General features: G+C 55.0%; 106 protein-coding genes and 1 riboswitch (2 of these 107 cut by a window edge). Of the genes, 78 read left to right on the top strand and 28 right to left on the bottom strand.

The features are described from left to right. A protein-coding gene (locus ABWV47_RS06855; protein WP_353312042.1) for an alpha/beta fold hydrolase crosses the window boundary here: on the bottom strand, positions 1 to 635 show its 5' portion. It extends 163 nt beyond the left edge of the window; the window shows 635 of its 798 coding nt (coding positions 1-635); its start codon is at positions 633 to 635; its stop codon lies off the left edge, out of view. Between the two features lie 225 nt (positions 636 to 860). Then, a riboswitch (SAM riboswitch) is annotated at positions 861 to 938 on the top strand. Positions 939 to 1,006: 68 nt separating this feature from the next. On the opposite strand from ABWV47_RS06855, the gene metZ reads away from it, so the two are divergent. The 4 genes from metZ to ABWV47_RS06835 all read left to right on the top strand — a co-directional run bounded on the left by metZ (position 1,007) and on the right by ABWV47_RS06835 (position 6,627). Continuing rightward, positions 1,007 to 2,194 (top strand): O-succinylhomoserine sulfhydrylase, encoded by a 1,188-nt coding sequence (metZ, locus tag ABWV47_RS06850; protein ID WP_353309998.1) that lies wholly within the window; start codon positions 1,007 to 1,009, stop codon positions 2,192 to 2,194. Between the two features lie 176 nt (positions 2,195 to 2,370). Continuing rightward, the gene (gene folE2, locus ABWV47_RS06845; RefSeq protein ID WP_353309995.1) at positions 2,371 to 3,471 is read left to right on the top strand and encodes a GTP cyclohydrolase FolE2; all 1,101 of its coding nucleotides are present in this window, start codon (positions 2,371 to 2,373) and stop codon (positions 3,469 to 3,471) included. A 127-nt stretch (positions 3,472 to 3,598) separates the two neighbouring features. Next, positions 3,599 to 5,047 carry a TrkH family potassium uptake protein gene (locus ABWV47_RS06840; protein WP_353309993.1) on the top strand — a complete coding sequence of 483 codons (1,449 nt, stop codon included), beginning with the start codon at positions 3,599 to 3,601 and terminating at the stop codon, positions 5,045 to 5,047. Positions 5,048 to 5,055: 8 nt separating this feature from the next. Next, positions 5,056 to 6,627 (top strand): thiamine pyrophosphate-binding protein, encoded by a 1,572-nt coding sequence (locus tag ABWV47_RS06835; protein ID WP_353309990.1) that lies wholly within the window; start codon positions 5,056 to 5,058, stop codon positions 6,625 to 6,627. A 127-nt stretch (positions 6,628 to 6,754) separates the two neighbouring features. On the opposite strand, the gene ABWV47_RS06830 is transcribed toward ABWV47_RS06835, so the two are convergent. After that, on the bottom strand, positions 6,755 to 8,530 hold the full coding sequence (locus ABWV47_RS06830) for a trypsin-like peptidase domain-containing protein (protein ID WP_353309987.1): 1,776 nt from the start codon (positions 8,528 to 8,530) through the stop codon (positions 6,755 to 6,757). Positions 8,531 to 8,684: 154 nt separating this feature from the next. On the opposite strand from ABWV47_RS06830, the gene ABWV47_RS06825 reads away from it, so the two are divergent. Next, positions 8,685 to 9,614, top strand: a complete 930-nt coding sequence (locus ABWV47_RS06825) for a glycine--tRNA ligase subunit alpha (protein ID WP_353309985.1) — start codon at positions 8,685 to 8,687, stop codon at positions 9,612 to 9,614. Positions 9,615 to 9,622: 8 nt separating this feature from the next. Here ABWV47_RS06825 and ABWV47_RS06820 read toward each other — a convergent pair whose 3' ends face one another. After that, complete coding sequence (locus ABWV47_RS06820) at positions 9,623 to 10,339, bottom strand: MarC family protein (RefSeq protein ID WP_353309983.1); 717 nt, start codon at positions 10,337 to 10,339, stop codon at positions 9,623 to 9,625. A 20-nt stretch (positions 10,340 to 10,359) separates the two neighbouring features. Between ABWV47_RS06820 and ABWV47_RS06815 the strand changes: the two genes are divergently transcribed. The 8 genes from ABWV47_RS06815 (at position 10,360) to glmM (ending at position 21,260) form a co-directional block, all read left to right on the top strand. Next, positions 10,360 to 10,887, top strand: coding sequence for a DUF6446 family protein (locus tag ABWV47_RS06815; protein ID WP_353309980.1), 528 nt, complete (start codon positions 10,360 to 10,362; stop codon positions 10,885 to 10,887). Positions 10,888 to 10,893: 6 nt separating this feature from the next. Then, complete coding sequence (gene gltS / locus ABWV47_RS06810; RefSeq protein ID WP_353309978.1) at positions 10,894 to 12,105, top strand: sodium/glutamate symporter; 1,212 nt, start codon at positions 10,894 to 10,896, stop codon at positions 12,103 to 12,105. A gap of 9 nt (positions 12,106 to 12,114) precedes the next feature. Then, positions 12,115 to 14,376: a glycine--tRNA ligase subunit beta gene (gene glyS, locus ABWV47_RS06805; RefSeq protein WP_353309975.1), complete on the top strand. Its 2,262-nt coding sequence runs from the start codon at positions 12,115 to 12,117 to the stop codon at positions 14,374 to 14,376. A 61-nt stretch (positions 14,377 to 14,437) separates the two neighbouring features. Further along, positions 14,438 to 17,002 (top strand): putative PEP-binding protein, encoded by a 2,565-nt coding sequence (locus tag ABWV47_RS06800; protein WP_353309973.1) that lies wholly within the window; start codon positions 14,438 to 14,440, stop codon positions 17,000 to 17,002. Positions 17,003 to 17,201: 199 nt separating this feature from the next. After that, complete coding sequence (locus ABWV47_RS06795; RefSeq protein WP_353309971.1) at positions 17,202 to 17,789, top strand: cell wall hydrolase; 588 nt, start codon at positions 17,202 to 17,204, stop codon at positions 17,787 to 17,789. 128 nt (positions 17,790 to 17,917) lie between these two features. Beyond that, a complete protein-coding gene (locus ABWV47_RS06790; protein WP_353309968.1) occupies positions 17,918 to 18,865 on the top strand; it encodes a dihydroneopterin aldolase in 948 nt (315 codons plus the stop codon). 39 nt (positions 18,866 to 18,904) lie between these two features. Then, positions 18,905 to 19,924 (top strand): dihydropteroate synthase, encoded by a 1,020-nt coding sequence (gene folP / locus ABWV47_RS06785; protein ID WP_353309966.1) that lies wholly within the window; start codon positions 18,905 to 18,907, stop codon positions 19,922 to 19,924. Further along, a complete protein-coding gene (gene glmM / locus ABWV47_RS06780) occupies positions 19,914 to 21,260 on the top strand; it encodes a phosphoglucosamine mutase (protein ID WP_353309963.1) in 1,347 nt (448 codons plus the stop codon). Before folP ends, glmM begins: the two co-directional genes overlap by 11 nt. Before the next feature lie 12 nt (positions 21,261 to 21,272). Here glmM and ABWV47_RS06775 read toward each other — a convergent pair whose 3' ends face one another. Continuing rightward, positions 21,273 to 22,148 (bottom strand): DMT family transporter, encoded by an 876-nt coding sequence (locus tag ABWV47_RS06775; RefSeq protein ID WP_353312040.1) that lies wholly within the window; start codon positions 22,146 to 22,148, stop codon positions 21,273 to 21,275. 958 nt (positions 22,149 to 23,106) lie between these two features. After that, positions 23,107 to 24,129 (bottom strand): ketol-acid reductoisomerase, encoded by a 1,023-nt coding sequence (gene ilvC, locus ABWV47_RS06770; protein WP_353309961.1) that lies wholly within the window; start codon positions 24,127 to 24,129, stop codon positions 23,107 to 23,109. 132 nt (positions 24,130 to 24,261) lie between these two features. On the opposite strand from ilvC, the gene ABWV47_RS06765 reads away from it, so the two are divergent. Both ABWV47_RS06765 and ABWV47_RS06760 read left to right on the top strand, forming a co-directional pair. Beyond that, the gene (locus ABWV47_RS06765; RefSeq protein WP_353312038.1) at positions 24,262 to 24,717 is read left to right on the top strand and encodes an Lrp/AsnC family transcriptional regulator; all 456 of its coding nucleotides are present in this window, start codon (positions 24,262 to 24,264) and stop codon (positions 24,715 to 24,717) included. After that, on the top strand, positions 24,714 to 25,169 hold the full coding sequence (locus ABWV47_RS06760; protein ID WP_353309958.1) for an Lrp/AsnC family transcriptional regulator: 456 nt from the start codon (positions 24,714 to 24,716) through the stop codon (positions 25,167 to 25,169). Before ABWV47_RS06765 ends, ABWV47_RS06760 begins: the two co-directional genes overlap by 4 nt. Before the next feature lie 15 nt (positions 25,170 to 25,184). On the opposite strand, the gene ABWV47_RS06755 is transcribed toward ABWV47_RS06760, so the two are convergent. Beyond that, complete coding sequence (locus ABWV47_RS06755) at positions 25,185 to 26,312, bottom strand: Hint domain-containing protein (protein WP_353309955.1); 1,128 nt, start codon at positions 26,310 to 26,312, stop codon at positions 25,185 to 25,187. 204 nt (positions 26,313 to 26,516) lie between these two features. On the opposite strand from ABWV47_RS06755, the gene ABWV47_RS06750 reads away from it, so the two are divergent. Continuing rightward, positions 26,517 to 27,644, top strand: coding sequence for an aminotransferase class V-fold PLP-dependent enzyme (locus tag ABWV47_RS06750; RefSeq protein ID WP_353309953.1), 1,128 nt, complete (start codon positions 26,517 to 26,519; stop codon positions 27,642 to 27,644). Positions 27,645 to 27,782: 138 nt separating this feature from the next. On the opposite strand, the gene ABWV47_RS06745 is transcribed toward ABWV47_RS06750, so the two are convergent. The 3 genes from ABWV47_RS06745 to ABWV47_RS06735 form a co-directional block, all read right to left on the bottom strand. Beyond that, a complete protein-coding gene (locus tag ABWV47_RS06745; protein ID WP_353309950.1) occupies positions 27,783 to 28,985 on the bottom strand; it encodes a UbiH/UbiF family hydroxylase in 1,203 nt (400 codons plus the stop codon). A 74-nt stretch (positions 28,986 to 29,059) separates the two neighbouring features. Next, positions 29,060 to 29,284 (bottom strand): hypothetical protein, encoded by a 225-nt coding sequence (locus tag ABWV47_RS06740; protein WP_502959687.1) that lies wholly within the window; start codon positions 29,282 to 29,284, stop codon positions 29,060 to 29,062. Between the two features lie 199 nt (positions 29,285 to 29,483). Beyond that, positions 29,484 to 30,128: a pyrimidine 5'-nucleotidase gene (locus ABWV47_RS06735; RefSeq protein WP_353309947.1), complete on the bottom strand. Its 645-nt coding sequence runs from the start codon at positions 30,126 to 30,128 to the stop codon at positions 29,484 to 29,486. 117 nt (positions 30,129 to 30,245) lie between these two features. Here ABWV47_RS06735 and ABWV47_RS06730 point away from each other — a divergent pair, with 117 nt between their 5' ends. Continuing rightward, a complete protein-coding gene (locus tag ABWV47_RS06730; RefSeq protein WP_353309944.1) occupies positions 30,246 to 30,884 on the top strand; it encodes a GntR family transcriptional regulator in 639 nt (212 codons plus the stop codon). On the opposite strand, the gene ABWV47_RS06725 is transcribed toward ABWV47_RS06730, so the two are convergent. Both ABWV47_RS06725 and carA read right to left on the bottom strand, forming a co-directional pair. Next, positions 30,885 to 32,867: a glycosyltransferase family 2 protein gene (locus ABWV47_RS06725; protein WP_353309942.1), complete on the bottom strand. Its 1,983-nt coding sequence runs from the start codon at positions 32,865 to 32,867 to the stop codon at positions 30,885 to 30,887. Between the two features lie 144 nt (positions 32,868 to 33,011). Next, positions 33,012 to 34,166: a glutamine-hydrolyzing carbamoyl-phosphate synthase small subunit gene (gene carA, locus ABWV47_RS06720; RefSeq protein ID WP_353309939.1), complete on the bottom strand. Its 1,155-nt coding sequence runs from the start codon at positions 34,164 to 34,166 to the stop codon at positions 33,012 to 33,014. 184 nt (positions 34,167 to 34,350) lie between these two features. Between carA and ABWV47_RS06715 the strand changes: the two genes are divergently transcribed. Beyond that, positions 34,351 to 34,818: a GatB/YqeY domain-containing protein gene (locus ABWV47_RS06715; RefSeq protein ID WP_353309937.1), complete on the top strand. Its 468-nt coding sequence runs from the start codon at positions 34,351 to 34,353 to the stop codon at positions 34,816 to 34,818. 72 nt (positions 34,819 to 34,890) lie between these two features. Here ABWV47_RS06715 and ABWV47_RS06710 read toward each other — a convergent pair whose 3' ends face one another. The 4 genes from ABWV47_RS06710 to ABWV47_RS06695 all read right to left on the bottom strand — a co-directional run bounded on the left by ABWV47_RS06710 (position 34,891) and on the right by ABWV47_RS06695 (position 38,892). Continuing rightward, entirely contained in the window at positions 34,891 to 35,427 is a 537-nt protein-coding gene (locus tag ABWV47_RS06710) for a hypothetical protein (protein ID WP_353309935.1), read from the bottom strand. Positions 35,428 to 35,509: 82 nt separating this feature from the next. Beyond that, entirely contained in the window at positions 35,510 to 36,310 is an 801-nt protein-coding gene (locus ABWV47_RS06705; RefSeq protein ID WP_353309933.1) for a phytanoyl-CoA dioxygenase family protein, read from the bottom strand. 64 nt (positions 36,311 to 36,374) lie between these two features. Then, the gene (locus ABWV47_RS06700; protein WP_353309931.1) at positions 36,375 to 37,199 is read right to left on the bottom strand and encodes an IclR family transcriptional regulator; all 825 of its coding nucleotides are present in this window, start codon (positions 37,197 to 37,199) and stop codon (positions 36,375 to 36,377) included. Between the two features lie 40 nt (positions 37,200 to 37,239). Then, positions 37,240 to 38,892 carry a long-chain-fatty-acid--CoA ligase gene (locus ABWV47_RS06695; protein ID WP_353309929.1) on the bottom strand — a complete coding sequence of 551 codons (1,653 nt, stop codon included), beginning with the start codon at positions 38,890 to 38,892 and terminating at the stop codon, positions 37,240 to 37,242. A 189-nt stretch (positions 38,893 to 39,081) separates the two neighbouring features. Between ABWV47_RS06695 and ABWV47_RS06690 the strand changes: the two genes are divergently transcribed. The 4 genes from ABWV47_RS06690 to ABWV47_RS06675 all read left to right on the top strand — a co-directional run bounded on the left by ABWV47_RS06690 (position 39,082) and on the right by ABWV47_RS06675 (position 44,015). Continuing rightward, entirely contained in the window at positions 39,082 to 41,166 is a 2,085-nt protein-coding gene (locus tag ABWV47_RS06690; protein WP_353309927.1) for a 3-hydroxyacyl-CoA dehydrogenase NAD-binding domain-containing protein, read from the top strand. Positions 41,167 to 41,170: 4 nt separating this feature from the next. Further along, the gene (locus ABWV47_RS06685) at positions 41,171 to 42,358 is read left to right on the top strand and encodes an acyl-CoA dehydrogenase family protein (protein ID WP_353309925.1); all 1,188 of its coding nucleotides are present in this window, start codon (positions 41,171 to 41,173) and stop codon (positions 42,356 to 42,358) included. A gap of 3 nt (positions 42,359 to 42,361) precedes the next feature. Beyond that, a complete protein-coding gene (locus ABWV47_RS06680) occupies positions 42,362 to 43,432 on the top strand; it encodes an acyl-CoA dehydrogenase family protein (RefSeq protein ID WP_353309923.1) in 1,071 nt (356 codons plus the stop codon). Between the two features lie 97 nt (positions 43,433 to 43,529). Continuing rightward, positions 43,530 to 44,015 (top strand): P-loop nucleotide/nucleoside kinase family protein, encoded by a 486-nt coding sequence (locus tag ABWV47_RS06675; protein ID WP_353309920.1) that lies wholly within the window; start codon positions 43,530 to 43,532, stop codon positions 44,013 to 44,015. Between the two features lie 130 nt (positions 44,016 to 44,145). On the opposite strand, the gene ABWV47_RS06670 is transcribed toward ABWV47_RS06675, so the two are convergent. Beyond that, positions 44,146 to 44,382 (bottom strand): hypothetical protein, encoded by a 237-nt coding sequence (locus ABWV47_RS06670; RefSeq protein ID WP_353309917.1) that lies wholly within the window; start codon positions 44,380 to 44,382, stop codon positions 44,146 to 44,148. Between the two features lie 142 nt (positions 44,383 to 44,524). Here ABWV47_RS06670 and ABWV47_RS06665 point away from each other — a divergent pair, with 142 nt between their 5' ends. Beyond that, entirely contained in the window at positions 44,525 to 45,289 is a 765-nt protein-coding gene (locus ABWV47_RS06665) for a substrate-binding periplasmic protein (RefSeq protein WP_353309915.1), read from the top strand. A gap of 62 nt (positions 45,290 to 45,351) precedes the next feature. Here the strand turns inward: ABWV47_RS06665 and ABWV47_RS06660 are convergent, their stop codons facing one another. The 3 genes from ABWV47_RS06660 to ABWV47_RS06650 form a co-directional block, all read right to left on the bottom strand. Further along, positions 45,352 to 46,554 carry an acetyl-CoA C-acyltransferase gene (locus tag ABWV47_RS06660; RefSeq protein WP_353309913.1) on the bottom strand — a complete coding sequence of 401 codons (1,203 nt, stop codon included), beginning with the start codon at positions 46,552 to 46,554 and terminating at the stop codon, positions 45,352 to 45,354. Between the two features lie 74 nt (positions 46,555 to 46,628). Continuing rightward, positions 46,629 to 47,111, bottom strand: coding sequence for a MaoC/PaaZ C-terminal domain-containing protein (locus tag ABWV47_RS06655; RefSeq protein ID WP_353309910.1), 483 nt, complete (start codon positions 47,109 to 47,111; stop codon positions 46,629 to 46,631). A 196-nt stretch (positions 47,112 to 47,307) separates the two neighbouring features. Continuing rightward, a complete protein-coding gene (locus ABWV47_RS06650) occupies positions 47,308 to 48,339 on the bottom strand; it encodes an adenylate/guanylate cyclase domain-containing protein (RefSeq protein ID WP_353309907.1) in 1,032 nt (343 codons plus the stop codon). Positions 48,340 to 48,538: 199 nt separating this feature from the next. On the opposite strand from ABWV47_RS06650, the gene ABWV47_RS06645 reads away from it, so the two are divergent. The 10 genes from ABWV47_RS06645 to ABWV47_RS06600 all read left to right on the top strand — a co-directional run bounded on the left by ABWV47_RS06645 (position 48,539) and on the right by ABWV47_RS06600 (position 57,431). Further along, positions 48,539 to 49,063 (top strand): SRPBCC family protein, encoded by a 525-nt coding sequence (locus ABWV47_RS06645; protein WP_353309904.1) that lies wholly within the window; start codon positions 48,539 to 48,541, stop codon positions 49,061 to 49,063. Between the two features lie 99 nt (positions 49,064 to 49,162). Further along, entirely contained in the window at positions 49,163 to 50,134 is a 972-nt protein-coding gene (locus tag ABWV47_RS06640) for an ABC transporter ATP-binding protein (RefSeq protein ID WP_502959686.1), read from the top strand. Beyond that, complete coding sequence (locus ABWV47_RS06635; protein WP_353309899.1) at positions 50,131 to 50,892, top strand: ABC transporter permease; 762 nt, start codon at positions 50,131 to 50,133, stop codon at positions 50,890 to 50,892. The genes ABWV47_RS06640 and ABWV47_RS06635 overlap by 4 nt, the downstream gene beginning before the upstream one ends. A 118-nt stretch (positions 50,893 to 51,010) precedes the next feature. Beyond that, complete coding sequence (locus tag ABWV47_RS06630; protein ID WP_353309896.1) at positions 51,011 to 51,808, top strand: S49 family peptidase; 798 nt, start codon at positions 51,011 to 51,013, stop codon at positions 51,806 to 51,808. A gap of 172 nt (positions 51,809 to 51,980) precedes the next feature. Beyond that, a complete protein-coding gene (locus tag ABWV47_RS06625; RefSeq protein ID WP_353309894.1) occupies positions 51,981 to 52,940 on the top strand; it encodes a calcium/sodium antiporter in 960 nt (319 codons plus the stop codon). A 17-nt stretch (positions 52,941 to 52,957) separates the two neighbouring features. Then, positions 52,958 to 53,737: an SDR family oxidoreductase gene (locus tag ABWV47_RS06620; protein ID WP_353309892.1), complete on the top strand. Its 780-nt coding sequence runs from the start codon at positions 52,958 to 52,960 to the stop codon at positions 53,735 to 53,737. A gap of 357 nt (positions 53,738 to 54,094) precedes the next feature. Next, complete coding sequence (gene uvrC, locus ABWV47_RS06615; protein ID WP_353309890.1) at positions 54,095 to 55,969, top strand: excinuclease ABC subunit UvrC; 1,875 nt, start codon at positions 54,095 to 54,097, stop codon at positions 55,967 to 55,969. 96 nt (positions 55,970 to 56,065) lie between these two features. After that, positions 56,066 to 56,725 (top strand): CDP-diacylglycerol--glycerol-3-phosphate 3-phosphatidyltransferase, encoded by a 660-nt coding sequence (gene pgsA, locus ABWV47_RS06610; RefSeq protein WP_353309887.1) that lies wholly within the window; start codon positions 56,066 to 56,068, stop codon positions 56,723 to 56,725. A 5-nt stretch (positions 56,726 to 56,730) separates the two neighbouring features. Continuing rightward, positions 56,731 to 56,976: a molybdopterin converting factor subunit 1 gene (gene moaD / locus ABWV47_RS06605; protein WP_353309884.1), complete on the top strand. Its 246-nt coding sequence runs from the start codon at positions 56,731 to 56,733 to the stop codon at positions 56,974 to 56,976. An 11-nt stretch (positions 56,977 to 56,987) separates the two neighbouring features. Continuing rightward, complete coding sequence (locus ABWV47_RS06600; protein WP_353309882.1) at positions 56,988 to 57,431, top strand: molybdenum cofactor biosynthesis protein MoaE; 444 nt, start codon at positions 56,988 to 56,990, stop codon at positions 57,429 to 57,431. A gap of 140 nt (positions 57,432 to 57,571) precedes the next feature. On the opposite strand, the gene ABWV47_RS06595 is transcribed toward ABWV47_RS06600, so the two are convergent. Beyond that, a complete protein-coding gene (locus ABWV47_RS06595) occupies positions 57,572 to 58,954 on the bottom strand; it encodes a pyridoxal phosphate-dependent decarboxylase family protein (RefSeq protein ID WP_353309880.1) in 1,383 nt (460 codons plus the stop codon). A gap of 33 nt (positions 58,955 to 58,987) precedes the next feature. Here ABWV47_RS06595 and ABWV47_RS06590 point away from each other — a divergent pair, with 33 nt between their 5' ends. Continuing rightward, positions 58,988 to 59,341 (top strand): ArsR/SmtB family transcription factor, encoded by a 354-nt coding sequence (locus ABWV47_RS06590; RefSeq protein ID WP_353309878.1) that lies wholly within the window; start codon positions 58,988 to 58,990, stop codon positions 59,339 to 59,341. Positions 59,342 to 59,483: 142 nt separating this feature from the next. On the opposite strand, the gene ABWV47_RS06585 is transcribed toward ABWV47_RS06590, so the two are convergent. From ABWV47_RS06585 to ubiA, 3 genes are all read right to left on the bottom strand, one after another. Continuing rightward, on the bottom strand, positions 59,484 to 59,810 hold the full coding sequence (locus ABWV47_RS06585; protein ID WP_353309875.1) for a hypothetical protein: 327 nt from the start codon (positions 59,808 to 59,810) through the stop codon (positions 59,484 to 59,486). Further along, complete coding sequence (locus tag ABWV47_RS06580) at positions 59,797 to 61,845, bottom strand: OmpA family protein (protein ID WP_353309872.1); 2,049 nt, start codon at positions 61,843 to 61,845, stop codon at positions 59,797 to 59,799. Before ABWV47_RS06580 ends, ABWV47_RS06585 begins: the two co-directional genes overlap by 14 nt. 61 nt (positions 61,846 to 61,906) lie before the next feature. Further along, positions 61,907 to 62,884, bottom strand: a complete 978-nt coding sequence (gene ubiA / locus ABWV47_RS06575; RefSeq protein ID WP_353309869.1) for a 4-hydroxybenzoate octaprenyltransferase — start codon at positions 62,882 to 62,884, stop codon at positions 61,907 to 61,909. Positions 62,885 to 62,896: 12 nt separating this feature from the next. Between ubiA and ABWV47_RS06570 the strand changes: the two genes are divergently transcribed. From ABWV47_RS06570 to ABWV47_RS06550, 5 genes are all read left to right on the top strand, one after another. Next, positions 62,897 to 63,622: a 16S rRNA (uracil(1498)-N(3))-methyltransferase gene (locus tag ABWV47_RS06570; protein WP_353309867.1), complete on the top strand. Its 726-nt coding sequence runs from the start codon at positions 62,897 to 62,899 to the stop codon at positions 63,620 to 63,622. After that, entirely contained in the window at positions 63,619 to 64,473 is an 855-nt protein-coding gene (locus tag ABWV47_RS06565) for a GNAT family N-acetyltransferase (RefSeq protein WP_353309864.1), read from the top strand. Before ABWV47_RS06570 ends, ABWV47_RS06565 begins: the two co-directional genes overlap by 4 nt. 44 nt (positions 64,474 to 64,517) lie before the next feature. Then, entirely contained in the window at positions 64,518 to 65,462 is a 945-nt protein-coding gene (locus ABWV47_RS06560) for a hypothetical protein (RefSeq protein ID WP_353309862.1), read from the top strand. Then, positions 65,459 to 65,983: a hypothetical protein gene (locus ABWV47_RS06555; RefSeq protein WP_353309859.1), complete on the top strand. Its 525-nt coding sequence runs from the start codon at positions 65,459 to 65,461 to the stop codon at positions 65,981 to 65,983. Before ABWV47_RS06560 ends, ABWV47_RS06555 begins: the two co-directional genes overlap by 4 nt. Before the next feature lie 62 nt (positions 65,984 to 66,045). Then, positions 66,046 to 67,416, top strand: a complete 1,371-nt coding sequence (locus ABWV47_RS06550) for a glutamate--cysteine ligase (protein WP_353309856.1) — start codon at positions 66,046 to 66,048, stop codon at positions 67,414 to 67,416. Between the two features lie 80 nt (positions 67,417 to 67,496). Here ABWV47_RS06550 and ABWV47_RS06545 read toward each other — a convergent pair whose 3' ends face one another. Then, positions 67,497 to 67,937: a hypothetical protein gene (locus tag ABWV47_RS06545; RefSeq protein ID WP_353309853.1), complete on the bottom strand. Its 441-nt coding sequence runs from the start codon at positions 67,935 to 67,937 to the stop codon at positions 67,497 to 67,499. A gap of 591 nt (positions 67,938 to 68,528) precedes the next feature. Here ABWV47_RS06545 and uxaC point away from each other — a divergent pair. The 13 genes from uxaC to ABWV47_RS06480 all read left to right on the top strand — a co-directional run bounded on the left by uxaC (position 68,529) and on the right by ABWV47_RS06480 (position 82,439). Continuing rightward, positions 68,529 to 69,944 (top strand): glucuronate isomerase, encoded by a 1,416-nt coding sequence (gene uxaC / locus ABWV47_RS06540; RefSeq protein WP_353309850.1) that lies wholly within the window; start codon positions 68,529 to 68,531, stop codon positions 69,942 to 69,944. Between the two features lie 820 nt (positions 69,945 to 70,764). Further along, positions 70,765 to 71,850 carry a polysaccharide biosynthesis/export family protein gene (locus ABWV47_RS06535; protein ID WP_353309847.1) on the top strand — a complete coding sequence of 362 codons (1,086 nt, stop codon included), beginning with the start codon at positions 70,765 to 70,767 and terminating at the stop codon, positions 71,848 to 71,850. A gap of 5 nt (positions 71,851 to 71,855) precedes the next feature. Further along, a complete protein-coding gene (locus ABWV47_RS06530; RefSeq protein ID WP_353309844.1) occupies positions 71,856 to 72,599 on the top strand; it encodes an IspD/TarI family cytidylyltransferase in 744 nt (247 codons plus the stop codon). Next, the gene (locus tag ABWV47_RS06525; RefSeq protein ID WP_353309842.1) at positions 72,592 to 73,296 is read left to right on the top strand and encodes an SDR family NAD(P)-dependent oxidoreductase; all 705 of its coding nucleotides are present in this window, start codon (positions 72,592 to 72,594) and stop codon (positions 73,294 to 73,296) included. The genes ABWV47_RS06530 and ABWV47_RS06525 overlap by 8 nt, the downstream gene beginning before the upstream one ends. 4 nt (positions 73,297 to 73,300) lie before the next feature. Next, positions 73,301 to 74,578, top strand: a complete 1,278-nt coding sequence (locus ABWV47_RS06520; RefSeq protein ID WP_353309839.1) for a CDP-glycerol glycerophosphotransferase family protein — start codon at positions 73,301 to 73,303, stop codon at positions 74,576 to 74,578. 191 nt (positions 74,579 to 74,769) lie between these two features. Next, positions 74,770 to 75,957, top strand: coding sequence for a KpsE/RkpR family capsule polysaccharide export protein (locus ABWV47_RS06515; protein ID WP_353309837.1), 1,188 nt, complete (start codon positions 74,770 to 74,772; stop codon positions 75,955 to 75,957). A gap of 10 nt (positions 75,958 to 75,967) precedes the next feature. Beyond that, positions 75,968 to 76,735 carry an ABC transporter permease gene (locus tag ABWV47_RS06510; RefSeq protein WP_353309835.1) on the top strand — a complete coding sequence of 256 codons (768 nt, stop codon included), beginning with the start codon at positions 75,968 to 75,970 and terminating at the stop codon, positions 76,733 to 76,735. Positions 76,736 to 76,737: 2 nt separating this feature from the next. Beyond that, positions 76,738 to 77,388, top strand: coding sequence for an ABC transporter ATP-binding protein (locus ABWV47_RS06505; protein ID WP_353309833.1), 651 nt, complete (start codon positions 76,738 to 76,740; stop codon positions 77,386 to 77,388). Next, the gene (locus ABWV47_RS06500; protein ID WP_353309831.1) at positions 77,385 to 78,233 is read left to right on the top strand and encodes an endonuclease/exonuclease/phosphatase family protein; all 849 of its coding nucleotides are present in this window, start codon (positions 77,385 to 77,387) and stop codon (positions 78,231 to 78,233) included. The genes ABWV47_RS06505 and ABWV47_RS06500 overlap by 4 nt, the downstream gene beginning before the upstream one ends. Positions 78,234 to 78,377: 144 nt before the next feature. After that, a complete protein-coding gene (locus tag ABWV47_RS06495) occupies positions 78,378 to 79,151 on the top strand; it encodes a DeoR/GlpR family DNA-binding transcription regulator (protein WP_353309828.1) in 774 nt (257 codons plus the stop codon). Positions 79,152 to 79,261: 110 nt separating this feature from the next. Beyond that, a complete protein-coding gene (locus ABWV47_RS06490) occupies positions 79,262 to 79,849 on the top strand; it encodes a TRAP transporter small permease (protein WP_353309826.1) in 588 nt (195 codons plus the stop codon). Beyond that, positions 79,849 to 81,345 (top strand): TRAP transporter large permease, encoded by a 1,497-nt coding sequence (locus ABWV47_RS06485; RefSeq protein WP_353309824.1) that lies wholly within the window; start codon positions 79,849 to 79,851, stop codon positions 81,343 to 81,345. Before ABWV47_RS06490 ends, ABWV47_RS06485 begins: the two co-directional genes overlap by 1 nt. A 35-nt stretch (positions 81,346 to 81,380) precedes the next feature. Beyond that, a complete protein-coding gene (locus ABWV47_RS06480; protein ID WP_353309821.1) occupies positions 81,381 to 82,439 on the top strand; it encodes a TRAP transporter substrate-binding protein in 1,059 nt (352 codons plus the stop codon). A 70-nt stretch (positions 82,440 to 82,509) separates the two neighbouring features. Here ABWV47_RS06480 and ABWV47_RS06475 read toward each other — a convergent pair whose 3' ends face one another. Further along, entirely contained in the window at positions 82,510 to 82,983 is a 474-nt protein-coding gene (locus ABWV47_RS06475) for a tetratricopeptide repeat protein (protein ID WP_353309818.1), read from the bottom strand. Positions 82,984 to 83,055: 72 nt separating this feature from the next. Here ABWV47_RS06475 and ABWV47_RS06470 point away from each other — a divergent pair, with 72 nt between their 5' ends. The 16 genes from ABWV47_RS06470 to ABWV47_RS06395 all read left to right on the top strand — a co-directional run bounded on the left by ABWV47_RS06470 (position 83,056) and on the right by ABWV47_RS06395 (position 98,236). Beyond that, positions 83,056 to 84,303 (top strand): cytochrome-c peroxidase, encoded by a 1,248-nt coding sequence (locus ABWV47_RS06470; protein ID WP_353309816.1) that lies wholly within the window; start codon positions 83,056 to 83,058, stop codon positions 84,301 to 84,303. Beyond that, the gene (locus ABWV47_RS06465; protein ID WP_353309813.1) at positions 84,300 to 85,187 is read left to right on the top strand and encodes a PfkB family carbohydrate kinase; all 888 of its coding nucleotides are present in this window, start codon (positions 84,300 to 84,302) and stop codon (positions 85,185 to 85,187) included. The genes ABWV47_RS06470 and ABWV47_RS06465 overlap by 4 nt, the downstream gene beginning before the upstream one ends. Then, complete coding sequence (locus tag ABWV47_RS06460) at positions 85,184 to 86,212, top strand: tagatose 1,6-diphosphate aldolase (protein WP_353309811.1); 1,029 nt, start codon at positions 85,184 to 85,186, stop codon at positions 86,210 to 86,212. The genes ABWV47_RS06465 and ABWV47_RS06460 overlap by 4 nt, the downstream gene beginning before the upstream one ends. A 12-nt stretch (positions 86,213 to 86,224) precedes the next feature. After that, positions 86,225 to 87,607, top strand: a complete 1,383-nt coding sequence (locus ABWV47_RS06455; RefSeq protein WP_353309808.1) for a hypothetical protein — start codon at positions 86,225 to 86,227, stop codon at positions 87,605 to 87,607. A 1-nt stretch (position 87,608) separates the two neighbouring features. Beyond that, positions 87,609 to 88,694: a Gfo/Idh/MocA family protein gene (locus ABWV47_RS06450; protein ID WP_353309806.1), complete on the top strand. Its 1,086-nt coding sequence runs from the start codon at positions 87,609 to 87,611 to the stop codon at positions 88,692 to 88,694. Further along, positions 88,691 to 89,689: an aldose epimerase family protein gene (locus tag ABWV47_RS06445; RefSeq protein WP_353309804.1), complete on the top strand. Its 999-nt coding sequence runs from the start codon at positions 88,691 to 88,693 to the stop codon at positions 89,687 to 89,689. Before ABWV47_RS06450 ends, ABWV47_RS06445 begins: the two co-directional genes overlap by 4 nt. Continuing rightward, positions 89,686 to 91,134, top strand: a complete 1,449-nt coding sequence (locus tag ABWV47_RS06440) for an NAD-dependent succinate-semialdehyde dehydrogenase (RefSeq protein WP_353309802.1) — start codon at positions 89,686 to 89,688, stop codon at positions 91,132 to 91,134. Before ABWV47_RS06445 ends, ABWV47_RS06440 begins: the two co-directional genes overlap by 4 nt. A gap of 24 nt (positions 91,135 to 91,158) precedes the next feature. Further along, complete coding sequence (locus ABWV47_RS06435; RefSeq protein ID WP_353309799.1) at positions 91,159 to 92,076, top strand: hydroxyacid dehydrogenase; 918 nt, start codon at positions 91,159 to 91,161, stop codon at positions 92,074 to 92,076. Between the two features lie 21 nt (positions 92,077 to 92,097). Next, positions 92,098 to 92,604: a sulfopyruvate decarboxylase subunit alpha gene (gene comD, locus ABWV47_RS06430; RefSeq protein ID WP_353309796.1), complete on the top strand. Its 507-nt coding sequence runs from the start codon at positions 92,098 to 92,100 to the stop codon at positions 92,602 to 92,604. Then, positions 92,601 to 93,155 (top strand): sulfopyruvate decarboxylase subunit beta, encoded by a 555-nt coding sequence (gene comE, locus ABWV47_RS06425; protein WP_353309794.1) that lies wholly within the window; start codon positions 92,601 to 92,603, stop codon positions 93,153 to 93,155. Before comD ends, comE begins: the two co-directional genes overlap by 4 nt. A gap of 167 nt (positions 93,156 to 93,322) precedes the next feature. Beyond that, on the top strand, positions 93,323 to 94,903 hold the full coding sequence (locus ABWV47_RS06420) for an ABC transporter substrate-binding protein (RefSeq protein ID WP_353309791.1): 1,581 nt from the start codon (positions 93,323 to 93,325) through the stop codon (positions 94,901 to 94,903). A gap of 269 nt (positions 94,904 to 95,172) precedes the next feature. Next, positions 95,173 to 95,682: a hypothetical protein gene (locus ABWV47_RS06415; protein ID WP_353309788.1), complete on the top strand. Its 510-nt coding sequence runs from the start codon at positions 95,173 to 95,175 to the stop codon at positions 95,680 to 95,682. A 136-nt stretch (positions 95,683 to 95,818) separates the two neighbouring features. Next, positions 95,819 to 96,514: a hypothetical protein gene (locus ABWV47_RS06410; protein WP_353309786.1), complete on the top strand. Its 696-nt coding sequence runs from the start codon at positions 95,819 to 95,821 to the stop codon at positions 96,512 to 96,514. 98 nt (positions 96,515 to 96,612) lie between these two features. Further along, entirely contained in the window at positions 96,613 to 96,810 is a 198-nt protein-coding gene (gene secE, locus ABWV47_RS06405) for a preprotein translocase subunit SecE (protein WP_353309784.1), read from the top strand. 183 nt (positions 96,811 to 96,993) lie between these two features. Beyond that, positions 96,994 to 97,527, top strand: coding sequence for a transcription termination/antitermination protein NusG (nusG, locus tag ABWV47_RS06400; protein ID WP_353309781.1), 534 nt, complete (start codon positions 96,994 to 96,996; stop codon positions 97,525 to 97,527). 121 nt (positions 97,528 to 97,648) lie between these two features. Next, the gene (locus ABWV47_RS06395) at positions 97,649 to 98,236 is read left to right on the top strand and encodes a LysE family translocator (protein ID WP_353309778.1); all 588 of its coding nucleotides are present in this window, start codon (positions 97,649 to 97,651) and stop codon (positions 98,234 to 98,236) included. A gap of 24 nt (positions 98,237 to 98,260) precedes the next feature. Here the strand turns inward: ABWV47_RS06395 and ABWV47_RS06390 are convergent, their stop codons facing one another. Continuing rightward, on the bottom strand, positions 98,261 to 98,848 hold the full coding sequence (locus ABWV47_RS06390) for a TetR/AcrR family transcriptional regulator (RefSeq protein WP_353309775.1): 588 nt from the start codon (positions 98,846 to 98,848) through the stop codon (positions 98,261 to 98,263). 134 nt (positions 98,849 to 98,982) lie between these two features. Between ABWV47_RS06390 and ABWV47_RS06385 the strand changes: the two genes are divergently transcribed. Then, on the top strand, positions 98,983 to 99,546 hold the full coding sequence (locus ABWV47_RS06385) for a carboxymuconolactone decarboxylase family protein (RefSeq protein WP_353309772.1): 564 nt from the start codon (positions 98,983 to 98,985) through the stop codon (positions 99,544 to 99,546). A 93-nt stretch (positions 99,547 to 99,639) separates the two neighbouring features. Here the strand turns inward: ABWV47_RS06385 and ABWV47_RS06380 are convergent, their stop codons facing one another. Beyond that, positions 99,640 to 100,893, bottom strand: a complete 1,254-nt coding sequence (locus ABWV47_RS06380; RefSeq protein ID WP_353309770.1) for a hypothetical protein — start codon at positions 100,891 to 100,893, stop codon at positions 99,640 to 99,642. A gap of 359 nt (positions 100,894 to 101,252) precedes the next feature. Here ABWV47_RS06380 and rplK point away from each other — a divergent pair, with 359 nt between their 5' ends. Beyond that, complete coding sequence (rplK, locus tag ABWV47_RS06375) at positions 101,253 to 101,678, top strand: 50S ribosomal protein L11 (RefSeq protein WP_353309768.1); 426 nt, start codon at positions 101,253 to 101,255, stop codon at positions 101,676 to 101,678. Continuing rightward, positions 101,678 to 102,373, top strand: coding sequence for a 50S ribosomal protein L1 (gene rplA / locus ABWV47_RS06370; protein ID WP_353309765.1), 696 nt, complete (start codon positions 101,678 to 101,680; stop codon positions 102,371 to 102,373). The genes rplK and rplA overlap by 1 nt, the downstream gene beginning before the upstream one ends. Before the next feature lie 47 nt (positions 102,374 to 102,420). Here the strand turns inward: rplA and ABWV47_RS06365 are convergent, their stop codons facing one another. Then, positions 102,421 to 103,602 (bottom strand): MFS transporter, encoded by a 1,182-nt coding sequence (locus ABWV47_RS06365; RefSeq protein ID WP_353309762.1) that lies wholly within the window; start codon positions 103,600 to 103,602, stop codon positions 102,421 to 102,423. A gap of 70 nt (positions 103,603 to 103,672) precedes the next feature. On the opposite strand from ABWV47_RS06365, the gene ABWV47_RS06360 reads away from it, so the two are divergent. From ABWV47_RS06360 to rpoC, 7 genes are all read left to right on the top strand, one after another. Beyond that, entirely contained in the window at positions 103,673 to 104,080 is a 408-nt protein-coding gene (locus ABWV47_RS06360; RefSeq protein WP_353309760.1) for a helix-turn-helix domain-containing protein, read from the top strand. A 323-nt stretch (positions 104,081 to 104,403) separates the two neighbouring features. Then, a complete protein-coding gene (rplJ, locus tag ABWV47_RS06355; protein ID WP_353309757.1) occupies positions 104,404 to 104,922 on the top strand; it encodes a 50S ribosomal protein L10 in 519 nt (172 codons plus the stop codon). Positions 104,923 to 104,996: 74 nt separating this feature from the next. Continuing rightward, positions 104,997 to 105,371 (top strand): 50S ribosomal protein L7/L12, encoded by a 375-nt coding sequence (rplL, locus tag ABWV47_RS06350; protein WP_353309755.1) that lies wholly within the window; start codon positions 104,997 to 104,999, stop codon positions 105,369 to 105,371. A gap of 580 nt (positions 105,372 to 105,951) precedes the next feature. Continuing rightward, the gene (locus ABWV47_RS06345; RefSeq protein WP_353309753.1) at positions 105,952 to 107,958 is read left to right on the top strand and encodes a hypothetical protein; all 2,007 of its coding nucleotides are present in this window, start codon (positions 105,952 to 105,954) and stop codon (positions 107,956 to 107,958) included. A gap of 3 nt (positions 107,959 to 107,961) precedes the next feature. Continuing rightward, a complete protein-coding gene (locus ABWV47_RS06340; protein WP_353309750.1) occupies positions 107,962 to 109,029 on the top strand; it encodes a substrate-binding periplasmic protein in 1,068 nt (355 codons plus the stop codon). Positions 109,030 to 109,598: 569 nt separating this feature from the next. Next, complete coding sequence (gene rpoB / locus ABWV47_RS06335) at positions 109,599 to 113,735, top strand: DNA-directed RNA polymerase subunit beta (protein WP_353309747.1); 4,137 nt, start codon at positions 109,599 to 109,601, stop codon at positions 113,733 to 113,735. Between the two features lie 52 nt (positions 113,736 to 113,787). Beyond that, positions 113,788 to 114,644, top strand: partial view of a DNA-directed RNA polymerase subunit beta' gene (rpoC, locus tag ABWV47_RS06330; RefSeq protein ID WP_353309745.1) — the start only. The gene runs 3,391 nt beyond the window's last position; 857 of the gene's 4,248 nt are visible here — the first part of the coding sequence; the start codon lies at positions 113,788 to 113,790; its stop codon lies off the right edge, out of view.

Raw genomic sequence — 114,644 nt, 5'->3', positions numbered from 1 at the left:
TGACAGAACCAATGCCGTGGTGGGCCGATGTTGAAGCCCATTGCCGCAAGCTGTGCCAAACTTGCGCGGTCGTGTAGCAACAAGGTGACCGCATTTGAGGCAGAGAAACCGCGGCCCAGAGTGCGATCGTGGGCTGCGGAATGGCCTAACAACCATTCAAAGCCGAGGTCAAAAACTGCGTTTTCTGTGCTGGTAATGTTGTACAGTTCTGCCGCACGACCGGCGTCGGTCCGCAGCGCAGCCGCAGCACTGGGGCGAAAGACTGTTCCGTTCAAGAGCAATATGCGGCCAACATCGCCGGCCTTCAGATGGCGCAACGCTTTGAGAGCCACATAGCCACCCATCGAATGGGCAATCAAATGAACAGGTCGGTCTGGTGCCAATTCGCGCAAAATGCGGATCAGTCGCGCGAGGGCGTGGGCCGCTCGGACTGCAGAACGTAGCGCTTGTTTCAATGTGCCGCGCGCATTCCAACCAAAAGCGACCCCCAAACCACCGTCAGTGCGACCCGACAGAAAACCCATCCTTTGCGGCCAGCTGACGCCTTTGGGGCACGCAACGTCATGCGGAGCGAAGATGTGTCTGTGGGGGCAATGTGCTGGGTCGCGAGGGGTGAACTTGTAGCCATGTAACATCACTGTGATCGGACCGTCACATTGAAGTGCGTTTTGAAGAGATGCAGTAAGTCCCTTCTCGGTCCTGTGGAGAACCGGTTGACGATTGACTGCGTTGATCCGTATGAGCGCCATCTCTGCTCTCCAGTTCACCTTGAAAACCACACTAAAGGTAAAGTGTGCAGATTGCGTAAAACGAGCGTTACAGCTTGGTAACGGACTTGACCTTTTAGGCCGCCGGGCGTACCTCGCTGGCGTGGCGATTTGTTACCGGATTGCGGGCCACGTTAAACATGCCGCTAAAGAGGTCAGGACGAAGGAGCCCCTTCCGCTTGGCCGGAACGGGGCTTTTTATTTGGGCCGTTGAAGGTAGGCCTGGGAGAGATGACGAGATGAGTGATTGGAACAAACGCACTAAATTGGTGCACGGCGGTACTCGACGCAGCCAGTACAACGAGGTGAGTGAAGCGATCTTCCTCACACAGGGGTTTGTCTACGATAGTGCTGAACAAGCTGAAGCGCGATTTCTTGAGACCGGTCCAGACGAGTTTATCTATGCACGCTACGGCAATCCGACCGTGGCAATGTTTGAAGAGCGCATTGCCGCACTCGAAGGCGCGGAAGATGCTTTTGCCACAGCCAGTGGTATGGCCGCCGTCAGCGGCGCTTTGACCTCCATGCTTAAATCAGGCGATCACGTTGTGTCGGCCAAGGCGTTGTTTGGCTCATGCCTATACATTCTTGAAGACGTTCTGGGGCGATTTGGTGTCGAAGTCACCTTTGTGGACGGCACCGACCTGGCGGCCTGGAAGGCGGCAATGCGACCCGACACGAAGGCAGTTTTCTTTGAAAGCATGTCCAATCCAACGCTTGAAGTGATCAATGTCGCCGCTGTGGCGAAGATCGCGCACGAAGTTGGTGCAACGGTTGTGGTCGACAATGTGTTCTCAACGCCTGTCTTCAGTGAAGCCATCACTCAGGGTGCAGATGTTGTGATCTACTCCGCGACCAAGCACATTGACGGGCAAGGGCGTGCGCTGGGTGGCGTGATCCTCGGCACCAAAGAGTTCATTCGTAAAACGGTCGAACCGTACATGAAACACACTGGCGGCAGTATGAGCCCTTTTAATGCTTGGGTGATGTTAAAGGGTTTGGAAACCATTGATTTGCGTGTGCATGCTCAGGCCGAGAGTGCCTTGGCGATCGCTGAAGTTCTTGAGGGACATGATGCTTTGGCGCGCACAATTTACCCTGGATTGAGTTCTCATGCGCAGGCACCATTGGTGCGCAAGCAACTTGGTGGCAAGGGGGGGACCGTTTTATCGTTGGATATCAAGGGCGGACAAGACGCTGCATTCAAATTTTTGAACGCGCTTCAGATTGCGGTGATTTCTAACAACTTGGGAGATGCAAAGTCCATCGCAACACATCCGGCAACCACCACACATCAACGTTTGCCCGACGCTCAAAAGCAAGAATTGGGTATCACTCCAGGGCTTGTGCGTTTCTCGGTCGGGTTGGAAGATACCGATGATCTCATTGCGGATATATCAGCAGCTCTGGTTGTCGCGCAGAGTTAAACCGAACCCGATGAAATGACCAAAGCGGCGCGGGGGAAACTTTGCGCCGCTTTTCGATGTTCACCGGGAATTGTGAACCAGAACGTCGCTTTAAGCGTATAGTTGATCGATAATTAGCAATTATTCGCCCGAACAACTAAGTTAAAACGGCGACAGGACTCAAAGGCGCTTGGCTTATGAATATTCAAACTTCTGGCACCGACGGAACTGTGACCCGGCAGGACGCGGAGGACGCACTGGCGCAGCTGCGCGTTTGGGCTAGTACGGCTTCGGTAACAGAGGTTGCAGAGCTCGATCCTGCGATATCACGTTTGCTTCCAGATCAACCACTTGGCAACTATCCATCGCTGTCTAGAGAGTATCCAGACGGATTTGAAGCATCCGCAGACTATCGCGCCACCTTGCCTGATCTCCAAAATGGTCCTTCCAGCCTGATCAAAGGTGAAAAACAACAAATCCAACATGTTGGTATCTCCAACTTTAGATTGCCGATTCGTTTTCATACGAGAGAAAATGGCGACATAAGCTTGGAAACCAGTGTCACGGGTACTGTCAGTCTCGAAGCTGACAAAAAAGGCATCAACATGTCCCGGATCATGCGGTCTTTTTACAAGCACGCTGAGAAAACATTCAGCTTCAGCGTGATGGAAGCCGCGCTCGCTGATTACATCACCGATCTTGAGACCTTTGATGCTCGATTGCAGATGCGCTTTTCCTACCCGATGAAGATTCAATCTCTCCGCTCGGGTCTTGAAGGATTTCAATACTATGACATCGCATTGGAGAAGGTACTGCAAGGTGACGTGATGCAGAAAATCATGCACTTAGATTATGTATACTCTTCTACCTGCCCATGCTCACTTGAATTGAGCGAGCACGCGCGTATGTCACGCGGTCAGTTGGCAACGCCGCATTCTCAGCGCTCAGTAGCGCGCATTTCGGTGCAGGTCGTAGACCAACCAAAGCTTTGGTTCGAAGACTTGATAGATTTGGCACGTTCAGCGGTGGCTACGGAAACACAAGTGATGGTTAAGCGCGAAGACGAGCAAGCCTTTGCCGAGTTAAATGCCGCCAATCCAATTTTCGTAGAAGATGCGGCGCGCTTGTTCTGCGAAAAACTGAAAGCTGATCCACGCATTGGCGATTTTCGAGTGATCGCCAGTCATCAGGAAAGTTTGCACAGCCACGACGCTGTGTCAGTTTTGACAGATGGTCCTTTGTTTGCTTCCGAAAGTCTTGATCCGAAACTGTTTACGACGTTGTTCCACGTGGGATGAAACGGTGGGTCCCGAAGTGGATACCGACGCGAAGTTCACTCAAGCGTCTATCCGGGTTCGGAAAAGCGGTTTCCATTGGTCGCCAATCTGCTTGACACTGGCTTAGGCAAACGCCAACGCTTCGGCCATGTTTGACCTGAGACCAGTTGGATATGTCATTGGCCTACTAGTGGCGATGTTGGGCGCGACGATGTTTGTGCCCATGGCGCTGGATTTGGTTGATGGCAATTCTCATTGGGAGGCTTTCTTCGTCAGCGGACTCGTCACGTGCGTAGCTGGAGGGCTTGTGTCCTTGTCATGCCACAACCGGCGCGGTGAAGGGCTGTCATTGCAGCAGACGTTCTTGTTGACCACTGGTGTGTGGTTGGCGCTGCCGATGTTTGGCGCTCTCCCGTTTCTTTTGGGGGCAACAGAGGCTCGTCTGGTCGATGCTTTCTTTGAAGCCATGAGCGGACTGACAACAACTGGCTCTACAGTTTTCTCCGACCTGGAGTCGTTGCCACGCGGTATGTTGTTGTGGCGCGGTTTGCTTCAGTGGTTGGGCGGTATTGGTATCATTGTCGTTGCAATGGTTTTTTTGCCTGAACTGCGCGTTGGTGGGATGCAGATTTTTCGATCCGAAGGGTTTGATACGTTTGGTAAAATTTTGCCTCGGGCGACCGAAATCAGTAGCCGAATTTCTGTGATTTACGTGTCGCTTACCGCGATGTGCGCGCTGGCCTATGTGATCACAGGGATGGGCGCGTTTGATGCAACGGTACATGCGATGACAACAATCGCAACCGGAGGCTTTGCGAACTACGATGTCTCCTTCGGTGCATTTACAGCTGGTACGGAATATGTAGCTGTCATGTTCATGATCCTGGCAGCTCTGCCATTTGTTCGATTTGTACAGCTGACGGCAGGCACGGCACGCCCTTTATTGCAGGATACACAAATTCGTGCGTTTCTTTTGACTGTTCTGGTGATTGTTATCATGGTGACCAGTTGGCAGGTGTTGACCAATGGATTGGGCAGCGAAGCTGGTTTCCGCAAAGTTTTGTTCAACGCCACCTCTATTGTAACTGGCACTGGCTACGCGAGCGCCGACTACATGCAATGGGGTGGTTTTCCAGTTTCGGTTTTGTTTTTTGCCGGACTTATAGGCGGTTGTGCGGGATCCACAGCGTGTTCGATCAAGATTTTCCGCTATCAACTGTTGTTTGCTACGATCAGATCGCAGATCCGTAAAATCCAACACCCAAGCGGCGTTTTCACACCAACATATCAGGGCCGCACAATCGATGACGATGTGTTGAGCTCGGTGATGAGCTTTTTTGTGTTCTTCACGGTGTCTTTGGGCGGGCTTGCAGTTCTGCTGGGTATGACGGGCTTGGATTTCACAACAGCCCTGTCCGGCGCGGCCGCGGCATTGGCCAATATCGGACCGGGACTTGGCGAGACGATCGGCCCAGCAGGAAATTTTTCTACACTGAACGACACGGCCAAATGGCTCTTGGCGGTAGGTATGCTGATTGGCCGATTGGAGCTTTTGGCGGTCTACGTACTCTTTACAGTTCAATTCTGGAGGGCCTAGCGGTGGCTATGGAACAGGAAATGCGTCCTCTTGGGGCGCAGATTTTGCACATGCTGAAAGCACGCGGCGTCGATGTTATTTTTGGTATTCCTGGTGTTCACAATGTGGAAATGTATCGTGGGATTGAAGAGGCAGGTATCACGCATGTTCTAGCGCGTCATGAGCAAGGAGCCGGGTTTATGGCGGACGGCTATGCACGTGCCACGGGGAGGCCTGGCGTGGCTTATGTGATTACCGGACCCGGACTTTGCAACATCATGACACCGCTAGGGCAGGCCTATTCAGACAGCGTTTCCGTTTTGACATTGTCGAGTTGCCTAGATGAAACGGTGGGGCATCGTGGGCAGTTACACCAAATGCGAGATCAACGCGCGGCCGCAGCGGCGGTGTGCGACTGGTCCGAGGAAGCGCGTGACGCACAAACGGCATATGGTCTGATTGACCGGGCATTCACAGAGTTTAAGTGCAAACGAGCGCGCCCAAAACATATTCAGGTACCCATTGGCGTTTTGGGGGGCATGGCATCGGCGGCACCGAAACGCAAAGACGTTTCGGAGAGTTCCTATGGATGTTCAGGTGCAGATCACATCGCGCGCGAAGTTGCTTATCAGTTAGAGAATTCCCAAAAACCGGTGTTCATTTTTGGTGGCGGTCTGGTCACACTCAAAGATGACGGCAGTGTGCCGCCAAACGAAGTATATGTGCGCGATATCGTGCGTAGAACTGGGGCGGCGGCATTCATGACCTATGCAGGGCGTGGTCTTCTGGCGGCAGATGATCCTCTCAGTTTTGGGACATACCTAGGCCGCCCGGAGAGCAAGCGCATTTTGCAGGAAAGTGACCTTGTGATTGCGATTGGTACAGAGCTGAGCGAGTGTGATTTGTGGCGGGACGAGCTGGGCAATGGTGGCCGATTGGTGCGCGTGGACATTGATCCGGAAGTGCTTGTTGACCGGCATCGCGCAGACATCGCGGTGCAAGCGGATGGTTTGGAGTTTCTGTTGGCTATGTTGCAAGACATTCCCGGGGTAACAGCTGTAGCAAAGTGGGATGAGGACGAAATTGCGGCGACCAAAAACCGTTTCCGAGCTGAAACGGACGCAGAAAGACCGGGGATCATTGAAGTTTGTGATGCGTTGGCCGAAGTTATGCCGGAGGAGGCCATGATTTTCTCCGACATGACCCAGTTTGCGTATGTGGCCAATGAGGTTTGGCAGATGCCGTGGTCTGGCTATTGGCATCACCCAAGTGGATTCGGAACGCTTGGCTATGCTTTGCCGGCGTCAATTGGTGGGGCGATGGGACGAAGGGGCAAGCCGACGGTTTGTATCGCCGGAGACTATGGTTTTCAGTACACGGTGCAGGAACTGGGTACAGCAGTTGAGATGAAACTGCCCATCCCGATCTTGCTTTGGGACAACCATAAACTTAAGGAGATCGAGGATTGTATGGTCGAGAGCCAGATTGCCCCAAATGCAGTGACCGCTCTGAATCCTGATTTCTGTAAGCTCGCGCAGAGCTATGGATGTTTGGCGGTAAAGCCTAACAGCTTTTCTGAACTACAATCCGCACTAACATAGGCATTTTCCAATGATAAACCGACCCTTATCCACATGACCGCCTCCATGTTTAAAGACTAAATAGTTATGCAAAAAAAACGGGCGGCACCATTCGGGCCGCCCTCTCTTTTCGTTCATGCGAGGCCCACTACCAACAGCTTACAAGGACTGTGATTTCAGAGGCGTGTTTCGCGAGATCTTCAGGCGCTACTGTAGGTTCGTCGTTGGAGAGGTTTGCACGAATCCCTTCTTGCTCCAGCAGTGTCCGCAGCGCGTCGGCATTGACGGCAAAGTTGACGTCAGCTGGCAGCTGTTGAGCGGCTTGCGTGTTGCGTGGAAGCAGCATGCCAAATACCGCGCCACCGGCGTCAAACACCGGCCCGCCCCAGTCTCCTGACTCAACCTGAAGTGCTAAGCGTGCCAATTCGCGCTCGCCACGCAATCCCTTGACATCTGCAAGCGTCCCAAAGGTGACTGTGGGAGCGCCGAGCGCACCCTGAAAAGAGTAACCTGCCACAGCGATGTCCGATTGAATACGAGGTGCTCCACTACGCAATGTTGCCACATCGACGGGCGCGAGTGGCGTGGTTGGTGTTAGGATTGCGACGCCAAGTGTGTCATCCACAACTGCGACATTGACGTCATAGTCTTCTTCAATGGTGACTTTCTCACAGCTTCGAACAGCTTTGGCTGAGGTGAGAACATTGCCTTTTCGGTCGATGAAGAACCCAGAACGTGAGTGTTTCGGTTGGCGAATCTGCAAGCCTGCGATCAGGTCAATTTGCTGTGCGACGTCGCTGCCAGCTGTCGGGTCTAGAATGCCGTCGATACGGGTGAAGCTGGATTGCATTTCTCCCAATATTCTGGTGCGGCGTTCTTCGTCACGTGCGGGCCACACCAGTGTAAAGCCCTTAATTTGGCCGTCTTTTAGGGACACTTCGGTATGGCTCACAATTTTCCCATCATCGCCAGTCAGCATGAAGCTTGAGCTCTTGCGTTCACGAGCACCGTTCAGAGGTACGATCTCTAAGGTTTGCATTATATCGTAAAGGCCAAAAAGTGTGTTTTGGTCGCCTGTTTGACTGATCATAAGCACCTGTGCGGCGGTGGAGCCCGTGGCCTCATAGCGAACAAAAGGGTATTCGGTGGAGGATTTGGCGACGACGCCAAGTGGAACCTGCATCTCAATGCCTGCATCCAGATCAGTCACCAACTTTAGGTCCATGCCTTCGAGTACCGCAAAATACTGTTGTCGAAGTGTTTCGCGTTGAAGCGTGGTCAGAACACCAGTGACATCAAAACCGTTGTCTGACTGCCATGTCGACATGGAGCCGCGGGTGCCGCGGCCAAATGAGCCGTCGATCGCGGCGTCATAATAACCTGCCCATTTCAGCCACTCTTGCAGTTTCATTTTTTCAGCGCGCGTGAGGCGCCCTTCACTGGCGCGCGCTTCGCGAACGGTTTCGTCCGGCGCCTGTGGCACAGGTGCGGGCACTGCGTTCTCTGTTTCCGTCTCAACAATTACCACATTGGTTTGATCCTCTGGTGTTGTGCCGGGCAAGACACCTTCGGGATTGGTCAGTAAGTTTGCACCTACCGGCCAGAATTGGCTGCGGTATTCTCTCGCGCTTGCCAGATAGCTGTCGATCGGGATCAGACCTTCGGAGCGATACACACGCAGAACATTTTCTGCGTCTTCGCGTCTGTAAGGGCCAAGTGCAATCGCATACCAGCCACCACCCAGAGCGAAGCCGTTTACATCGGCCATGCGTTGGGCGTAGCCACGCAAATTGTCGCTTGCGTCTTGTAGGCTGGGTTGAGCTTCGAGTTGCACCCAAACGATCTCATCTTGAGAGTTTTGTGCAAGAGCAGATGTGACGCTGAAAATACAGGCGGCAATCAACGACAAAATAGTGCGCAACATGTTGGTAGTGGTCCCTGAAACTCGTGACGTTGTTAATTGTTTGCCCTATTTAGCAGGTTGGCGATATGTTGCACCCTAATTTTGCGTACACGTGCAATTGACCCCGTGACGGGTTGCGCATAAGCAATACCCGCGTTTCCAAAGGGTATTTACCATGGCATATAGCGACCGCAAACCGCGCAGCTTCCAAGAGATCATTCTTCGCCTTCAAAATTATTGGGCCGAAAAAGGCTGTGCGATCATGCAACCTTATGACATGGAGGTGGGCGCGGGGACTTTCCATCCGGCCACCACTTTGCGCTCGTTGGGGTCCAAATCTTGGGCTGCAGCCTATGTGCAGCCGTCGCGTCGTCCAACCGACGGGCGCTATGGCGAGAATCCGAATAGGTTACAGCACTACTATCAGTACCAAGTTGTGATCAAACCCAGCCCTCCCAACCTGCAAGACCTCTATCTTGGCTCACTGCAGGCCATAGGCATCGATATGGAGATGCATGACATCCGCTTTGTTGAGGATGATTGGGAAAGCCCAACTCTGGGTGCATGGGGTCTTGGTTGGGAAGTTTGGTGTGATGGCATGGAGGTTAGCCAGTTTACATATTTCCAGCAGGTCGGTGGACATGATTGTCACCCGGTGTCTGGTGAACTGACATATGGTCTGGAGCGGTTGGCTATGTATGTGCTTGGTGTCGATCACGTGATGGATATGCCATTCAATGATCCACAGACCGAAATCTCTCTGACTTACGGCGACGTGTTCAAGCAGACCGAGCAGGAATACAGTCGCTGGAATTTTGACGTCGCCAATACAGATGTGTTGCTAAAACAATTCGAAGAGGCTGAGGCTGAATGTGCGGGTATTCTCGCTCAAGAGCATGTTGACCCGAAAACAGGTAAGCGAATCATTATGGTGCACCCAGCTTACGATCAGTGCATCAAAGCCTCACATCTGTTCAACTTACTTGATGCACGTGGTGTGATTTCTGTGACGGAGCGTCAGGCTTATATTGGTCGCGTTAGGGCGCTTGCCAAGCAATGTGCGGATGCTTTTGTCCAAACGGATGCCGGGGGCTTTGCCGCTTGAACACATCGCTAGGCGAGGCCGGGCAACAGGGCTTTTGCGCCTTCCGAGATCATGCCGATAGAAATGGCAATCAGGATCATGCCCATCAAACGAGACATTATGGTGCGTGCGGTTGCGGACAGGTAACGTCCAATATCACCAGCGAAAAAGAAAGTTACGGCGAGCGACATGATCACCGCAGCCACACAGGCGGAATAAGTAAGTCGAGTTGTGACATCGGTTGCCTGATGGGCGTAGAGGATGAGAGTGGTCATGGTTCCTGGCCCCACCAGCATCGGGAAAGTCATAGGGTAAAACGATATGCTTTCGGCGCTGGAAAGGTGATCTTGTTCCGATTCAGTGCCGTGATGCGAGCTGCTGGTCTTGCCATTGAGCATGTGAAAGCCGATTTGCGCCAGCACCAGGCCGCCTGCCACACGAAAAGCATCCACGGTAATGCCAAAAAAGTTCAGGATTGCGCTACCGGCCACGGCCACAATGGCACAGGTTACCATGGTGTAGATCGTTATCTGCAAGGCTGTTTTGCGTTGCTGAGCACGACTAAGATCTTCGGTCAGGCCAAGAAAAATCGGAAGGTTCACGAAGGGATTCATCACGGCAAAAAGCGCGCCAAACATGGTGATCGCAAAATTGTCTGTCATGGTGTGTCCATTTTGAAATTCAGAAAAAAAGTTCGTAAATCCATTTTTTGGATGTTGTTTAGCCATCACATCAGTGGTGCGCAAGAATATGATAGGGCGTTCGTATGACGGGAAAACTACTAGGAGGCGCGATCATGCTAACAGCATTGGTAGGCGGTGTCGCGATGTATTGGTTGCAGGTTTACGGGTACTACGACGCAGTGCCGGCGTCCGGCAAAAACGACGATGTGCAGCTAACTCTATTGGTAAGTGAAACACCGGAGCCGATTTTGTATGAGAACTTTGAGGCGATCGATAGCGAAAGCTCACCCATTCGATATCGCGCCTGTTTCACCACCTCGATGAGTACGGCATTGCTGACCGAAACCTACTTGTTATTGGAGACGGCGGAACCGCGCAACGCACCAGACTGGTTTGACTGTTTCGATGCAAAAGAGATTGGTGCGGCGCTGCAAACACAGCAGGCGCTGGCGTTTCTTGGGCAGAAAGATGTGCTCTACGGCATCGATCGCATCGTGGTCATTCTACCGGACGGGCGTGGTTTTGCGTGGAACGAAATCAATGACTGTGGCGAGATCGCCTTTGATGGCAAGCCTTTGCCCGCTGAATGTCCATCGCGACCCACGGAGTAATCTGAGATGTCCGAGGTTTTTGTTGTTCCAAATATGTTGACGGCAACACTAGGATTTGCGGTCTTTTTGTTGGGCGCAAAGATGACCCGCAAAGTTCGGTTCTTGAGGGAATTCAACATTCCGGAACCTGTCACCGGCGGGCTGATTGCTGCTGCGCTGTTTGCACTCTACACATTTGTTTCGGGTACGAGCCTGAGTTTTGAAACAGCGGTACGGGACTACTTTCTTGTGCTATTCTTTGCTGGCATCGGTCTCAATGCACGTCTTGCTGACCTTTTTTCAGGTGGGCGCATTCTTGCTCTTCTGCTTGTTCTGACGCTTGCGACAATCATCGTACAAAATATCGTTGGTATGGCGGGAGCAGTGGTTTTTGGGTTCCCGACCAAGACAGGGGTTTTGCTCGGCTCAGCTTCGCTGATTGGTGGCCATGGAACGGCAATTGCATGGGCACCAAACGTGGCTGCGATGACTGGGCTAGCAGGAGCGCCGGAGCTTGGCGTAGCCATGGCCACGCTGGGGTTGATCGCTGCGTCGCTAGTTGGAGGGCCAATTGCCAAATACTTGATCGCAAAGAATGACCTGAAAGCTACGTCGACGGAGGAGGGTGATGTTGTCGGTGTGCCCTTTGAAGAAGAACATGAGGTCACGGAGATCAGTCACGTCACACTTATGAGGGTGATGTTGTCGTTGCACATCGCGATCATTGGCGGTTACATCCTGCACGGGATTTTAGAAGAGCTAGGACTAATGCTGCCGCTTTTTGTGCCGTGCCTGATCGTTGCAATCGTATCCAGCAATTTGCGCCCGGTTTTCCTGCCTAAGGCGCCTCCTGTGGCGCGGACCCCCACACTGGCGGTGATCTCTGAATTTGCGTTGGGGATATTTCTGGCGATTTCTCTTATGACACTCGACATCTCAACGCTCAGCAGCGCAGGTCCCGCAATTTTGGTCACCGTTGGTGTGCAAACTGTGACCGCCGTAGCTTTGGTCGTTTGGGTTCTATTTTACATGCTGGGCAGGAACTACAACGCGGCTGTGCTGGCATCAGGGTTTGCCGGGTTTTCGCTGGGGGCAACCCCTACGGCTATTGCCAACATGACCGCTGTGACCAAACGATATGGCCCAGCCCCCATCGCTTTTGTCGTTTTACCCTTGGTTTCGGCGTTTTTTGTCGATATCGCCAACGCGATTGTTATCCAAACCATCGTGAACTTCTAAGGATCTGTCATGCCTGATCTGTTGATCGAACTTTTTTCTGAAGAAATTCCCGCCCGGATGCAGGCGCGGGCTGCCGAAGACCTGAAGAAAAAGGTTACGGATGGTTTGGTTGACGCTGGGTTGACCTATGCCCACGCACGTTCATTTTCCACGCCCCGCCGCTTAACTTTGGCTCTGGAAGGTCTGTTGTCCGAAAGCCCAACCGTTCAAGAAGAACGCAAAGGGCCGAAAGTCGGTGCGCCTGAGAAGGCGATCGAAGGTTTTTTGCGTGGCGCAGGGGTGAAACGCGAAGATTTGGAAGAGCGCGAGACACCTAAAGGCGCGATCTATTTTGCATTGATCACCAAGCCTGGTCGTCCGGCAACGGAAATTGTAGGGCAGGTTTTGGAAGACACCATTCGTAATTTTCCTTGGCCTAAGTCCATGCGATGGGGCGCGGGGTCGTTGCGCTGGGTGCGTCCGTTGCATTCTATCTTGTGCATCCTGACCGCTGAGGATGGCCACAGTGTGGTCGAACTGGACGTCGATGGCATTAAATCTGGCGACGTCACGGAAGGTCACCGATTTATGGGCTCTGGCCGTTTCAGTGTGAATGGGTTTGAAGACTATGAAATCAATCTGAAGCGGAACCATGTGATCCTGAACGCGGAAGATCGGGCGGAAGCGATCTGGAATGATGCTACAAATATGACTTTTGCCCAAGGTCTTGAGATTGTCGAAGACAAAGGACTGTTGTCCGAAGTGGCGGGTTTGGTTGAGTGGCCTGTTGTTTTGATGGGTAACATTGCTGAGGATTTTCTGGGGCTTCCACCTGAGGTGCTGCAGACCTCGATGAAAGAGCACCAGAAGTTTTTCTCGGTACGGAACCCAAAGACGGGTCGGATCGAGAAATTTGTTACAGTGGCCAATCGCGAGACCAAGGACAATGGCGCGACAATTCTTGCGGGGAACCAAAAAGTGCTGTTTGCGCGTTTGAGTGACGCGAAGTTCTTCTGGGAGAAAGATACACGTGTGGCCAAAGGCGGCGCCGACGCCTGGCTTGAGAGCCTCAACAATGTGACGTTCCACAACAAACTGGGTAGCCAAGGGGATCGGATTGGCCGTGTCGCGGCGCTTGCGCGCGAGTTGGCACCGGTGACGGGAGCCGATGCTGAGGCGGCAGAGACTGCAGCACGTTGGGCGAAGGCAGATTTAAGCTCCGAAATGGTCTATGAGTTCCCTGAACTACAGGGTCTGATGGGGCGCTACTATGGTGAAATTGCTGGGCATGGCGCGGAAGTGGCTGCAGCGGCTGAAGAACACTATTCGCCGTTGGGGCCGTCAGATGATGTGCCAACAGCAGCCGTGTCCGTCGCGGTGGCATTGGCCGACAAACTAGATACGCTAACCGGTTTTTGGGCGATAGATGAGAAGCCAACCGGGTCAAAGGACCCGTTTGCGCTCCGCAGGGCTGCGTTGGGTGTGATCCGGCTGGTGCTGGAGAATGGTATACGGATTCGCTTGCAGGTATTTTTCGATCACCAGCTGCTCCGTTTCAAACTTGATCAAATGCGCGAAACAGCTGGTGAACAAGACTTGTTTACGCTCGAAGAGACACTCTCGGAGATTGCTGCGTATGGCGTGTTTGGTGCCGCATTTAAGACGGCAATTGAAAGAGTATCCGCAAGTAACACAAATCCTTTTACGCCCGATACTTCGCAAGGCTCTGTCCTTTCAGAAGTTGAAGTGTTTATGGATGAGACATCTGCAAATCTCTTGTTGTTTTTCCATGATCGTTTGAAGGTATATCTGCGCGATCAGGGCATTCGTCACGATGTGATCGACGCCTGTATCGCGATGGGCAGCAATGACGATCTTGCGCTTTTGGCAGCGCGTGCACGTGCGTTGCAGGATTTTATGGCCACAGAAGATGGGGAAAACCTGCTGCAGGGTTATAAACGTGCCAACAATATTCTGAGCCAAGCTGAAGAAAAAGACGGTGTGGAGTACTCCTATGGTGCGGATTTGAAATTTGCCGAGCATGATAGCGAAAAAGCGCTGTTTGCTGCTCTGGATCAGGCGGAGGGAGTGATCTCTTCGACTATCGAGGCTGAGGATTTCGCGTCGGCTATGGCGACCATGGCTTCGCTGCGTGCGCCTATCGATGCTTTTTTTGAAGCGGTACAGGTGAACAGCGACAACGATGTGGTCCGTCGTAATCGCTTAAATCTTCTGTCGCGCATTCGCGTTATTTGCGCACAAGTTGCAGATTTGACCCGCGTCGAAGGGTAAGGCGCAAAACGCCGCGGCGGGCAGCAAAGACTTGCTTCACCGCGCTTGGGGTCTATGCTGCATGGCGCAACTAATAGGTGCCGCAGTGCAGCAAAATGCCGCTCATATCACTCTGATCACACCCGATGCGCCGGTGAGCGCATCAAGTCATGGTGGTCGAGCCAAATGCCTACAGAGGCTGGTGCGCTTAGGATTGCCTGTGCCGACGACAGTTGCGTTGTCGTTTGAGGCAGTGCACGGCCTCGCGGCAGGAGAGTGGCTCGGGATGGATCAAGTTCTTGCGGCTTTTGATTCTGATCAGATTTTGTGTGTGCGGCCAAGCTCGGAAGATCCTGATTGGGGCGGGCCGGGTGCTATTTTGAACATCGGTATGAACGATGCGCAATTTACACGTTTGAGCGACAGTGTTGGTGGTGAGGCAGCGCGCAAACTGTATTTGAAGTTTATTCAATCATACTCCACGCATGTCGCGCGTCTGGACCCAGATATTTTTGATGACCTTGACAGCGCTGACGTCAACGCAGTTTCGTGCTTTCTTGAAGCATACGAAAGTGAGGCAGAAGAGCCATTTCCGCAATCGCGCAGCGAACAGTTGATCGGTGTTTTGCGCTCGATGGCGCGCGCGTGGGAAGGCACTACGGCCCGTTTGTTGCGGCAAGCGAAAGGCGCGCCGGCGGATGCGGGATTGGGGCTGGTCATTCAAGCCATGGCCCTCGGCGTCGGGCGCGGTGAAAGCGGAAGTGGCGTATTACAACTTGTCAACAGTGTGACCGGTGTGGCGCAGATTACTGGACGCTACATGAGTCAAAGCCAGGGGCGTGACGCGCTGAAATCTGAAGGAAGCGCACTCTTTCTGCAGAAAGATGTGCGCGGGCCCTCGTTGGAAGAGAAAGCGCCCCAGGCCTTTCTACAGTTGACCAAGTATGCTGCGTTGATGCGAGAGCGTTTGCGCGAAGAGATGCAGTGCGAGTTCACGCTGGAAAATGGTGAAATTCGTATTCTTGATGGAGTGCGCGTGCAGCGTAGCGCGCGTGCGGCGGTGCGCATTGCGGTGTCTTTGGCAGAGAGCAAAATCATCTCTCGCGAAGAGGCGGTGATGCGCGTAGAGCCACGTGCGCTAAATGAACTTCTGCACCGACAAGTGGATAGAACAGCGAAACGGGATGTCATTGGCAGTGGTATCGGGGCCAGCCCAGGTGCGGCCACTGGTAAGATCGTTTTTACAGCCGCTGAAGCACAAGCGAGTGCGGCACGCGGTGAGGCGTGTGTTCTTGTGAGGCGTGAAACCAACCCAGAAGACATTCGTGGGATGCACGCTGCCAGCGCGGCCTTGACTGAACGGGGCGGGATGACCAGCCATGCGGCGGTCATTGGTCGGGGTTTAGGTCTGCCCTGTGTGGTTGGCGCGACCTCGATGCGGTTTCAAACCAGCACACGCCGTATCACTTCGCCTGATGGGCGCGTGTTTCGCGAGGGTGACGTGATCACGGTCGATGGCACCAACGGGCAGATTCTGGCTGGTGAGCCAAAAATGATGGAAGCCGCGCTTGATGATTCCTTTCAAACCCTGATGACCTGGGCTGATATGAGCCGAGATATTGGTGTGCGTGCCAATGCAGATACATCCGCAGACGCCAGGACTGCATTGGTTTTTCAAGCGGAAGGTATCGGGCTGTGCCGCACCGAGCACATGTTTTTTGAGGCCGATCAGTTGATCGCGATGCGCGAGGTCATTTTTGCAAATGCATCCGACGATCGCAGCATGGCACTGCAAGCTCTTTTGCCGATGCAGCGGGAAATGTTTGTCGAGTTGTTCGAGATCATGCAGGGAAGGCCCGTGTGTATTCGGCTCTTTGACCCTCCGCTACATGAATTCTTACCCACGGATCGGGCTGGATTGCGCGATTTGGCGGAAGCTTTGAATCTGCCCCTGTCCGACGTCACACGCCGTGTGGAGGCATTGGGTGAATACAATCCAATGTTAGGGATGCGGGGCGTTCGACTGCAGATTACAGTTCCTGAAATTCTCGACATGCAGGCGCGGGCAATTTTTGAGGCGATGTTGGATGCGAGTGCTGGCGGTGATCCAGTGGTGCCTGAAATTATGATTCCTTTGGTATCGGCAAAACGAGAAGTTGAACTCGTCAAAACCCGAATTGATGCGGTCGCTGCTGCAGTGCGCACTGAACGGGGGCGGGACTTTGACTATCGCCTTGGTGTGATGGTCGAAACGCCAAGGGCCGCCTTACGCGCCGAAGACATAGCGCCTCATTGTGAGTTCTTTAGTTTTGGAACCAACGACCTCACGCAGATGACTTATGGCTTGTCGCGCGACGACGCAGGCCGGTTTATGAGCGCTTACGTGCAACAAGGTGTGTTTCCGGAAGATCCGTTTCACACATTGGATCAGGAAGGGGTTGGTGAATTGTTGCGTCTTGGGGCGGAACGCGGTCGGCGTGCGCAACCGAATTTGACCCTTTCAGTGTGTGGAGAACATGGGGGTAGTCCCGAATCAATCGCCTTCTGCCGGGAGATTGGTATGGACTACGTCTCCTGTTCACCCTTCCGAGTCCCGGTGGCCCGCTTGGCAGCAGCACAGTTGGCGATCCAGGATAAAACATCGTAAATTAACGGTTTTTTAACAATTTTGACTTTCGTTTCTGTGCCACGGTGACATGCGGCAAGTCGTTGAGTGGACGAATTCAAGAAATTTCTTTATGAAAGCCCCCGTTTAATAGCTGCTTGGGATTTGTTCCCCTATCGAGGTCATAATGCGTAATCTGATTGGATCTGTTTTGGTTGCCGCGATTTTTGCGGGAGCAGGAATGGCAGAGACCACCCCAGCGACATCGACAGACAAGTCCAAGCCGCGACAGTTGGTTTTGTTTGACGGTAAGACGCTGCGCGATATTTTCACATCTAAAAAGAACAAACCCACAGAGATTTCGTTTAGCCGTGCTTTTATCGATGAATTGCCCAAAGTAGAGGAAGCTCACCGGACCGCTGAATGGCAGTGTTTGTCTCAGGCTCTCTATTTTGAAGCGCGGGGTGAAAGTGTAAAAGGGCAGTTCGCGGTCGCAGAAGTGATAATGAACCGCGCTGATCACGCATCTTTCCCGCAAAGCGTTTGCGGAGTGATTAACCAGGGTACGTCGAGCGGCCGTAAATACCAGTGCCAATTTACCTATAACTGCGATGGTGTAAGCGACAAAATTCACGAACGTGATGCGTACGAGCGCGTCGGCAAAGTTGCACATTTGCTTCTGGATGGAGCGCCAAAAACGCTGACAAATGGTGCTACGCACTATCATACAAAAGCGGTCAACCCGCGCTGGTCGCGCACGTTTGAGAGAACAACGACAATTGGCGTACATCACTTCTACCGGATGCCGACGCGCCTTTCGCAGAACTGACTTCGGCCACACTTCGCAAAATATGGTTCGTCTGCCGTCTTTGAGCTATGGCGAGATTCTGTTTCGCCTGATAATGGCAGGGAATTACGAAACCGGCTCTGACCCCTAGTGCGTATGGATGACTCAAAATGAGCAACGAAATTCGATTGGCTTTTGCCCATCCTTCTGAACGTGCGGAAGCCACAGCCTCAAGCGATACAGCTCGTAAGCCGCTTGATCGAATTTCGTTGCGTGATCATGTAGTGGATGTGGAAATTGGTGCATTTCAGACGGAGCGTGGCACAACCCAACGGATTTGCTTTAACGTTGTTGTCGAAGTGCTACCAGTCAGCGCTGCTGTAGAAGATGATGTCGACCGGATTTTGTCCTACGACAAGGTAACAGATGCCATTGCGCATGAGTTGGCGGCGGAACGCCTCAATCTTTTGGAAACATTGGCTGCGCGTGTGGCGGATCGGGTGCTCTTGGAGCCGCAAGCCCAGCGTGTGTTTGTCCGTATCGAGAAGCTGGATCGCGGACCAGGCGCTTTGGGCGTTGAGATTGTACGCAGTCGCACGACACATTTGGTGCCTGTGGAAGAGGTTCAGGAAGAGGAAGTATTGCAGCCGCGTGTGGTTTTCTTGTCCAACGCGGCAAGGGCTTCGCAGAATCTGAACGGATGGATCGACCAGTTGCTGGCTTCCGAGATACCTTTGATTTTTTGCGTTGACGCCCCGGACATGGATGTCGTTCAGACAGGCCAAACCATGACACAACGCCGGGTAGATCTGCTGGCGCTTGAGCAAAATGCCTGGATGTTGGCTGCGCAGGACAACCGCTGTGTGGTTGTGGACACGCGGACCGAACTTGATTGGGCCATGAAGAATGGTCAGACCTGTGTGTGGGCGCCATCAAAAATTGTACTGGACGCAGTTGAAGGACCTATGGGGCCGCCGAGTGATACGCTGGCGCTTGCCCTCTGGTTCGCGCAGGAAATGCAGGCCTCTGAGTTCTTGGCGATCGGTGCGGATACGGCGCAGGTTTCGCAACCCGATTTTGCAGTGAAAGGCATAGAGATCACACAGAAAATGCTGTGAACTCTTGCCTTTTGATCCGGCTTTGCCCATTCAACAGCAATGACTGTTTACTATCGTGCAATCCCACAAACGGACGCGTCCCGCCCTTCTGATGCGCAAGTCTTGGCAGGGGGATGGTGCTGGTTTCAGCAAGTAGAGAAACTTGAGCGTGGTTGTGCCCCAATATTGCAGGACGCCAAGAGCATTCCTGCAAACATTTTGGAGCGTATCACAGTGCAGCGTGATGCTGTTGGCACGTTGTCTATGTTGCGTCCAAACATAATGGGCATCTTGAATGTCACGCCGGATAGCTTTTCTGACGGGGGCGACTTTGAGGGCGCCGATCAAGCTCTCGGACGCGCACAGCAGATGAAAAACGACGGCGCAGATATCATTGATGTTGGCGGGGAATCTACACGCCCCGGGGCAGCTTATGTCCCGGAAAGCGAGGAAGTCGCCCGAACAGCTCCTGCAATCTCGGCGATCTCTACCGCCATTGATCTCCCGGTTAGTATTGATACCCGCAAGTCCCAAGTTGCTCGTGCAGCTTTGAAAGCAGGCGCAGGTCTGGTCAACGATGTTTCGGGATTTACATTTGATCCGGCTTTAGTGTCAGTTGCGCAGCAACGCAACGTGCCGGTTTGTGTAATGCATGCCCAAGGTGACCCGGCCACCATGCAGACCAGTCCGCAGTATGATGATGTTCTATTGGATGTTTATGACTTCCTTGAAACACAAGTTGAGCACTTGATCAGCAGCGGTATCTCGCGTTCCAAGATCATCGTTGATCCGGGTATTGGTTTTGGAAAAACACTTGCTCATAACCTTGCTTTGTTGGCTCGACTGAGCCTTTTTCACAGCCTGGGATGTCCAATACTTTTGGGCGCGTCGCGCAAAAAATTCATCGGCACCATCGGCAGGGCTCCGCTTGCGACGGAGCGGGCGCCGGGCTCCATTGCAGTCGCGCTTGCAGCGGTCGCGCAAGGCGCGCAAATTGTGCGCGTACATGATGTGGGGCAAACCCATCAAGCCTTGAAACTGTGGCAAGCAGTGACGACAGGAGAAGCCAATGGCGCGTAAATTTTTTGGAACTGACGGCGTGCGAGGCACCGCCAACACGCACCCGATGACCGCAGAAATGGCTCTGAGAATCGGCGCGGCTGTCGGGCGGTTTTTCCGCAACGATGGGACCAATCAGCACCGCGTGGTGATTGGGAAAGACACGCGACTTTCAGGTTATATGTTTGAGAGTGCATTGACGGCTGGGTTAACTTCGACGGGCATGAACGTGTTTCTCTTAGGACCGGTTCCAACCCCTGCGGTGGGGTTGCTGACAACGTCTATGCGCGCAGACCTCGGTGTGATGATTTCCGCCAGCCACAACCCTGCCGAGGACAACGGTATCAAGTTCTTTGGCCCCGATGGATTTAAGCTTTCAGATGAAGCTGAGTTGCAAATAGAAAAACTGATCGAAAGCGGCGTGGAGCCCGCGCAGGCGCAGAACATTGGTCGTGCGCGGCGCATTGACGACGGGCGCTTTCGCTACATTGAGCGCGTCAAGAGTTCCTTGCCGCGTGATTTGCCTCTCAATGGTGTAAAAGTGGTGGTCGATTGTGCCAATGGTGCGGCTTACCGTGCTGCGCCAGAAGCCCTTTGGGAGCTCGGCGCTGAAGTGATTACAGTAGGTGTGGTGCCCAATGGGTACAACATCAACCAAAATTGTGGCTCCACCAGCCCTAAGACCGCACAAGAAGCTGTTGTGGCTCATGGTGCTGACGTTGGCATCTGTTTGGATGGCGATGCCGACCGCGTGATGATCATCGACGAAACAGGCCAAGTTGCGGATGGTGATCAAATCATGGGTCTTTTTGCCTCCCGATGGGCGAAATCAGGCCAGCTGAAGGGCGGAGCTTTGGTCGCCACAGTGATGTCGAACCTTGGATTGGAGCGCTTCTTGGAGTCACAAGGAGTGGGGTTAGAGCGAACCGCCGTTGGCGACCGGTACGTGGTCGAAGCGATGAGACGTTGTGGCTACAATCTAGGTGGTGAGCAATCCGGTCACATCGTTATGACCGACTATGCCACGACCGGTGATGGATTGATGGCTGGGCTACAATTTTTGGCCGCAATGGTTGAGACTGGCAAGCCGGCGAGTGCATTGGCTCGGGTTTTTGAAACCGTCCCACAGTTACTAAAAAATGTGCGCTACAAAGCAGGTCAGACGCCGTTGGAGGAGGCTGCTGTCAAAATGGCAATTGCCGAAGCTGAGCGAGCGTTGACGGGCAAGGGGCGCTTACTCATCCGCAAATCGGGTACGGAACCTTTAGTGCGCGTGATGGCGGAATGCGAGGACGAGGCTCTCTTAGGAGTCGCAGTCGATAGCGTTGTTGATGCCGTTCGCATCGCTGTCGCTTGAGAGCTGGCTTGGCTAGCCGCCTCCAAAAAGCTTTCTCATCGATCCAAACTGGCTGAGCGCGACACCGGATAAGATTAACAGCGTGGCCCAGATGAGCGATCCTGGAAGGGGTTCGCCCATTACGGTGACGCCAAATATCACAGACCAAAGCGGTACTTGGTAGTTGGTCAGGCTCATGAACACTGGTCCAGCCGTGCGAATGACCAAAATGCGCAACAAGCCAGCAGCCGCCGTTGGCACTAGGCCAAGGATCGCAACAATAACCAAGCCTTCAGTAGACGGAATTGGTGGCGGGCCTGACTGGATGAGTGCCAAAGGAATGACCAAAGCGGCACCAAAAATCAATGTTGTGGCAGAGAGTCCAAACGGGTCGAGAGGCGGTAGGCGGCGCATCAAGATTGACGATACGGCATAGCAAGTGGCCGCGGCAAAGCACGCCATGCGCCCCCAACCTTCCAGCAGGCTGCCGTTTGAAGCCAAGGCTGCCGGCCCGATCAGTACCACAACGCCTGAAAAGCCGATGACGAAGCCGAGGCAGCGCCGCAGCGTCATGCGCTCGCCCGGGACAAAGAAATGCGCCAAAGGAAGTACAATCAGTGCCACGGCAGCCATTGATACTCCCGTAAATGCTGAGCTTACATACTGTTGCGCCCACGCCAGGAGCATAAAAGGCACTGCTGCACTCAGCAGAGAGACCCAAAGCAGGCGTGGCCAGTCGGTTTCTTTCGTGGTGAACATGTGTCCGCTGCGCAGGCGCCAGATTGCCAGAGTGATAAGTGCAGCAAAGCCAAGACGCGCCGCCGCGACCCAAATCGGTGGCAGATAATTGAGCGCGAGTTTTTGTACCATAAAAGTACCGCCCCAGACAAAACCGAGAGTTGCGACCATTATCCAGCTCATCGGCGTGATTTGAGGTGTGTTTGTAGGGGGCATCATGTGCTTTCGTTTTGCGCTACAAAGCGGCGAATTAACAAGCAGGTCAAGCAGGCATTGGCATCACTTGGATTTTTGCTTGCCGTCAGCAATGGTTTACATAATTGGGCTCTTAGTTTTGCCGACCCAATCAGGCGCCAAGTGGTTGAAACGGTTGCGCGAAAGCCTGCAGCAGTAGATCAAATGGCACAAAGTTTGCCGGTGTTTCTCCCGGCGGTTTCACAACATTTGTAGGTCCTTTCGAATACTGGACTTGTGGCCCTAACCGCAAGAGGAAAACGACGTAAGTACGTGGTCCGAAAAGAGAGACGCTCTGAATTGCGAGATTGAGGGGACGGTTCTTAAGGCGCTGTCCTGTGAGATTTTTTAGCTGAAGTTGATGTCGTGAATGAAGTGGCAAATAACTGAAAACATTTCGAAATCCGTTGCGGTAAACTTTGGTGTTCCCGTGGCTTTCGATGTTTTTGTGCGACGCATTGGACGCGGGTGGCCCTTGGCAGAGGGGCTGATTCTGCCGGTATCAGTGCGATGCATCTAAGGACCCTCCTATCGAGCCGAGTATTGGCTGTTCCGTGTATGAGATCGTGCTTTATGACGGACACAGCACGTTGAGCACAGCGTTTGAGTTCGAAGAGGGGAAGAGCTTTGCAAGGAGGTGGCACCCCGGCAGAAACGCCCATTTTGAAGCAAAGGTCAGGGTCGCCTTTGTCCTCGCGTCGGAGGGACAATCTCGGGGCAACTTGCCCCACACTAGTTGGGAAGTTTGGGCCGAAAAGGCTAATGAGAAGCGTCAACACTACTATGACGGTTCGGCGAGCCCTTTGGAAAGAGCTTACATCAGTGCTTGTGGTGCTTAAGGTGGCTAACACAAAAAAAGGGGCCTATTGGCCCCTTTTCCGAAGTCTGAATGTGCTTAGTTCTTTTCTTTGTCGACCATTTTGCCGGCAGAGATCCAAGGCATCATGCCGCGCAGTTTCGCGCCTGTTTCTTCAATGATGTGCTCGTCGTTTGCACGGCGAGACGCTTTGATGGTCGGCTGACCAACTGCATTTTCCAACATGAAGTCACGTACGAATTTACCTTGCTGAATGTCGTTCAGCACTTCTTTCATACGGGCTTTGGTTTCGTCATATTTCAGAATACGTGGACCGGTGACGTACTGGCCATATTCTGCGGTGTTGGAAATCGAGTAGTCCATGTTGGCGATCCCGCCTTCATAGATCAGGTCAACGATCAGTTTCACTTCGTGCAGGCACTCAAAGTACGCCATTTCAGGAGCATAGCCTGCTTCGACTAGTGTCTCAAAGCCACAACGGATCAACTCAACCAGGCCGCCGCAAAGCACAGCCTGCTCACCAAACAAGTCCGTTTCGCACTCTTCACGGAAGTTGGTTTCGATGATGCCAGAACGGCCGCCACCGATTGCTGAACAGTAAGACAGGCCGATTTCTAGCGCGCGACCGGTGGAGTTGGTGTCCACAGCCACGAGGCAAGGCACGCCGCCGCCTTTGGTGTATTCTCCACGCACAGTGTGGCCCGGGCCCTTAGGTGCCATCATGATCACATCGATGCCTTCTTTGGGCTCAATCAGACCAAAGTGCACGTTAAGGCCGTGTGCAAATGCAATGGCCGCACCTGGCTTAATGTTATCGTGTACATACTTCTTGTAGGTTTCTGCCTGAAGCTCATCGGGCATGGTGAACATGATCACGTCACACCATGCGGCGGCTTCCGCAATACCCATTACCTTCAAGCCTTCGCCTTCGGCTTTTTTGGCAGAAGGGGAGCCTTCGCGCAGTGCCACAACAACATTCTTGGCGCCGGAATCGCGCAGGTTCAGCGCATGGGCGTGGCCCTGAGAGCCATAGCCCAGGATGGCCACTTTCATGTCTTTGATCAGATTGATGTCGCAATCGCGGTCGTAATAAACGCGCATAGTGAACGCTCCTTTTTTGATATCTGGCCGTACAATACGGTGTGTTTTTCCAAAAAATGACGGTGTAATTTGATGTATATGGAGAAATTTTAGGTGTTCTTATTCTCCTATGTATCTGATATCGACTTTTTCATGCTTGATGATGTGGATAGACGTATTTTGCGCCATTTGCAGGGTGACCCGACTCAGTCCTGGCCTGAGATTGCGGATCGTCTAGGTTTGACTACGTCCCGGGTGACCCGTCGCGTTGAGCGCTTGAAGGAAGATGGCGTGCTCCGCGGCCAACGCGCGATAATCGACTGGCAGGCGCTCGGGTATGAAGTTGAGGTCAGTCTTCGGATCACTTTGGATAAAACCCAACCCCGGTCTTTTGATGATTTCATCGAGGCCGCTCGGGAAATCCCTGAGGTGATCGAAATCCAAACCTTCTTAGGCCAGGTCGATGTGCGCTTGTCCATCATTGCGAAAGACATGCGCCACTATCAGGACATTTATCGCAGCCGCGTGCTGATCTTGCCTCATATCGCAGATATCGAGGCGCTGATGCATGTCGCGCGGATCAAGTCTGATGAAAGCCTGCCACTGTGATTGACCTTGACCAGATCGATCGTGCGGTTCTCAAGGCACTGGCGGAGGACGCCACGCAAAACGCTGGGGCTTTGGGCCGGCGCTTTGGATTGTCGCAACCTGCGACCTGGCGTCGGATCAAACGCTTACAAGCCAGTGGCGTGATTTCCGGCCGCAAATTGGATCTGGACCGTGAAAAACTTGGGTTTGGCGTAACCGTCTTTCTCGGGGTGAAACTGGCCACCAAGGGGCGGGTTAGTCTCGAAGATTTTGAGCGCGCTGTAACGGCCATTCCAGAGGTACAGACGGTGGAGCATGTGTTGGGCATGTATGACTATCGTTTGCGCGTGACTGCACGGGACATCTCTGATTTCGAACGAGTATTGCGTCGTCGTATCATGACGCTCCCAGGCGTCGGCAATGTAGATGCGAATGTTTTGCTTAGCGAAGAACGTCGCCCGGGCCCACTTTAGCGAGTTGGACTAAATCTAGACTGTCGAGCCAGAGGGTATGAGTGAGGCCTCAGACTTCTTAAGGCAACGTCGCGCTGCGAACTCAGGTGTCACCGTTTCGCCTTCAAAAAGCTCTCCGAAAATACTTTGCAGTTCTTTCATAGCTGCCGCCTGAGACGGATCGGCAAGAGCAAAGCTATCCACGGAGGGGTACAAGCTTTCGCTTAAAAGACCGTTGGCCCAAACGATTTGGTGTTGGTCAAACAATATATGCACGTATTCCACCCACCCTCCGGTACGCAAAGTAACATTGCGTTTGTCGATAAGGTGTTTTGCAGCCACGAGAACTTCTGGTTCTGCGAAGAGGAGTGAAATCTCCGGACCTTTGCGAAGAATTCGGTGATTTTGAGAGACTTCCAAGGCTCTGTGTTTGCCATAAGTATTGGCTGCGATGTGGACAGGTGCCATATGGCCGCGGGCTTGCACTCTACGTCGTCCGATCCAGCGTACTGTTTGCGCCCCATTGTCTAATGTCAGTACTTGATCCCCTGGCCTAAGGGTCTCTATCAACGCGGGTCCGCTGGGGGTTCGAAGTTTGGTGCCTACTGTGAAACACGGGATCGGTTGCGTGTAGTCGCCAACATAAAATAGGTTGTTGCCTTCCTCCAATGGCTCGTCGAAATCCCCGTCGCCATCAAGATCGATGTCTTGGTTGCGATCCAAGGTCAAACCGCCAGGTTGGTTGGCGGCGTCAGCTAAGTTTGTTCCTGGAGCAACAAATAAGCTACCAAAGGTTGGCCCGCCGTCCTCTGGTACCAGGACATTTGCATTGAAACGAACATATGCGTCTCCGAGGCCGCTCACGTCGCCTTGAATCGACGCAGTTTGACCAGGGTTTTGTGGCGCATAGTTGTACTTTACCAAGCCCGCTTCGTAATCGGCCAAAGAGTCATACACCGTTATGTCGCCAATCGCGCTGCTGCCTGAGAGTTCGCCATCTGGGGTTTCATTAACGGTTTCAAAAACCACGATGTCATCATCTTCAAAAGGTTGGGAGCCACCTGTAATAACGGCGATGCCTTGGCCGTCGTTACCTGTGCCGCTGGTCGTCGATACATTCGGGTTGTTTAGAACGTCTATTCCAAAAACAACAAACTCACCCATACTGACCATCCATTTGACAAAACATCACAAACTTTGAGGTAGACGCTAACATACGATACAGCCGAGATGTAGTCATCTCGTTGCTATGAAACGAACAGTTGAGACCGAATGCGTAGAAAGTTCGCAATACTGGCTCTCTCGGCGGTTACGTTTTATGTCAGGGTTAGGTTAATTGCCCTAGATGTCGCCAAATTGGAGGACCTAATGTCACTTTCCCGCCCTTCTGTTGATCCTAACGGGTTAGCTGAGTTCTCGGTGGTTTTCACCGACCGATCCCTCAACCACATGTCCAAGACGTTCCAGCAGGTGATGCGCGACATTTCTGCAATGCTCAAAGAGGTTTACAGCGCTGACGCCGTTGCGTTGGTGCCGGGGGGCGGCACCTTCGGCATGGAAGCTGTGGCTCGTCAGTTCGCAGCAGGACAGAAAACCTTGGTGGTGCGCAATGGCTGGTTCTCCTACCGCTGGAGCCAGATCTTTGAAGCTGGTGGGTTTGCTTCGGAAAGCACGGTGATGAAGGCGCGGCAAATCGGAAACGATGTCACTTCGCCTTTTGCACCTGCCCCGATTGATCAGGTTGTCGCCAAAATTCAAGAGAAAAAACCGCAGGTTGTATTTGCTCCACATGTAGAAACCAGCGCCGGGGTGATTTTACCCAACGACTATATCCAAAAGATGGCTGAGGCCGCCCACAGCGTGGGTGCACTTATGGTTCTGGATTGTATCGCCTCAGGTTGCGCTTGGGTGGATATGAAGGCGCTGGGTGTGGATGTCCTGTGCTCTGCACCACAAAAAGGATGGAGCGCATCACCCTCGGCTGGATTGGTGATGCTGTCGGCTAAGGCGATGGAAAGGCTTGAGAACACTCAATCGGATAGCTTTGCTCTGGATCTCAAAAAATGGCGTGACATCATGGCGGCTTATGAAAATGGCGGCCACGCCTACCATGCCACCATGCCGACCGACGCGCTGCGCGCTTTCCGCGACACCATGCTTGAAACCCGCGACTATGGCTTTGAAAAACTCCAAGCGGCGCAGTGGGAATTGGGCAATGCAGTGCGCAGCCTGTTGAAAGAAAAGGGCGTTCAATCAGTTGCAGCCGAGGGGTTTGGCGCGCCGGGCGTGGTGGTGAGCTATACCAACGATCCAGACGTCAAAAACGGCAGCAAATTCGCGGCTGAGGGGATGCAGATCGCTGCGGGTGTTCCTTTGGCCTGTGATGAACCTGAGGGCTTCATGACCTTCCGTCTTGGCCTATTTGGTTTGGATAAACTCTATGATGTTCCGACCACCTTGGCCCGTCTCAAAACGGTGCTGGATACGGTGATTTAGCACGTCGGTATTGCGTCTGTATCGCGACTGTATTGCGGAGGTGCCAAATCTTGGCGCCTCCTGCATTTCTGAGACCCCAAAATATCCCCGCGGGATTGGGGTTGCACCCAATTCTGTTGGGTCAGACTGCGCAGCGTTCTAGCGTACACCCAACCCCATTTGCATCAGCGTCTTGCGCACAGGTGCCATCGCATAGAGTGCATTGAGCCCCATCGCACGGGCGTCGCGCAATGGTTGCGCCGCGGCCATGGACGCGCGGTTGAGCATATCAATGCCCTGCACCCGCAGTTTTACATCAGCAAACCGCGCTCGGTGATATCGCTCAAGCATGCGCGCGCTGCCCAGATCGGCGCGATCTGCTTTGGCAAGATCCAACAAGACCTGCATGTCTCCAAGGCTCATGTTCAATCCCTGTGCCCCAATCGGTGGAACCACATGTGCAGCCTCAGCAACCAAGGCAAGTCGCTGGCCGTAGAGGCGGTCTGCAGATTGAGAGATGATAGGCCAAATCGTGCGGCGAGACGCCAAGGTCAGCGGGCCATATAGTGCGCAGCTGCGATCGGTCATCTCTGCCTCAAAAGCGGCAGTTTCCATTTCAAACAGCTCTTGCGCGCGTGGGCCACGTTCCATCCACACCAGGGCTGAGCAGGGCAGACCGTTGTGGTCGGGCAGTGGCACTAGTGTGAAGGGCCCACCAGACCGGTGAATTTCAGTGGAGACATTGGCGTGTGGGATTGGATGGGTCACCGCCTGTGCCAATGCTTTTTGGCCGTATCTTGTGGTTTTTACGGTGATCCCAGCGGCAGTGCGCATGGGGGAGCCACGCCCATCGGCGGCAATCACGAGTCGTGCGCTGGTTTGGCTGCCATCGGTTAGGCCGACACGGGCCTCTGCAGTTCGGGTGAACAGGGTTTTGGTGGCGCAGCCCAAACGCAGATCGACGTTGCCCATTTCATTCAAGCGGCCCAGCATTTCGCGGCGTAAGAGCCAGTTGGGGAGGTTCCAACCAAAGGGCTGTTCCGAAATGTCGGAGGCATTGAAATCTTTGACGATGCGCGGTTCAGGCAGATCACCCCCAGCATCCACAATACGCATGATCTGCAAGGGGGCCGCGTGGTTGTCCAACCGCTCCCACAGGCCGGCCTCTTCCAAAAGCGCACGGGCGGGCTGCAGAAAGGCGGTGGTGCGCATGTCCGCCCCAGCGGCGTCGCGATCCGTGATTGGCGGTGTTGGGTCCACACATTGCACTGTAAACCCTGCTGCGCCAAAGGCTGCGGCTGCGGTCAGCCCAGCAATGCCGCCACCAGAAATCAGGATATCCACTTGGGTCGCTTTGGTCATTGGCATCATCTCCTGCCAAGCACTTTATGATGCGGGGCATAGGGTTCCAAGTGGATGGATTGTCGCCGTTTGATTTAGCCGCGTGAAATCAGCACCAATGCCAGAAAGATCACGGGGACCAGTGCCACGGCAGGAATGTAAAGTCCGGGAACGCCAAACAGTGCAATGGACGTGCCCCAAAGCGTCACAAGGGCGGCAATTGCGATCCAAACCCAAGTTGTTTCAGACAGGTTGCGCAAACTGCGAGTCGCGGATTTTGACATATCGGAGGATGTTGCGGGGGCGGCTGAAGGGCTCATAAGGCGGTCCTTTTCTGGATAGCACAGTTGATCATCGTGGCTGCGAAAACGGCGAGTTAAGGGCGCGTCAGCACAGTTTGGCCTCGATCAATCCTGTGATCTGTCCAACGCACTGTCCTGCCGCGTTCTGTAGATATGCATTTGGGAGGCATGTTTAAGCGGGCAGAGTGTCGCACAACGTAATGCGTGGCGGCATGGTTTACCGCAGCTTGGAAAGAAACGTTGTGAGATCGTCGGTATGGAAGTGGATGTGATCCGCATCCATGCGGTCTGGGGCCACGTGCACAGTGCGCATGCCCATGTCGTGTGGTGCTTGTAGGTTGCGTTCATCATCCTCAAACATCGCGGCAGCGTCGGTGTTCACCCCATCTTTGGCAAAAATGGTTTCAAAGGCTGCGCGCTCTGGTTTGGGGAGAAAGTCGGCGTGCTCCACACCGTAGATGGCATCAAACAGCCCATCAAGGCCACGTGCGGCCAGCACGCGTTCTGCATAAGGTGCGGTGCCGTTGGTGTAGACAATGCGCCGTCCCGGCAGCGCTTTGATGTGTTGGGCCAACGGAACGTCCACCTCCAGATGATCCAGCGAAATGTCATGTACATCTTTGAGGTAGGGCGTGGGATCGAGATCATGCTCGCGCATCAGCCCAGCCAGAGTTGTGCCATAGCGGGCCCAATAGTCTTGGCGCAAATGGTCGGCACGTGGCTTGTCGACCTTCAACGCCTCCATCACATAGTTGGTCATACGCACCTCAATTTGATCAAAGAGGCGCGCCTTTGGCGGGTAAAGGGTGTTGTCGAGATCAAACACCCAGGTCGTGACATGTGAAAAGGACGGCTTTGGCATGATGTTCTGATACGCCGGGTGCGGCGGGGGCGCAATGGCGGCTTTGATCGGAGTGGGGTTGCATCATGCGGCGGGCTGCGTAGTCTGACCCGTAACGTAAGACAGGAAAACACACAGATGTCGCAAAGCGCACGCCCGAACAAAGATGCCTACACCCTGATTTTGGAGGCGATTGATGTTGGTGTGTATAAACCGGGTGACCGGCTGGTGGAGAGCGATCTGGCTGAGAAGTTTGGCATGTCGCGCACGCCGATCCGCGAGGCTTTGCAGCGGCTCGAAACGCAGTCTTTGTTGGCACGCGACGGGCGCAGCCTGATTGTGAATTCACTGGACCACAACCAAATGGCGGAACTTTACGTGGTGCGTGGTGAACTTGAAGGTCTGGCGGCACGACTGGCCGCGCGCCATGCCACTGTCGAAGAAGTGCGGGTGTTGCGTGACATGGTGGAAGAAGATCAGGCACGGGTGAATGACCCGTCGGCGCTTGCACGGTCCAACCGACGGTTTCACAAGCAAATTCACCTGGCCAGCCACAACCGCTATCTGGTGCAACAGCTGGACTTAGTGCACCGGTCGATGGCGTTGATGGCGACAACGTCGATCGCCGTTGAAGGTCGGGGCGAAGACACATTGGTGGAGCATCAGGCGATTGTGGAAGCCATTGAAGCGCGCGATGAGGATGGGGCAGACCTGGCGCTGCGCAAGCACATCTCAACCGCGTTTGTGACCCGGTTGAAGCAAGAAAACGAAGGCTGATCAGGCCGCGTTTTGGTTGTCATTTGAGGTCAGCTTGTTGGTCACCCCATGGGCGACGCCTTCGGTTGTTTTGCCGTGGCTGGTTTTGTCCCAATAAAATGGTGCAACGACCATTTCTATCAACCCTTTGTATGCGGCCAAGGTTGCCAAGGGAAAATAGAACACCATCGACAGTGTCCATTTGTATAGAGGCGGGCGATCGATTTGCGTGATTGCAGCGATCCATACCGCGCCGTTTGATATGCCTGCAAGCAGGAGCAGAGAGGATATCACCGTAAGGGCAGGCGGCGAAAAGGTGGTGGCAAGCGGGCTTGGCAGTCCAAAAGCTGTGACCCACAGCAGCCAAAGCAGCGGGGCCATAAGGAACTGACTGATGGTACACAGAAACAAAAGCTGGAACCCCAGAAACTGTCGGACGCCCAGTTCACGCCATAGGATGCGTGGCGTGCGCATGTGTACAAGGTAGGTTGCCATATATCCCTTCAGCCAGCGTGATCGCTGACGGACCCATGCGATTGGACGACAGTTTGCTTCTTCATAGGTGACACTGTCGAGCAGTTCGGTGCGATATCCGTGCCGGGCGAGGCGGATGCCCAAATCGGCGTCTTCGGTCACGTTGTGACTGTCCCACGCGCCAACAGATTCGATAGCACCGCGTTTTAGAAACAGAGTTGTGCCGCCAAGAGGTATTGCAAAACCCAAGCCGAGCAGTCCGGGCAAAATCAAGCGAAACCAAGAGCCGTATTCAATGGCAAAACAGCGCGACAGCCAATTTGTATAGGGGTTGTAGAAGTCTAGTGCCCCTTGAATACATGCCACCTCAGGTGCGGCTTGCGCAAAGTGATGGGCAACCCTTTCCAGTTGATCAGGTGCGGGGGCGTCCTCGGCATCCCAAATGCCAATGATGTCGCCACGACAAAACGGCAGCGCATAGTTGAGCGCACGTGGTTTGGTGGTGATTCCAGAGCCTGCGGGCACCTCGATCACGCGCATCCAACGCGGCAGCCTTGTGCGCGCAACGGTGTCACGGGTGAGCTGGTCTTTCTCTTCAAGTACCAAAACCAAATCCAATAGCGCACGTGGGTAGGTCAGTCGGGTCAAACGCTGTATCAATGCGGATGCAATTTCCGTTTCACGGAACAAAGGCACCATGATCGAAATTTGAGGCAGTTTGGTCCTGTGCCCGGACGCCGATAACTTTGCGGGCAATGCGGTGATAGAGCCTGTGATGTTGAAGTCCGGCGGTGGTGTCGACATGGTTTTGGCGCGGACCTGTGTGCGCAGCCGCAAGACGAACGCCGCGACGCGCAGGCCTGTGGCTGCTGTAAGGGTCAGCATTGTCCACAGTGTCACAAGTGCCAAAACCAAGTTGGGCAGCAAAACACACAAAGACGATAGGGCGATCAGAAGGAAGGCGAGGCGCAAATTACGCTGTCTTGGTGCGGCAGCTAAGCTGCGGCAACTCAGAATTTCGGGGACCGTGGTTTCTGCCAAATCTGTGAGTGTGCGGCGTCGATGCAGGGTGATGTGCGCTTCAACATCCTGTGGATCAGCAACGGCGATGTGGGCAGATTTCAGGGTGTGGGGCAACGAGGCTTGCAACCTGTCCAACTGGTGCGGGCGTCCTGTGACCAGAATGTTTTGCCCGCCAAGCTGTGCCCATGGCAGCACGTTGTATTGTAGGCAGTAGGCTGGCGGCAACAGGTCAGAGACCTCCTGTGCTGGCGGTGTTCTTTTTAGGTCAACGCGCTGCATGCCATTGCGGCGTGCCAGCATGTCCCGCATGTGGCCTTCGCTTAACCATCCGCGGGCGGTTAAGATATCGGGCAAGGTTGTGTCCCAAACAGATTGGCACCGCAGCGCATAAAAAATCTGCCAGGGTGTAACCAGATTCTGTTCGATCAGAACACGTGCCAGCGGCAGCCGTGCGCTCCGACGGGGAAGAGATGGTTCCGGTAGTCTGTGGAGTCGTGCGTTGGTCATGCCAGCCACCTGCCACAAATGCGATCAGCAGATGGTGCAAGCACATTGGTTAACGGACCGTTAACCAAGAACTGGGAGCAACGTCGGGGTGTGGTAAACCCCACCTGCAGAGGGCAGGTAGGGTTCTGTTGGTTCTAGGTCAGCCTAGGCGCGCGCGGCCATTGCAGCGGCGAAATTTTCAAACAGATAGAAGCTGTCCTGTGGTCCCGGTGAGGCTTCTGGGTGGTGCTGGACGGAAAAGACCGGACGGTCAGCCAAGCGGATGCCGCAGTTGGAGCCGTCAAAAAGCGAGACATGTGATTCCACAACACCTTCGGGGAGCGATTGCCCGTCCACTGCAAAACCGTGGTTCATCGAGGTGATTTCAACTTTGCCTGTGTCATGGTCTTTGACGGGGTGGTTGGCACCGTGATGGCCGTGGTTCATTTTGACGGTTTTCGCGCCCAAGGCCAAAGCCAGCATTTGGTGTCCAAGGCAGATGCCAAAGACCGGAATGTCGGCCTTCAGAACCTTTTGGATCATGGGCACAGCATATTCACCTGTCGCGGCGGGATCGCCCGGACCGTTGGACAGGAAGACCCCATCTGGATTGTGCGCCAGCACCTCTTCGGCTGTTGCGGTGGCTGGCAATACGGTGACGTCGCATCCCACCGACGCGAGGCAACGCAAGATGTTACGTTTGGCGCCAAAGTCCACTGCCACAACTTTGTGTTTCGGGTCGCTCAGTTTTGGATAGCCGTCTGGCCATGCCCAGCGCATTTCATCCCAGCGGTAGCTTTGCGCGCAAGTGACCTTTTTGGCGAGGTCGAGACCTTCTAGGCCGGAAAAGGCGCGGGCTTTGGCCACCAGAGCTTCGGTGTCAAAGTTGCCGTCAGGATTGTGGGCAAGTGCCACATGAGGTGCGCCTTGTTGGCGGATAGCGCGTGTGAGGCGACGAGAGTCGACCCCACCAATTGCGATGCGACCGCGTGAGGCCAACCACTCAGACAACGTTTGCACCGAGCGCCAGTTGGACGGCGTGGTTGGATCCCATTTCACCACCATGCCTTCGGCGACCGGATCGGCGGTTTCGTCATCTTCCGGGTTTACGCCTGTGTTGCCGATGTGGGGAAAGGTGAAGGTGACAACCTGACCCGCATACGATGGATCGGTCATAATTTCCTGATAGCCGGTCATGGCCGTATTGAAACAAAGCTCAGCGACGGTTTCGCCAATGGCGCCAAATCCGCGTCCGTAAAACAGCGTGCCGTCGGCAAGCGCAAGGCAGGCGGTCGGGTGATCGGGGGTCGATGCAGTCATGTGCGAGTCTCCGGCTGGCAAATTGGCCGATGTCTATGTCGACAGGCGACGGGCGTCAAGCGGTTGCGTGTGCGATCATGGCCCTTGTTTTAAAGGGTTTGAACAAAAGAATGCAGCGGTTGCGAGTCAGGCAACGTTTATATAAGGTCGCAGGCTTGTGTTTGACAGCAATTGGCAAAAATGAATGGCTCTTAGAGAAGACATCAACAACGCATTGAAACAAGCAATGCGTGACCGGGCCGCGGACCGGCTTTCCACGTTGCGGCTGATTATGGCCGCGATAAAAGACCGCGACATTGCGGCGCGTGGCGAAGGCGAGGACACCAGCGGTGTGGCCGATGGTGAGATCCTCTCCATTCTGGCCAAAATGGTGAAGCAACGACAGGAAAGCGCGCGCACTTATGAAGAGGGCGGTCGACTGGACCTAGCTGAGCGAGAGCTTTCGGAGATCACCATCATCGAAGAGTTCCTGCCCAAGCAGCTGAACGAAGATGAAATCATCGAAGCGGTCAAAGTGGCTGTGGCAGAAGTGGGTGCTGAATCAATCCGTGACATGGGCAAAGTCATGGGCGCGCTCAAATCCAAATACACTGGTCAGATGGATTTTGGCAAAGTTGGACCTATGGTGAAAGACACGCTGTCCGCCGGTTAAAATTCTGTCCTGTAATAGAAAATTTAGGGCCGCGACATTGTTGTCGGGGCCCTCTTCTTTTTGTGCGGTGCTTCAAACAACGCCGGCCCCGGTAAAGCCGCATTCGTCCATGGCCTTCAGGTAGGCTGCGGTAAACCCGTCGAGATAGACGTTCATAAACACACGGCCACTGACTGCCAGCACCATCAAATTGCTGTCGCGCATGGCGCGCAGCGTGTTTTGGCTGTGCGGGTGGGGAAGGCCACTGTAGGCTTGCGGAATCCCCTCTTCGTCAAAGTAGCTGTAAGCCCAGGCGGTGGTGTCCCAGCCGTTGTCAAATTCAAAGGACACAACCTGCCCTTGTTGCAGGCGGGTGGCATAGCCACGCGGTGCGTATTCTTGAACGTAAACAGTTGGGAATGTGTAGGGCGGACCCATATCGTCGCTGTTGACGGTGATATGCACAACCGGCTCACCGTCGCCGCCAAACCGAGCCGAACAGGTGCGGCGTAGATAGTTGCCCGCGCTTGTGGTCTCTGAAGAGACGTTCCATGAGCCGTAGGTCCAATATCCATCCGCTGATACGGGGGCTGCGATGAGGGCCAAAAGGCCTGCGATGTAGAGTTTCACGTCTCAAGTCTCCTTAGATTTTTCGCTAAGGTTGCAGGGAGATACTGAGATTCGCTTGAGAAAATCGTCGCAATTGTTCGGGTTAGGCAGACGGTTTTGGCCACAACATCGGAAACCAGTCTTCTCTCAGCTTTTGACCCTGTTGCATGTCATGGCCGGGAAACGGCGGCGAGGTGCGGCCTGGGCGTTCAACATAGCGGGCATCATCACCAAGCAAGCGCAGAGAAAAGGCACGACGGCGCGCGGTGGCTGTGTTGCCTCGGGCGCCATGCAGGATGTGATAGTTGAAGGCCACCGCATCACCCGGCTGCATCTCCCATTCTAGAACACGCATGCCTTCGGCATCAGGATCGGGGATGGGCATGTAGTCGTCGGCGTTGGGGAAAAAGCTCTCTTCTGATACCCAGCGGGTGGGCAGAACCGGTTTCTCCCACTTGTGGCTGCCTGCGACGGTCCGCAACGTGGCGTTTGTGACCGGATCAAGGGGAGACCAAAAGCTGATTGTTTGGCTGCCTTCAACAAAATAGTAGGGTCCGTCGGTGTGCCACGGGGTGGCCATGGAGGTGCCGGGCTCTTTCACCAATACGTGGTCATGGAACATCTGAACTGTGTCGGATTGCATCAGTTGGGCCGCGACCTCGGCCGCGCAGGAGGTCTCAATGACCTGCTGAAACTCGGGGATGCGTTGCCAGTTGCAATAGTCGTCAAAGAAGCGGCCGGTTTCGCCGGCTTTGTCGTTGTTGGAAGCGTAGGGGCCTGGCTCGGCCATATTGCGGGCCACTCCGGCGCGCAGGGCGTCGACATGATCCGCAAACAGTCCGCGGATGAGCACAACACCGTCTTGTTGGAAGGTTTGGATGTCCTCGGGTGAGATTGTGACCATGGCGGCCTTCCTCGTTTTGTGTGCTCTTTACCGTGGAATGGTGCAAAACAAGCGTCAAGTGGTTTCAGACCTGCGTGACGTGCAAGCGCAGGGATTGGGCCACGTCTAGCAAGCGTGGTCCAAGATCGTTTTCCATTCGCTCTTTGGTCAAAAAATGTGCTGGACCACCGAGATTGATCGCCATGTCTGGGGTGGCGTCACCGGGCATCGGAAAGGGCACGGCGACAGAATGAACGCCGTCATGCCAGCCGCCATAATTGACATAAAAACCTGTCTCAGAGATTTGCGCAGAGGCGCTCTCGATACCATCGAGAATTGTGGGCCAGCGGTCTGGGCCATAGTGATCGGCCAAAAGCTCAAGAATTTCGGCACGCTCTTCGGGCTTGCACCCCGCTACATAAGCACGCCCCATTGCGGAGCGGGCCAAGGAGATTCGCGAGCCAACACCAAGCTGCAAAGACATCATGCCGTTTTCCGCCCGCGCACAAGCGAGATAAGTCACCGTGTGCTCATCACGCGCACCAAGCGCCACTTGAACGCCATCTCCTGCGTAGTCTGCCAGACGCTGCATGTGCTCTTTTGCGGCGTCACGGATCGGCATGCTGCCAAGGCACGCGAAACCAAGGCTGAGTGCCGGAACTCCGATGCGGTAACGGCCTGTTGGCTCATCATAAAGCAGATAGCCGGTTTGCAGGAGCGTGTACGTCAGTCGCGAAATGGTGGAGTTGGGCAGGCCTGTGCGTTCTGCCAGATCGCGGTTGGACAGACCCGTGCGGTCTTTGGGGCGAAAACAGCGAAGCACATCGAGCCCGCGAGACAGGGCGGTAACAAATTGGCGATCATTTTCCGTGGGTGTTGTTTCGCCAGACAGTGGAGTGCGTTTTCTCATTCGTAAGTGCCTATTTCCGCATGGTGGAATTTTCTATGCGTCATGTGAGGTTTTTCCACAAGACTTTCCCTGCGCCGGACTTGGGAAGGGCGTCCACAAACTCGACAATTGAGGGACATTTGTACGCGCTCATTTTGGCTTTACACCAAGTGATGACGGCCTCTTGTGTGAGTGTGTCGCGAGAACCTCCTTGTGGGACGATAAACGCTTTTACACATTCTCCGCGCCGGGTATCTTTGGCTCCGATCACGCAGCACTCGGCAATGTCGGGATGGTGCAGCATGAGCATTTCGATCTCAGCGGGCCAGACTTTGAAGCCTGCGGCATTGACCATGCGTTTTACCCGGTCGACCATAAAGAAATAGCCATCTGCGTCGCGATAGCCGATGTCGCCAGATCGAAAAAACGGCACGCCGTCGATTTCAACAAAGGCCTCCGCCGTGGCCTCGGGGCGCTGCCAATAGCCGATGAAATTCTGCGGCGCATGCATGACGATTTCGCCAACCTCGCCGTGAGGCAGCTCAGTGTCGCCGCCAATTTCCAGCACGCGGCTGTCGACTTCGAAGATAGGTTGGCCAAGACATTGGCGTTTTGGTGCATCTAAGGGGTTCACATGGGTCGCCGCCATGGTTTCTGACAGCCCATAACCTTCGACATAATCGAGCCCGGTCATGTCTTTGAGCTTTTTGGCGATGGCTTCGGGCATTGCGGCCCCGCCACCCCCGATCATTTCCAGACTGGAAAGGTCATAGCTGTCGAAGTCCGGATCGTTCACCAAATCAATCGCCATTGTCGAAATCGAGCGCCATCGGGTGATGTGATAACGTTCAATCAAACCTGCGGCGAGTTTGGAAGACCACCGAGGCAAGATCACATTGCGCCCTCCGGTCATCAGCGGGCTGTGCATGCCGTTCATCATGCCGGTGACATGAAAAAACGGCAGCGCGGCGAGGTGAATGGTGTTCTCATCCGTCGGATTCCAGATCACACCCGCAACGAGCGAAGCCATGACGGTCCGATGAGTGTGCACACAGCCCTTGGGCTGGCCGGTGGTGCCGGAGCTGTAGGGGATGACCGCGAGATCATCGCTGTTGGTGGTGCGTGGTGAGGGGACGTGCCCTGCGGTGAGCGCAGATTGAAATCCCACGATGCCAATGACCTCTGCCTCGCTTTCTGACATGGTTTGGACGCGGTTGTCAGGGATCAAATCAAAATCCGGCCTCCCCATGTCAGACATGCGCGTGCCAATCAGGAGCTCCAGATCACGTCGCGCCAAAGCGGGTCGTATGTGGTCAGACAGCTCCAGTGCACAAATGGCGATCTTTGCGCCTGTATCTGCCACTAGGTAGTCGATTTCTGACTGTTTGTTCATCGGATTTACGGGCACCACAACGCCGCCCGCGCGCAGAATGGCATAGAAGCTGATGATGTATTGTGGGCAGTTCTGTGTGTAGAGAAGCACGCGGCCGCCTTTGGTGAGGCCGTTGTGTTGCAGATAACCTGCCAGAGCGTGAACACGGTCAGCGATTTGTCGATAAGTGTAATCTGCTCCGTTGTAAGTCACGCCCACGCGGTTGCCCCATCTTTCGACAGTGACGTCTAAGTTCATATCCAATGGCTGATCTGGACGTGGGAATGTCCAGTCTTTGCCTTTTGGCCAAAAATCCGGAATGCGGGCATTTGGGTGAGGCATGTCCTACCAGATCCTACGGTCAGTGTGTTTGCAAAGCGTGGGGTAGCCTAACGCCAATCTGCGTTTCGTCGTGCGGAATTTCAGCGAAGTGTCGTGGCGTCGCATTTTTGAAAATTTTGCAAAATTGATTTCCGCGACGCGGATCGCGGCATAAGATTTTGCCGGAGATATTGGCGGTGGAGGCTCGGAATGAGTGACAAAAAAGTAAGCGTAGAGTTTGTTGAGGACGTTGCGCTGATTTGCATCGACAATCCGCCGGTGAACGCAAGCGGTGTTGCGGTACGGCAAGGTCTTGTTGCCGCCCTGAGCGAAATCAAAGAGGCGGGGCGTACAAAAGCAATCGGTCTTTATTGCGCTGGGCGAACCTTTGTTGCGGGTGCCGATATCACCGAATTTGGCAAGCCACCTCTGGAGCCGTTGTTGCCAGACGTTTGCAATAACCTTGAAGATTTTGAGACGCCGATTGTGGCGGTGATTCATGGGACCGCGATGGGTGGTGGGTTGGAAACCGCGATGGGCTGCCATGCACGGGTGGCGGTGCCCACGGCCAAAGTGGGTCTGCCTGAGGTCTTGTTGGGCGTTTTGCCGGGCGCCGGTGGCACGCAACGCGCACCGCGGTTGTCCGGCATCCCCAATGCGTTGGACCTGATCCTGTCGGGGCGCCATGTGCCCGCGAAAGAAGCACTGGAGATGGGGCTGATCGACCGGATTGAAGAAGGGAGCATCCGCGAGGTGGCATTGGCTGCGGCACGGAATGTCATTCTTGGAAAGTTGCCCACACGCCGGACCTGTGACTTGGTTACACCGCGCGATGATGCAGCGTTGGAAGCCGCAATGGCGATGGTGCAGAAAAAGCATCCACATTTGATCTCGCCGCAGAAATGTGTGGAGGCAGTGGCCGCATCGGTTGGGGACTTTAAGCAAGGGTTGGCGACGGAACGCGCGGCCTTCATGGCGTGCCTGCCGTCGGCACAATCCAAAGGCTTAATCCATGCGTTCTTTGGTGAACGGGCCGTGGCCAATATTCCAGAGAAAAAGGCGCAAGCGCGGGATGTCGCTGTTGTTGGCGTGATTGGTGGCGGCACAATGGGGTCGGGTATCGCGACGTCTGCTTTGATGGCGGGTCTGTCGGTGACGCTGATTGAGGTTACACAGGAGGCGTTGGATCGTGGGGTGGCGACCATCAGCGCAAATTTGGACGGCGCGGTGAAACGGGGCAAGATGTCTGATGCGAAAAGGGACGCTGCACTGGGTCGTCTCACGGCGTCCACAGATATGATGACCTTGGCTGACGCCGATCTGGTGATCGAAGCCGTGTTTGAGAAAATGGAGATCAAAAAGGACATATTTGCCAAGCTGGACGGCATTTGCAAAGAGGGCGCCATTCTGGCGTCAAACACCTCTTATCTGGACATCAACGAGATTGCGGCAGTGACCAAACGGCCCGCTGATGTATTGGGGCTGCACTTCTTCTCACCGGCGCACATCATGAAGCTTTTGGAGGTTGTGGTTGGTACGCAGACCGCGCCGGAGGTTGTTGCCACTGGCTTTGCACTTGCCAAGACCATGCGTAAGGTCGCTGTGCGGGCCGGGGTGTGTGATGGATTCATCGGCAACCGAATTCTAGGGCACTACCTGAAAGCCGCGAGCTATCTGGTGTTGGATGGTGCGCATCCTTATCAGGTGGATAACGCGCTTGAGAGATTTGGATTTGCAATGGGGCCACATCGTGTGGGCGATTTGGCGGGGCTCGACATCGGGTACATGACCCGCAAGCGGCTGGCGCCATCGCGACCGACAGAAGAGCGCTATGGTGGGGCAATTGCGGATCAGCTCAGTGAAAACGGCTGGAATGGGCGCAAAACGGGCAAAGGCTACTACGTCTATGACGGCCGCGAGACGCATGAGAATCCAGACTTGAACGTGATCCTTGACGCGGAACGCACAAAAGCAGGCGGCGCGCCGCGTGCGTTTAGTGACGACGATATCGTGGATCGCTACATGACTGCGATGATTTCTGAGGCCGCGCGGGTGGTTGAAGATGGCATTGCATTGCGCCCGGTTGACGTCGATGTGGTGTTCCTGATGGGGTATGGTTTCCCGCGGTTTCGCGGCGGGCCGCTGCACTATGCCGACACCATCGGCGCCGCTGCATTGGTGGAACGCATTGAGAGCTATGCGAAGGAAGATGCCCACTATTGGCAAGTTCCTGCGCTGCTACAACAGATGGCGGAGTCTGGCCGCACATTTGCAGATATGAACAAAGGACGGTGATGCCATGGACCTAAGTTATTCCCCACAGGAGCGTGCATTTCGTGACGAAGTCCGCAGCTTTTTGACGCAAAACCTGCCCAAAGAGATCACCGATGCCGTGCGCGGTGGCGCGGAACTCACCAAGGCAATGATGGAGGAGTGGCATGCTCTTCTGAACGCGCGCGGCTGGCTCGCTACGATTTGGCCCAAAGAATTTGGTGGCCCCGGTTGGAGCCCGGTACAAAAACATATTTTTGAGGAAGAATGCTGTCGCGCCTACGCCCCGCGCATTGTGCCGTTCGGACTGAGCATGCTGGGGCCGGTGTTGCAAAAATTTGGCACCAAGGCACAGCAAGATCACTATCTGCCCCGCATTTTAGATGGCACGGATTGGTGGTGTCAGGGGTATTCCGAGCCGGGTGCTGGATCGGATTTGGCATCCCTGAAAACCCGTGCGGAGCGAGATGGCGATACATGGGTGATCAATGGGCAAAAAACCTGGACCACGCTGGGGCAACATGCTGATTGGATTTTTTGCCTTTGCCGCACAGATCCGAGCGCCAAAAAACAAGAGGGCATCAGCTTTATTCTGGTGGATATGGCCACAAAAGGCATCGAAGTGCGCCCCATTCGGCTGATCGAAGGCGGTCACGAAGTAAACGAGGTGTTCTTCACCGATGTCCGGGTTCCAATTGGCAATCTGGTTGGGGCGGAAAACAAAGGCTGGACGATAGCCAAGTTCCTACTGAGCCATGAGCGCACAGGAATTGCTGGCGTTGGCTTCTCGATGCAGGCTTTGGAAGAAGTAAAGGCCATCGCGCGCAAAACGATGCGGGGCGGCAAGCCGTTGATCACGGACCCGCTGTTTGCGGCGCGGATCGCACAGGTGGAGATCGACCTTGAAGCGATGAAAATCACCAACCTGAGGATGTTGTTTAAGGCGCAGGAGCAGGGGGCACCGGGGCCTGAGACGTCGCTTTTGAAAATCAAAGGTACGGTGATCAATCAAGAGCTCAAAGATTTGGCGCGCCGCGCGTTGGGGCCTTCAGCCGCGCCGTTTCCGGGTCATGTCACAGAAGGCAATTTGCTGTTTGGACCGGCGGACACAGCACATAACGCTGCGAAGTATTTCAACAACCGCAAGACCTCGATTTTTGGCGGTTCGAATGAAATTCAGCGCAATATTGTCACCAAAACCATGCTGGAGCTCTAAGAGATGGACTTTAATCTGACCGAAGATCGCCAGATGTTGGCGGACACACTGGGCCGCTTTTTAGCGGAGCAATACCCCATCGAGCATCGCGTTGGCGTGGCCTATGAGGCGCCGTACCATGATCCTGCGATTTGGGATCAGCTCTCGGAGCTGGGCGCGCTCTATGCGCTCGCGCCGGAGAGCGTCGGGGGAATGGGCGGCAGTGGCTTTGATATCTCTGTTGTTTTTGACGCGTTTGGCCGCGCATTGTGTCCAGAGCCTATGTTGGGCGCGTTGATGGCGTCGCGCTTGTTGGAGGCGGCAGGCGCCGATCAAGAAGCGCTGTTGAGCGGGGCCACAAAATACGCGGTGGCGATCACTGAGCTGGATGCGCCTTATGCACTTGAGCAAATTGGCACGGAGGCCCGTGCAACTAAGACAAGTATTTGTCTGTCAGGGCGTAAGTCGACTGTGTATGGCGGACAGGTTGCGGATGTATTTCTAGTCGCTGCCAAGTTTGGCGAGAGTTTAAATGTGTTCGCGGTGCGGGCGAGCGACGCCAACGTCACCGGATATGGCATGATCGATGGCGGGGGAGCTGCTGAGGTGCTGTTTGATGATACACCCGCGACATTGATTTTGGAGAACGCCGAGGCGGCGCTTGAAGAGTCGATAAATGCGGGGATTGTAGCGCTTTGTGCAGAGGCCGTGGGGGCTATGGATGTGGTGCATTCCGTCACAGTTGACTACTTGAAACAACGCAAGCAGTTTGGTGTGCCTATTGGCCAATTTCAGGTGCTGCAACATCGCGTGGTGGACATGTTAACTGAGATAGAACAGGCACGGTCCATCACTATCAAAGCAGCGGCAGAACTGGGCGGAGCCGCAGCTTCGCGCTATACATCGATGGCGAAAAACTTGATTGGCCGGGCCGCCCGACTGGTTGCGGAAGAAAGCATCCAGATGCACGGCGGTATTGCAATGACCTGGGAATATTCGGTGAGCCATTATGCCAAACGGTTGGTGATGCTTGATGCGCAACTTGGCGACACGGATTACCATTTGAACCGGATAATGAACTCCTACGCGGCGTAGTATTGTCCTCAAGAGCACTTGTTGAGCATCGTGTGGTGAAGGTACTATGTGATCCGCATCTGATGGGAACAGGTGCCGTGCTCAGTGGGGAAGGCTGATGAAGCTCATTGTAGTATGCGGCAAAGCCGCATCCGGAAAATCGACGATTGCGAAGGCGTTATGCCAGTCGGAAAACGCGGTGATGCTCTCAGAGGATGAATGGCTGTCGGCCTTGTATGGGGCAGAAATGTCAACGTTGGCCGACTATGTGCGATGTGCTGGCAAGCTGCGCAATGTTGTTGCCCCGCATGTTATTGACCTGTTGAAGGTTGGCACGCCAGTGGTTTTGGATTTTCAAGCAAACACGCTGGAAAGTCGCGATTGGATGCGAGGCATTGCAGAGCTTTCCGGTGCCGCGTGCGAGTTGCATTATCTGGATGTTTCTGATGACGAATGCAAAGCGCGTTTGAGAGTTCGAAATGCTTCCGGGACGCACCCTTTCACCCTCACTGAGGCGCAATTTGATCGGCTGTCGGCACATTTCGTGGCGCCTGATCCGTCCGAAGGGTTTGAGATTGTCCGTCATTTTCCGGGGGTCTTCTAAGGATCAGGGCAGGCAGATTTAAGGCCTGACCTAAATGCCGATCTAGAGTGCAGAGCCTTTATCCATGGCTAAGCGCCTAGGTCGGCGCGTGGAGTGAAGGACCGCAGACCAGAACTTCTGCGGAAAACTCTTATGCCAATAGAGTTTGGGACACGTATTCATCCACACCAAAGGCATCGATGCGACCGGCAAACGGTTTGCGGACGGTGGAGACATCGTTTTGGGCGGCTTCGGTGTGAATGGTGCCGCTTTCAGCGCTATTCCTCCACTCCGGTGAATGCGAATAGCCAAGTCGGATTTTAGGGAGCAGGGGGCCCCGTGCTGTGATTGGCTGTGAAGGGACAAAGTTGTCGTAGATCTTTTGCACTGAGCCAAAACACACGTTTAGGCGATGAGGCCAAACTGTGGTCCCGTATAGATCCAGTAACGAGAGTATACATCAATTTAACCTCCTCAGCCGAGCGTGCGGGCAGGCGTTCGAAACGCGCTTACATCTGGAGAAATTTGAAATGTTGAAACATGTTATCTGCGCCACTGCCGTGGCATATGCGACCGCGGTGACGTCGGTCTCCGCTGCCCAAATCAAGTTGGTTCAGGATGAGGCATATGCGCCTTACATGGGCGTAGAATACGGTCAGGCCACGGGCATCTGGGCCGACTTCATCGCTGAAGCGCTAACGCGTGTTGACGGCGACTATGACGTTGTGGTTGAGGCGTTGCCTTGGTCGCGGGCGGTTAATCTTGTGGAGACGGGTCAGGCGCATGGATTGGTTGGCACCTATTTTCGCCCGGACTCCCGCCCTTGGCTTGGAACTTACTCCACCTCTCCGGTGATCGAGAAAGTATCGGTCTATTGTCGCGAAGGTGTCGCGCAGTCGGATTGGGCGTATCCGGACGATTTCGCCGGTCTTACCTTTGGCAACAACGCCGGATTTGGCAGTCCCGGAAAAGCCTTTTTTGAGATGGTGGACGCTGGCTCCATCACGTTGCAAGAGGCTCAAACTACCGAGCAAAATCTGAAGAAACTCGAGAAGGGGCGGATTGATTGCTACGTTCAAGAGCAACTGGCCGCTGAAATGGTCATCAATGAGAAAGGCATCGCAGGCGTGGTGCGCGTGCTGGATACCTCTGCAGAGGCTGCACATATTGGCTTTAGGGCGGATTGGCAGGACGAGGAATCTCAGAAGTTCATCGCGGATTTTAACGCCGCCCTGCAATCCATGATGGATGACGGCACCGTTGCCGAGATCGTGTCTCGTACAGTAGGCGGTTAAGGCAGTATTATCTGACATTAGAGCGCAGTGCCAAACTAGAGGCATTGCGTTTTTTCCGTAGGTTACAGAACTTCAAAAAGTCCGGCAGCGCCCATTCCGCCGCCAACGCACATCGTGCAGACCACGTATTTGGCCCCGCGGCGTTTGCCCTCGATCAGGGCGTGGCCAACCATCCGCGCGCCGGACATGCCGTAAGGGTGCCCAATGGAAATCGCGCCACCGTTGACGTTCAGGATCTCATCGGGAATTTCAAGAACGCGCGCGGAGTGTAGCACCTGACAGGCAAAGGCTTCATTGAGTTCCCAAAGGCCAATGTCGTCCATTTTTAAACCATGCGCAGCCAGCAGGCGTGGGACAGCATAGATTGGGCCAATGCCCATTTCATCGGGCTCCAAGCCCGTTGCCGTCATGCCAACGTAGCGGCCGAGCGGTTCAAGTCCTTGTTTTTCGGCCACTTTGGCTTCCATGATCACCGAGGCTGACGCGCCATCAGACAGTTGAGAAGCATTGCCCGCAGTGATGTATTCTCCGACCGTTGCCTGCTGCCCTCCCTTAAACACAGGGGCGAGCGCCGAGAGATCGTCCAGAGTGGTGCCGGGGCGATTTCCTTCGTCTTGTGTCAAGGTCACATTTTGATACGAGACATCTTTTGTGTCTTTGTCGATCACAGCCTTGGTCGTTGAAAGTGGCACAATTTCAGCATCAAACTTTCCCGCGCTCTGTGCTGCGGCGGTCCGTTTCTGGGACTGCAAAGCATAGGCATCTTGATCCTCGCGTGTCACTCCATAACGGCTGGCGACAATTTCAGCAGTTTCCAACATCGTCATATAGAGCGCTGGCTTATGCGCCTTGATCCAAGGGTCCACGCGCCGATCCATGCGCATTTTGTCGTTTTGAACCAGTGAGATGGACTCTACTCCGCCGCCGATCACGACATCCATCCCATCGTGCACCACTTGTTTCGCGGCCGTGGCGATGGCCATCATGCCGGAGGCGCATTGTCGATCCAGAGACATGCCCGCCACGCTGACGGGGAGACCTGCACGGATCACAGCTTGACGCGCGATGTTGCCGCCCGTTGAGCCCTGATGCAAGGCAGCACCAATCACACAATCTTGCACCTCAGCGCCCTCGAGCCCGGCACGGGCCACCGCGTGCGACACGGCGTGACCAATCAATTCTTGAGCTTGTGTGTTGTTAAAGGCGCCTCGGAAAGCTTTGCCAATGGGCGTGCGGGCGGTGGAGACGATGAGGGCGTCGCGCATAAAAAATCCAGAAATTTAAGGTCGGTATTGCGTCTGTATCGCGGCTGTAATGCGGAGGTGGAAAATCACGCAATTCAGCCGGCTTTGTCGAGGGCTCCGGTGTCCCGTTCAAAGCGCAGAGTTTTCCAGTGAGCCATCAGCGCTGGTGTGTCTTCGCCTTTGATTTCGACGGTCACGTTCCATTGCATCTCGATCACTCCGGGTTGAGGTTCGGCGTATTTGGCCAGTGTGAACCGTCCGCGAATTTCGGAGCCAGCTTTCACCGGAGCAATGAACCTAACGCGGTCAAAACCGTAATTGATGCCGGTGCCTTCTGCCTCCGTGCGTGGAACGGCATCCGCGATCATTTGGCTGAGCAAAGACAGCGTGAGGAAACCGGGTGCCACTGGGTCATTTTCCGAAGCGCCTGTGGTTAGAGTGTCAGATGTTTGCGCCTGCACAACGTCCCCGGTCGCCTTGGCGAAGGTCTCGATCATTGCGCGGTCGATCATCACCCATTTGGAAAGGCCAAATTCACAGCCCACGCCGTCTTCAAGTTTGAGAATTCTTGCAATCATGAGAGAGGCCTCCCGAGCCGCGCCTAGGTCTTTGAAGTATTTTGCATTGCAGAAAATCATTCCGCAATGAGTTCAGGAGACGAGATTCGCGCGAGACTGTCAATATGCAGAAATAAATTCCGCATTGCGGAAATTTGACAAGCCAGAAGACCCCTACCGGCGCGAGGACAGCTTTGAGGCAGGAAATATCGGGGGTTTAGGTCCGCGTACGCGTACGTCTGCGGCGCAACAGCTCAACAACGATCAGAGCGCCTGCGGGCCAGAACGCCCAGAAGTGACCGCTCCAAGAAAGAATGTTGATCATCACCAGAGCCCCAACACCAATTGCAATCCGCAAGTATCGGAGGCTGAAACGTTCACTTACCCACATCGGGGCCGCTTGAAAAAGCCAAGCTGTAAGCAGGACGAGGCCGGGCCATTGTGCCCAGATACCGCGATCGGTGAAGATGTCGACGAGGCAGATGGCGCCAAAAATCAGACCAAATTGTTTGGCGCGCTTCTTGATGTTCAGTGCCTGGTTTGGTGGGAGCCGGTCTGATGCGGTGGCATCAGGACGCGCCTTGTTGAGTACCTCATCAAACTCATCCTCGGGCCAATCTGAGGCGCGCTGACTTGCCATAGGCTCCGGCTCGGACTGCGGTGACGGAGCGGATTGGGGATCGGTGCCCGGGCGCGGGGGCTCCGGAACAAAGACGTTTGGGTGTGTTTGGGACAGTGTTGATACGCAATAGACCTGAACGCCTTCGGAAAAGTTGCGGGGGCGCTTTTCTCCAAGGTAGTCGAACCCAACCGTCAGCTTTCCGTGCACCTGATCATAGACCTGCTGCGAAATTAGAATGCCACCGGGCTCTGCCATAGTCTGCAGGCGTGCGGCCAGATTCACGCCTTCGCCCAAAAGGTCGTCACCATCAATCATCACATCGCCAAGATGGATGCCAATACGGAAGTTCAGGGCGGTGTCGGTGGCGTTCTGTGTGTCACCGAGCTCACGCTGAACTTCGATGGCGCACTGCACAGCCTCCACAACAGACGGGAATTCCGCGATCAACCCGTCGCCAGCAGTATTGGCAACCCGACCATGATGGCGCGCAATGAATTTTTTGAAGATAGCGCGGGCCGCGCGCAGTGACCTGAGGCCTTCGACTTCGTCAATTTCCATCACGCGGCTGTACCCGGCGGCATCGGCGGCGAGGATGGTGGTCAACTTCCGTAGAATGTCGGAGGGCATCTGAAATCTCACAAAAAACAGAATTAAAGTTACTGTGATTCACATATGGGGAAAATGAAAGAGGGATCAAGCTTTCAGTTGTCGGTTCTTAAAAATCCAAAGCGACGGTGTGTGGTCACGTAGTTTACGACCTTGGTGTGCTTGCGGGCCCCCACAACTGGTCTTAGGTTGACCGCACATTGAGCCCGAGGAGCAAGCCATGCACATGAGTGATCAACGCGAAATCGCCGCACCCGTTTCGGAAGTGTGGGCATCTTTGTTGAGCGCAGAGTCGCTTCTTGCCTGCGTGCCGGGTGCCAAAGAGGTGACAGGCAATGCGGAGGATGGGTTTGAGGCGACCGTTGTGCAAAAGGTTGGTCCGGTAAAAGCGACCTTTAAGGGAAAAGTGGTTTTGTCCGATTTGGTGGATGGGGAAAGCCTGACGCTGACCGGGGAAGGCAAAGGCGGTGCGGCAGGCTTTGCAAAAGGCGCCGCAGATGTCCACTTGAGCCCCACAGATTCCGGCACGCTTCTGACCTATGAAGTGGATGCCAAAGTGGGCGGCAAGCTGGCGCAATTGGGCAGCCGGTTGATCGACGGATTTGCCAAGAAAATGGCAGACCAGTTTTTCACCAACCTGCAGACATCGCTGGAAAGCCCTGCAGAAGAAGTCGAGCCCGAAACAGAAAACGATACGTCCGATGGCGGTAAAAAGGGTCTGCTGAAACGATTGACGGGCGGCTAAGCGGTCAGCAAACAATCGATTGACGACATGGACTTGTAGCTTGGTGCGATGATGCACATATTGTTCTGAAATTTGCGCAGTGTGGCACACCTGTCTTGGATGGTAGGGTGGCGCCTTGAGTGTGCAAATCGGAACAGGGAGCCTCCGGTGATTGTCGAAATTCAGAATTTGCGCAAAACCTACGCGGGTGGGTTTGAGGCGCTAAAGGGCGTTGATCTGGGTATCAAAGAGGGTGAGATTCTTGCCCTGTTGGGTCCCAACGGCGCAGGTAAAACCACTTTAATTTCAACAATTTGTGGCATCACAAGCCCCACGTCGGGGAGCGTGTCTGTCGGGGGGCACGATGTGGTGAAAGACTACCGTGCCGCCCGGTCAATGATTGGCTTGGTGCCTCAGGAAATCAACCTTGAGCCATTTAATAAGGTGGTTGACGTGGTCAGCTACTCGCGCGGATTGTTCGGTAAGAAAGCAGACCCAGCTAAGATTGAGAGTATTCTCCGACAGCTGTCGCTTTGGGACAAAAAAGACTCGCGTGTTATGGAGCTGTCAGGCGGTATGAAGCGCCGCGTTTTGATCGCGAAGGCGCTTAGCCATGAACCCCGGGTGTTGTTTTTGGACGAACCCACCGCGGGTGTGGACGTCGAGCTGCGCAAAGACATGTGGGAGGTGGTTGGCCAGCTCAAAGAGCAGGGTGTGACCATCATTTTGACAACTCACTATATCGAAGAAGCAGAAGCGATTGCGGATCGCGTTGGGGTTATCAACGGTGGTGAGCTGTTGCTGATCGAGGAAAAAGCGGAACTGATGGGGCGCTTGGGGCAGAAAACCCTGCAGGTGGATTTGCAAAGCCCGATCAACGAGGTGCCAGCCAGCCTGTCGAAATATGCGCTGGAGATTGTCGAAGATGGCCTCGCGCTGCGCTACACATATGACACGCAAGGCGCGGGCACCGGGATCACCCGGTTGCTGAGTGATTTAAGCGCGGCCGGAGTGGTGATGAAAGATCTGCAAACACAGCAGTCGAGCCTTGAGGACATTTTCGTCGGGCTGGTGAAGGAGAGTGCAGCATGAATATCACCGCTGTTTGGGCCATCTATGCCTCTGAAATGGCGCGGTTTTTCCGCACTATCGCGCAGAGCTTCATATCGCCAGTGATTTCGACGTCGCTGTATTTTGTGGTGTTTGGCACCGCAATTGGCAGCCGTATCGATCAAGTCGAAGGTGTAAGCTATGGTGCCTTCATTGTGCCGGGGCTGATCATGTTGTCGGTGATGACACAGGCGCTGTCAAACGCGTCATTTGGCATCTACTTCCCCAAATTCATTGGCACAATTTATGAATTGCTCAGCGCGCCAGTGAGTTTTTTTGAGATTGTACTCGGCTATGTCGGAGCGGCGGCCACAAAGGCCTTGTTCATCGGTGTGGTGATCTTGGTGACGGCGTCGCTGTTTGTGGATGTGCCGATTGCGCATCCCGGTGCGATGGTGCTGTTTCTGGTGCTCACGTGTATCAGCTTCTCGCTGTTTGGTTTCATCATCGGGATCTGGGCGAAGAATTTTGAACAGTTGCAGTTGATCCCACTGCTGGTGGTGACACCTTTGGTGTTTTTGGGCGGCTCTTTTTACTCGATCACCATGCTGCCGGCCATTTGGCAGAAGATCACACTGTTTAACCCGGTTGTGTATCTGATTTCGGGATTTCGGTGGTCTTTCTTCGGCACTGCAGATGTGCCGGTTGGTTGGAGTTTGCTGGCGATTTTCGGTTTCACGGCGCTCTGTATCGGCATCATCGGCTGGATTTTCAAAACAGGTTGGCGTATCCGAGCCTGACGAGACCTTGGGGTGACGCGAGGTGATTTGCATCACCCCAGAAAATTTTGAGCCAAAAAAGAGGTTTCCTGAGATGCTTGCCTTGTGAAAGGTAGGCGCGCGTTCTACATGCGAAGACATGAAACGCTTAAACCCTTTCGCCAAGAAAGTGCCCACAGTGGCCGTGGTGCGCTTACAAGGCATGATTGCTGCGGGCAGTCGCGGCCAGTTAAATGATGCCACTATTGGACCAATATTGGAAAAGGCTTTCGCCAAAGGCAAACCCGCGGCGGTGGCGTTACAGATCAACTCTCCTGGTGGAAGTCCGGTGCAGAGCGCGCTGATTGGCGCGCGCATTCGGCGTCTGTCGGAGGAGAAAAACATCCCCGTGCTTGCATTTGTCGAAGATGTCGCCGCATCCGGGGGGTATTGGCTGGCTGCTGCAGCGGATGAGATCTTTGCGGATGACAGTTCGGTTGTGGGATCCATTGGGGTGATTTCTGCCGGGTTTGGGGCAAATGTCTTCCTGTCCCGCCAAGGGCTGGAACGCCGCGTACATACCGCCGGTGAGAGCAAATCCATGATGGACCCGTTTAAGCCAGAAAAGCCCGAAGATGTGGCGCGGCTGAAGCGGATGCTGACGCAGATTCATGAGAATTTTATCACCCATGTGAAAACCCGTCGCGCAGGAAAGCTGCAAGACGATCCGGAACTGTTCACTGGTGAGATATGGATCGGATCAAAAGCCAAAGAGGTGGGGCTGATCGATGAGATTGGTCACATGGCACCGGTGCTTAAATCCCGCTTTGGTGAAAAAGTAAGGGTTCGCAAATATGGTGTGCGGCGCTCCATGTGGCAGCGATTTGGGGCGACCTTTGCACAAGACGCCCTGGCCAGTGTTGAAGAACACGCACAGTTTGCACGGTTCGGTTTGTAACATGCTGGTAAAAATCGTTTCTCTCTTTTTGGCAGGCATGGCCATCTTGGCAATGTTTGGCAAATTACGCATACCGGGGCAGAAACGATTGCAGTCAAAAAAATGTCCGAAGTGCGGGCGCTTTCAAATCGGCAAAGGGCCATGTCCCTGCCAGAATAAGATAGGGTAACGCATGGAATGGCTGCTGGTTTCGCTTGGGCTGGTGATCCTGCTATTGGCAGGGGACGCCTTGGTGCGTGGCGCGGTGAATGTGTCATTGCGTATTGGCATTCCGGCTCTGATTGTGTCGCTGACCATCGTCGCGTTTGGTACCTCGGCCCCTGAGCTGTTGATCTCCATTCAAGCAGCCTTGAAAAATGCGCCGGGCATTGCGGTTGGCAATGTCGTCGGATCAAACATCGCCAATATTCTGCTGGTGCTTGGGGTGCCGGCCATCTTGGCCCCGATCCATACCAGTCATTGCAACTCTAAGCGCAACTACGTCATGATGCTCGTGGCCTCTGTTTTGTTCATCGCCTTAGCATCCGGTGGGTTTTTTACGTTCACCAGCGGTCTCATTCTGTTGGGGGCCTTGGCAGTGGTTTTGGGCAGCGCGTTTTACCAAGCACGCTGTCACAAGAAAGCTGAGGCTGCAGCGGAGCACGAAGAGGACGACGAAGAAGAAGTCGAAGGCGCGGATCCTGACATGCCGTGGTGGCGCATCATTGTCTTCTTGGTGTTGGGTTTGATTGGTTTGCCGCTGGGCGCGGATCTGATGGTGGACAACGCTGAGATCATTGCGCGACGCTATGGCGTGAGCGACACAGTGATTGGCTTGACGCTGATTGCGTTGGGCACGTCGTTGCCAGAGTTGGCCACCACCGTGATGGCGGCACTGCGGCGTCAGGCGGACGTGGTGTTGGGCAACGTCATTGGCTCAAACATGTTTAACCTGCTTGCCATCATCGGCATCACGTCGATCATTCACCCGATCCGCGTGGACCCTGACTTCTTTGAGTTTGATTTTTGGGTCATGTTGGCTGCGTCCTTGGCTTTGATCCCATTTGTGTTCTTAAAGCGCGACATCACACGCATTTGGGGTGTTGTACTGACCTCTCTCTATCTGATTTATATTCTGATAACCCTGACCTGAGGTAAGTGGAGGCTGATATGGCGCGGGCATTGGTAACTGGCGCCGGACAGCGGCTTGGGCAATCTATCGCAATCGATCTGGCGAAACGTGGCTTTGACGTCGCTGTGCACTATGCTAGCTCCGAGGCGGGCGCCAAAGACACCTGCGCCGCTGTGGCTGCACACGGGCAACGGGGAGTTGCGCTGCAGGCGGACCTGTTGACCGAGGCCGGCAGCACAGAGCTTCTGTCACGTGCCGCTGATGCGTTGGAGGGACCGATCACGTGTCTGGTCAACAATGCGTCGATTTTTGAACCAGATGAGCTTGAAACCGCCACGCGTCAGAGCTGGGATCGGCATATGGAGAGCAACCTAAGAGCTCCCTTTGTCTTGATGCAGGCGATGGCACACCAAGGGCTTAAGGCGCAGCGAGATGCTGCCGGAGAGCCAGTGGCCACCGGGCTTGTCGTGAATATGCTGGATCAGAGAGTGCGCAAGTTGACGCCGATGTTTTCGACCTACACTCTGGCGAAGATGGGGCTTTGGGCGCTCACACAAACAGCGGCCCAAAGTTTGGCCCCCCACATTCGCGTCAACGCAGTTGGTCCAGGCCCAACGCTGCAGGGCGCGCGTCAAAGCGCCGACGAATTTGCCAGCCAGCGTGCCAGCACAGTCCTGCAACGCGGGGTAAACCCTTCAGACATCACGGCGGCGGTCGGATATTTTTTGGACGCCAAGGCTGTAACCGGGCAATTGATCTGTGTGGATGGTGGCCAAAATCTGGCTTGGCAGACGCCGGATGTCACCGGTGCAGAGTAGGCTTTGGCACCAAAAACCCAGCATGGCATAAGGTGTTGCAGGCAACGCGGGCAACGGGATCAAAACTACATGTCGGCCGCAAGTTTTGCACCGGTCACAGATCTGTCATGAATACGTTACTTTTTCTTAATGTTTTCAATAATTTGTGCTTCGTATAAAATAATATCGTGACTTTTCAGTATCTTGCGAGTGTGCTTAATTTTTGTGCAGGTTAACAAAAGGTGTTAAAAACAAAGGAATTCCGTTCCTGACAGAAAGATATCTCCAGACTTATCCACAGTTTCGGTGGATTTGTTTTTGCTTGCACAGTGGCTCTCAAGATTGCAGGCAACGGCAAAGAATCATAACTAGGTTGATATGACATCTGAGACGCACACTTCCCCTGACGGCCCGATTGGGCACGATCGTATACAAGCCTATCTGAAAACGTTGGACGGGTCGCCGGGCGTGTATCGGATGCTCGACACGCAGGCACGGGTTCTCTACGTGGGCAAGGCTCGGAACCTGCGGGCACGGGTGTCCAATTATGCAAGGCCGAGCGGACATTCTGGGCGAATTGCCCGGATGATTTCTGAGACGGCGTCGATGATGTTTCTGACGACCAAGACAGAAACCGAGGCGCTGCTGCTAGAGCAGAACCTGATCAAACAGTTGAAGCCGAAGTACAATGTGCTTCTGAGGGACGACAAGAGCTTCCCCAACATCTTGGTCAGCCGTGCACATGGCTTTCCCCAGATCAAAAAGCATCGTGGCGCAAAGAAAGAGAAGGGAAACTACTATGGTCCCTTTGCCAATGCAGGGGCGGTCACCCGGACACTGAGCCAATTGCAAAAGGTGTTTTTGCTGAGAAATTGCTCAAATGCGCAGTTTGAAAGCCGCACGCGGCCGTGTTTGCTCTATCAGATCAAACGCTGCTCTGGACCCTGCGTGGGTAAGATTTCGGAGGCGGACTACGCTGACAGTGTGAAAGATGCGGAGCGATTTTTGTCGGGCCGCTCTACGCAGGTGCAGGAAACTTTGGCCAAGCAGATGCAGGTGGCCTCTGATGCGATGGAGTTTGAGAAGGCGGCAGCCCTTCGGGATCGCATTCGGGCGCTGACCTCTGTCCAGACGTCGCAGGGGATCAATCCACGTGGAGTGGCGGAGGCTGATGTGATTGCGCTTCATTTGGAGAACGGTCAGGCCTGTGTGCAAGTGTTTTTCATTCGCGCCAACCAAAACTGGGGCAATCAGGATTATTATCCGCGTGTCGGCAATGAGATTGAGGCGGCTGAAGTTTTGGAGGCGTTTGTCGGGCAGTTCTACGATGGAAAAGAACCGCCACGACAGTTGATCCTGTCACACCCTATTGAAAATGCGGAGCTTATGGCGGCGGCGCTGGGGTCGAAGGCCGAACGAAAAGTCGAGATCATCGTGCCCCAGCGGGGGGAGAAAGCGGAGCTTGTGGCCGGCGCTGCAAGGAACGCTCGGGAAAGTCTTGCTCGTAAAATGAGTGAAACAGCCACGCAAGCGAAGTTGCTTGTCGGGATTGCCGAGGCGTTTGATATGGACGGGCCACCTCAGCGGATTGAAGTGTATGACAACAGCCACATTCAGGGCACCAATGCCGTGGGGGGCATGATTGTCGCGGGACCGGAAGGGTTCATAAAAAACAGCTATCGCAAGTTCAACATCAAGGGAGATGATCTGACGCCCGGCGATGACTTTGGCATGATGAAAGAGGTTTTGGCACGCCGTTTCAAACGGTTGCAGAAGGAAGACCCAGACCGAGACAAGGGGTTATGGCCAGATCTGTTGCTGATCGATGGTGGTGCCGGACAGGTGAGTGCGGTGCAGCAGATCATGGAAGAATACGGTGTCGAAGACATTGCAATGGTGGGCGTCGCCAAAGGTGTGGACCGTGATCACGGCAAAGAAGAGTTCCACCGAGTGGGCAAGCGCCCTATGGCGCTTCGTCGCAATGATCCTGTGCTCTACTTTGTTCAAAGGTTACGGGATGAAGCACACCGCTTTGCGATTGGCACGCATCGCGCAAAACGCGCCAAAGCCATTGGCGCAACACCGCTTGATGATGTGCCCGGCGTGGGCGCGACGCGCAAACGGGCGTTGCTGGCGCATTTTGGCAGTGCCAAAGCTGTCAGCCGCGCAAACCTTGCGGATTTGAAAGCTGCGGATGGCGTCTCCGACAAGCTGGCAGAGACAATCTACGACTTTTTCCATGATGGTGGATAAACTGGCCGCGCGGTTGGTGTTGCCGCGGCGGTCTGTGGTGTCAGAAAGCGGGGCATCGGGCTTCCTGTTGGCCACAAAAACACTTAGGTAGGTGGCATGACCTTGAATATACCGAATGCTCTTTCCGTTCTTCGCCTGATTGCCGCGCCGATGCTGGCGGTGATGTTTCTCTATTTCGAACGACCCTACGCGGATTGGTTTGCGTTGACGCTGTTCTTGGTGGCCTCAATCACGGATTGGTTTGACGGCTACCTCGCACGTCTTTGGAAGCAAGAGACCCGGCTGGGCGCGATGATTGATCCGATTGCTGACAAAGCCATGGTGGTCATCGCGTTGATGGTGATTGTTGGGTATTCGTCGATGTCGCCTTGGTTGGTGCTGCCCGCGACGGTGATCCTGTTTCGTGAAGTGTTTGTGTCTGGCCTGCGGGAGTTCTTGGGGGACGTGGCCGGGACCCTGAAAGTGACCAAGCTGGCAAAGTGGAAAACGGCGACCCAAATGGTTGCGATTGCGGTTCTTTTTGGTCAAGGCGTGTTTGAGCATTACCTTGGCATGTCTGCTTGGGGCATGGATCAAGCCTTGGTCGATCAGGTGATGTTGGGTGAAGTGGAAGACCTGCAAGGATTGCGTTGGAAACACGCGGGTATGGTCTGGTCTGGCTGGATCGGGTTGTGGCTGCTGTGGCTGGCAGCGACCCTAACGGCGATCACGGGCATTGATTATTTCAACAAGGCACGGCCACATCTGAAGGATTGATTGCGATGAATGTTCTTTATTTTGCATGGGTCCGAGAGCGCATTGGCATCCCGAAAGAGACAGTAGAGACCAGCGCAGAGACGGTGGCGGATTTGGTGGAGGAGCTCAAGGCACGTGAAGAGCGTTACGAGGCAGCCTTTGCAGATCTGAGCGCACTACGTGTGGCGGTGGATCAGGAATTGATGGACTTTGACGCAAAGCTGGAAGGTGTGCGCGAAGTGGCGTTTTTCCCTCCTATGACTGGCGGTTAAGAGGGTTTGGCATGCGGGTTGTGGTGCAGGAAAAAGCGTTTGATTTTGGCCGTGAAGCGCAGGAATTTGCCAGCGGTCACAGCAACATGGGCGCCATCGTCACCTTTACCGGTGTGGTGCGGGATGCCGACAAAGGTGGTATGGATCGGATGGTGATTGAACACTATCCGGGGATGACACAGAAGGCGCTGGAGACGATTGCCGAGGAGGCCACACGTCGTTGGGATCTGGGCGATGTTTTGGTCATTCACCGCCATGGCGAGTTGCGCCAAGGCGATATGATTATGATGGTCGCCACGGCCGCGCGCCATCGTGTGCATGCCTTTGAAGCCGCTGAATTTTTGATGGACTACCTGAAATCCCGCGCGCCATTCTGGAAAAAAGAATACACCGCTGATGGCGCCGAATGGGTGGCTGCCAAAGACGAAGACGAGGACGCGCTGAGCCGCTGGTAGTGTTGGCGCGTTAACCCACAATCACCACGATTTTTGAATGTCTGTATTGCGTCGGTATCACGGCGGCAATGCGGAGGTGCGTGTGGCGGAATTGCACGGTCAGAACACGTGTGAACCAACCGTGCGCAGGGTGTTTCAAATCAGGTGGCGGCTTCCGCCTGTATGACCTTTTGTCGGGCCGTAACGATGGCGCGTACCAGCCGGTCGATATCGGCATCAGAGGTGGCCCAATTGGACACACTTAGCCGGAAGCCATCCTGTCCTTTCCAAGACGCGGTGCCAAACCATGCCTCGCCTGAGGCCTGCACTTCAGCGGTTATTTTGGCGCAGTGTTGTGGAGTGGCAGGCAGCGCGACAAAGACCTGATTGAAATGCACGTCATGAGGCACGGTGAAACCCTCCGTGCGCAATGCATCAGCCAGTCGGGTGGCTTTGCGATGAAACCCCATGATCATCTCCGTAAGCCCGTCGCGGCCAAGAGACAGGAGAGCGGCCCAAGTTTCAGCACCGCGCGCTGCGCGGCTGAACTCTGGGATCAGGTCAGCAGGAGACGGATCAACGGGGGGGAGATAGGCGGCACCGATGGCCATTGAGGCGCGCATCTCGTCTGGGTGACGGCACAGCGCAAGACCGGAATCATAGGGGGCGTTCAGAGTTTTGTGCGCGTCCACAACCCAGCTATCGGCTTTGTCCAGTCCGGCGAGGGCTGCGGCCATGTCCGGCGTGGCGCGGGCCCAAAGACCAAACGCCCCGTCCACGTGTAGCCACGCACCCGCCACCTGACAGAGGTTGGCGATGTCTCCAATCGGGTCAAATGCGCCTGAGCATACGTTGCCCGCTTGGGCCAGCACAATGCAGGAGGAATCCAGTGCCGGGAGCAGATCAGCGCGCATGCGACCTTGGTCATCGGTTGGAACGCGCTCGATGTGATCCGAGCCCAGACCGATCAAGCGCAAAGATTTCAGCACGGTGGCGTGGATTTCCGCACTGGCGATGACACGCAGATTGGGCGCGCCAAGCAGGCCTTTGCCACGGGGATGGCCCATGCGCGTCAGCAGAGTGTCGCGCGCGGTGGCGAGCAAGGTCATATTCGCCATGGTGGCCCCTGTGGTGAAGGCGCCTTCGGTTTGGGGAGGGAGATCAAGTAAATCCACAATCCAGCGCACGGCGGTTTGTTCCATCTGCATGACCGAAGGTCCAGTGTCGGCGTTGGCACATTGATCCCAAGCAGACAACAATGCACGTGCGCCGGATGCCGCGGGCAGCGCACCACCGATCACATAGCCAAAGTAGCGACCCGCGGCGGTGGCAACCGTGGCGGGCGCGCCTGCGTCATGCATCAGGTTGAGCACTACATCGGCGCTGTGACCTGTGTTGGGGAGTTCAAGATCCAAGGCGCTGCGGGATGTGGGGGCGGCGGCCACATCTCGGTCTGATAGGTTTTGTAGGTAGTATTTTCCAAGTGCAGCACCTTGCGAGAAGGCTTGGGCTTGGCGGGCGAGGGGATCTGAGGGTATAGTCATATTGAAATCACGCTATATAGGGAATCATCTATATTGATAAATGACGATATAGATCGAGAGTCAATCGAGTTCATTGAGGTGCGCGCAAAAATTTTTGCTGCGTTGGCCAGTCCCGTGCGCCTTCAGATCATGTTGTGGCTGCTTGATCCCCGCCCCGTTTTTGCGCCGCAGGTCGACGGAGATTTGGTGGAAGATGGTGTCTGTGTTGGCCGGATTGTAGAGAAGATGAGCGTGTCCCAGCCAACCGTCAGCGCGCACATGAAAAAGCTTGCCGAGGCCGGTCTGGTCCGCGGTAAGAAGATCAACAATTGGATTTTTTACAAACCACAGCGGGACAGGCTCGAAGCGTCAGGTATACAGCTGTCGATAAAACAGCCCGCTGAGTGAGATGGACTTGTGATGGGGCGCGTCCAAATGACGTGCCCTGAAACCGTGGTCAGACCCAAAGCGCCATTTTGCAGCACTACGTCATCATTGACCAATGTGGATTGACCGCTTGGTTGAGCCTCATCACAATTTTTGAGTGAACCTAAATGTCGCCCAGACGCTCCACGTGCGAGCGCAGTTCCTCAGCCTCTTGGCGTGCATCTCGCAGACCGTCCATGGCGGCGGAGAGCTCTGCCTCGGTTTGGGTGAGCTGGTTGGTCAACTCGGCCTCGCGTTGCTGCAGGTACGTGATCGCCTGATCGCGGGTTTCTTCGGCTTCGTGCAGCTCTTGGCTCATGCGTTCCAGCTGATCGACGTCAGCTTGTGCAACACGCGTGAAGCGATGCACAAGCCAATTGGCAAACCAGCCCATACAGAAGGCCACAAATAAGATCACAGCTGTGGTCAGGATGAACTCAATTCGTGTCATTTGTATCGCTTTCCTCGCCGTCTTTCTGTGCGGCGTTGTCATCTGTGGAGGGGGCCGTTTCTGGCGCCGTTGTGTCCGCTTGGTCCGCCTGATCTTCGCTCGACGTGTCTGTGGTGGCGTTTTCTTCAGCGGTGTCTGCTGTGGTGTTTTCCTGCGCTGCCGCAGACTCTGTTTCTGCGGCCTCCGCTTCGGCCGCGGCTTCTGCTGCCGCTTTTTCTTCTTCCGTTGGAATGCGGACAAACTCGATGCGGCGGTTGGCTTCGCGGCCCGCATCCGTGTCGTTGTCGGCAATCGGTTGGCTTTCGCCATAGCCAACGGCCTCAAATCCTTTGGTGAGCACACGGCGGTCTTGCAAAGCTGTGAGAACTGCCTGAGCGCGGGTCTGGCTGAGCGCTTGGTTCATGCTTTCGCGGCCTTGGCTGTCGGTGTGGCCCTGAATTTCCAGCCGCAGATCTGGGCAGATGTCGAGCTGTTCCGCGATCTTTGCAATGATGGCGGCAGCACTTGCGTCCAAGGTGCCTTTGCCCGGCTCAAAGGCAATTTTGGTGTCGTCTTGCACGGCGTTGATCACCGCCATGCAGTCGTCCACAGTGGGCAGGCCTGCAAGCGGATCAAGCGCCTCAACATAGGCCACGTTGATCGCGAAATGGTCGGTCTGGCTGAGTTTGTCCGCCAAAAGCTGGGCAATGCGGGCGTTTGTGTCGGTGCTGCCGGTTTTTCCAGAGATGGACACCGCATCAGGGGTCACCATCAACACACCATTGTGCAGCAATGTCAGCGCATCCAGTCCCGCCATCACTCGGAACGGCCAGGTTGGCGGCAAGGTGTCATCTAATCGCGCAGCCATATGTACAGCTTCTGTGCCAAACCGGGCGCGGGCATAGCTGTCGGCGGTTTCACGAGCGATTTCGTTGGGCAAGCGGCCGCGCAGTTGCAACAAGCCTTCGGGGCTGAGCGTGGCGGTGAATTCCTGCACCAGAGCTCCGCTGTCGTCAGTTTGCGGCGTGGGCGGCAATATGGCCAGCAGGGCAAAAGCCTCTGGGAGCGCGCCTTCGAGTTCTCCAACAACACGGTCAAATGTGCCCTGATCGGTGCCCATTGGCGCGGTCAGGGTGATGTCAGCGTCAGAGAAGGTCACGCTGCCGCCGCCGATTTCATCAAGGCTGCGGATCGCCATGGTGACGGCTTCGGCCCACCGAGTGGACGGTACCCCAAGCCCAATCACACAGTCCGTGGTGTCGGGGGCGCCGGTCGCGCGTGCCACCGTGAGGATTTGGGCGCGGGCGCGATCGGTGTCCGCAGAGCACGCATCAAAACGGGGGCCTTTTTCGTCGAGCAAAAAGCGCAGTGTAAACGGCGTGATCACCGGGCGCGGGGCAGAGATGTCGAGGGTGACCTCCAAGCCATCAGGCACGCGGCGCATCAGATCGTTTTCCAAAGTGGTCCGATGATCCGGGCTGTCAGCCATGGCGGTGATGGTGACCTGATCAGCCCGTACCGAAATCTTAGAGCGCGGCAGGTTTTCCAAAGCAGACAGGGCATAGCGGGTGGCCGCATGCCAGCCTTCAGGCGCTGCGTAATTGGCGGTCTCCAACAGATCAGCGACGTCGCTCTTGCCAGCGATGGATTTCAAATCGCGCAACATCTGGCTGCGGTTTGCCTGCTCCGGGATCAACCCGATGAGAGAGATGCCCGCGTCATTGCGCAGGATTTCGACGGAAAAGCGGGGCGGTGCGATGCCAACGGTGGCAGGCACCTGCATGTTATCAATCACGCGGGCTGCGTCGACGATGCCGCCGGCTGCAGACACAGCTTTGAAACGATCCGCCTCAGAAGGCGCGACACCAGCGAGATAGATTTGCAAGCCTTCGGCGTGCACATCTGCCCAGTCCATCCCTTGCAGGGAGAGTTCGCGTTTCACGGCGGAGCGGGAGCTGTCTTCGATCAGATCGGCGGACAGACTGGCGGCCACAAGGCTGAGCAAGGCCGCCGTCGCAAAGGTGACGAAGAGGATCAAAAGAGAAGAAAGTCGCATTCAGAAAGTGTGGTCCCGCCAGTGGTGCATGGTTGATACGACGGGATCGTCGCGCATGCAATCAAAGGAAGAAGGCACCGGCGAAAAACAGCAGAGGGATCAAACCCGCATCCCGGTTGGAGCGGAACAGGCGCACAAGAACGCTGGCATCATCGGTGTCCAATTGGCGCAGTTGCCACTGCATGTGCCACCCCATGGCCATCGGTCCCAGAAGGGCGACGGCCATAGACGCAGGGCTGCGGTCTATGGTCACCATCAGCACCGCCAGCCCAAAGAGCATAATCGTGGCCATCAAGAAGCCTTGCAACCATTGCGGGCTGTTGTCACCAAACAGCCGTGCGGTTGATTTCACGCCAATCAGCGCGTCATCTTCGACGTCTTGGTGGGCATAAATCGTGTCATAAAACAGTGTCCATGTGATGCCGGCGATATAGAGCACCACGGCTGGTGCGCTCAATGTGCCGGTGTGGGCGGTCCATGCGAGAAGCGCCCCCCAGTTGAACGCCAGCCCAAGGAACACTTGCGGCCACCATGTGAAGCGTTTGGCAAACGGGTAGATCGCCACAGGGATCAGCGAGGCGAGGCCAAGCAAGATTGCGTTTGTGTTGAAGGTCAGAAGGATGGCAGCGGAAACCGCTGTTTGAAGGGCCATCCAGACGGCCGCTTGTTTTGTGCTGACTTGACCCGATGGCAAGGGGCGGGATCGGGTGCGTGCGACCTGTGCGTCTATCTCACGGTCGGTGATGTCGTTCCATGTGCACCCCGCTCCGCGCATCAGAAAGGCGCCAAGCGCACAGCCTATGGCCACCCACAGGTCAGACGGACTGGCGCGGCCGTCGCTTAAAATGGCCAAGGCGAGGCTCATCCAGCAGGGCAGCAACAGGAGCCAAGTGCCGATCGGGCGGTCGGCGCGCGACAGGCGCAGGTAAGGACGCGTCGCGACCGGTGCAAACCTGTCGACCCAATTGCCTGAGACGGCATCAGAAACTTGCCCCTCTGTTTCGCGTGAGGGCTCTTTCTTTGTCGATGTGTCGGCCATATGTAGAGTCTCATGAAACAGGCAAAAGTCAGATTGTATGTAGAGCAGGCGCTGGGGGAAGGGCAAACCATTCCTCTCACCAAAGAGCAGGCGCATTACCTTTTTGGGGTGATGCGCATGGCGGTGGGTGATCCTGTGCTGTTGTTTAACGGGCGCGATGGCGAGTGGCGTTGTTGTGTGACAATCGCCAACAAGCGCAATGGTGAGCTGCTGTGTGAGGTGCAAACCAAACCCTTGCAAATGCCGCCTGATCTCTGGCTCTGTTTCGCGCCGATCAAGAAGGCGCGCACGGATTTTATCGTGGAAAAGGCTGCCGAAATGGGGGCCGCGCGGATTGTGCCCATAAGCACAGATTTTACCAACAGTGAGCGCATTCGCCAAGACCGGCTTCAGGCACATGCGGTTGAAGCGGCGGAGCAATGCGGTGGCACTTACGTTCCTGAGGTTGCCGAACTCATCCGATTGGACCGGTTGTTGGCGGACTGGCCTGAGGGTCGTCAGCTGATGTTTTGTGATGAGTCTGAAGTGGGCAGTGCCAAACGATTGGCCGCCACTGATGGCGGGTCATGGGCAATTCTGATCGGACCTGAAGGTGGGTTCAGCGAAAGCGAACGGGCGCGTTTAAGAGCGTTGCCGTTTGCGCATGTGGTCAGCCTTGGTCCTCGGATTTTACGGGCGGACACGGCGGCGGTGGCTGCCATGACCCTTTGGCAACAGGCTGTGGGAGACTGGCAGTGAGCTGGCGCGAAGTGACAGAAAGTGACCTTGGCTGGATCGAGGTTTTTTTGCGCGACCACCTGCAGAGTTCGATGTTCTTTCTGAGTAACTTGGCGGACCATGGATTGGGTGGCGCGGAGCCGCGCGCGTTGCGGGTTTGGGCTTTGAAGGGTGAAAAGCCGGGTCTTTTTGCACTCTCCAATGAGGGGGGAATCCTGCTCCAGGCGCCAGACGCGCAAGCCGCGGATTGGGCTGCAACTGCGCCGTTTTGGCAAGATCGCCCCTTGGTGGGCTGTCTTGGGGAGAGCACACAAGTTGCGGCGTTTTTGGCCGTGAGCGGCCTCGATCAGCGGCCGATGTCACTGAACGGGGCAGAGCCGGGGTATCGTTTGGCCCTCACCGCGCTGCGTCTTCCTGCATGTGATGGGTTGACGTTGATACCCTTGTCAGAGGCACCCCGATCTTTGATAGAGAGCTGGCGTGTAGACTATCATAGAACCGTAATGGGCACACCCGAACACGCGCGCGCCGCTGCTGCCCAAAATGACATAGCGGGCTATTTGGCCAGAGACAGCCACCGGGTTGTGATGCGTGGCGACGTGCCGGTGGCAATGTCCGGATTTAATGCAACGTTGCCTGATGTGGTGCAGATCGGTGGTGTTTACACACCGCCCGAGTTGCGCGGGCAAGGGTTGGCCCGGCGGTCCGTGGCGCTGCATTTGGCCGAGGCGCGGGACAGGGGGGTGACGCACTCGGTTTTGTTTGCGGCCAGTCCTCAGGCGGCCCGGGCCTACGAAGCCATCGGATTTGAGCGCAACGGCAGCTTTTCTATGATGATGTTTCACTCCGAGGAAACCTCTGCAAATGGGTAGGTTCCCAAAACACGCGGGTTTGATTGTGAGGCGAGGGCGTTGCCATGCAGCTTGACCGTCTGATCGCGGCACAAGAGGCTGCCAGCAGCATAGAAACGGAATTGGGCTCGCGCTTTGGGGCAGACGCAGGTGGCATTGCCGAGGTGCTGAAGGCGGGGGATGAGGCGATGGTGTTCTCGGGGACGTTTCAGGGCAGGGACGCGGTCTTCAAACAGCTTTTGACGCCGGATGCCGTTCAGAAGCTGGCCGAGACCAGAGACGAATTGACCTTTCTATGTGAGGCGTTTGCCGATGGGCCCGTGCGTGCGGTCGCCTTTCTGGGGGACCTGCCCGGTAGCCAAACGCTCATTTTAGAGCGCGCGCCGGGCATGAGAGCCAGTGTTGCGATGAAATCTGGGGGCCGCGCCATGCGATCTCATGTGGTGGCACGCTGTGGTGATTGGCTGGCGCAGGTGGCGCCGTTGCGCCAACAGGTCCGACCGTTTTGGGGACGCAAGATTGCGCGGCGTATCACCGAGGACACGGGTGCGGTTCCGCCGGAGGCAGCCGATTTGTTTGAGAGGGCGTGGCAGCGGATGGCAGCCATCGGCAAAACCCACAAGGGTATTGGGATACAGCACACCATGGCACATGGTGATTTTGCGCCGGTGAACCTGAATGTCGATGGAGACACAGTGTGGGCCTTTGACATTCAGGGCGGGCATTCTCTGCCGTTGGCGCGGATGTGCGCGCGGTTTTTGGTGGCGTCCTCCATATTCAAAGAAGGCGTGCCCGGGCCTTTGGGCTTGGACAAAGATGATGTGCAGGCGTTTGATGTTGCGCGCATTTTGCCACCGCAGGAGCAAGGCGCGGTGTTCGCCTTTTTTGTGGCGGAGCAATTTTTGCGCCGTCTCAAACTGACACATCCATCTGAAGCGCAGCTAAAACGCGCGCTGCCAAGATTGGAGGCCCTTACACAGGGCTTGGCACTTACGGAGGAGCACACATGAGTTTCATTCGACCTGAGGCCCGCGCCATGGTGGCGCAATGGCGCGAAGCGTTGTTGGGCGGTGCGGTGTTGTTGATTGGGCTGTGGTGGGCCAGCGGTTTTGGCGTGATGAAATGGCTTGGCATCGGCTTGGTTGCGATTGGGGCCGTTTTGATCGTCAGCGGCGTGCAGCGTGCGCGGTTTCGCACTGGCCAAGACGGACCCGGTATGGTGCAGGTCGATGAAGGTGAAGTTGCCTATTTTGGCCCGCTCAATGGTGGGAGCGTTTCCATTCGCAGTCTCAGCCGAGTCGTGCTGGATGGGCGCAGTACGCCCGCAGTCTGGGCCCTGTATCAGCCCGGGCAAGCGCCGCTGCATATCCCTGTCACTGCGGCAGGCGCAGACGCTTTGTTTGATGCGTTTGCCAGCCTTGATAACATTCGCACGGAACACATGCTGTCACAGTTAAAAGCGACACCCAATCAACCGGTTGTGATCTGGACCAAAGACGATCGTGACAGTCAGGGACGCAGGTTGCATTGACACCACCCTAAAATCAGATCACGACTGATTTTCCAAAGAGTTTGCAGGAGCGGAGCAAGCGCATGTCTATTCCTCAGTCCGGTGGCGGACCGATCGAGCATCACGACCAGCTAGCGGAATATCTATCTTCCGGGTGTAAACCCAAAGAGGATTGGCGCATCGGCACCGAACACGAGAAGTTTGGCTATTGCAAAGACTCTCTCAAACCGCTGCCGTATGAAGGTGAGCGGTCTATTCTGGCGGTGCTAGAAGGGCTGCGTGATGGCCATGGCTGGGCCCCGCTTGAAGAAGGCGGCAAACTGATTGGTCTGGAAAAGGACGGGGCCAATGTGAGTCTTGAGCCGGGCGGACAGCTGGAGCTGTCAGGGGCACCGCTTGAGAGCATTCACCAGACCTGTGATGAGGTGAACGAACATCTGAGCGATGTGAAAGACATTGCCGACAAAATTGGTGTTGGTTTCATTGGATTGGGCGCGGCCCCAATTTGGAGCCACGAAGAAATGCCAGTGATGCCCAAAGGGCGTTACAAGCTGATGACCGATTATATGGATCGGGTTGGCACCATGGGCAAAGTCATGATGTATCGGACCTGCACGGTGCAGGTGAATCTCGACTTCGGGTCTGAGGCGGACATGGTGCAAAAATTGCGTGTGGCCTTGGCGTTGCAGCCGGTGGCCAATGCGTTGTTTGGCAATTCCCCGTTTTTGGATGGCAAACCCAACGGTATGAAATCCACACGCGGCCTGGTGTGGCGCAATCTGGACAAAGACCGCACCGGCATGTTGCCGTTTGTGTTTGAAGAGGGCTTTGGCTTTGAACGTTGGGTGCAATATGCGCTCGATGTGCCGATGTACTTTGTTTATCGCGATGGCAAATACATCAATGCGCTGGGCATGAGTTTCCGTGATTTCCTCAAAGGCGAACTTCCGGCGCTGCCCGGCGAGATGCCGACGTTGAGCGATTGGGCCGACCATCTGACCACCGCTTTCCCAGAGGCACGGATCAAAAAGTTTATGGAGATGCGTGGCGCTGACGGTGGTCCGTGGCGACGTCTTTGCGCGCTGCCTGCGTTCTGGGTTGGCTTGATGTATGATCAATCCTCTCTGGATGCGGCATGGGATTTGGTCAAAGACTGGGATGCGCAAACGCGTGAAGCCTTGCGTGTTGCCGCAAGTGAACAGGCTCTGCAGGCACAAGTTGGCAAGATCAACATGCATGATCTGGCGCGCGAAGTGGTTGCGATCTCTGAGGCGGGTCTGAAAGCCCGCGGCATGGCAGGAGCCGGGGGACTGGTCCCGGATGAAACACATTTCCTGAATGCACTAAAAGAGAGCGTGGAGAGCGGAAAGGTACCGGCCGATGAGCTGTTGGAGCACTACCACGGTGATTGGAACGGGGATTTGAGCAAAATCTACGGCGCCTACAGCTACTAGGACCACTGACACACAGGACCACGCTCCAGACGCCTTGCAGGTGACTGGAGCGTACCGCTTTCTGCATGTGGCAATGCGGGTCAGATCAGATGTGCTTCGCGCCTACAGAATTCTGGAAAGTGTGCCAAGTCTTCGCGGGAGAGTTCTAACAAAGCGAGGACTTCCGGGTAGCCTTCGACCATGTAGATTGGGTAGTCGTTTGAGAGGGCATGTGTCAGATCCGCGTACATATCCAAGACATGTTGGGCAGAGTTTGGTGTGGCAACGATACAGATCGTTGGTATCGCACCTTGGGCCGCGTGAAACGCAATCGCGTCGCGGACAAACGAAAGCATTTCGTCAAAGCCGAGGTCTAGTTCGGTGATCTGAGAAAAATCACAAACTTCCGGCATGCCAGCGCGGTAAGCCGGGGTGGTATAGAGGCGTCTGAATTCCCGGCGCGCGTCGTCAAGCTTGATGACGCCTTGATACACAACGTGAAGCAGGCCCAACGGCTCGACAATGCTTCCTTTTACTGACACGCGAGACCTCCAAATAATGTCGTTTTGGTCCTTGTCGGGGAGACCCAATCACCTCCCATCGCGCAACCTAAGCCTGCTTGCGGCATAAGGTTTCTCGCGTGAGCAGAAACTGGGTCACATAACACGATAATTGGGCTCTTCGAAGGACGATAAGTTGGTTCCAAATGTCACATGGAAACACTAAAATTGTCGAGACTTTTGTGGCATTTAAAGAACAGGCGTGCTGTCACGGACACGTAGTTTTCCCTCCGCGTCGCATGCACGGTTGAAACGAATTTATCTAGCAAAAATATAGATTAACGTTGTTCGCCCCTTTGGCGCGCGCAACATCGCTGCCTCAAAGCGTGGCCGCCAATCGGGCACAAGACGTTGGGGCACGGTTCCTCAGGCGGGCTCTGTTTGCCAGTTTTGGTAATGCCTGAGGTGGTTTGAAGCGGGAGTCAAAGCGTGCGTTAGCAGAACGTAAATCAATATGTGTGCTTTTTGGCTTCCAGACATGCGGATGCGCAGAGGGGTTGGCTTGGTATTGGCCGCTTTGCGTCTGTGGGGGCTTTCGGGTCGCCGCCGCCAGAATGAGAGAGTTTTTTTATTATGACCCAAGGTTTGCAAAGCCTAACTGGCCACACATCCCCGATCTTGATGCTGTCAGACGCAGCACAGGATATCTATGATGGTGTGCGCGACCTGCCGATCATTTCTCCGCACGGGCATTGCGCCCCAAGTTGGTTTGCGGAAAACACGCCGTTTGCGGACCCAGTCGAGCTTCTGATCCTTCCGGACAACCGTGTGCTTCGTATGCTGTTTAGCCAAGGCGTTGGATTGGAAGAACTGGGCGTTGGCGTGCCAGCTGATCAGCGCAATTCGCGTGAAATATTCCGGATCTTTGCCAAACATTTTCACAAATTCCGCGGCACGCCTACGGACATGTGGATGGCGGCCACTTTGGCACGGGTTTTTGGGATCACTGCGACGTTAAATGCTGAAAACGCAGACACCATTTACGACAAAATCGATGCGGAACTGAAATCTGCCAGAATGCGCCCGCAAGCGTTGATGGAGGCCTTCAACATTGAAGTGCTGGCCACCACCGACGATGCGTTGGACGATCTCGCGCATCACAAGGTTGCGCGCAAGCAAAAGCTGCGTGGAAAGATGATCCCGACATTCCAGCCGGATTCCGTTCTGGACCCGAAACATCCGGACTTCAAAACGGACATCGTGAAGCTTGCTGAAGTGACTGGGCAAGACACTGGCAGTTTTGAGGGTTACCTCGAAGCGCTTCTGGCACGTCGGGCGTATTTTATGGCCAATGGAGCCACATCTACGGACCATTCGGTTCAGGAACTGGTGACCTGTTACTTAACCGAGAAACGTGCAGCGACGCTTTACGCCAAAGCGTTGGACGGGAAGATCACCCCCAAAGAGGCGCAGAGTTTTTACGGTCACATGCTGATTGAAATGGCGCAGATGTCTGCCGAAGATGGTCTGGTTATGCAGATCCATGCAGGTGTGCGCCGCAACAGCAACAAAGAGATGTTTGACAAGTTTGGCGCAGGTATTTGTGGCGACATTCCGATTGCCACCAACTGGGTGGACGGCATGGATGCGCTGCTGAACCGTGTTGGCAATTCCAAAGATATGAACATTCTTGTCTACGCGCTGGATGAGGCGGCTTATGCCCGCGAGCTGGCACCGATGGCGGGACATTGGCCTGCTTTGCGCTTGGGCGCACCATGGTGGTTCCATGACAGCGCCAACGGCAATGCTAGGTATCTGGATCGGGTTGTGGAAACCGCCGGGTATTGGAACCTGGTTGGGTTTTCCGATGACACCTGCGCGTTGATGTCGATCCCAGCGCGGCACGACATGTGGCGACGCGGCGTGAGCATTCATCTCGCGGAGCAGCGCAAGCGTGGCATTTTGGGCCGCACAGATGTCGATGAGATCGCCAAGTTACTCTGTCGAGACCTTGCGATTGACGCCTACAAGCTAGGCTCTGTTGTTTGACTTAAAGGCCGCCCAATGGGCGGCCTTTTTAGTTGCTGGCGCACCTTAGCCCTTCAACCTTATGTGCCGGCAACGGCGGCGCAGTTGAGCAGAGGGTCAAGGTGGCACGCCGCAGTGCCCCGCAAAACTCTGCGTATATTGGCCCAAGCCCTCCTTTATGCGGTTTCAATACAGTCTGGATCGATTCTTTGGGGATGCATCGCGCGCGCCGCAGAGCATTTGTCGTTTCTGTCTTGTAGAATTTTCAGATGAGACGTTGGGATTTTCGGCTAAGTTTAATTAAAAGTCGAAACAACCCGGTTACCTTACGGTCATAATTTCGGATCGCTTACGCTCCGATGTTTCGGGGTCTCACAACCATTGTGCCAGCGTTTGAGTTCGGCTTCTCTCAGACGGATTGTCGTCTAATCCATTTAAAAATATACAGAAATTACCAGATATTGCGATTGGATGCAGGTGTGGTTGCCTAAGAGAGCCGTGCTTTGAGCCTCCGGTCCTGCCGCCAAAGGCAGGGGCGTGTACGGGTCGATTGTTTAGACTTTGTTTGCAATTTGGACCGGCGGTTGCCCGTCAAAAATCAAGCCCGGATTTCATTATCGGATCGGTAACCACTTTCACGAATAGATGCTTTCGAGGCGACCAAGAACTGGCGCCATGACCGTCGCTGTACAGAAGTGCATGGGCGGCACTGGAAGAATTCCTTTGGCTTTGGCGGCATCAGACCGCTGGGGCGTGAGACAGAAAGTTGATGACCTGAATGGTTGTGAGATCGAAACAGACAAGATCCCGGATTGCCCGCGCTGCTGCAGTGGGCATTGCCATGGTAGGGTTAGCAGGATGCTCAACTCTACCGGGGCAGGGACCGGGAAAGGCGACGATTGCGGTCACCCATGAGGTCGCAAACCAAGAGAATGTGGAGCGCGACTTTGCCATGGTGCCGGTGACAACGGATACGATTGATAAAATCGGTGGCCCGCAGAAAGTTGGCTTCGCAGGCAGTCTTGCGTCGCGTAGCAGCTCTACCGCAGGGACCAGTATTCGCGTTGGTGATCGGCTGACGGTTCGGGTTTGGGAAAGCTCCCCTGAAGGGTTGTTTTCGACCAGCGATCAGAAATCCTCTGCAATCCCGGTGATTGTCAGCAACGACGGCAACATCAACATCCCCTATGTGGGCGATCTGGAAGTGCTTGGCATGACCGTGGATCAGGTCCGCGAGCACATCGCCGAAGGATTGCGCGGCAAAGCGGTTGATCCAGAAGTTTCCGTGATCCTCGAGAAAAATGGCGCGCAAAGCGTCACTGTGGTGGGCGATGCGCGCTCCCCAGGTCAGTTTGACATCCCCGCAAGCGGTCTGCGGCTGCTGGACGCAGTTGCCATCGCCAAAGGTGCGTCACAAGCCACACATGATATGGAAATCAGCCTGATGCGCGGCACATCAACGGCCAAGGCGCGTTTGGATGAGGTGATTTCCAACGCAAGTGCCAACGTCTGGCTGCAACCGCGTGATACCGTGCAGTTGTTGCACAACCCCCGTACGTTCTCGGCGTTTGGGGCGGTGAAAAAACCCTCCCAGCAACCTTTCCAGACGGAACGTGTCACGCTGGCTGAAGCCATCAGCAAAGTGGGTGGCTTGCAGGACAATCTGGCAGATGACAGCGGCGTGTTCCTGTTCCGGTTTGAGACCGCAGCGCGGGTGCAGAGCACCGGAGCAAAGATGCCCAAGAAAACCTACGCGATGGGTGTGCCGACCATCTACTGGCTCGATCTGACCACCCCAGAGTCGATCTTCATGACGCAGGCTTTCACCATGCGAGACAAAGACGTGCTGTTTGTTGCAAACGCGCCGTCCACCGATCTCGCCAAATTCACGGCACTCGTGCTGGCAACCCTTGCAATAGCGAGCTGATAAGAATGAGTTTACATCGACTTACACGCCCCATCCCCGAACCTCAGGTGTCTTTCCTGTTGTTGTCCGGAGGAGTTGGGTCGCGGTCTCAACACCATGAGCCCAAACAGTTTTACAAGTTGGCCGGCCACCCGATGATTGCCCATTCCATCATTGCGGCTGTGCGCACCCCCCATGTCGCCGAGGTGATCGTCAATGCCCCTGAGGGCTTTGAGGAGCGGACTCGCGAAATCATGGAGGCCTACTGCGCCGGGCTGCCGTTTAAGATCCTGCCTGCGGGCACAACACGCCAGGAAAGTTGTGAAATTTTGCTGGATGCCGCAGAGAAAGACGTCGTGGTGCTGCATGAAGCAGCCCGTCCATTTGTCAGCGTCGATATGCTGACAGATCTCATTACGAGTGAGGCGGAAAATGCAGGGTATTGCCACGCAATTGCGTTTTCGATGTGCAAAATCGACACCGACACCCGCATGGTTCGCTCCGGCGTGTCACGCGAGAAGGTGTTTGACATCCAGCTGCCGCAAAAATTCGGCCGCGCCACTTTGCAAACCGCGCACGCCACGGCGCGCAAAAAAGGCAAAGTCTACAACGAAGACTCGGTGATGGTGGTCAAAATGACCGGGCGGCCTGTGCTGTCTTTGGAAGGATCAAGCCGCAACCGAAAAGTGACCACTCCAGAAGATTTTATCATCGCTGAAGGCATGATGAAGGATTTCCACAGCAAAGGGAAAGTGACGACCTATGACTAAAACTGTACTGATTAGTGGTGCCTCTAAAGGCATCGGCCTGGCGACTGCACGCCGTTTCGCACGGGGCATGGATGAAGTGAATTGCATCGTCATGGTGGCGCGCAAATCTGACGCGTTTGACAATGCGGTCACCGAAGTGCGCGCAATTTCCGGCAACCGTCAGGTGTTTCAGATCGAGGCAGACCTGTCCAAGCCTGAAGCTGTGAAAGAGGTGTTTGATGCGCTGGAGCGCGAGAACATTGCTGTGACCACTGTTGTGAACAATGCCGGGTACACCAAACCCGCGTCGATCAACGAAACCAAGATGTCCGACTTTGAGCAGACCATGCAAGTGAACGTGTATTCGCCGTTCCGCTTTGTTCAGGAAGCTTTGCTGCGTGACCATCCATTGGCCAAAGTGATCAACATTGCCTCCACTGCAGGTATCAATGGCCGCTCTGGTTGGATGTCTTACTCCACGTCCAAAGCTGCGGTGATCAACATGTCCGAAGTGATGCGCGACGAACTGGCGCCGTATGGCGTTGATGTTGTGTGCCTGTCTCCGGGCCGCTGCGCCACGGACCTGCGCAAGACGCTGGCACCTGATGAGGATCCAAGCACCATCATGCAGCCTGAGCAGGTTGCTGACGTGATCGCGATGATGCATTCGCCCACTGGCCGTATGCTGCTGAGCGAAAACTTGGTGGTGCGCACCTAAGACGATGCTGAATGTGCATGACACGGCAGAAGGATCGGCACCAGCTATGCCGGACGGGGTAGACCTAAACGTTTCTGAAGAACGCAGCGCAACCATTGCGCAGCGTGCCGCGGAAGCGGTTCCCGATCAGGCTGTCTATTTGGACAGCCCGGTCCTCTCCGCTGTCAACCAGATCCGCCCGTTCTTTGAGAGCGGGGCCTACGGCAAGACGGATACACCTTTGCTGCTGCGCCATCGGGCGATCATCCGCATGCAGCGGATGTTCACCCGGTTGCCTCGCGATTTGGACATTCGGCCCGTCAAAGGGGGGGGCTCTGCGCATTTTCCGTTGGAAAAAGGCGCGGTGCTGTTTTACCCGTTTAATTCGCAATCCAATTTGCAGACGGTGACCAATCGGGCGTTGCGCCACGTGTTGACGCTGCATGGGGAAAGCAACAAAGGCGCCTCGGTGCGTCCGGCTTCCCGGATGTATGACTATGTGTCGATTGCCGGACCTTTGGCGCGCGATCGCTATTTGCAGGCCGGCATCTTTACGTCTGCGGATGTGGACAACGGCCGTCTTGTGATGATGGGCGACACTTTTGTGCAATCTATGCCATGGATCAAACCGGCGCGTGTCACGGATGCCGCACCTGTGATCCTGTTTTCCCCCACATGGGAAGGGTACGGCGGAGATGCCGACAACTACAGTTCGGTGGTTGGGATGCGCGGATTTATGGCTGTGCTGAAAGCGGCACGTGTGTTGGATATGCACCGTGTTGTGGTCAAGCCGCATCCTTACCTTGGCATGCTGAAACCTGCGATGGTGCGCGAGTTTGTCTCTGGCATTCGCTTGCTGCGCCGCTCGGGGTTGCAGGTGTCCGTTGTGATGCGAAATGCCAGCTTGCAGCTTCGAATGGCATGTCGCACGCAGTTGAGTCGTCTGACGACCATCGAGGAAGACTGTGCAAACCCATTGGCGGTCGCGTTGGGGGTTTGTGACATTTCCGGCATGGAGGCTATTTTCCTCAAACAACGCATTCGACACATGGTGATGGCGCGCGAAGACGCGGTGCCTGAAGGCTTGGAAGCCATCTATGATCGCAAGTCGATCATGCCGCACCAAGATCCCGAAATCGCCTTACAGGATTACCTGGATGTGGCTGAGGATGTGGATGGGTTGCATCGCGACAAGGTGTTTGGCTGGGTCAACCCTGAGCTGGAAGGCATGTCTGCCTCAGCTGCGCGAAGATGGTTGATCGACTATGTGCGCCGCGACCCGTTTTGGAGCAGGCCAACCTAAAACTGAATTTTTCACGCCAGCGGATCGAAATTCGCGGCGGTGCTGACACTTCGTAAACTTTTACGAATTAAGTCTGAAGCCAACGCCATAGGGCCCGCGATTTGATGGGCATGGCGGACCGCGTCTTAAGAATGAGAGGCGGGACACACACAAAGCTGGAGCCGTGTCAGAAGACGCGGGAAAGGTCACTTATGGCAGAAGTCAAAGCATTGAAAGCGGTTGAGACGAGCGAAGGTCCAACCGGTGTGATGCAAGAGCCCCCAAAAACATCGCCGCTGCGGCAAACGCGTTGGGGTTTGATTTTTTCCTTCCTCTTCTTGTTTGTGACGCCTGTGGCACTGGGCGGGGCCTATTTTGGCATCATCGCCTCTGATCGCTACGCCGCGGGAGCAAGTTTTGTCATCCGGGGCCTCGAAGGTGGTGGGGCGCCAGATTTCGTAACCTCCTTCACCGGTTTGTCGCCAAGCGGCAGCACAACATCAGACAGCTACGTTGTGCGCAATTTTCTTGAGAGCGCGGATTTGTTGCGTCATTTGGATGCTGAATTGGATCTGCGCGGGCACTACTCACAGGAGTTTGTCGACCCCATTGCACGATTTCGGCCAGACAACACTTTTGAACAGATGGTGGAATACTGGCAGTGGCGGATCAACACGACCTATGACAGCACCACCGGGATTGTGACGTTTGAGGTGCAGGCCTTTGATCCCGATACAGCAGAACGGTTGGCGCAATTGGCGCTGGCGGCTGCGGACCGGTTGGTGAATGAGCTTTCAGAAACCGCCCGTCGGGATTCCGTGCAATTTGCCGCGAAAGAGGTGGAGCGGGCTGAAGAGCGGGTGCGCAAAGTGCGGCTTGAACTGGTGGATTTCCGTGCTGAACGTGGAGCTGTAGACCCGATGGTCAATGCACAGTTGGACGCACAATTGATGTCGTCACTGGACACCAAATTGGTAGACATCAATGCCCGGATTGAAGCGCTGTCAGGTTCTGTGGATGCAGATTCTCCGATGCTGGTACAATTGAACCGCCAAGCAGACGCGCTTAAGCAACAGATTGCACAACGGCGCGCGTTGATTGGCACAAACGGCAATAGTCAAACCAACACCGCCGAGGCCTTGGCCGCCTATGAAGGCCTTCTGATCGAACAAAATTTTGCACAGCAAAGCTACGCATCAGCCATGGTTTCCCTCGAAACCGCGCGCATGGATGCCGATCGCCAGCAACGCTATTTGGGTGTGTTTGCCCGACCGTTTAAGCCCAACGAGCCGGCCTATCCGGTGCGGTTGCGCGATTTCCTTTTGGTGGTTGTGGCCGGGTTTGCCTTATGGGCGATATCGACGCTGATTGGTTTTGCTGTACGCGATCATATGCGCTGAGGTAGGGGCAATGTTTTACTCGATCTGGTTGCAAATTCGGGTGGTTGCGGCGCTGACGTTGCGCGAAACCCGCATGACCTTTGGCACGTCACACTCTGGGTATTTCTGGGCGATTTTTCAGCCGATTTTCTCCGTGTCTTTTATGGTGACCCTGTTCTACCTGATTGGTCGGCAGTCGCCGTTTGGCACCTCGCTTGCATTGTTTTTTGCCACCGCTGTGTTGACGTTGGATCTGTATAACAAGCTCTCAGTGTCGCTGATGCGGGCGTTCACATCGAACAAGTCGCTGCTGAGCTATCCGATGATCAAAGAGCCGGACACGCTGTTTGCCCGCCTGTCGCTGATTGCCTGTACGTTCTTGGTGATCAACACCATTTTTTACAGTGGATTGATGGTGGTGGGGCTGGCGCATTTCCCGGCACATCCCGAGATGCTGATCTATGCGTTTTTGACCACCTGTTTGCTGGGGTTCGGTGTGGGGGCGATCAACGCGATCCTGTATCAGAAAAACCAAGCGTGGCAGCATGTTGAAAAGATCTTTGCGCGCCCGTTGTTTTTCCTGTCCGGCGTGTTTTACATCCCGAGTTCGATGCCGCCGGAAGCCGTGGCCGTGCTGAAGTGGAACCCCATTCTCCACATTGTGGAATGGACGCGCGAAGGGTTTTACTCCAACTACCGCAGCGATGTGCTCAACATCGCCTATCCCTTAGGGTTGGCCGCCGGGTTGGTGATCATTGCGATGTTTGTAGAACGCATCACCCGCAAGCAAAGGGTCTGAGCATGATTGCCTTTGAAAACCTGACCAAAATCTACAACGTCAAAGGGGTGAAAAAAGTCATTCTGGATGACGCGTCCTATCGGTTTGCGGATCGACAGAACGTTGCATTGATGGGGCACAACGGGGCGGGTAAGTCCACGATGATGCGCATGATTGCCGGGATTGAGCTTCCGACCTCTGGCCGCGTGCGGCGCACCGAAAAAGTCAGTTGGCCGATGGGGTTTGCACGCGGTTTCAACGGCTTGATGACCGGTGTGGAGAACGTGCGCTTTGTGTCACGTGTGTATGGCTGCAACACCGATCATGTTCTCGAACAGGTGCAGGAATTTGCGGAGCTGGGCAAATCGCTCAACCTGCCCATTGAAACCTATTCGAGCGGAATGAAGGCGCGGCTTGCGTTTGGCTTGTCGTTGGCGATCAGTTTTGAGTGCTACCTGATTGACGAGATCACAGCGGTTGGAGACCGACGGTTTAAGAAGAAGAGCGAGCAGGCGCTGAAAGACAAGATCAAGAACGCGCGGGTCGTGATGATTTCACATTCTGAAAAGACCATCAAAGACTACTGTGACGCGGGTGTGTTTGCCTATGGCAGCAAGCTTTATCACTATGATGACGTCAACGAGCTTCTGAAAGACTACCGGAAGTTCTGTTGAGGTTGCGGTGGCTGATCCTCTGTGTCGTGGTGATGTTGGTTGGGTTGGGGACCGTGCCCACAGGCCAAGCTGAACGACGTGCGCCGCAGTGCGGATCAGAGGCGGGGCTGCGGGTGATGACCTACAACATCCGCACCGGATTGGGAGTGCGCCATCCAGGCGCCAACCCGCGACATCACCTATTTGAATCACATGACATTGCGCCGGTTGCGGCCGCCATTGCGGCAGCGGACCCGGATGTTGTGGCGGTGCAGGAGGTGCTGGGGTGGGGGCAAGCGGCGCGGTTGGCGCGACGCTTGAATATGGACCATCACTTTGTCTTTCATCCAAGCCCGTTTCCTTGGTGGGGGACGGCGATCCTAAGCAAATGTGCCTTAAAGGATCGCACGCGTGTGGTGACCAGTCGTGGTGCCGGAAATGGCAAAGCCATGGCCGTGGCACGTGTCGATGTGCGCGGCACACCCATTGTCGTAAGCTCTGTACATCGTGACCGGGATGACAACAGCGGTGCGCAGGTCACACGGATTCTGGAGGCTTTGCCGACAGATGCGCCTGTGGTGCTGGCAGGGGATTTCAATTTTGAGCCCGATGATTCACGTCATGCGCGGGTGACGCAGCGGTTTGGCGATACGCTGGCGCGCGCGGCGCAAGGCGCGAACCTTGTGGAGGCACGGGGCACCTACCCGTCAGTGCCGTTTGGCAAACGCGGGCGTCGCATCGACTATATCTATGTCTCCGATGGCTTTGAGGTGCGCAGCGTTGCCGTGATCGAGGGGCTGCATGCACAGGCGTCTGACCATTTGGCCCTTGTGACCCATGTGCGTTGGAAAACGAAACAAAACTAGTGGTGGTTCGCACGTTTTTCGCAACGTGAGCCGCCAAAATGCTTCGAAGTCCCACCAATACGCGCGTTTTGTCCGGTGGGAAACCGGAAGAATGTTGAAAAATTTTCGTTTTCAGGTAGATTCGAAAAGAAATGGGAGGACCTAATGAGAGCACGTGCCAAAACGCGAGCCCGTCAGGAAGAGATTCTAAAGCTGCTGAAGCAAGCGGGACGAGCAATGGTGGAAGATCTGGCGGAGCGGCTGGACACCACGCCCCAAACCATCCGCAAAGATCTCACGGCGTTGGCTGATGACAATCAGATTATTCGATTTCACGGGGGCGCGACGCTCGCTTCCGGGACCGAATATGCAGGTTTTGATGTGCGCAAAGAAATCATGCGCGATGAGAAAGACGCCATTGGGGCCGCGGTTGCCGAGTTGATCCCAAACCACACCAATGTGATTTTGAATGGCGGCACCACAACCATGGCTGCGGCACGCCATTTGGCCCATCATGTTGGGTTGAATGTTGTTGTGGATTCCGTAAATATTGCCAATGTTTTAAGGGTTTTTCCGGGTGTTCAGGTCATCGTTCCTGCGGGCAGTGTACGTGGCGTGGATGGGGCCATCATGGGGGCTGCAACCGTTGATTTCATCCGCAAGTTTAGGGCTGATATTTCTGTTGTCGGGGCTGCAGCGATGGGCCGCGATGGGGACCTGGTCGACTATGATCTGGAAGAAAGTGCAGTGAGCTCCGCCATCATGCACAGCGCGCGTAACGTCATTTTGGCGCTGGACAGTTCTAAGTTTGGCAGCTTTGCCCCGGTGTCGTTTGGCGCGCTTAGGTACGTTGATACCTTGGTGACAGATCGACAGTTTGATCCCGCGATGAAGGCGCTCGCTCAGCGAGAGGATGTGGGGTTCATTGTGTCCGAATGAGTCAATTTGCTTGACGGGGTGGTTCGTTTTGTGACGTAATCGAAAAAAACGAAATCCATTTCGATACAAATTTGGGTTTTGTTGCGATATCTGGGGAGGATGTATCGCAAATGATGACGGTTTTACGGCCTTTGGCGTGGGTGAACACGCATGTTCTGCGGCTTGGCAGGCGCTTGGGCGCTGCGGCGCTGGCGTTGATGGTTGTCGTGATCTTGACGCAGGTGTTCTGTCGGTATGTCCTGAACAATGCACTGGCCTGGCCAGATGAAGCGGCGCGATTTCTGATGTTGTGGATGGTGGCTCTGATGGCCCCGTCTGCCATGCGTTGGGGTGGGTTTGTCGCAATCGACACACTGCCAAATACCTTGTCTCGCGTGCCGGGGCTGGCGCTCAATCTAGTGCTTTTGTGTATCTCGCTGGTGGTACTGCTGATTGCTGTACAGCATGGATACGGCCACACTTTTGGCTTTGGCGGTAAGTTTGACAGTTCCTCACTGCGCATTCCGTTGGAGTGGGTTGGAATGGAAGGTTTCAAAATCAAACTGCGGTTTATGTACGGGTCGCTGATGTTTTGTGTGGTGATGTTGATTGTCATCACTGTCGAGCTGATCCTGCGCACGATTTTGTCTTTGGTCAGTCCAGACACAGAGCAACCGGGCACTGATGAATTTGCGATGGCAATGGGGGCGGCTGACTGATGCTGGCATTTTTTCTTCCGCTCTTTTTGATCTTCCTAATGATCGGTTTGCCAGTGTTTTTTGCACTGCTTTTTGCGCCGGGGTTGCTTTTGTGGCTGAACGGTCAGGAGCGCGACATCGCGCTGTTGTATCGTAATGTTTACAACGGGATGGACAGTTTTCCTTTGATGGCGCTGCCATTTTTTGTGTTGGCCGGCGAGTTGATGAATCGCGGTGGGATCACCACGCGATTGGTCGAGTTTTCGCAAGCGCTTATGGGGCATCTGCGCGGCGGTTTGGCCCATGTGAATATCTTGTCCTCTATCCTATTCGCGGGCCTGTCAGGGTCAGCTGTGGCGGATACGTCGGCACTGGGATCAACCTTGATCCCGGCGATGGAAAAGAACGGGTATTCGCGCAAGTTTGCGGCTGCGATTACAGCGGCAAGTTCGGTGATTGGGCCGATCATTCCTCCATCTGGCATCATGATCATCTACGCCTATGTGATGGGCGAAAGTGTGGCGGCCTTGTTCCTAGCAGGGATTGTGCCCGGTGTTTTGGTCGGGGTTGGCCTTATGGTGATGGTGCGCTTGATGGCGGACAAATATGACCTGCCAAAGGCGGAACGCATCGTCACGCAAGGGCAAACGATCTCCAAAACCGAAGCCGCATTTAGCTTTGTGCTTTTGCGCATCAATTTTGCGGGCGTTCTGGTCGGCCTTTTTGCGGCAGTTTCCGCAATCTTGGGCGCCTATGATGTTGTTGTATCGGTGAATGGATGGTTGGCGTTCTTGGTGTTCCTGCCGATTGCGCATGTCAGCCTGCTGCGCATCCGTCGCACGGTAAGCCCGGACTTTCGGATCATTTGCAAAAAGGCTGTGGTGCCGTTGCAAACACCAATCATCATTCTGGGCGGCATTTTGGTGGGGGTATTTACCCCAACTGAGGCGTCGGCTGTGGCGGTGGGATATGCGTTGATTGTCGGGCTGTTCATCCTGCGCCTGCTGAAAGTGCGTGACTTGCCCGGTGTATTGATGCGTGCAGCGCTGGCGAGTTCCACTGTTTTGTTGCTGGTCGGGGCGGCGGTGGCCTTTAAGACCGTGGTCAGCCTGAGCCATGCGCCGGAAACAATGGCTGGGTTCATTTTGGGCCTGTCTGACAATCCGCTGATCCTGCTGTTTTTGATCAACCTCCTGCTGTTTGCAGTGGGGATGTTTCTGGATGCTGGTCCGGCGATCATCATTCTTGGCCCGATCTTGGGTCCGATATTTGTCGATCTCGGTGTGCACCCGGTGCACTTTGCGATCATCATGAGCGTCAACTTGACCGTGGGTCTGGCGACGCCACCGATGGGGCTGGTTCTGTTTGTGGCCAGCTCCGTTTCAGGAGAACGGGTGGAGACCATCGCGAAAGCGATCCTGCCGTTCTTATTGGTGGAGGTCTTCGTGATCTTCCTCATTACCTATGTGCCTGCCATATCCATGACGATCCCAAGACTCACAGGATTTGTGCAGTAACATCAAATGTTTGAACTTTAATCGGGAGGATAAAAATGTTCAACAAAACCCTTAAAGCAGTGGCAGCTGCGGCGCTTTTGGCGACGACGGCTGTGGCTGCGCAGGCGGCGGACTACACAATCCGCGCGACGGCGAACTCCAATGAAAACGATGAAGACTATGATGGTCTGGTGGTGTTCAAAAACTTCGTGGAAAGTGCGTCCAACGGTGCAATCGAAGTGGAACTGTTCATCGGCACTCAGCTTTGCGCAAAAGGCGCGGAATGTCTGCAGGGTGTCGCTGATGGCACCATCGACGTCTACATCTCCACCTCTGGTGGCGCGTCTGGCATCTTCCCATATGTTCAGGTGCTCGACCTGCCATATTTGATGGCAAACGACCGTATTGCGGAGACCGTGTTGGCTGGCGATTTCACACGCAAAATGCGTGAAATGGCGTTGGCGGATTCTGACAACAGCATTCGTTTGATGACAATCGGCAACACCGGCGGCTGGCGCAACTTTGCCAACACAAAACGTCGTGTCGCGAGCCCGGCTGACATGGAAGGCCTGAAGATCCGGACCGTGGTTGCCGACCTTCCACAAGAGCTCGTGCGTGCGCTGGGGGCTTCTCCGACGCCGATCCCATGGCCTGAGCTGTTCACATCGTTCCAGACCGGTGTGGTTGAGGGCTCCAAAAATGGCATCACCGACATCATGGGTATGAAGTTCCCTGATGCGGGTTTGCAGTACGTGACTTTGGACGGCCACGCCTACATGGGCGCGCTGTGGTGGATGAACAACGCCAAGTTCCAATCCATGCCGGAAGACATGCGTCGCGTGATCGTGGACGGTTTCTCCGCGTTGCAGCAGGCGACGTTTGCTTCTCCGAAGCGCAAGTCGATCAAAGCCTACGAAGATTTCGTTGCAGGCGGCGGTGATCTTTATGTGCCAACTCCGGCAGAAAAAGCTGCATTCAAAGAGGCCGCAGCGCCGGTTTATGACTGGTTCAAAGGCAACGTAGATGGCGGCGAAGAGATCTTTGACGCGCTGACTTCAGCGGTTGCTGCAGCAGAAGCAGACATCGATGCAGGTATGATGAAAGATCTCAACTGATTGGTTGATCTGACCATGTAAAATTTGTGGTGGGCCAATGGCCCGCCACCCCAAAATTTACCGGCCAATCCTATCGAAACGGATAGAGCCAGGTCCGGTAGTCATCCACCAGAATATGGGCTTTGTCGATTTGCGCCTGCGTCATCTTTTTCACCACTTCCTCAAGGGAAATGGCCGCATCAGGATCGCCTCCGATCGCGGAGAGTGTGTACCACATGTAGGCGCGCACGAGATCGGGTGCGGGCATGCCCCGGCCAACCTCATAGTACCAACCGATGCCGCTTTGCGCCCCGGCGTGGCCCTTAAGAGAAGCACGCAGGTACCACTCGAAGGCACGCACGTCGTCGCGCGCGACACCCAAACCCAAGGCGTACATCACGCCGATCAATTCTTCGGCTTCGGCATTGCCACTGTTGGCGGCGGGAAGCAGCTCTTGCATCGCCTTGTCGAACTGTTTGGCGTCCATGTAATCACGGCCGGTTTCGATCTCAGCCATAGCTGGGCTTGTGCTGGCCAAAAGTGCAGCAAAAACAAAGCGTTTCATTCTCTTTTCCTCGTCGCTATTCTTGGCCCCCTCGCGGGGGCGCCCGCGTATGGGAGCCCGCTTCCGGCGCCATTGCAAGAGGATGATTTTATTGCTTTCGATCTGGATCAGGCCAAGATCGGTCAACTGCTGTTTTTTGATCCGATCCTGTCAGGAAATCAGAACATTGCGTGTGCCACCTGCCATCATCCTGACCTTGGGTCCGGGGACGGGCTGAGCCTTGGGATCGGCGAAGGCGGCGACGGGTTGGGCCGTGACCGCACGCCGGGTATGGGTGACGCAAAAATCGTGAAACGCATTCCGCGCAACGCGCCTGCGCTTTGGAACCTTGGCGCAAAAGAAATTGACGTGTTGTTTCATGACGGGCGTCTGTCTGTCAGCGATATCTATGACACCGGATTTGACAGCCCTGCGCAGGAATGGTTGCCCAGCGGTTTGAATTCAATCCTGGCCGCACAGGCGCTGTTCCCGATGACGGCTGAGTTTGAAATGGCGGGCAACCCAAAGGAAAACCAGATTGCTGGGGCGGTGTATGACAGGATCGACAATGTCTGGCCGATTGTGGCCAAACGGGTGCGGATCATTCCCGGTTACGCAGATATGTTTGTCGCCGCTTTTGATGATGTTGATCAGGCGCTCGACATCAATATCACCCATATCGTGAATGCCTTGGCAGCGTTTGAAGCGCATGAGTTTACGTCTTACGACAGCCCGTTTGATGCCTATCTGAACGGGGATGACGAGGCCCTAGATACGGATCAGAAAGCTGGCATGGATCTGTTCTATGGCAAGGCCGAATGCAGCAGCTGTCATTCCGGTAAGTTGCTGTCAGATCATAAGTTTCATGCGCTGATGCTGCCGCATTTCGGCCCCGGCAAGACCCGACAATGGGACCCGGTGGTGCGCGATGTGGGGCGGATGGGCGCCAGTGATCGGATCGAGGATGCCTATCGCTTTCGCACGCCAGCTTTGCGCAATGTGGCGTTGACCGGGCCGTATGGGCACAACGGGGCCTATGGTGCACTGGAAGCGATGGTGCGCCATCATCTGAACCCACGGGCCGCGTTTGAGGCATGGGACAAACAGAATGCAGTTTTGCCGGATGTGCCGTGGTTGAGCAAAGCGGATTTCCGGCCCTTTGACGACACGCGGGAACGTGCCCGATTGGCAGCGCGGGCCGATATCGACCCCGTTTCTTTGTCCGACACAGAGGTCTCTCAGATCGTGGCGTTTTTGCACGCTTTGACCGGCACAGAGTCGATCAAAGGGCGGTTGGGTGTTCCCGATAAGGTGCCCAGCGGTCTGGAGGTGCCAAAATGAGTAAGGTTCTCTGTGTTGGTGGCGCGGTTGTGGACTTTGTGTTTCGACTTGATGTGCTGCCAAAGCTTCCAGAAAAATATGGCACCGAAGACGCTGACATTGTGGGCGGCGGCATTGCGGCGAATGCGGCTGTGGCGATTGCCCGTATGGGAGGCGAGGCGGTGCTTGGCGCGCGGTTGGGTGATGACAACATCGGGGACATGATCGTCGCAGATTTGGCGCGCGAAGGTGTGGATGTGTCCCATGTCACGCGCACCAAAGGCGCCAAGAGTTCCTATTCATCAGTGCTGGTTGACGCCCACGGGGAACGCCAAATTGTGAATTTTCGCGGAGCGGGTTTGGTTCTGGCGACCGATTGGTTCGACAGCCTTGACGGCCTAGACGCGGTTTTGACCGACACGCGGCGGGTGGATGCAGGAGTGGCGGCTCTGAAATTGGCGCATGCCCGTGGCATTCCCGGCATTCTGGACGGCGAGGCGCCCATTGACCCGGCCTTGATGCACGCGGCGAGCCACGTGGCGCTGTCGATGCAAGGGCTGCGCTCGCTCTACCCAGATGATGACATAGAGGGCGCGCTCCTCCAGATCACCACTGACTATGCGTGTTGGGCCTGTGTGACCGATGGCGCGGAGGGCGTTTGGTTCACCGATGGGACCACGCCCCGCCATATGGCGGCGATCCCGATCACCCCGATAGATACGCTGGGCGCGGGTGACGTCTGGCACGGAATTTTCGCGTTGATGCTGGCTGAAGGCATGAGCGCAGAAGACGCAATCCGCCACGCGAATGGCGCGGCGGCCTTGAAATGTTTGACAAAAGGCGGACGAACCGGGGCACCGAGCCGCGCCGCGCTGACTGATTTCCTGAAGGAGACGCAACCATGATCACCCTGACACCCGGTAAGCTTGCCGGAATGCGCCGCATGGCTGACAACAATGGCATCTACAAAATGACCGCTGTGGATCAGCGTCCGCCGATCAAAGGCCCAATTGCAAAACACCATGGCGTTGAGCAGGCGCCGTGGGAAGAAGTGGCAAAGTTCAAAGGCATGTTGGTCGAGACGCTTCAGGGGCATTCCACCGCGATGCTTCTAGATCCGCATTACGCCATTCCCCAGAGCTTTGATGCGTTGATCCCGCACAAAGGATTGGTGGTCACTCTGGAAGACAGTTTGTTCAAAGAAACCCCCGGTGGACGCTTGTCATCCAACATCGACAACTGGTCGGTGGGCAAGATCAAGCGCATGGGCGGGGATGCTGTGAAAGTGCTGGCGTGGTATCGCCCGGACGCGACGGATGAGGTCAACCAGGCGCAGCAGGACTATGTAAAAAAGATCGGCGACGCCTGCGCAAAATATGACATTCCGTTCCTGTTTGAATTGTTGGTGTACCCGCTGGCGGCGGACGCCCATCAAACCAAAGAATATGTTGAGATGAAGGGTAAGAAGGCTGACGACGTTTTGAAGTCAGTGGAAGAGTTTGCCAAGCCAGCCTACGGGGTTGATGTGTTCAAACTGGAAAGCCCTGTGAATGCGTCAGATGCGGATGGGTCTGCGGACGTTCAGGCGGTGTTTGACGAGATGGGCCGTATAGCCGGTCGTCCATGGGTGATGTTGTCAGCTGGTGCCGGTAAAACAGAGTTCCGCAATGTGCTGGGTCATGCATTTAAGGCGGGGGCCTCTGGGTTTTTGGCAGGACGGGCCATCTGGTTGGACGCCTTTAATGCTTACCCAGATTGGGAGGCGATCCGCGCGGGTCTGGAGGGCGACGCCGTGGACTATATGAAAGACATCTCAGCGTTGGCAGATGCGCAGGCGGCCAACTGGGCGACACATGCGTGTTACGGCGAAAACGGCGCGCGACTGACAGCAGATGATGAAACCTTCCGTGCCAACTACGCAGATATCTAAGGATAGACACCAATGAAACTAGGCATTCTTCCTTTGGGCCGTCCGACTTTTGACGTCCCGTTTGCAGAGGAAAACCTAACGGCGATTCTGTCTCAGCTGGACGCGACGGGCCATGAGATTATTGGTCCACGCGAGTTGTTGTTTGACGAGCCTGCGACACGGGCGGGGATCGACACACTAAAGTCGGCGGGTGCAGAGCACGTGGTGGTGCTGCAAGTGACCTTTACGGATGCGTCCATGACGGTGGCGATTGGGGCGGCGTTTGACGTGCCTTTGTCGATCTGGTCCATACCTGAGCCACGTTTGGGCGGACGCCTGAGACTTAACTCGTTTTGCGGTCTCAATCTGGCCAGCCATGCGTTGGGTCTGAACAGTCGCCAATTTGGCTGGCTTTATGCCGATCCGGCGGGGGATGTGGCGGAGGACCTGTCCGCGATGTTGGCGGGGGATCGTCTCTCTGGACAATTGCCGTTGGGCGATGTGCCCGCGCGCACGGAAGCGGGGCAGGCAATTGCCAAAGCTGTAAACGGGAAAAGGATCGCGCGGATTGGGGAACACCCTGCGGGGTTTGATACCTGTGCGTATGACAAGTCCGCGATGAAAGACCTGTCTGGCGTTGAAGTGGATGAACTGGCGTTGGATGATCTTTTTGATTTGGCGCGGGCTCTTCCTGCAGACGCTGCCGCAGAGGTGCGCCAATTGGCAGATGCTGAGTTGAGCGGTTTGGATGAGGTTGATCCCGAAGAGTTGGATCGGTCTTTGCGGCTGAAGGTTGGCCTCGACATGCTCAAAGAAAAAGGCGGCTACGGCGCGTTTGCCATTCGATGCTGGCCTGAGACGTTTACGGAATACGGTGGCGCGGTTTGTGGTCCTGCCTCGATGCTGGGAGAAGCGCGTGTGCCCTGTGCCTGCGAGGCTGATGTGTATGGCGCATTGACACAGATGGTGTTGGCGGCAGCGGCAGATGCACCGGTGTTTTTGACCGACCTCGTGGATATGGATGCGGGCGACAACACTGGTGTGGTGTGGCATTGCGGGCAAGCGCCGATTTCGATGATCGACCCGGATGTGAAAGCTGAAGCCACCATTCACACCAACCGCAAACAGCCGTTGCTGTATCAATTCCCATTGAAGCCCGGAGAGGTCACCTTGATGCGGATCAGTCAGGCACATGGGCGGCCTCACATGGTACTCAGCCACGCCACTATGCTACAGCGCCCGATGGCGTTTACGGGGACATCAGGTGTGTTGCGGTTTGCGCGTGCGGCAGAGGACGTTCTGGCCGATATCATTGCCAGCGGTTTGGAGCACCACATGGCGCTGGCCTACGGAGATCACCGCGAAAGCTTGCGCGGCGCGGCTGGGGCTATGGGCCTGCCGCTTTTGGAGATATGAGATGACAATTCGATATGGCCTGATTGGTTCTGGCATGATGGGGCAGGAGCACATTCGCAACCTCAATCTGCTTGAGGGGTGTGACGTGACAGCTGTGACCGATCCGGACGAAGGCATGCGACAGTTGTCTGTTGAGACAACGGGTGGTCGCGCACAGGCGTTTGGTGACCACAAAGAGATGCTCGGCTCGGGGTTGGTTGATGCACTGGTAATTGTTGCACCAAACGACACCCATCACGAGATACTGCTGGATGTGCTGGACACGCCGCTGCCGATTTTGGTGGAAAAGCCGCTGTGCACCACGTCTGCCCATTGCACTGAGGTGTTGAGGAAAGCCGAAGGGCGGATTGCGCCGATCTGGGTCGCAATGGAGTATCGCTACATGCCGCCGGTGCAGCGCCTTTTGAGAGAGCTTGAGGATGGCACCGTGGGCACGCCGCGTATGATGGCGATCCGAGAACACCGCTTTCCGTTTCTTGAAAAGGTGGGCGATTGGAACCGGTTTAACGCGCGCACCGGCGGGACTTTGGTGGAGAAATGCTGTCATTTCTGGGACCTGATGCGTCTGACGCTGCAAAGTGATCCGGTGCGGGTTTATGCCTCGGGAGGCGTGGATGTGAACCATCTGGACGAGGCCTATAGTGGGCAGACGCCCGACATCTTAGACAATGCCTTTGTCACAGTGGATTTTGAAAATGGTGCGCGCGGGATGCTAGATTTGTGCATGTTTGCCGAAGGCTCTTATTGGCAGGAAACCATTGCTGTCACAGGCGAGAAGGCGCGGGTAGAGGCCAAGGTCCCGGGGCCTGCACGGTTTAGTGCCGACAAGCAGGAGCGCCACAGCGAGATCGAGATTTCCCATCGGGCCAGCAAAGAGGTGGTGCGCGAAGAGGTGGACGTTGACGAAAAAGTACTGCAGGCAGGCGACCACCATGGTTCGACCTATTTTCAGCATGAACGTTTCCGCAATCTCGTGCAGAGTGGCCAGGGCACGCCAGAAGTGAGCCTTGAGGATGGGTTGTGGTCCGTGCGCGTCGGAGAAGCAGCTGAAGAAAGCGCGCGCACAGGACAAGCGATCACATTATGACAGAAGTTTGGGGACAGATCCCGGATGGCACAGATGTGCACCGGATCAAGTTGGTGGGCGGTGGTTTGACCGCTCATGTGCTGACCTATGGGGCTGTGTTGCAGGATTTACGATTGGAGGGCCATCCAGCGCCTTTGGTGCTGGGGTTTTCTGAGTTTGCGCCGTATCTGACGGATTCGCCGTATTTTGGTGCCACTGCGGGTCGGTTTGCGAACCGTATCCGAGATGGGCATCTGGAGCTTGATGGCGAAACGTACCAGATCGACACCAACTTTATCGGCAAACACACGCTGCATGGCGGTGCTGACAGCATGGGAAAGCGGGTGTGGGATGTTGAAGATGTCTCTGGTGACTCCGTGACGCTCAAAATCGTGTTGGCCGATGGGCATATGGGGTTTCCCGGCGAGCTTACCGCGCGGGTGACATTTGCGGTGTTGGAGAGTGGAGTGCTCGATATTCGCATGACGGCAGAAACGGACAAAACCACGATCTGCAGTCTGGCGCATCACAGCTATTTCAAGCTGGATGCTGGGGACACCGTTTCAGACCATACGCTACAGGTTGAAGCGCAGGCGTATTTGCCGGTCGACTCAGAGCTGATCCCAACGGGTGAGCAAGCGGCTGTGGCTGGCACACGGTTTGACCTACGCGAAGCTTCGGCGGTGTCTCAGACGCATCCGGTGGATCATAATTTCTGTCTTTCGGCGGACCGATTGGACCTTCGACGTGTGGCAACGCTTAAAAGTGCAGCGTCTGGAGTCCGTATGGACTGTTTGACCACCGAAGCGGGGTTGCAGGTTTACGACGGTGAGAACATTAATGTCGCGCTGCCGGGATTGGACGGGCGGACCATGGGGCCCTATGCGGGTATCGCCATGGAGCCGCAAGTTTGGCCCGACGCGCATCATCACGAAGATTTCCCGCAGGCTGTTTTGCGGCCGGGCGAGACCTACCAACAACATACACAGTTCGTCTTTTCGAAAGGTCAGACATGAGCAATTTTAACGGCATGCTGCTGCAAGCAAACTTGATTGGCGGTCAGTGGGTGTCCGCTGACAGCGGCGCAACAACAGAAATCACCAATCCAGCCACCGGCGCAGTCTTGGGCACTGTTCCAGAGGCGGGTGGTGTGGAAACACGGCGTGCGATTGCCGCCGCAAGCGAAGCGTTTAAGAGCTGGTCTAAGACCCCCTTGTTGGAGCGTGTTGGCCTGTTGCACAAGCTGCACGACGCGCTGATGGACAATCAAGAAGCGTTGGCACAGTTGCTGACGGCAGAGCAGGGCAAGCCGCTGTTTGAAGCGCGAGGTGAAATCGGCATTGGCGCGGCTTATGTGCGCTGGTTCGCAGAAGAGATCCGTCGCACCAAAGGTGAGATCATTCCATCGCCCACCAATGACAAGCGGTTGCTGGTCACCCATCATCCCGTCGGTGTGGTTGGCATGATCACGCCGTGGAACTTTCCAAGTTCCATGTTGGCGCGCAAAATTGCGCCAGCGCTTGCAGCGGGCTGTACCGTTGTGGCCAAACCGGCCCCGCAAACACCCTACAGCGGGCTTGTTTGGGGCAAGTTGTGTCAAGACATCGGATTTCCGGACGGTGTTGTGAACATCGTGACCGGGGATGCGCCCGCAATTGGCGGCGCGATTATGGCGGACAAAGACGTGCGCAAGGTGACGTTCACCGGCTCTACAAATGTGGGCAAACTGTTGCTGCGTCAGGCGGCAGATCAGGTGAAAAAGGTCAGCATGGAATTGGGCGGCAATGCGCCATTCATTGTGTTTGATGACGCTGATCTGGATGCGGCTGTTGACGGCGCGATGATCGCGAAATTCCGCAATATGGGCCAAACATGTGTCTGTACCAACCGCTTTTACGTGCAGGCCGGTATCCATGATGCCTTCGTCGCTAAGTTGAAAGAGGCCGTGGCGGCGATGACCATTGGTGATGGAACTGAGGACGGTGTTGTGCAAGGCCCGTTGATTGATGAGAACGCGGTGGCCAAAGTCGAAGGCATGATCGCTGATGCCAAAGCCAAGGGCGGCGAAGTGGTATTGGGTGGCGGACGTCACGCGCTTGGCCAAACCTTCTTTGAGCCCACTGTGATCACCGGTGCAACGGCGGATATGCAATTCTCCACCGAAGAGATCTTTGGGCCGCTGGCAGCGGTCTACAAGTTTGAGGATGAGGACGATGCGGTTGCCGCTGCCAACGCCACGGACTTTGGATTGGCGGCGTATGCCTACACCAAAGACTTGGCGCGTGCGTTCCGTATGACCGAGACGCTGGAATACGGGATGGTTGGTGTCAACTCCGGCCTCATCACCACGGTGGAAGCGCCGTTTGGTGGGATGAAAGAAAGCGGCATGGGCAAAGAAGGCGGCAGCCAAGGATTGGATGATTATATGATCACCCGATACACTTGCATGGCTGGGCTCTAAGCCACGAATGGGAGGAGGGCTCTGATGATTTTGATCACGGAGTTTATGGACGAAACGGCGGTTGGGCGGCTAAAGGCGGCCCACGCCACCACCTATGCGCCAGAGCTTGCAGATGCGCAGGATGATATCCCGGCGCATATGGTCGGTGTGCAGGCGTTGATTGTGCGCAATCGGACGCAAGTGACTGCGGCCTTGTTAGAAGCTGCACCGGATTTGAAATGCGTCGGGCGGTTGGGCGTTGGTTTGGACAACATCGACCTTGAGGCCTGCAAAGCGCGCGGCGTTGAGGTGATGCCTGCGCTGGGCGCAAACACGCTTTCAGTGGCGGAATATGTGGTGACCAATGCGGCCATTTTGCTGCGCGATGCGTATCATTCCAAACATGCGATGATGGCGGGGGAGTGGCCGCGCGCGCAAAGCTCTGGCCGTGAGGCTGGCGGGCGTGTGCTGGGGCTGTTGGGCTTTGGTGCCAACGCGCAGGAGACCGGTCGTTTGGCGCGGGCGATGGGCATGACGCTGATTGCGTATGATCCGTTTTTGCCGGAGGACCATCCTGCGTGGGCAGATGCTGAGCGCGGCGAGATTGCGGATGTTTTGGCCAAGTCTGATGTGGTGAGCTTGCATGTGCCACTGACTGACAAGACACATCATATGATCAACACGGACACACTGGCGCGGATGAAGCCTGGGTCGGTTTTGGTCAACGCGGCGCGAGGCGGCGTTGTTGATGAGGCCGCATTGGTGTCGGCAATAAAGGCCGGTCACATTGCCGGTGCCGCACTCGATGTTTTTGAAACAGAACCTCTGACCAAAGATGCGGCAGAGATTTTTAAAGGGGTCAGCAATTTGATCCTGACACCGCATATCGCGGGGGTCACGCAGGACAGCAATGTGCGCGTGAGCGAGATGATTGCCAATTTGGTTTTGGACCGGTTGGCGTAGAGATTGGTTTTGGGAGGAACAATGGCCACACATATGGATCAGCAGATCGTCAACGATCTGAAGGCAGCGGGGATCGATTATGTCACCTCGGTGCCGTGTAAACAGCTGGCGGGCGTAATCGAAGTTCTCGATGAGACTTCCGAGATTATGCACATGCCATCCAACAAAGAAGATGAAGGCATGGGGCTTTGTGCGGGCGCCTATATGGGCGGCATGAAGCCATGTATCGTCATGCAGAACACAGCACTGGGCGTGGTGGTCAACACTCTGGCGACACTTATTCAGTTCTATCAAATCCCGCTTCCGATGCTGATTTCTTATCGCGGCGAGGTCGGCGAGCCGGTGGCCTGTCAGGTGGAAATGGCGCTGCACACCAAAGCGATCCTGAACCAGCTGCACATTCCGACGTATCATTTGCACAAACCAGAAGATGCCGCGGAGCTTCCTGGCATTCTTGAATATGCGCAAATGTCATCCAAACCGGTGGCCATTCTGTGTGATGCAACTTTCTGGAGGGCCTCAGCATGATCCGCAATGACGTATTTCAAACGCTGAAACCGATCATCAGCGAGCATCTGGTGGTGTGCAACATCGGTGCCCCGAGCCAAGAGCTGCATGCGATGGATGATCAGCCGTCAAACTTTTACATGCTGGGCACCATGGGATTGGCCTCGTCCATTGGTCTTGGGTTGGCTGCGGCGCAGGACAAGCCGGTGATCGCGATTGATGGGGACGGGTCGGTGCTGACAAACCTTGGCACACTGGCGACCATTGGTAACAATGCGCAAAGCAACTTCACACTCGTGATCATCGACAATGGGTCTTATGGCTCTACCGGTGATCAGCCTACCTATGCTGGAATGAAGACCGATCTGGCTGCGGTGGCAAAGGCTTGTGGGGCAGAAACAGTGCTGACGGTTTCCGCACAGGACACTGCGGACGCCGTAAAGGCGGCGATTGCGAGTGATGAGATGACAATCATCGTGTCTAAATGTGAAAGTGGGAATGTGAAGGTGCCGGTTATCAAAACCAATCCCATTGTGATCCGCGAGCGCTTTATGGAAGAAGTGCGCCGCTAAGGCCGCTGGGTGGCCAGTTTGAAGGGGCATCTTTAAGGTGCCCCTTTTTTTACATGTTAAGTACCTTTGTCTCGCGGAAATGCCTGAAAAAGAACACCTTGAGGCTTGCCAAGTTAAAAATAGACGTCAATCATCACGCCACTAACTTGATCAGGGGAGTGAAATTGATGAAGTTTAAAACAATGATGCTGGCCACTGCTGCGATTGCGGCACTGCCAATGCTGGCACAAGCCGAAACCCTTCGTTGGGCCCGCGCTGGTGATGCGCTGACTTTGGATCCGCATGCACAGAACGAGGGTCCAACCTCGGCACTTGCGCACCAAATCATGGAAACACTGGTCATGCGTGACCACTCGGGCGCGATGGTTCCATCGCTGGCCACGGAGTGGGGCCCCTCTGCTGACAACCCAAACGTTTGGGTGTTTAAGTTGCGCGAAGGTGTGACGTTTCACGATGGTGCGGCGTTTGATTCTGAGGATGTGAAATTCTCGCTGGATCGCGCAATGACGCAAGACTCCGACTACAAAGAGCTGTTGGCCTCTGTTGTCGACGTGCGTGCACCGGACGCCTACACCATCGAGATCGAGACCAATGGTCCGAACCCGATTATGGCCAACAATCTGACCAATATGTTCATCATGGACAAAGACTGGGCAGAGGCCAACAACGCGACCAAAGTGCAGGACTATGAAGGTGGCGAAGACACCTTTGCTGCGAAAAACGCAAACGGCACCGGCCCGTATAAGCTGGTGAGCCGTGAGCCCGACGTCAAAACTGTTCTGACGATCAATGAGGGCTATTGGGGCAAAGACGAGTTCCCACTGGAAGTGACCGAGATCATCTACACCCCGATCCAGAACGCTGCGACCCGTGTGGCAGCAATGCTGTCGGGCGAAGTGGATTTCATTCAGGACGTTCCGGTGCAGGATTTGCAACGTGTGGACAGCACAGACGGTCTTGAAGTGCGCACTGCGCCGCAGAACCGCGTGATCTTCTTTGGCATGAACCAAGCGGCGGAAGATATCGCAAACGATGATGTGGACGGCATCAATCCGATGTCTGACGTGCGTGTGCGAAAAGCGATGTCTATGGCCATCGACCGTGACGCCATTATGAAAGTGGTGATGCGTGGTCAGTCTGCGCCCGCTGGCATGATTGCGCCTCCATTTGTGAACGGCTGGAACGAAGCAATGGACAGCTCTTCCTCTACGGACGTTGAGGCTGCGAAGGCACTGATGGCTGAAGCGGGTTACGAGGATGGTTTTGGCATCACGCTGAACTGCCCAAATGACCGCTATGTCAACGACGAGAAGATCTGTCAGGCGGCTGTTGGTATGTTGGCCAAGATCGGTGTGAAAGTGAACTTGGACGCCAAGCCTAAGGCACAGCACTTCCCACTGTTGAGCAATCTGGAAACGGATTTCTACATGTTGGGTTGGGGTGTTCCGACATATGACTCCGAGTACATCTTCAACTTCTTGGCGCACAGCAAAGGTGAGAAATACGGCTCTTGGAATGCGACCCGTTTTGGCGATGCTGATCTGGATGTGACCATCGAAGCGCTGGCCGGTGAGACCGATCTGGACAAACGCAATGGCATGATCAACGACATCTGGAAGGTTGTGCAGGACGAGCAGGTTTACATCCCGATCCACCACCAGGTGCTGAACTGGGGTATGAAAACCAACGTGGGCACCATTGTGGAGCCCGAGGACTCTCCGAAGTTCAAATACTTCACCATGAACTAAGCCCAAGAGGGTTTTGCCAATCAGGCCCCCGCACGTCTGCGTTGCGGGGGCCTTGTTCGTTTGAGGGGTGAGGACAAATGGTGCGATTTTTTGGTTAAATAGCTGAAAATAAACAAAATGGCGTGCCTAAGTGTTGACAGGAAATAACCAAGTTCTGCCCCAATATCGGTCGTGGAATGACCGTATTTACCTTTCATTAACCAATTTGGGGTGTTTCCAGATGTGTCTGGGGCAGGTGGCTTTGGGGGCTGCAACGTGAGGTAAGAACGATGCGACATGGGTTCCGATTGGGCGATGTTGAAACGGACCAACCGCAAGGGGCGGAGCTAAACGGAGAAGATCGCCTTCAGAAATTGACGCGTGAAAACCGTCGGTTGATGTCAGAAGCTGCGCATCGCATGCGTGGTACGTCGCAGCAAAGAAAGCAGCCAGAGACGCTTTCGAAGGTTGAACGCGCAATGCAGTTGAATGCGCGAAATTTTGATGCGCGCCAAATGAATGCACAGCGCCAGCATGAGATCGACATGCAAAAACGGTGGCCACGCCCGCGCCTGTTGGCATTGATCGTTGTGGTCACGCTTGCAGCAGTTGTGCCTTCGGTGACGGTGCGGTTGATGATCTGGTTGGTGATCATGCTGTTGTTGACAGCGGTTTTGTTGGGACCCGAACGGGCACGTGACGCAATGCAGGCAGTGCTGAACCAGCTCGCCCGGATTTGGGGGCGTGAGCTTCACATTTTGCGTGGCCTCATTGGGCGTGATCAGAACGGGTCAAGTTGACCAAGTGGCGCGGTCCAACAGGTTGCGCCACATTTTTTCCAAATTTTGACCGCAACATTGCCGTGATGCCTCGCAATGGTATCTGGCCAAGGCTTGTGCCTGTTGGGGGCAAGAGTGAAAAACGCGGATGTTAACGATGACCGAAGAATTGGCTGTCGCAGATGCGCCGAAACCGCATCAATACGGCGACGACATTATAGAGCCGGGTGAGCCTTTCACCGACGCGACGTTGGTTACGATCCGCGCGCTGTTGGCTGAGTCTGATCCTGTACCAGAACCAAAACCGATTGGCGCGTCCTTACCGTTTGGATTAGGGCGTCCAAAGCCTGCAGATGCGATGGCGACCGAAGGCAGCCTCAAAACGCACCTACGTGAGACTGGTACTGCAGACAATTCTACGGCCTCCGCAGAGGACTTGGCCTCCTACTATGAGGAACCTCCCAGAACGCGGAGTTGGCGCAAGATTCAGGTTGTCGAAGGGACGACGGGGCGAAACCTGCGACGGTTTTTGATGTCGCCACGTTTGGTTTCGGTAATCTTTTTGTGCGGTGTTGTTGCGTGGCAACCTTGGTTCATTCCGATATTGGCGCTTATGTTTATTTCTGTGCTGCTGTTGATTGGCGCATTGATTGGTCAAGATCGGATGGCGCGTATTGTTTTGTATTGTCTCAAACGGTTTGTTTGGGCGGACCCCTCGCTTGGTCGTTTGCTGCAGAGAGTTCTGCCTTACCGTTGGCATGGGGTGTTGTATCGTCCAGCCACAGAAGAAGATGTGTGGGATGGACCTATCGATCCGAGCTTCGAAGCGCGTATTGCGCGGCTGCGGTCCTGACACGAAGTTGTAATTGGCGCGATTGCACGTCTCTTGGGCCTTGAATTTGCCGTAAGGCCCAAGTATGTCAGCTTTTGATCAAGGCAAAGAAGAGCGTCATGGCGATAACCAATCCGATCACATTCATCCAGCAGGTCCGGGCAGAAGTGTCCAAAGTGGTCTGGCCGACCCGTCGCGAAGTGTTGCTGACAACCGTCATGGTGTTCATCATGGCTGCGCTGACAGCAGCGTTTTTCTCGCTAGTGGATATCCTAATCCGCTCGGGTCTACAGGGCATTCTGGCCCTCTTTGGCTAAACGCTATTCGCTTGTTGTCTCTTGAAATTAAGGGACAACGGCGGTAGGGGAAGCCTATCTGATATGCATGGCGTGTGGCGAATCGAGTTGCACGCCGATTTTTTGTTCCTGCTCATCTGATTGAGGCGGCGAACCCAAACGACACTCCGGCATCGTGCCGACAAGGACGGGAAGAACAGACACATGGCGAAACGGTGGTATTCGGTCAGCGTGCTTTCGAACTTCGAAAAGAAGGTCGCCGAGACAATTCGAACATCGGTCGAAGAGCAGGGTCTCGAGGATCAGATCGACGAAGTGTTGGTGCCAACCGAAGAAGTGATCGAGGTGCGCCGTGGTAAAAAAGTGACCACTGAGCGCCGCTTTATGCCCGGTTACGTGTTGGTGCACATGGAGATGAGCGACCAAGGCTATCACCTGATCAACTCGATCAACCGCGTCACAGGTTTTCTGGGTCCACAAGGCCGCCCAATGCCGATGCGTGATGCCGAAGTTCAGGGCATCCTAGGCCGGGTTGAAGAAGGCGAAGCCGCACCGAAACTGTTGATCAGCTTCGAAGTTGGCGAGCGCGTCAAAGTGAACGAAGGTCCGTTTGAAGACTTCGACGGCATGGTCGAGGAAGTTGACGACGACAACCAGCGTCTCAAAGTCACTGTGTCGATCTTTGGCCGCGAGACCCCGGTAGAGTTGGAATTCACTCAGGTCAACAAACAGGTTTGACACCTCCGACCATGATTTTAAGAGCGCCTCTATGTATCCGCATCGAGGCGTTTTTTGTTGCACGGGATGGATTGCATTGGTTTCGTGGTGATGTTCTGTCCGACCGCGTATTGGGAGTGGTATGTTAGGATTTACCGCCGCCGTCTTCTTTCTGCTGATCACACCCGGTCCCGGTGTTTTGTCCACTGCGGGTGTTGGCGCCGGTTTTGGCGCGCGTCGTGGAAGTCACTATGTGGCGGGGTTGTTTTTGGGGACCAATTTGGTCGCTATGCTAGTGGTGAGCGGGCTTGGAGCCCTGGTTCTTGCTGATCCACGTGTTCGAACTGTGCTGTTTGCGGTTTCTTTCTGCTACCTGACCTATGTCGCACTCCGCATCGCTTTTGCGGGAGCGAAGCTCGCGTTTATCGAGCGGGTGCGCCCACCCGGTGTGGGAGACGGTGTGCTCTTGCAGTGCGTCAATCCGAAGGCTTACGCAGTCAACACAGCACTGTTCACCGGCTTCCCATTCTTGCCGGACAGCTACCTCGCTGAAGTGGTGCTCAAATTTGTGATCATCAATGCGATCTGGGTGCCGGTCCATTTCGCATGGCTGTGGGCCGGGGTGGCGCTGCATCGGTTGGAATTGTCAGAAAGAACCCAGCGCGTCATCAACTTTGGGATGGCGGCTTCGATGTTGATCGTCGTGGTTTTGGCCGTTGTGCTGCAGTAGATGGGCCGGAGCTTTTGGCGTGTGTCAGTCTGACAGGCGTGGACGCCTGACCCGGTCGGCCAGATCCGCAATCATGCCACCAATCGCTGAAGAATCTTTTGCGCGCAAAGCGTAAAAACACAAGCCCGCAAGGTCCGCGGTGAGTTGGCGCGCAAGCCGTTTGGGGTCGCTGCTCTTTGGCAATTCTCCCTTGTCTGCCGCATCCTGATAGATGTCTGCAAACAGCATTTCGTTTTGGTTTAAGAGCTCGGACAGTTTGGCGTCGATGGCTTCATTGCCCTGACAGGTTTCCAGGGTCGCCTTCACCAAAAAGCAGACGGGCAGGGGGGCAATCCCGGCGGAGACCGGATGGGCATGTTCAATAAATGTCGCCAGCCCCTCAAGCACAGAAGTTGACGTTTCTTGCGCTTTCTCTCGCGCCGCTGAAATTGCCTGCGTATAGCGTTCCAAGCTTAAGCAATAGAGCTTTGCCTTGCTGCCGAATGCCGCATAGAGCGAGCCGGGATGCATGCCAGTGGCACGCTCCAGATCCTTAAGCGACGTGGAGGCATAGCCCTTTGTCCAGAACAAAGTGAGAGCCGCGTCCAGAGCGGCATCTTTATCGTGGGTCACATTCATATCTCTTTTTACGTCTCACGGGTGGCAATGCCAAGATCACAGTTGAGTGATTGCTCAAATTACAAATTGAGTGATCGCTCAATTTGACCATATGGAGAGCCTGTCATTCATCTTGTAAGGATACCTCCATGACCACTTTCCCACGTCACACTGTCGAAACCGCGCCTGAAGCTGCGAAAGAACGCTTGGCCGCATCGGAAAAGGCTTACGGCTTCTTGCCCGGTCTGTATCAGGTGATGGCAGACGCGCCGCAGCTGCTTGAAACCTACCAGCGCACCCACGAGGCGTTTGTCAGCACCAGCTTTGACAACACCGAGCTGACGGTGGTGTGGCAGTCAATCAATGTGGAACATGAGTGCCACTACTGTGTGCCGGCCCACACAGGAATCGCGCACTCGATGGGCATTGCTCAGGATGTGATCGACGCGCTGCGGGACGAGACACCTTTGGTCGATCCAAAGCTGGAAGCGCTGCGGACCTTTACGCTGGCTCTAACGCGTGGGCGTGGCAACGCGACGCCAGCGGAGTTTGAGGCGTTTTACGCGGCGGGCTATGGCTCCCAGCAGGTGTTGGAGATCATTCTGGGGCTCTCACAGAAAGTGCTGAGCAATTACACCAACCACGTGGCGCAAACCGCTGTAGATCCGTCATTCCAGCAGTTTGCTTGGAGCCGGACGGATAAGGCGGCCTAAACTAAACATCAGGGCCCCCGCAACAACGCTGCGGGGGCAAATTGGAGCTGCAAAACGCAGCCGCAAGTGCCCATGGCTGGGCACTGTTCAAGACTAATAACTACACTGGAGACATAGTTCGTCGCTGCAGTAGCCGGGCACGCATTGAGGGCCTGGATAGTTATTTGGCGGGTTTGCGATACAGGCATAGTCTGCGGTTAAGGTGTCCCCGGTGCAGTGGCCACTTTCAACGCAACTGGACACGGTGCCTGTGAGGAACTGATACATCAATCCGGTTGTCGATCCCGACAGATCGCACGTGGCGGACAGGGTTTCTGATTGTGAAGTTGTCAAAGCCTCCTGAAACCCCAAAGACTGGCTGAAAGATGCTGCTACCGAGGCAGTCACTTTGACGCCCACGCCCTTAATACCAAAGCCCGCTTCCATCGATTCCGTAACGGTGACGCCCCATTCACTTGTCGTGGACCACTGGCTTGTTTTGCTGGTGCCGTAGGTGATGGACTTCGAGAGGTTGTCACATGCATTGCCAGAACAGCTGCCAACTTGTTTCCATTCTCCTTCCGTGATTACGGACGTCGGTGTGATTTCCTCAAACAGGCAAGATTTGTCTTTATGAATTGGGTCATAGCCGAAGAACGTGTTGGAACAAGGGAATGAGCCGTCGCCTGAGCGATAGAACCGTGTATCCCAACCGTCTTTCGTGCCATACCGGATCAAAAGTGTGGTTGCAGCATTGGGCTGACAGGACTGACCTTCTTTGGCGCATTCTGTAAAGCCTTCGGAGCCTTGCGTGTATTCTGGGCCAACGTCACAAGACTTGTTTTCTTTGATCGGGTCGATGCCGAAGTAGCTGTTGCTGCAAGGCATGGACTGAATGTTGCCGCCTTGAATAATGGCATAAACATAATGCCCTTTTGTCCCGTAGCGCACCCAATGGTCACCAGTAGGCGCATATGTGAAGCTTTCTCCTTCTGTCGCGGCTTTGTTCCAACTTGCCGTCGAGTCGGGAGCGCCCAAAACATTTTCGACAGTGTACTGGCAGCTTTTGTCACTGCCTTGTTTTGGGTCCCCGTTTACGCTGTTTTTGCAGGGAATTTTTTCGACATTCTCGGTGACATAGAAGTAATACGTTCCCTCCGTGCCATAGCGCGTTGTGACCAATGAGGAAGTCCCCGGTTTGCAGTCGGATCCTTCGTTCACGCATTGCACCCAAATTGGCGATGAGCTTGCGTTCATTTGCGGCGATAGAGCGCTGAAGCTCACGGTGTCTTGAGCGTTTGCCGCAATCGTTTGGGTTAACAATAGGGCAAAGCCACACCCCATCCGTGCCAGAAACAAGTGCTTCATGGTTTTCTCCTCCAGTAAATTTAATCTAGTTCAAAAAATTAGGGAATTAATGTTGATCAACACACGCAATGGTAGCATATCTTGCTAGGGTTGAGGTAAATTTTTTAATTTCGCCCGATGGTGATCCGGATTTCAGCTTTCGGAGGCCGCATTGAGATACTTCTCCATGGGTGTTGCCGCGGGCCTATGAATCCCTGACATCACCCCCTTGCCAACCCAGCAAAACAAGCATAAACGCCCCTCTATCGTCTAAGGGCGAGATTCTCTCGTGGGAGATTGTTGGGGTCGCGACCCTGACGTCGGACCACGCAACACACACCGGGCGGAACGCGTTTCGCCTACGTTGAAAGGAAAACCAAATGGCTAAGAAGCTAGCTGGTACAATGAAGCTGCAGGTTCCTGCAGGTCAAGCCAACCCTTCCCCACCCGTCGGTCCGGCGCTGGGTCAGCGCGGCATCAACATCATGGAATTCTGTAAGGCGTTTAACGCCAAGACACAGGAAATGGAGCCAGGTGCGCCTTGCCCAACCGTGATCACCTACTATCAGGACAAGTCCTTCACCATGGACATCAAGACGCCGCCTGCGTCTTACTACCTGAAGAAGGCTGCTAAGCTGAAATCTGGTGCAAACCTGCCGGGTCGTGAGACCGTGGGTTCCGTGACCCCCGCTCAGGTGAAAGAAATCGCCGAAGCGAAAATGAAAGACCTGAACGCAAACGACATCGATGCTGCTATGCAGATCATCCTTGGCTCTGCGCGTTCTATGGGCATCGAGGTGAAGTAATGGCGAATCTTGGTAAGCGTACTGCCGCCGCGCGTGAAGCGTTTGCAGGCAAATCCAACCTGACCGTTGAAGAAGCTGTTGCACTTGTTAAAGGCAACGCCACTGCGAAATTTGACGAGACCGTAGAAATCGCCGTTGTTCTTGGTGTTGATCCACGTCACGCGGACCAAATGGTTCGTGGCGTTGTTGGTCTGCCAAATGGCACCGGCAAATCTGTGCGCGTTGCAGTTTTTGCACGTGGCCCAAAAGCCGAAGAAGCTCAGGCAGCTGGTGCGGACATCGTTGGCGCAGAAGATCTGATGGAAACCGTTCAGGGCGGCACCATCGATTTTGATCGCTGCATCGCGACTCCGGACATGATGCCGGTTGTTGGTCGTCTGGGTAAAGTTCTTGGCCCACGCAACCTGATGCCGAACCCCAAAGTTGGCACAGTGACTATGGATGTGAAAGCAGCCGTAGAAGCCGCCAAAGGTGGCGAAGTTCAGTTTAAAGTCGAAAAAGCGGGTGTCGTTCACGCCGGTGTTGGCAAAGCGTCCTTTGACGAAGCCAAGCTGGTTGAAAACGTGCGTGCCTTTATGGACGCCGTTCAAAAGGCACGTCCATCTGGCGCCAAAGGTGCCTACATTCAGAAGATCGCACTGAGCTCCACTATGGGCCCAGGTGTGACCATTTCTGTGGACAGCGCTGCAGCCTAAAAGGCTGCTTTGACAGATTGTGAAAGGGCGCCTTTGGGCGCCCTTTTTTATTTGGATGGGGTGGTCAGTTTTGGTTTGAACCAAAGAAGAGACAGAAGCGTGCAGGCAAGTGCAATGCCGCAGGCGCACGCAAATAAGCCAGAGAAGCCAGATGACACGATGGTGGCGGTGCTCAATGCGGGCGACACGCTCTGTCCAAGAAAGATGGCGCTGGACAGCAAACCCATGGCAAAACCGCGGTGCTCAGTGGGGGCCAGTGACAAGGCGATGTTGGCTGTGCTTGCCATCAGGAGTGCATAGCCTGCGCCCACCAGCGACGGCCCGGCAAAAACGGGCCACAACCCAGAGAAAAGCATGACGCCGAACCCAACGGCAAACAGTCCAAATCCGACGGCTATGGTTTTTCTCTGGCCGACGTGGCGCATCAGCGTGCCAAAGGACGCCCCACCGATGGCACCGACAATCATCAACCCCGCCATACTGGCGCTGGTTAGGCGCGGATCCGCATACCCACGGTCTTCCAAAGCAAAGGGGATTTGGGTGGGCATCGTGAAAAACAGGATGAGTACCAATATCTGCATCAAACAGAGCAAGAACACGGGCCGTAGCCATGTCGCACGTAGGTTTGGGGCCCCGTGCCTTGGGGCTGTTTGGGCAGGGCGGCGTCCCGCCAGCCAAATGATCGGTAAGAATACAAATGTCAGGGCATAAACGGCAAATGCGTAACGAGGGGTGAAACCTGCGAGGATACCTGCGGCCAGAACAAAAACGAGCCCTGCGAGATTGCGCGCTGTGACTTGCCAACCTAGGAATCTTTGACGCCTGTCCCCAGCGAAATGCACTCCAACCAAAGCGGACTGACTGGTTAGGACAAAGGCGAGACTAAGCCCCAACAACAAGCGGCTTGCCAAGATGAGGTCAAGGCGGTCCAGAAAAAGACCGGCCACCCCAAAGACGCCAAATGTGAGCGTGCCAAACCGCAGCATAGCGCCATGGCCTATGCGATCACACAGCGCCCCGGCAACTGGTGAGAACAGGAGGGCGCTTATGGCTGGGGCGGCGACAAGGTAGCGGGTCATGAAGGCGACATTTGGTGTGTCTGCAAAGCGCGCGGCAAGTCCGGGCAGGGCCGGGCTGATGGTTGCGATGGCCATGACCAAGAGCGTGGCCGCCGCCAAAAGGCCCGCTATCGGAGGTGTGGAGGAGGGCGGAGGTGAATGAGATTTCATCAGAGTTTTCCAGTTGAGTTTAGAAGGCAAGGCTGGCACCGTACCAACTCAAGTCAACTTGAGGTCAAGCATGAAACTTTATGACATTGGAGCGTTGTCCCGCAGTCATGGCGTGGCAGTGTCGACTTTGCGTTACTATGAGGAAGTGGGGTTGATCACGTCTGTCGGGCGCAACGGATTGCGGCGCCAATTCGGACCAGATGCGCCGCTGAGATTGTCGCTGATAGCGTTGGGCAAGCTGGCGGGGTTCTCTTTGACTGAGATATCCGAAATCTTCGGCTCAGACTCTCGGGTGAACATACCGCGCGAAGATCTTCGAGCGCGGGCCGACGATCTGATGATCAAAGCTAAGCGTCTTGAGGCTCTTGCGGATATGGTGCGCCATGTTGCGGAGTGTCCGGCCCCAAGCCATCTTGAGTGCCCTACGTTTCAGAAGTTATTGACCGTTGCACCGCGGTTGCGGGCCGCGGCCGGGTAGTGGCGGTGTGCGCGGTTGCGCGTCAGGGGGCGGGTGGAAGTTTGCTGTGGACATCGCCCCGAATTCTCTCTAAAGACGCGCCTGCCCACCTCTGAAGACTCGCGTATGCGATTCCCAATGCGGTGGCCTGTCCAAGACGGAGGGTTCGGGTTCTGCCTGAATAATTCCTTCCTGAGATGGGGTAAGAGACAAGAATTCTTAAGAAGGCCTTTGGGTCTTCGGCGATCTTGGTTCCTAACCCAATGTATGGACCTAAACGCGCGCCCTTCTTGGGGTGTCGCAAAACTGAGCCGGGGAGCAATCCCCAATTTTGGAGTAAAACTGTGGATAGAGCACAAAAAGAGAAGTTGGTCGACGAGCTCGGCCAGATCTTTGAAAGCTCTGGCGTTGTAGTGGTTGCCCACTACGCGGGTCTCACGGTTGCTGACATGCAAGACCTACGTGCGCGCGCTCGCGACGCAGGTGGTGCTGTGCGTGTCGCCAAGAACAGGCTCGCCAAGATCGCCCTTGATGGCAAACCATGTGAAAGCATCGGTGGCCTTCTGTCGGGTATGACCGTTCTGACCTATTCTGAGGACCCTGTGGCAGCTGCCAAAGTGGCCGAAGACTTCGCCAAAGATCACAAGAAATTTGAGATCCTTGGCGGTGCAATGGGCGAGAACGCTCTGGACCGTGCTGGTGTTACAGCAGTGTCGAAAATGCCTTCGCGCGACGAGCTTATTGCTCAGATCGCAAGCATGCTCGGCGCACCTGCTTCCAACATCGCCGGTGCAATTGGCGCACCTGCTTCGAATATCGCATCCATCCTGTCTACCGTCGAGGAAAAGGCAGAGGCTGCGTAAGCAACTTAATGAGAGCCGCGTAGGCACAATTGCCCAACGTTGGAACACATACCTAAGAACGGAAAGAGTCTAAAATGGCTGATCTGAAAGCACTCGCAGAAAGCATCGTGGGTCTGACCCTGCTGGAAGCACAAGAACTGAAAACCATCCTCAAAGACGAGTATGGCATCGAGCCCGCCGCTGGCGGCGCAGTTGTAATGGCAGCTGGCGGCGACGCCGGTGGCGCAGCTGAAGAAGAAAAGACTGAGTTTGACGTTGTACTGACCAACGCCGGCGCGTCTAAAATCAACGTGATCAAAGAAGTTCGCGGCATCACCGGTCTGGGCCTGAAAGAAGCCAAGACACTGGTTGAAGCTGGCGGCAAGATCAAAGAAGGCGTGTCCAAGGACGAAGCCGAAGAAGTTAAAGGCAAGCTGGAAGCAGCTGGCGCTGAAGTCGAAGTTAAGTAATTCGAACTTCGATCAAAGTATTGCAGGCGTCCCTTCGGGGGCGCCTGTTTTTTGTTTGGGCACCATTTGGCATGATGGGGCTGATTGTGAACAACGACGTGGCAGACCCTAAAGAACCCTAGGGAAGCTTGGCCTGCTTATAGGCGCAGGGTCTCGAGATTTGCGCCGATGTTGCCTGCAAGCTTTGCGTATTTCACCAACGCGTGGTTGCCTGCAAAGGCGTTCACGCCATTGAAATTTCTTGAAAATTACCCTTTCAGCATTGATTTTCCTTACCCGCGACTATTTTTGCTCGGATGCCATTGCACTTGTGGGTCACCCCCGATCACGTGCCTCTCTCTTGAGTTGAGCGCAGTCTTATGTTAACTATCTGCCCAATTCTGAGTTCTTTTGATTGTTTAAGGTTACAAAAAACATGAAATTTTTTGTTTTGTCTTTGGCGGTTGTGATGTCTCTTCAAAGCGGCTTTTTTGGCCCGGATAGAGACGGCAGTGTGATCCAGAACTGCAATCCACAGCTATATCGCTGCTAGGTGGTCTTTTCCTAGTTTTCCAAATTTTTTGAGTGTGTTGGGGGTGCAATGGAGTGCTCTGATTTAGCGTGTTGGCTGGATGTGTTTTTTGAATCTGCACAAGCCATTGGTGGGTTTATTGGGGTTCATGCGTTTTGGATATACTTCCTTGCGGGCGCCACGGTCCTTGTGGTGTTTTCCGCAGACAGGTTGGACCGCTCTCTAACCATTCAGCGAGTAAGTGACAGTCAAACACAGCACACCTTTGAAGAATTTGTGCGTACGTTTCGCCCATCTGAAATCTGCATCACGCGCGCTTTCCGAACGGCTTGGTTGACCTATGCGTTTTTGCTGGTGGGGCTTTATTCAATCGCCAGTTTTGTCATTGCTTTGGTCACCGGAGTTTGGGACCTGGAGGTCTTGTTTGCGGGACTTCAAAGCGAGAGGGTGGCCCCAGTCGACAAAGAAAAAATTGCCGAGACGTTTCTCAAGATTGTTAAAGTAGACGGCCCTGTTGAGGCAACATCCACACCAACAGATCCGATGCGACAACTCGCAGAATGGCCGTTGCTGGTTGCTCTCATGGTGGTTGGTATCTTTCCTTCAGTGCCATGGGTGAAGCGTCTTGAACATGTGATCCGCAATTTCTCCCTCGAATTGGTCGGGATCCCCAAAGACGTTGTGAACTTGTGGAACAAGTTGAGCACCACCCCAATTGTTGATGAAAACGTTGAGGACCCCAGAGAGGCATATCAGGCGGTGTTTGATGCTTTGTCTGAAGGTCGAGGGGAATTGTTGGGGGCTGCGATTCAGCATGCCGAGCATTTTACATCTCATGACAAAGGCATCAGCGATGGGATTCGTAAGGACGAAGAAAACCTGCTTCTTTGTTTTCTGTTTCTTGAATGGATAAATGGCACGCCACCTTGGCCTGGCGAAGAAGTGCGCGCGCTTTACAATCGCGGCGATCTGAGGGGGATCGTCAACAGGATTGAGGATATCAGCAAAGACCTTCAGCATTTTGAAGCGGTGGCTGAGCTTGCTGTTGCTTATCAAAAGAACCAAAACGTTTCTGTCGCGTCGCCTGGGTTCAGTGAAACTGTTGTGGCCTTTGAAACAGCCACTGTTCGGCCTGTTCCGTTGCCAACTGGGTTGAATATCTCTGCGCGCTGGGGAGATCTCAGCAGCCGGGCCGGAGAAACGGCGGATCAGGTTCGCGCCAAGGTCGCGCTCTATGCGGAGCGCGTGGATGTGGTGCCGGAACAAGACATGTTTTTCTGGCTACGCGATTGGATTAGGCGCGCCAAATTTCAAGAGGCAGAGCAGGCCACGGTCGATACGAGAAACCACATGTGGGTGGCTTTGTTTTGCAGCATTCTGTTCGGTGTTCTCGGCGTGCTTGTTCTTGTGGTCAGCAGTTATATGACCTCTTCCGAGGTCGGCTCATTTGGTTTTGTGGTTCGCACGGCTTGGTCCCATGGGGTGCCTTGGACCCTAGAAGCGCTTGCCTGTTTTGGCGCGGCCAGCTTTGCCGTGGCTGCAATGCGAGATGCCCCGTTCCGACGTTTGGACTGGGCGGGTTTCGGGCAATCAGGGTGGGTCTCAAATTACATCAAACTTGCCTTTTTTGCCGGATTTGTTGGTTTGTTTCTGGTGATTTTGGCAAACTGGCTGGGGCAATATCCGGCGCATACCATCCCCGCTTCATACTTCTCGATTGTGTCACTGCCGCAGAATCTTTTTGACATTAAGTTCTGGTTCAATGGTTTTCATCTGGGCACATACGTCGCAACGGGAATGGGCGTGGCCCTTGCTGGTGCGCTTATGGCTGACATTCGGCACGGGTCGCCCAATGCTCACCGTCGCGTCTTGATCGGCATGGGGTTGAGCTTAATCGGGCTCGCAATTCTTAAATTTTCTGAGTTTTTTGTGCCGGTTGTGCCCATCATTTTAGAGACCGAAGACGACATACCGATGTCTGCAGTTTTTGGCGGCCTTCAATTGATCGAACTTGTTTCTTTTCTATTGGTTGCATCGCTTTGGCTGTGGCCGCGTGATCTGAGATCTAGGGGGTGAGAGATGGTGTTTTGGGACAAATCACTTCATTTGATTGGGGGCGTGATGTGCTTTGTGGCGTCATCCTTTCCTGTGGGCGCGCAAGAAAACCCGAAACTGCGCGTCGGCGTGCGCGTGGATGCGGCACCATTTGCTTGGAAGGATGACGCGAACACGTTTAACGGTTTGATCTATGATTTTTGCCGCATTGCTCTTGAGAACGCAGATCTTGAGTATGGCGTTGTTGACGCCACGGTCGCCAATCGTCTTGATAGACTTGTGGCTCAAGGCAGCACACCTCGCACATATGATATTCTTTGCGGGCCGACGAGCATTACTATCAGCAGATCTCAGAAGTATTTTTTGTCCCCGCCGATTTTTGTTTCAGGGGGCTCGTTTATTGCGAGTGGCGGTGCGTTTGGTCGTTTTCATCAAGCTGCGATTGCTCGTCTTGCAGAAAGAGAAGAAGACGGCCTGCCCGTGATCGGCCCTGATGGGAGCGAGATCCAGGGCGCGTCACGAGATGAAAAAATCCGATCCGTACGGCAGGAAAGTATCCCTGAATGCGACCAGATCGATACAGAGACCCAGATTGTGGGCGCTAGGCTTGGGTATGTCCAAGGCACAACGGGACGCAATGTGATTGATCAAGCCTGGCTGGCGGAGGCCCCACCGGTTAAAGTTGCAGCGTTCCAGACGATTTGCGCGGAGGCTCAGCTCAACCATGAGATCGCTGTAGAACGGTTGTGCGACGGGATCATCACCCACCATTTTGGCGATAGAGACATCGTTGAGTACTACCTGATGCAAGGCGTAGGGACGTCGTTTCCCGCGTGTGACGCAAAGGCCAGCAGCGAGTTCTATACTGCAGAACCCTACGCGATTGCGATTTCACCAGAGCTCGACGGAGCAACGGTCCGCCAATTCATTTCAGGAATCCTAGAAGTTATGGGGAGCGGGGTACGTTCGGACACTGGCGATGGCACGATAATTCCGCTCACAGATCATCTGTTTTCGCGCACTTTTAAAGCGCGTGAAATGGGCGCGACGCTGCGCGAGCTGTACACAATCCTGCGGGTGCCAAAGGAATGAGAGCGCTTGGGTGTGTCATGTTGAGCAGTCACACAAGCAATGGCGGGTTGGGCGCGCGGTGCTGCCTGTTCGGGGGTTCTAACTTGGCGAGCAGGTCTTCTTGCGCTGGCCAAGAGATGTGATCTAAGCAAGAGAAATGTTGCTTTGGCCTTCAACACACCCGGCTCACACGGGTTGCCAATTCTCTGTTTGTCAAGCCCCAAGGGGTTGCAAACCGACGCATGATTCAATATTCGGTAATCTCTTGCGGTTTCGAGCGATTCGGGGCCGCTTTTTGTCCTTTGTGGATTTGAGAGTTAGGCGGCGCGTTGTGAGGGTCTGATCACCCCTCGTTCAAATAAGAAAAATAGCAAAAATATCAACCAAAACATAGCTTTGGCCCCGGCTTGGTAAGCCTCTTGTCACGTGTGAACGGCAAACAAGAGGTTTTCCAAGGCAGGGTTTGGAACGGGAGGCTCCCTTTGGGACGGGGGCCGGGAATTGTCCAAATCTTGACCGTCTCGTATGGGCACGGTGCCGGGGACCCGACGGCACTTGCGCTCGGTGAGAAATGAAAGGTGACGATAGTCATGGCTCAAAGCTTTCTTGGCCAGAAACGTTTGCGCAAATATTACGGTAAAATCCGTGAAGTTCTGGAGATGCCGAACCTTATTGAGGTTCAGAAATCCTCCTATGACCTTTTTTTGAAGTCCGGCGATCTTGAGATCCCCACCGATGGTGAGGGTATCAAAGGCGTGTTCCAATCGGTGTTCCCGATCAAAGACTTCAACGAAACCAGCGTGTTGGAATTCGTCAACTACGAGCTGGAAAAGCCGAAGTATGATGTCGAGGAATGTCAGCAACGCGACATGACCTACAGCGCACCGCTGAAAGTCACTTTGCGTCTTATCGTATTTGATATCGACGAAGATACGGGTGCGAAGTCTGTTAAAGACATCAAAGAACAAGACGTCTTCATGGGTGACATGCCTCTGATGACACAGAACGGCACCTTTGTGGTGAACGGTACTGAACGTGTCATCGTGTCTCAGATGCACCGCTCCCCTGGTGTGTTCTTTGACCACGACAAAGGCAAAACACACTCTTCTGGTAAACTGCTGTTCGCCTGCCGCATTATTCCATATCGCGGCAGCTGGTTGGACTTTGAGTTTGACGCCAAAGACATCGTTTTCGCGCGCATTGACCGTCGTCGTAAGCTGCCTGTGACCACCCTGCTGTATGCGCTGGGTCTGGACCAGGAAGGCATCATGGATGCCTATTACGATACAGTGAACTACAAGCTGGATAAGAACAAAGGTTGGGTCACCAAGTTCTTCCCTCAGCGTGTGCGTGGTACACGCCCGTTGCAAGATTTGGTTGATGCCGCAACCGGTGAAGTGATTGCTGAAGCTGGCAAAAAAGTCACGCCACGTGCGGTGAAGAAAATCATCGACGAAGGCAAGATCACTGAACTGCTGGTGCCGTTTGAGGCTGTTGTTGGCAAATTTGTTGCTCAGGACATGATCAACGAAGAAACCGGTGCGATCTATGTTGAGGCCGGTGACGAGCTGACGCTGGAGTATGACAAAGACGGCGATCTGATCGGCGGAACCGTGAAGGATCTGGTAGACGCAGGCTTCACCGACATTCCGGTTCTGGACATCGACAACATCAATGTCGGTCCTTACATGCGCAACACTATGGCGGCAGATAAAAACATGGGTCGCGACACGGCGCTCATGGATATCTATCGTGTGATGCGTCCGGGTGAGCCACCCACCGTTGAAGCAGCCTCAGCGCTGTTTGACACTTTGTTCTTTGACTCTGAGCGCTATGACCTTTCGGCCGTTGGTCGCGTGAAGATGAACATGCGTCTGGCTTTGGATGCGCCTGATACTCTGCGCACCCTGCGCAAAGAAGACATCGTGGCGTGCATCAAAGCCCTGGTTGAGCTGCGCGACGGCAAAGGTGACATCGATGACATCGACCACCTCGGCAACCGTCGTGTGCGGTCCGTGGGCGAACTGATGGAGAACCAGTACCGCGTTGGTCTGCTGCGCATGGAGCGCGCGATCAAAGAGCGTATGAGCTCTGTTGAGATCGACACCGTTATGCCGCAGGACCTGATCAACGCCAAGCCTGCTGCTGCGGCTGTGCGTGAATTCTTCGGCTCTTCGCAGCTGTCGCAGTTCATGGACCAGACCAACCCGTTGTCGGAAGTGACGCACAAACGTCGTCTTTCAGCACTTGGGCCAGGCGGTTTGACACGAGAACGTGCCGGCTTTGAAGTGCGCGACGTACACACCACGCACTACGGTCGTATGTGTCCGATTGAAACGCCGGAAGGGCCAAACATTGGTCTGATCAACTCGTTGGCCACTTTTGCCCGCGTGAACAAATACGGCTTTATCGAAACACCATATCGCAAGGTTGAGAACGGCGTGGTCACCGACGAGGTGAACTACATGTCCGCAACCGAGGAACAGCGTCACACTGTGGCGCAGGCCAACGCGTCGATCGATGAAAACGGCAAGTTCGTGAATGAGTTCGTGAACACACGTCAATCCGGCGACTATACGCTGGCGTCACGTGAGAACGTGGACCTGATCGACGTCAGCCCAAAACAGCTGGTATCGGTTGCGGCTTCGCTTATTCCGTTCCTTGAAAATGACGATGCGAACCGGGCCTTGATGGGGTCGAACATGCAACGTCAGGCGGTTCCATTGCTGCGCGCAGAAGCGCCGCTGGTGGGCACTGGTATCGAGGAAAAAGTGGCGATCGACTCTGGCGCGGCCATTCAGGCCAAACGTGCCGGCATCATCGACCAAGTGGATGCACAGCGTATCGTGATCCGCGCCACCTCCGATCTGGAGCTGGGCGACGCGGGTGTGGACATCTACCGTCTGCGCAAATTCCAGCGCTCCAACCAAAACACCTGTATCAACCAGCGCCCGCTGGTGAAGGTGGGTGATACGGTTCAAAAGGGCGAAGTTGTTGCGGATGGTCCATCCACCGACATCGGTGAATTGGCTCTGGGTAAAAACGTGGTTGTCGCGTTTATGCCTTGGAACGGCTACAACTACGAAGACTCCATTCTGATCTCTGAGCGCATCGCGCGTGACGACGTGTTTACTTCGGTTCACATCGAAGAATTCGAAGTTGCCGCCCGTGACACCAAACTTGGTCCAGAAGAAATCACCCGCGACATTCCAAACGTCGGTGAAGAAGCGCTGCGCAACCTTGATGAGGCTGGCATCGTGTACATCGGTGCGGACGTGGAGCCGGGCGACATTCTCGTTGGCAAAATCACACCAAAGGGTGAAAGCCCAATGACGCCAGAAGAAAAGCTTCTGCGCGCCATCTTTGGTGAGAAAGCGTCTGACGTGCGTGACACCTCGCTGCGCGTGAAGCCGGGTGACTTTGGTACGGTTGTAGAAGTGCGCGTCTTTAACCGCCACGGTGTGGAAAAAGATGAACGTGCGCTGCAGATCGAGCGTGAAGAGATCGAACGTCTGGCACGTGACCGTGACGACGAACTCGCGATCCTTGATCGTAACATCTACGCGCGTCTCAAAGGCATGGTGCTTGGCAAAGTCGCTGTAAAAGGCCCGAAAGGCGTAAGGTCCAACTCTGAGATCACTGACGAGTTGCTGGCAAGCATGAGCCGTGGCCAATGGTGGCAGCTGGCGCTTGAAGAAGAAGCTGACGCACAGGTTGTCGAGGCTCTGAACGAGCAGTACGAGATCCAGAAACGTGCGCTTGAGCACCGCTTTGAAGACAAAGTTGAGAAAGTCCGTCGTGGCGACGATCTGCCACCAGGTGTGATGAAGATGGTCAAAGTCTTTATCGCTGTGAAGCGTAAGCTTCAGCCGGGTGATAAGATGGCTGGCCGTCACGGGAACAAAGGTGTGATTTCCAAGGTTGTGCCTATGGAAGACATGCCGTTCCTTGCCGATGGTACGCCAGTTGACTTCTGTCTGAACCCGCTGGGTGTGCCTTCGCGTATGAACGTTGGTCAGATCCTTGAAACCCACATGGGTTGGGCCGCGCGCGGTCTGGGTGTGAATGTCGATGAAGCGCTGCAGGAATATCGTCGCTCTGGCGATCTGACACCTGTGCGGGAAGCGATGCACTTGGCTTATGGCGATGATGTCTACGAAGAAGGCATCTCCGGCATGGACGAAGGTCAGCTTCTCGAAGCGGCAGGCAACGTGACCAACGGTGTGCCAATCGCAACACCAGTGTTTGATGGCGCCAAAGAAGGCGACGTGAACAATGCACTGGTACGCGCTGGCTTCTCTGAATCCGGTCAGTCGGTTCTGTTTGATGGTCGCACAGGTGAGCAATTTGCCCGCTCTGTGACCGTTGGCATCAAGTATCTGCTGAAACTGCACCACCTTGTGGATGACAAAATCCACGCGCGTTCCACTGGTCCGTACTCCCTCGTCACACAGCAGCCGCTGGGTGGTAAGGCACAGTTCGGTGGTCAGCGCTTTGGTGAGATGGAAGTCTGGGCTCTGGAAGCTTACGGCGCCGCCTACACGCTTCAGGAAATGCTGACCGTGAAGTCGGATGACGTGGCAGGCCGAACCAAGGTCTATGAAAGCATCGTCAAGGGCGAGGACAACTTCGAAGCGGGCGTCCCAGAATCGTTTAACGTTCTGGTGAAAGAAGTCCGTGGTCTCGGCCTGAATATGGAACTCCTGGATACGGAGGGCGAGGAGTGAGTGCGCAAGCGCTCATTCCCTTCCACTCTCCCCTAGAATTTGAGGTATCAAAATGAACCAGGAACTGACGAACAACCCGTTTAACCCGCTTGCGCCGCAAAAGACCTTTGATGAAATCAAGGTGTCTCTCGCGTCTCCTGAGCGGATCCTGTCGTGGTCCTACGGCGAGATCAAAAAGCCAGAAACCATCAACTACCGTACGTTCAAACCAGAGCGTGATGGTCTGTTCTGTGCGCGTATCTTTGGCCCAATCAAAGACTACGAATGTCTCTGCGGCAAATATAAGCGCATGAAATATCGCGGCGTTGTCTGCGAAAAATGTGGTGTTGAAGTTACCCTTCAGAAAGTGCGCCGTGAGCGCATGGGCCACATTGAGCTGGCGGCACCTGTTGCACACATCTGGTTCCTGAAATCGCTGCCAAGCCGCATCGGCCTGATGCTGGACATGACGCTGCGTGATCTGGAACGTGTGCTGTACTTTGAAAACTACGTTGTCATCGAGCCCGGTCTGACCGACCTGCAATACGGCCAAATGATGACCGAAGAAGAGTACATGGATGCGCAGGACGCATACGGTATGGATGCGTTCACGGCCAACATTGGTGCGGAAGCCATCCGTGAAATGCTGTCCATGATTGATCTGGATGCTGAAGCTGACCAGCTGCGTGCCGATCTGGCCGAAGCCACCGGTGAGCTTAAGCCTAAGAAGATCATCAAGCGTTTGAAGGTTGTGGAAAGCTTCATCGAATCCGGCAACCGTCCGGAATGGATGATCCTGACCGTGATCCCTGTGATCCCACCTGAGTTGCGCCCGCTGGTGCCGCTGGATGGTGGCCGTTTTGCGACGTCTGATCTCAACGATCTGTATCGCCGTGTGATCAACCGGAACAACCGTCTGAAGCGTCTGAT

The organism is Shimia sp. NS0008-38b, from assembly GCF_040370365.1.
GTDB lineage: Bacteria > Pseudomonadota > Alphaproteobacteria > Rhodobacterales > Rhodobacteraceae > Shimia.
Note: the sequence above shows the minus strand (reverse complement) of the source record. Positions and strands in the feature narration are given on the sequence as shown.

Excerpts from the sequence above, each read along its gene's own strand:
- ABWV47_RS06650 (WP_353309907.1), bottom strand. The coding sequence starts at position 48,339 with ATGCCCTCCGACATTCTACGGAAGTTGACCACCATCCTCGCCGCCGAT.
- ABWV47_RS06700 (WP_353309931.1), bottom strand. The coding sequence starts at position 37,199 with ATGAGAAAACGCACTCCACTGTCTGGCGAAACAACACCCACGGAAAAT.
- ABWV47_RS06675 (WP_353309920.1), top strand. The coding sequence starts at position 43,530 with ATGAAGCTCATTGTAGTATGCGGCAAAGCCGCATCCGGAAAATCGACG.
- ABWV47_RS06735 (WP_353309947.1), bottom strand. The coding sequence starts at position 30,128 with ATGCCAAAGCCGTCCTTTTCACATGTCACGACCTGGGTGTTTGATCTC.
- glmM (WP_353309963.1), top strand. The coding sequence starts at position 19,914 with ATGGCGCGTAAATTTTTTGGAACTGACGGCGTGCGAGGCACCGCCAAC.
- ABWV47_RS06410 (WP_353309786.1), top strand. The coding sequence starts at position 95,819 with ATGACCGAAGAATTGGCTGTCGCAGATGCGCCGAAACCGCATCAATAC.
- ABWV47_RS06520 (WP_353309839.1), top strand. The coding sequence starts at position 73,301 with ATGCTGAATGTGCATGACACGGCAGAAGGATCGGCACCAGCTATGCCG.
- ABWV47_RS06795 (WP_353309971.1), top strand. The coding sequence starts at position 17,202 with ATGGCAGAGACCACCCCAGCGACATCGACAGACAAGTCCAAGCCGCGA.
- rplL (WP_353309755.1), top strand. The coding sequence starts at position 104,997 with ATGGCTGATCTGAAAGCACTCGCAGAAAGCATCGTGGGTCTGACCCTG.
- ABWV47_RS06360 (WP_353309760.1), top strand. The coding sequence starts at position 103,673 with ATGAAACTTTATGACATTGGAGCGTTGTCCCGCAGTCATGGCGTGGCA.
- ABWV47_RS06600 (WP_353309882.1), top strand. The coding sequence starts at position 56,988 with ATGCGGGTTGTGGTGCAGGAAAAAGCGTTTGATTTTGGCCGTGAAGCG.
- rpoB (WP_353309747.1), top strand. The coding sequence starts at position 109,599 with ATGGCTCAAAGCTTTCTTGGCCAGAAACGTTTGCGCAAATATTACGGT.
- ABWV47_RS06740 (WP_502959687.1), bottom strand. The coding sequence starts at position 29,284 with ATGAGCCCTTCAGCCGCCCCCGCAACATCCTCCGATATGTCAAAATCC.
- folE2 (WP_353309995.1), top strand. The coding sequence starts at position 2,371 with ATGAATATTCAAACTTCTGGCACCGACGGAACTGTGACCCGGCAGGAC.
- ABWV47_RS06620 (WP_353309892.1), top strand. The coding sequence starts at position 52,958 with ATGGCGCGGGCATTGGTAACTGGCGCCGGACAGCGGCTTGGGCAATCT.
- ABWV47_RS06530 (WP_353309844.1), top strand. The coding sequence starts at position 71,856 with ATGAGTTTACATCGACTTACACGCCCCATCCCCGAACCTCAGGTGTCT.
- pgsA (WP_353309887.1), top strand. The coding sequence starts at position 56,066 with ATGACCTTGAATATACCGAATGCTCTTTCCGTTCTTCGCCTGATTGCC.
- uxaC (WP_353309850.1), top strand. The coding sequence starts at position 68,529 with ATGACCCAAGGTTTGCAAAGCCTAACTGGCCACACATCCCCGATCTTG.
- secE (WP_353309784.1), top strand. The coding sequence starts at position 96,613 with ATGGCGATAACCAATCCGATCACATTCATCCAGCAGGTCCGGGCAGAA.
- glyS (WP_353309975.1), top strand. The coding sequence starts at position 12,115 with ATGCCTGATCTGTTGATCGAACTTTTTTCTGAAGAAATTCCCGCCCGG.
- ABWV47_RS06705 (WP_353309933.1), bottom strand. The coding sequence starts at position 36,310 with ATGGTCACAATCTCACCCGAGGACATCCAAACCTTCCAACAAGACGGT.
- ABWV47_RS06505 (WP_353309833.1), top strand. The coding sequence starts at position 76,738 with ATGATTGCCTTTGAAAACCTGACCAAAATCTACAACGTCAAAGGGGTG.
- ABWV47_RS06695 (WP_353309929.1), bottom strand. The coding sequence starts at position 38,892 with ATGCCTCACCCAAATGCCCGCATTCCGGATTTTTGGCCAAAAGGCAAA.
- ABWV47_RS06510 (WP_353309835.1), top strand. The coding sequence starts at position 75,968 with ATGTTTTACTCGATCTGGTTGCAAATTCGGGTGGTTGCGGCGCTGACG.
- ABWV47_RS06775 (WP_353312040.1), bottom strand. The coding sequence starts at position 22,148 with ATGGTCGCAACTCTCGGTTTTGTCTGGGGCGGTACTTTTATGGTACAA.
- metZ (WP_353309998.1), top strand. The coding sequence starts at position 1,007 with ATGAGTGATTGGAACAAACGCACTAAATTGGTGCACGGCGGTACTCGA.
- ABWV47_RS06790 (WP_353309968.1), top strand. The coding sequence starts at position 17,918 with ATGAGCAACGAAATTCGATTGGCTTTTGCCCATCCTTCTGAACGTGCG.
- ABWV47_RS06840 (WP_353309993.1), top strand. The coding sequence starts at position 3,599 with ATGTTTGACCTGAGACCAGTTGGATATGTCATTGGCCTACTAGTGGCG.
- gltS (WP_353309978.1), top strand. The coding sequence starts at position 10,894 with ATGTCCGAGGTTTTTGTTGTTCCAAATATGTTGACGGCAACACTAGGA.
- ABWV47_RS06435 (WP_353309799.1), top strand. The coding sequence starts at position 91,159 with ATGATTTTGATCACGGAGTTTATGGACGAAACGGCGGTTGGGCGGCTA.
- rplK (WP_353309768.1), top strand. The coding sequence starts at position 101,253 with ATGGCTAAGAAGCTAGCTGGTACAATGAAGCTGCAGGTTCCTGCAGGT.
- ABWV47_RS06415 (WP_353309788.1), top strand. The coding sequence starts at position 95,173 with ATGCGACATGGGTTCCGATTGGGCGATGTTGAAACGGACCAACCGCAA.
- ABWV47_RS06800 (WP_353309973.1), top strand. The coding sequence starts at position 14,438 with ATGGCGCAACTAATAGGTGCCGCAGTGCAGCAAAATGCCGCTCATATC.
- ABWV47_RS06830 (WP_353309987.1), bottom strand. The coding sequence starts at position 8,530 with ATGTTGCGCACTATTTTGTCGTTGATTGCCGCCTGTATTTTCAGCGTC.
- ABWV47_RS06745 (WP_353309950.1), bottom strand. The coding sequence starts at position 28,985 with ATGACCAAAGCGACCCAAGTGGATATCCTGATTTCTGGTGGCGGCATT.
- ABWV47_RS06645 (WP_353309904.1), top strand. The coding sequence starts at position 48,539 with ATGCACATGAGTGATCAACGCGAAATCGCCGCACCCGTTTCGGAAGTG.
- ABWV47_RS06385 (WP_353309772.1), top strand. The coding sequence starts at position 98,983 with ATGACCACTTTCCCACGTCACACTGTCGAAACCGCGCCTGAAGCTGCG.
- ABWV47_RS06340 (WP_353309750.1), top strand. The coding sequence starts at position 107,962 with ATGGTGTTTTGGGACAAATCACTTCATTTGATTGGGGGCGTGATGTGC.
- ABWV47_RS06450 (WP_353309806.1), top strand. The coding sequence starts at position 87,609 with ATGACAATTCGATATGGCCTGATTGGTTCTGGCATGATGGGGCAGGAG.
- ABWV47_RS06585 (WP_353309875.1), bottom strand. The coding sequence starts at position 59,810 with ATGACACGAATTGAGTTCATCCTGACCACAGCTGTGATCTTATTTGTG.
- ABWV47_RS06725 (WP_353309942.1), bottom strand. The coding sequence starts at position 32,867 with ATGACCAACGCACGACTCCACAGACTACCGGAACCATCTCTTCCCCGT.
- ABWV47_RS06715 (WP_353309937.1), top strand. The coding sequence starts at position 34,351 with ATGGCTCTTAGAGAAGACATCAACAACGCATTGAAACAAGCAATGCGT.
- ABWV47_RS06550 (WP_353309856.1), top strand. The coding sequence starts at position 66,046 with ATGTCTATTCCTCAGTCCGGTGGCGGACCGATCGAGCATCACGACCAG.
- ABWV47_RS06445 (WP_353309804.1), top strand. The coding sequence starts at position 88,691 with ATGACAGAAGTTTGGGGACAGATCCCGGATGGCACAGATGTGCACCGG.
- ilvC (WP_353309961.1), bottom strand. The coding sequence starts at position 24,129 with ATGCGCGTTTATTACGACCGCGATTGCGACATCAATCTGATCAAAGAC.
- ABWV47_RS06535 (WP_353309847.1), top strand. The coding sequence starts at position 70,765 with ATGGTAGGGTTAGCAGGATGCTCAACTCTACCGGGGCAGGGACCGGGA.
- ubiA (WP_353309869.1), bottom strand. The coding sequence starts at position 62,884 with ATGGCCGACACATCGACAAAGAAAGAGCCCTCACGCGAAACAGAGGGG.
- ABWV47_RS06395 (WP_353309778.1), top strand. The coding sequence starts at position 97,649 with ATGTTAGGATTTACCGCCGCCGTCTTCTTTCTGCTGATCACACCCGGT.
- ABWV47_RS06660 (WP_353309913.1), bottom strand. The coding sequence starts at position 46,554 with ATGCGCGACGCCCTCATCGTCTCCACCGCCCGCACGCCCATTGGCAAA.
- ABWV47_RS06490 (WP_353309826.1), top strand. The coding sequence starts at position 79,262 with ATGATGACGGTTTTACGGCCTTTGGCGTGGGTGAACACGCATGTTCTG.
- ABWV47_RS06835 (WP_353309990.1), top strand. The coding sequence starts at position 5,056 with ATGGAACAGGAAATGCGTCCTCTTGGGGCGCAGATTTTGCACATGCTG.
- comD (WP_353309796.1), top strand. The coding sequence starts at position 92,098 with ATGGCCACACATATGGATCAGCAGATCGTCAACGATCTGAAGGCAGCG.
- ABWV47_RS06345 (WP_353309753.1), top strand. The coding sequence starts at position 105,952 with ATGGAGTGCTCTGATTTAGCGTGTTGGCTGGATGTGTTTTTTGAATCT.
- ABWV47_RS06365 (WP_353309762.1), bottom strand. The coding sequence starts at position 103,602 with ATGAAATCTCATTCACCTCCGCCCTCCTCCACACCTCCGATAGCGGGC.
- ABWV47_RS06825 (WP_353309985.1), top strand. The coding sequence starts at position 8,685 with ATGGCATATAGCGACCGCAAACCGCGCAGCTTCCAAGAGATCATTCTT.
- ABWV47_RS06555 (WP_353309859.1), top strand. The coding sequence starts at position 65,459 with ATGAGTTTCATTCGACCTGAGGCCCGCGCCATGGTGGCGCAATGGCGC.
- ABWV47_RS06815 (WP_353309980.1), top strand. The coding sequence starts at position 10,360 with ATGACGGGAAAACTACTAGGAGGCGCGATCATGCTAACAGCATTGGTA.
- ABWV47_RS06495 (WP_353309828.1), top strand. The coding sequence starts at position 78,378 with ATGAGAGCACGTGCCAAAACGCGAGCCCGTCAGGAAGAGATTCTAAAG.
- ABWV47_RS06730 (WP_353309944.1), top strand. The coding sequence starts at position 30,246 with ATGTCGCAAAGCGCACGCCCGAACAAAGATGCCTACACCCTGATTTTG.
- ABWV47_RS06665 (WP_353309915.1), top strand. The coding sequence starts at position 44,525 with ATGTTGAAACATGTTATCTGCGCCACTGCCGTGGCATATGCGACCGCG.
- rplA (WP_353309765.1), top strand. The coding sequence starts at position 101,678 with ATGGCGAATCTTGGTAAGCGTACTGCCGCCGCGCGTGAAGCGTTTGCA.
- ABWV47_RS06525 (WP_353309842.1), top strand. The coding sequence starts at position 72,592 with ATGACTAAAACTGTACTGATTAGTGGTGCCTCTAAAGGCATCGGCCTG.
- ABWV47_RS06635 (WP_353309899.1), top strand. The coding sequence starts at position 50,131 with ATGAATATCACCGCTGTTTGGGCCATCTATGCCTCTGAAATGGCGCGG.
- ABWV47_RS06460 (WP_353309811.1), top strand. The coding sequence starts at position 85,184 with ATGATCACCCTGACACCCGGTAAGCTTGCCGGAATGCGCCGCATGGCT.
- nusG (WP_353309781.1), top strand. The coding sequence starts at position 96,994 with ATGGCGAAACGGTGGTATTCGGTCAGCGTGCTTTCGAACTTCGAAAAG.
- ABWV47_RS06765 (WP_353312038.1), top strand. The coding sequence starts at position 24,262 with ATGCTTGATGATGTGGATAGACGTATTTTGCGCCATTTGCAGGGTGAC.
- ABWV47_RS06475 (WP_353309818.1), bottom strand. The coding sequence starts at position 82,983 with ATGAAACGCTTTGTTTTTGCTGCACTTTTGGCCAGCACAAGCCCAGCT.
- comE (WP_353309794.1), top strand. The coding sequence starts at position 92,601 with ATGATCCGCAATGACGTATTTCAAACGCTGAAACCGATCATCAGCGAG.
- carA (WP_353309939.1), bottom strand. The coding sequence starts at position 34,166 with ATGACTGCATCGACCCCCGATCACCCGACCGCCTGCCTTGCGCTTGCC.
- ABWV47_RS06680 (WP_353309923.1), top strand. The coding sequence starts at position 42,362 with ATGGACTTTAATCTGACCGAAGATCGCCAGATGTTGGCGGACACACTG.
- ABWV47_RS06755 (WP_353309955.1), bottom strand. The coding sequence starts at position 26,312 with ATGGGTGAGTTTGTTGTTTTTGGAATAGACGTTCTAAACAACCCGAAT.
- folP (WP_353309966.1), top strand. The coding sequence starts at position 18,905 with ATGACTGTTTACTATCGTGCAATCCCACAAACGGACGCGTCCCGCCCT.
- ABWV47_RS06455 (WP_353309808.1), top strand. The coding sequence starts at position 86,225 with ATGAAACTAGGCATTCTTCCTTTGGGCCGTCCGACTTTTGACGTCCCG.
- moaD (WP_353309884.1), top strand. The coding sequence starts at position 56,731 with ATGAATGTTCTTTATTTTGCATGGGTCCGAGAGCGCATTGGCATCCCG.
- ABWV47_RS06440 (WP_353309802.1), top strand. The coding sequence starts at position 89,686 with ATGAGCAATTTTAACGGCATGCTGCTGCAAGCAAACTTGATTGGCGGT.
- ABWV47_RS06580 (WP_353309872.1), bottom strand. The coding sequence starts at position 61,845 with ATGCGACTTTCTTCTCTTTTGATCCTCTTCGTCACCTTTGCGACGGCG.
- ABWV47_RS06625 (WP_353309894.1), top strand. The coding sequence starts at position 51,981 with ATGGAATGGCTGCTGGTTTCGCTTGGGCTGGTGATCCTGCTATTGGCA.
- ABWV47_RS06690 (WP_353309927.1), top strand. The coding sequence starts at position 39,082 with ATGAGTGACAAAAAAGTAAGCGTAGAGTTTGTTGAGGACGTTGCGCTG.
- ABWV47_RS06380 (WP_353309770.1), bottom strand. The coding sequence starts at position 100,893 with ATGAAGCACTTGTTTCTGGCACGGATGGGGTGTGGCTTTGCCCTATTG.
- ABWV47_RS06480 (WP_353309821.1), top strand. The coding sequence starts at position 81,381 with ATGTTCAACAAAACCCTTAAAGCAGTGGCAGCTGCGGCGCTTTTGGCG.
- ABWV47_RS06420 (WP_353309791.1), top strand. The coding sequence starts at position 93,323 with ATGAAGTTTAAAACAATGATGCTGGCCACTGCTGCGATTGCGGCACTG.
- ABWV47_RS06640 (WP_502959686.1), top strand. The coding sequence starts at position 49,163 with ATGGTAGGGTGGCGCCTTGAGTGTGCAAATCGGAACAGGGAGCCTCCG.
- ABWV47_RS06515 (WP_353309837.1), top strand. The coding sequence starts at position 74,770 with ATGGCAGAAGTCAAAGCATTGAAAGCGGTTGAGACGAGCGAAGGTCCA.
- ABWV47_RS06595 (WP_353309880.1), bottom strand. The coding sequence starts at position 58,954 with ATGACTATACCCTCAGATCCCCTCGCCCGCCAAGCCCAAGCCTTCTCG.
- ABWV47_RS06655 (WP_353309910.1), bottom strand. The coding sequence starts at position 47,111 with ATGATTGCAAGAATTCTCAAACTTGAAGACGGCGTGGGCTGTGAATTT.
- ABWV47_RS06570 (WP_353309867.1), top strand. The coding sequence starts at position 62,897 with ATGAAACAGGCAAAAGTCAGATTGTATGTAGAGCAGGCGCTGGGGGAA.
- ABWV47_RS06485 (WP_353309824.1), top strand. The coding sequence starts at position 79,849 with ATGCTGGCATTTTTTCTTCCGCTCTTTTTGATCTTCCTAATGATCGGT.
- ABWV47_RS06685 (WP_353309925.1), top strand. The coding sequence starts at position 41,171 with ATGGACCTAAGTTATTCCCCACAGGAGCGTGCATTTCGTGACGAAGTC.
- ABWV47_RS06465 (WP_353309813.1), top strand. The coding sequence starts at position 84,300 with ATGAGTAAGGTTCTCTGTGTTGGTGGCGCGGTTGTGGACTTTGTGTTT.
- ABWV47_RS06560 (WP_353309862.1), top strand. The coding sequence starts at position 64,518 with ATGCAGCTTGACCGTCTGATCGCGGCACAAGAGGCTGCCAGCAGCATA.
- uvrC (WP_353309890.1), top strand. The coding sequence starts at position 54,095 with ATGACATCTGAGACGCACACTTCCCCTGACGGCCCGATTGGGCACGAT.
- ABWV47_RS06630 (WP_353309896.1), top strand. The coding sequence starts at position 51,011 with ATGAAACGCTTAAACCCTTTCGCCAAGAAAGTGCCCACAGTGGCCGTG.
- ABWV47_RS06750 (WP_353309953.1), top strand. The coding sequence starts at position 26,517 with ATGTCACTTTCCCGCCCTTCTGTTGATCCTAACGGGTTAGCTGAGTTC.